At 47.3% G+C, this 112,307-nt stretch carries 102 protein-coding genes and 1 pseudogene (1 of these 103 cut by a window edge); 46 read left to right on the top strand and 57 right to left on the bottom strand.

Annotated features, from left to right (window positions below; all coding sequences use genetic code 11):
• The 5 genes from KME11_08275 to KME11_08255 form a co-directional block, all read left to right on the top strand.
• The coding region (locus KME11_08275) for a transposase (protein ID MBW4515207.1) at positions 1 to 89 on the top strand (89 nt) is incomplete at its 5' end.
• 252 nt (positions 90 to 341) lie between these two features.
• Complete coding sequence (locus KME11_08270) at positions 342 to 1,808, top strand: purine permease (GenBank protein MBW4515206.1); 1,467 nt, start codon at positions 342 to 344, stop codon at positions 1,806 to 1,808.
• A gap of 361 nt (positions 1,809 to 2,169) precedes the next feature.
• On the top strand, positions 2,170 to 2,925 hold the full coding sequence (locus KME11_08265) for a Uma2 family endonuclease (protein MBW4515205.1): 756 nt from the start codon (positions 2,170 to 2,172) through the stop codon (positions 2,923 to 2,925).
• Positions 2,922 to 3,755, top strand: coding sequence for a TlyA family RNA methyltransferase (locus tag KME11_08260; GenBank protein MBW4515204.1), 834 nt, complete (start codon positions 2,922 to 2,924; stop codon positions 3,753 to 3,755). Before KME11_08265 ends, KME11_08260 begins: the two co-directional genes overlap by 4 nt.
• 126 nt (positions 3,756 to 3,881) lie before the next feature.
• Positions 3,882 to 6,530: an RNA helicase gene (locus KME11_08255; protein MBW4515203.1), complete on the top strand. Its 2,649-nt coding sequence runs from the start codon at positions 3,882 to 3,884 to the stop codon at positions 6,528 to 6,530.
• 176 nt (positions 6,531 to 6,706) lie between these two features.
• Here KME11_08255 and KME11_08250 read toward each other — a convergent pair whose 3' ends face one another.
• The 6 genes from KME11_08250 to crtH all read right to left on the bottom strand — a co-directional run bounded on the left by KME11_08250 (position 6,707) and on the right by crtH (position 13,823).
• Complete coding sequence (locus KME11_08250; GenBank protein ID MBW4515202.1) at positions 6,707 to 7,462, bottom strand: hypothetical protein; 756 nt, start codon at positions 7,460 to 7,462, stop codon at positions 6,707 to 6,709.
• A 105-nt stretch (positions 7,463 to 7,567) separates the two neighbouring features.
• The gene (locus KME11_08245) at positions 7,568 to 8,008 is read right to left on the bottom strand and encodes a nitrate reductase associated protein (protein MBW4515201.1); all 441 of its coding nucleotides are present in this window, start codon (positions 8,006 to 8,008) and stop codon (positions 7,568 to 7,570) included.
• A gap of 87 nt (positions 8,009 to 8,095) precedes the next feature.
• Positions 8,096 to 10,054 (bottom strand): HAMP domain-containing protein, encoded by a 1,959-nt coding sequence (locus KME11_08240; protein MBW4515200.1) that lies wholly within the window; start codon positions 10,052 to 10,054, stop codon positions 8,096 to 8,098.
• Between the two features lie 68 nt (positions 10,055 to 10,122).
• Positions 10,123 to 11,298 carry an AGE family epimerase/isomerase gene (locus KME11_08235; protein ID MBW4515199.1) on the bottom strand — a complete coding sequence of 392 codons (1,176 nt, stop codon included), beginning with the start codon at positions 11,296 to 11,298 and terminating at the stop codon, positions 10,123 to 10,125.
• A gap of 66 nt (positions 11,299 to 11,364) precedes the next feature.
• Positions 11,365 to 12,291 (bottom strand): nucleoside hydrolase, encoded by a 927-nt coding sequence (locus KME11_08230; protein MBW4515198.1) that lies wholly within the window; start codon positions 12,289 to 12,291, stop codon positions 11,365 to 11,367.
• On the bottom strand, positions 12,288 to 13,823 hold the full coding sequence (gene crtH / locus KME11_08225; protein ID MBW4515197.1) for a carotene isomerase: 1,536 nt from the start codon (positions 13,821 to 13,823) through the stop codon (positions 12,288 to 12,290). Before crtH ends, KME11_08230 begins: the two co-directional genes overlap by 4 nt.
• 641 nt (positions 13,824 to 14,464) lie before the next feature.
• Here crtH and KME11_08220 point away from each other — a divergent pair.
• Entirely contained in the window at positions 14,465 to 15,802 is a 1,338-nt protein-coding gene (locus tag KME11_08220) for an ArsB/NhaD family transporter (GenBank protein MBW4515196.1), read from the top strand.
• 63 nt (positions 15,803 to 15,865) lie between these two features.
• Here KME11_08220 and KME11_08215 read toward each other — a convergent pair whose 3' ends face one another.
• The 3 genes from KME11_08215 to KME11_08205 form a co-directional block, all read right to left on the bottom strand.
• A complete protein-coding gene (locus KME11_08215) occupies positions 15,866 to 16,033 on the bottom strand; it encodes a hypothetical protein (GenBank protein MBW4515195.1) in 168 nt (55 codons plus the stop codon).
• 31 nt (positions 16,034 to 16,064) lie between these two features.
• Positions 16,065 to 16,445: a hypothetical protein gene (locus KME11_08210; protein ID MBW4515194.1), complete on the bottom strand. Its 381-nt coding sequence runs from the start codon at positions 16,443 to 16,445 to the stop codon at positions 16,065 to 16,067.
• 79 nt (positions 16,446 to 16,524) lie between these two features.
• On the bottom strand, positions 16,525 to 18,324 hold the full coding sequence (locus KME11_08205; GenBank protein ID MBW4515193.1) for a hybrid sensor histidine kinase/response regulator: 1,800 nt from the start codon (positions 18,322 to 18,324) through the stop codon (positions 16,525 to 16,527).
• A gap of 476 nt (positions 18,325 to 18,800) precedes the next feature.
• Here KME11_08205 and KME11_08200 point away from each other — a divergent pair, with 476 nt between their 5' ends.
• Both KME11_08200 and KME11_08195 read left to right on the top strand, forming a co-directional pair.
• A complete protein-coding gene (locus KME11_08200) occupies positions 18,801 to 20,144 on the top strand; it encodes a DUF3747 domain-containing protein (GenBank protein ID MBW4515192.1) in 1,344 nt (447 codons plus the stop codon).
• A 316-nt stretch (positions 20,145 to 20,460) separates the two neighbouring features.
• Positions 20,461 to 21,264: a DUF4114 domain-containing protein gene (locus tag KME11_08195; GenBank protein MBW4515191.1), complete on the top strand. Its 804-nt coding sequence runs from the start codon at positions 20,461 to 20,463 to the stop codon at positions 21,262 to 21,264.
• A 112-nt stretch (positions 21,265 to 21,376) separates the two neighbouring features.
• Here KME11_08195 and psbN read toward each other — a convergent pair whose 3' ends face one another.
• Positions 21,377 to 21,508: a photosystem II reaction center protein PsbN gene (gene psbN, locus KME11_08190; GenBank protein ID MBW4515190.1), complete on the bottom strand. Its 132-nt coding sequence runs from the start codon at positions 21,506 to 21,508 to the stop codon at positions 21,377 to 21,379.
• Positions 21,509 to 21,587: 79 nt separating this feature from the next.
• On the opposite strand from psbN, the gene psbH reads away from it, so the two are divergent.
• From psbH to pth, 3 genes are all read left to right on the top strand, one after another.
• Positions 21,588 to 21,776 (top strand): photosystem II reaction center protein PsbH, encoded by a 189-nt coding sequence (gene psbH / locus KME11_08185; protein MBW4515189.1) that lies wholly within the window; start codon positions 21,588 to 21,590, stop codon positions 21,774 to 21,776.
• Between the two features lie 142 nt (positions 21,777 to 21,918).
• On the top strand, positions 21,919 to 22,284 hold the full coding sequence (locus KME11_08180) for a TatA/E family twin arginine-targeting protein translocase (protein MBW4515188.1): 366 nt from the start codon (positions 21,919 to 21,921) through the stop codon (positions 22,282 to 22,284).
• A gap of 18 nt (positions 22,285 to 22,302) precedes the next feature.
• Entirely contained in the window at positions 22,303 to 22,923 is a 621-nt protein-coding gene (gene pth / locus KME11_08175) for an aminoacyl-tRNA hydrolase (protein ID MBW4515187.1), read from the top strand.
• A gap of 55 nt (positions 22,924 to 22,978) precedes the next feature.
• Here the strand turns inward: pth and KME11_08170 are convergent, their stop codons facing one another.
• Positions 22,979 to 24,328, bottom strand: coding sequence for a DUF4912 domain-containing protein (locus tag KME11_08170; GenBank protein MBW4515186.1), 1,350 nt, complete (start codon positions 24,326 to 24,328; stop codon positions 22,979 to 22,981).
• A 674-nt stretch (positions 24,329 to 25,002) separates the two neighbouring features.
• On the opposite strand from KME11_08170, the gene KME11_08165 reads away from it, so the two are divergent.
• From KME11_08165 to KME11_08145, 5 genes are all read left to right on the top strand, one after another.
• Positions 25,003 to 25,740, top strand: coding sequence for a DUF2993 domain-containing protein (locus KME11_08165; protein MBW4515185.1), 738 nt, complete (start codon positions 25,003 to 25,005; stop codon positions 25,738 to 25,740).
• Positions 25,741 to 25,849: 109 nt separating this feature from the next.
• Positions 25,850 to 27,157 (top strand): PrsW family intramembrane metalloprotease, encoded by a 1,308-nt coding sequence (locus KME11_08160; GenBank protein ID MBW4515184.1) that lies wholly within the window; start codon positions 25,850 to 25,852, stop codon positions 27,155 to 27,157.
• A 104-nt stretch (positions 27,158 to 27,261) separates the two neighbouring features.
• Complete coding sequence (locus KME11_08155; protein MBW4515183.1) at positions 27,262 to 27,840, top strand: sigma-70 family RNA polymerase sigma factor; 579 nt, start codon at positions 27,262 to 27,264, stop codon at positions 27,838 to 27,840.
• Between the two features lie 71 nt (positions 27,841 to 27,911).
• Entirely contained in the window at positions 27,912 to 28,694 is a 783-nt protein-coding gene (locus tag KME11_08150; GenBank protein ID MBW4515182.1) for an anti-sigma factor, read from the top strand.
• 556 nt (positions 28,695 to 29,250) lie between these two features.
• Positions 29,251 to 30,336 (top strand): S-layer homology domain-containing protein, encoded by a 1,086-nt coding sequence (locus KME11_08145; protein ID MBW4515181.1) that lies wholly within the window; start codon positions 29,251 to 29,253, stop codon positions 30,334 to 30,336.
• A gap of 129 nt (positions 30,337 to 30,465) precedes the next feature.
• On the opposite strand, the gene KME11_08140 is transcribed toward KME11_08145, so the two are convergent.
• Positions 30,466 to 31,293, bottom strand: coding sequence for an undecaprenyl-diphosphate phosphatase (locus tag KME11_08140; protein MBW4515180.1), 828 nt, complete (start codon positions 31,291 to 31,293; stop codon positions 30,466 to 30,468).
• A 238-nt stretch (positions 31,294 to 31,531) separates the two neighbouring features.
• Here KME11_08140 and KME11_08135 point away from each other — a divergent pair, with 238 nt between their 5' ends.
• Complete coding sequence (locus tag KME11_08135; GenBank protein MBW4515179.1) at positions 31,532 to 32,221, top strand: DUF3120 domain-containing protein; 690 nt, start codon at positions 31,532 to 31,534, stop codon at positions 32,219 to 32,221.
• Positions 32,222 to 32,344: 123 nt separating this feature from the next.
• Positions 32,345 to 33,331 carry an adenylate/guanylate cyclase domain-containing protein gene (locus KME11_08130; protein MBW4515178.1) on the top strand — a complete coding sequence of 329 codons (987 nt, stop codon included), beginning with the start codon at positions 32,345 to 32,347 and terminating at the stop codon, positions 33,329 to 33,331.
• A 92-nt stretch (positions 33,332 to 33,423) separates the two neighbouring features.
• On the opposite strand, the gene rpmA is transcribed toward KME11_08130, so the two are convergent.
• From rpmA to KME11_08115, 3 genes are all read right to left on the bottom strand, one after another.
• The gene (gene rpmA / locus KME11_08125; GenBank protein ID MBW4515177.1) at positions 33,424 to 33,726 is read right to left on the bottom strand and encodes a 50S ribosomal protein L27; all 303 of its coding nucleotides are present in this window, start codon (positions 33,724 to 33,726) and stop codon (positions 33,424 to 33,426) included.
• Between the two features lie 38 nt (positions 33,727 to 33,764).
• Positions 33,765 to 34,145 carry a 50S ribosomal protein L21 gene (rplU, locus tag KME11_08120; protein MBW4515176.1) on the bottom strand — a complete coding sequence of 127 codons (381 nt, stop codon included), beginning with the start codon at positions 34,143 to 34,145 and terminating at the stop codon, positions 33,765 to 33,767.
• A 120-nt stretch (positions 34,146 to 34,265) separates the two neighbouring features.
• Entirely contained in the window at positions 34,266 to 34,709 is a 444-nt protein-coding gene (locus KME11_08115) for an RrF2 family transcriptional regulator (GenBank protein ID MBW4515175.1), read from the bottom strand.
• Positions 34,710 to 34,990: 281 nt separating this feature from the next.
• Here KME11_08115 and KME11_08110 point away from each other — a divergent pair, with 281 nt between their 5' ends.
• From KME11_08110 to pheA, 4 genes are all read left to right on the top strand, one after another.
• Positions 34,991 to 35,380: an AbrB family transcriptional regulator gene (locus tag KME11_08110; GenBank protein ID MBW4515174.1), complete on the top strand. Its 390-nt coding sequence runs from the start codon at positions 34,991 to 34,993 to the stop codon at positions 35,378 to 35,380.
• Positions 35,381 to 35,870: 490 nt separating this feature from the next.
• On the top strand, positions 35,871 to 40,382 hold the full coding sequence (locus KME11_08105; protein MBW4515173.1) for a DUF4347 domain-containing protein: 4,512 nt from the start codon (positions 35,871 to 35,873) through the stop codon (positions 40,380 to 40,382).
• A gap of 454 nt (positions 40,383 to 40,836) precedes the next feature.
• The gene (locus KME11_08100; GenBank protein MBW4515172.1) at positions 40,837 to 43,797 is read left to right on the top strand and encodes a DUF4347 domain-containing protein; all 2,961 of its coding nucleotides are present in this window, start codon (positions 40,837 to 40,839) and stop codon (positions 43,795 to 43,797) included.
• Positions 43,798 to 43,902: 105 nt separating this feature from the next.
• Complete coding sequence (gene pheA / locus KME11_08095) at positions 43,903 to 44,745, top strand: prephenate dehydratase (GenBank protein MBW4515171.1); 843 nt, start codon at positions 43,903 to 43,905, stop codon at positions 44,743 to 44,745.
• Here the strand turns inward: pheA and KME11_08090 are convergent.
• The 7 genes from KME11_08090 to KME11_08060 form a co-directional block, all read right to left on the bottom strand.
• Positions 44,734 to 45,411, bottom strand: a complete 678-nt coding sequence (locus KME11_08090; GenBank protein MBW4515170.1) for an LON peptidase substrate-binding domain-containing protein — start codon at positions 45,409 to 45,411, stop codon at positions 44,734 to 44,736. The two genes, pheA and KME11_08090, sit on opposite strands and share 12 nt — an antisense overlap.
• A 179-nt stretch (positions 45,412 to 45,590) precedes the next feature.
• Complete coding sequence (gene rpsJ / locus KME11_08085; protein MBW4515169.1) at positions 45,591 to 45,908, bottom strand: 30S ribosomal protein S10; 318 nt, start codon at positions 45,906 to 45,908, stop codon at positions 45,591 to 45,593.
• Positions 45,909 to 46,002: 94 nt separating this feature from the next.
• A complete protein-coding gene (tuf, locus tag KME11_08080) occupies positions 46,003 to 47,232 on the bottom strand; it encodes an elongation factor Tu (GenBank protein MBW4515168.1) in 1,230 nt (409 codons plus the stop codon).
• A 27-nt stretch (positions 47,233 to 47,259) separates the two neighbouring features.
• The gene (gene fusA / locus KME11_08075; GenBank protein MBW4515167.1) at positions 47,260 to 49,335 is read right to left on the bottom strand and encodes an elongation factor G; all 2,076 of its coding nucleotides are present in this window, start codon (positions 49,333 to 49,335) and stop codon (positions 47,260 to 47,262) included.
• A gap of 90 nt (positions 49,336 to 49,425) precedes the next feature.
• Complete coding sequence (rpsG, locus tag KME11_08070; GenBank protein ID MBW4515166.1) at positions 49,426 to 49,896, bottom strand: 30S ribosomal protein S7; 471 nt, start codon at positions 49,894 to 49,896, stop codon at positions 49,426 to 49,428.
• Positions 49,897 to 50,080: 184 nt separating this feature from the next.
• On the bottom strand, positions 50,081 to 50,467 hold the full coding sequence (gene rpsL / locus KME11_08065) for a 30S ribosomal protein S12 (GenBank protein ID MBW4515165.1): 387 nt from the start codon (positions 50,465 to 50,467) through the stop codon (positions 50,081 to 50,083).
• Between the two features lie 122 nt (positions 50,468 to 50,589).
• Positions 50,590 to 51,693: a metallophosphoesterase gene (locus KME11_08060; GenBank protein ID MBW4515164.1), complete on the bottom strand. Its 1,104-nt coding sequence runs from the start codon at positions 51,691 to 51,693 to the stop codon at positions 50,590 to 50,592.
• Between the two features lie 103 nt (positions 51,694 to 51,796).
• Between KME11_08060 and trmB the strand changes: the two genes are divergently transcribed.
• Positions 51,797 to 52,480, top strand: coding sequence for a tRNA (guanosine(46)-N7)-methyltransferase TrmB (gene trmB / locus KME11_08055; protein ID MBW4515163.1), 684 nt, complete (start codon positions 51,797 to 51,799; stop codon positions 52,478 to 52,480).
• Here the strand turns inward: trmB and KME11_08050 are convergent.
• Positions 52,447 to 53,940: a phospholipid carrier-dependent glycosyltransferase gene (locus KME11_08050; GenBank protein MBW4515162.1), complete on the bottom strand. Its 1,494-nt coding sequence runs from the start codon at positions 53,938 to 53,940 to the stop codon at positions 52,447 to 52,449. The two genes, trmB and KME11_08050, sit on opposite strands and share 34 nt — an antisense overlap.
• A 334-nt stretch (positions 53,941 to 54,274) precedes the next feature.
• Between KME11_08050 and KME11_08045 the strand changes: the two genes are divergently transcribed.
• The gene (locus tag KME11_08045; GenBank protein MBW4515161.1) at positions 54,275 to 54,973 is read left to right on the top strand and encodes a glycerophosphodiester phosphodiesterase; all 699 of its coding nucleotides are present in this window, start codon (positions 54,275 to 54,277) and stop codon (positions 54,971 to 54,973) included.
• Positions 54,974 to 55,098: 125 nt separating this feature from the next.
• Here the strand turns inward: KME11_08045 and aqpZ are convergent, their stop codons facing one another.
• Together aqpZ and KME11_08035 are read right to left on the bottom strand one after the other, a co-directional pair.
• Positions 55,099 to 55,851 (bottom strand): aquaporin Z, encoded by a 753-nt coding sequence (gene aqpZ, locus KME11_08040; protein ID MBW4515160.1) that lies wholly within the window; start codon positions 55,849 to 55,851, stop codon positions 55,099 to 55,101.
• 467 nt (positions 55,852 to 56,318) lie between these two features.
• Positions 56,319 to 57,020, bottom strand: a complete 702-nt coding sequence (locus tag KME11_08035; protein MBW4515159.1) for a ribulose-phosphate 3-epimerase — start codon at positions 57,018 to 57,020, stop codon at positions 56,319 to 56,321.
• A gap of 251 nt (positions 57,021 to 57,271) precedes the next feature.
• On the opposite strand from KME11_08035, the gene KME11_08030 reads away from it, so the two are divergent.
• The gene (locus KME11_08030) at positions 57,272 to 58,903 is read left to right on the top strand and encodes a S8 family serine peptidase (protein MBW4515158.1); all 1,632 of its coding nucleotides are present in this window, start codon (positions 57,272 to 57,274) and stop codon (positions 58,901 to 58,903) included.
• A 148-nt stretch (positions 58,904 to 59,051) separates the two neighbouring features.
• Here KME11_08030 and KME11_08025 read toward each other — a convergent pair whose 3' ends face one another.
• The 5 genes and pseudogenes from KME11_08025 to KME11_08005 form a co-directional block, all read right to left on the bottom strand.
• Positions 59,052 to 59,354 (bottom strand): hypothetical protein, encoded by a 303-nt coding sequence (locus tag KME11_08025; GenBank protein ID MBW4515157.1) that lies wholly within the window; start codon positions 59,352 to 59,354, stop codon positions 59,052 to 59,054.
• Positions 59,338 to 59,618: pseudogene (locus KME11_08020) on the bottom strand (BrnT family toxin). The gene KME11_08025 and the pseudogene KME11_08020 overlap by 17 nt, the downstream one beginning before the upstream one ends.
• Positions 59,619 to 59,804: 186 nt before the next feature.
• Positions 59,805 to 59,996 carry a hypothetical protein gene (locus tag KME11_08015; protein ID MBW4515156.1) on the bottom strand — a complete coding sequence of 64 codons (192 nt, stop codon included), beginning with the start codon at positions 59,994 to 59,996 and terminating at the stop codon, positions 59,805 to 59,807.
• A 24-nt stretch (positions 59,997 to 60,020) separates the two neighbouring features.
• Entirely contained in the window at positions 60,021 to 60,197 is a 177-nt protein-coding gene (locus KME11_08010) for a hypothetical protein (GenBank protein ID MBW4515155.1), read from the bottom strand.
• Positions 60,194 to 60,442: a hypothetical protein gene (locus KME11_08005; GenBank protein ID MBW4515154.1), complete on the bottom strand. Its 249-nt coding sequence runs from the start codon at positions 60,440 to 60,442 to the stop codon at positions 60,194 to 60,196. The genes KME11_08010 and KME11_08005 overlap by 4 nt, the downstream gene beginning before the upstream one ends.
• Positions 60,443 to 60,529: 87 nt before the next feature.
• On the opposite strand from KME11_08005, the gene KME11_08000 reads away from it, so the two are divergent.
• Positions 60,530 to 60,922 (top strand): hypothetical protein, encoded by a 393-nt coding sequence (locus tag KME11_08000; GenBank protein ID MBW4515153.1) that lies wholly within the window; start codon positions 60,530 to 60,532, stop codon positions 60,920 to 60,922.
• Here KME11_08000 and KME11_07995 read toward each other — a convergent pair.
• From KME11_07995 to KME11_07985, 3 genes are all read right to left on the bottom strand, one after another.
• A complete protein-coding gene (locus tag KME11_07995; GenBank protein ID MBW4515152.1) occupies positions 60,919 to 61,119 on the bottom strand; it encodes a hypothetical protein in 201 nt (66 codons plus the stop codon). The two genes, KME11_08000 and KME11_07995, sit on opposite strands and share 4 nt — an antisense overlap.
• 381 nt (positions 61,120 to 61,500) lie before the next feature.
• The gene (locus KME11_07990; protein MBW4515151.1) at positions 61,501 to 64,770 is read right to left on the bottom strand and encodes a tetratricopeptide repeat protein; all 3,270 of its coding nucleotides are present in this window, start codon (positions 64,768 to 64,770) and stop codon (positions 61,501 to 61,503) included.
• An 83-nt stretch (positions 64,771 to 64,853) separates the two neighbouring features.
• Positions 64,854 to 65,225 carry a hypothetical protein gene (locus KME11_07985; GenBank protein ID MBW4515150.1) on the bottom strand — a complete coding sequence of 124 codons (372 nt, stop codon included), beginning with the start codon at positions 65,223 to 65,225 and terminating at the stop codon, positions 64,854 to 64,856.
• 34 nt (positions 65,226 to 65,259) lie between these two features.
• Between KME11_07985 and KME11_07980 the strand changes: the two genes are divergently transcribed.
• The gene (locus tag KME11_07980) at positions 65,260 to 65,442 is read left to right on the top strand and encodes a hypothetical protein (GenBank protein MBW4515149.1); all 183 of its coding nucleotides are present in this window, start codon (positions 65,260 to 65,262) and stop codon (positions 65,440 to 65,442) included.
• A gap of 133 nt (positions 65,443 to 65,575) precedes the next feature.
• On the opposite strand, the gene KME11_07975 is transcribed toward KME11_07980, so the two are convergent.
• Together KME11_07975 and KME11_07970 are read right to left on the bottom strand one after the other, a co-directional pair.
• Positions 65,576 to 66,163 (bottom strand): Uma2 family endonuclease, encoded by a 588-nt coding sequence (locus tag KME11_07975; protein MBW4515148.1) that lies wholly within the window; start codon positions 66,161 to 66,163, stop codon positions 65,576 to 65,578.
• On the bottom strand, positions 66,163 to 67,383 hold the full coding sequence (locus tag KME11_07970) for an amidohydrolase (GenBank protein MBW4515147.1): 1,221 nt from the start codon (positions 67,381 to 67,383) through the stop codon (positions 66,163 to 66,165). The genes KME11_07975 and KME11_07970 overlap by 1 nt, the downstream gene beginning before the upstream one ends.
• A 112-nt stretch (positions 67,384 to 67,495) precedes the next feature.
• Here KME11_07970 and KME11_07965 point away from each other — a divergent pair, with 112 nt between their 5' ends.
• Together KME11_07965 and KME11_07960 are read left to right on the top strand one after the other, a co-directional pair.
• Positions 67,496 to 68,074 carry a GNAT family N-acetyltransferase gene (locus KME11_07965; GenBank protein ID MBW4515146.1) on the top strand — a complete coding sequence of 193 codons (579 nt, stop codon included), beginning with the start codon at positions 67,496 to 67,498 and terminating at the stop codon, positions 68,072 to 68,074.
• Between the two features lie 84 nt (positions 68,075 to 68,158).
• Positions 68,159 to 69,055, top strand: a complete 897-nt coding sequence (locus KME11_07960; GenBank protein ID MBW4515145.1) for a hypothetical protein — start codon at positions 68,159 to 68,161, stop codon at positions 69,053 to 69,055.
• Between the two features lie 19 nt (positions 69,056 to 69,074).
• Here the strand turns inward: KME11_07960 and KME11_07955 are convergent, their stop codons facing one another.
• Together KME11_07955 and KME11_07950 are read right to left on the bottom strand one after the other, a co-directional pair.
• Positions 69,075 to 69,605, bottom strand: coding sequence for a phycobiliprotein lyase (locus KME11_07955; protein ID MBW4515144.1), 531 nt, complete (start codon positions 69,603 to 69,605; stop codon positions 69,075 to 69,077).
• 47 nt (positions 69,606 to 69,652) lie between these two features.
• Positions 69,653 to 71,404, bottom strand: a complete 1,752-nt coding sequence (locus KME11_07950) for a hypothetical protein (GenBank protein ID MBW4515143.1) — start codon at positions 71,402 to 71,404, stop codon at positions 69,653 to 69,655.
• 112 nt (positions 71,405 to 71,516) lie between these two features.
• On the opposite strand from KME11_07950, the gene KME11_07945 reads away from it, so the two are divergent.
• On the top strand, positions 71,517 to 73,103 hold the full coding sequence (locus KME11_07945) for a glycosyltransferase family 39 protein (protein MBW4515142.1): 1,587 nt from the start codon (positions 71,517 to 71,519) through the stop codon (positions 73,101 to 73,103).
• A gap of 195 nt (positions 73,104 to 73,298) precedes the next feature.
• Here KME11_07945 and KME11_07940 read toward each other — a convergent pair whose 3' ends face one another.
• Positions 73,299 to 74,216, bottom strand: coding sequence for a glycosyltransferase family 2 protein (locus KME11_07940; GenBank protein ID MBW4515141.1), 918 nt, complete (start codon positions 74,214 to 74,216; stop codon positions 73,299 to 73,301).
• Positions 74,217 to 74,894: 678 nt separating this feature from the next.
• On the opposite strand from KME11_07940, the gene KME11_07935 reads away from it, so the two are divergent.
• The 4 genes from KME11_07935 to KME11_07920 all read left to right on the top strand — a co-directional run bounded on the left by KME11_07935 (position 74,895) and on the right by KME11_07920 (position 78,009).
• The gene (locus KME11_07935; protein MBW4515140.1) at positions 74,895 to 75,413 is read left to right on the top strand and encodes an FKBP-type peptidyl-prolyl cis-trans isomerase; all 519 of its coding nucleotides are present in this window, start codon (positions 74,895 to 74,897) and stop codon (positions 75,411 to 75,413) included.
• Positions 75,414 to 75,455: 42 nt separating this feature from the next.
• Positions 75,456 to 76,196 carry an SDR family NAD(P)-dependent oxidoreductase gene (locus KME11_07930; protein ID MBW4515139.1) on the top strand — a complete coding sequence of 247 codons (741 nt, stop codon included), beginning with the start codon at positions 75,456 to 75,458 and terminating at the stop codon, positions 76,194 to 76,196.
• Positions 76,197 to 76,330: 134 nt separating this feature from the next.
• On the top strand, positions 76,331 to 77,473 hold the full coding sequence (locus tag KME11_07925) for an aminoglycoside phosphotransferase family protein (protein MBW4515138.1): 1,143 nt from the start codon (positions 76,331 to 76,333) through the stop codon (positions 77,471 to 77,473).
• On the top strand, positions 77,470 to 78,009 hold the full coding sequence (locus KME11_07920; GenBank protein MBW4515137.1) for a DOMON-like domain-containing protein: 540 nt from the start codon (positions 77,470 to 77,472) through the stop codon (positions 78,007 to 78,009). The genes KME11_07925 and KME11_07920 overlap by 4 nt, the downstream gene beginning before the upstream one ends.
• A 50-nt stretch (positions 78,010 to 78,059) precedes the next feature.
• Here KME11_07920 and KME11_07915 read toward each other — a convergent pair whose 3' ends face one another.
• The 6 genes from KME11_07915 to KME11_07890 all read right to left on the bottom strand — a co-directional run bounded on the left by KME11_07915 (position 78,060) and on the right by KME11_07890 (position 83,292).
• Positions 78,060 to 79,115, bottom strand: coding sequence for a DUF3474 domain-containing protein (locus KME11_07915; protein MBW4515136.1), 1,056 nt, complete (start codon positions 79,113 to 79,115; stop codon positions 78,060 to 78,062).
• 225 nt (positions 79,116 to 79,340) lie between these two features.
• Positions 79,341 to 79,703 carry a GIY-YIG nuclease family protein gene (locus tag KME11_07910; GenBank protein ID MBW4515135.1) on the bottom strand — a complete coding sequence of 121 codons (363 nt, stop codon included), beginning with the start codon at positions 79,701 to 79,703 and terminating at the stop codon, positions 79,341 to 79,343.
• Between the two features lie 75 nt (positions 79,704 to 79,778).
• Positions 79,779 to 80,021: a hypothetical protein gene (locus tag KME11_07905; GenBank protein MBW4515134.1), complete on the bottom strand. Its 243-nt coding sequence runs from the start codon at positions 80,019 to 80,021 to the stop codon at positions 79,779 to 79,781.
• 406 nt (positions 80,022 to 80,427) lie between these two features.
• On the bottom strand, positions 80,428 to 81,834 hold the full coding sequence (locus tag KME11_07900; protein ID MBW4515133.1) for an NAD(P)(+) transhydrogenase (Re/Si-specific) subunit beta: 1,407 nt from the start codon (positions 81,832 to 81,834) through the stop codon (positions 80,428 to 80,430).
• On the bottom strand, positions 81,831 to 82,124 hold the full coding sequence (locus tag KME11_07895; GenBank protein MBW4515132.1) for an NAD(P) transhydrogenase subunit alpha: 294 nt from the start codon (positions 82,122 to 82,124) through the stop codon (positions 81,831 to 81,833). The genes KME11_07900 and KME11_07895 overlap by 4 nt, the downstream gene beginning before the upstream one ends.
• Before the next feature lie 7 nt (positions 82,125 to 82,131).
• A complete protein-coding gene (locus tag KME11_07890) occupies positions 82,132 to 83,292 on the bottom strand; it encodes a Re/Si-specific NAD(P)(+) transhydrogenase subunit alpha (protein ID MBW4515131.1) in 1,161 nt (386 codons plus the stop codon).
• A gap of 368 nt (positions 83,293 to 83,660) precedes the next feature.
• On the opposite strand from KME11_07890, the gene KME11_07885 reads away from it, so the two are divergent.
• The gene (locus KME11_07885; GenBank protein ID MBW4515130.1) at positions 83,661 to 84,311 is read left to right on the top strand and encodes a DUF2301 domain-containing membrane protein; all 651 of its coding nucleotides are present in this window, start codon (positions 83,661 to 83,663) and stop codon (positions 84,309 to 84,311) included.
• A 73-nt stretch (positions 84,312 to 84,384) separates the two neighbouring features.
• Entirely contained in the window at positions 84,385 to 85,266 is an 882-nt protein-coding gene (locus KME11_07880) for an Rpn family recombination-promoting nuclease/putative transposase (GenBank protein ID MBW4515129.1), read from the top strand.
• A gap of 6 nt (positions 85,267 to 85,272) precedes the next feature.
• Here the strand turns inward: KME11_07880 and KME11_07875 are convergent, their stop codons facing one another.
• The 6 genes from KME11_07875 to KME11_07850 form a co-directional block, all read right to left on the bottom strand.
• The gene (locus KME11_07875; protein MBW4515128.1) at positions 85,273 to 85,764 is read right to left on the bottom strand and encodes a chemotaxis protein CheW; all 492 of its coding nucleotides are present in this window, start codon (positions 85,762 to 85,764) and stop codon (positions 85,273 to 85,275) included.
• Positions 85,765 to 85,786: 22 nt separating this feature from the next.
• Positions 85,787 to 89,113, bottom strand: a complete 3,327-nt coding sequence (locus tag KME11_07870) for a response regulator (protein ID MBW4515127.1) — start codon at positions 89,111 to 89,113, stop codon at positions 85,787 to 85,789.
• A gap of 1 nt (position 89,114) precedes the next feature.
• A complete protein-coding gene (locus tag KME11_07865; protein MBW4515126.1) occupies positions 89,115 to 93,371 on the bottom strand; it encodes a GAF domain-containing protein in 4,257 nt (1,418 codons plus the stop codon).
• 69 nt (positions 93,372 to 93,440) lie between these two features.
• Positions 93,441 to 94,004: a chemotaxis protein CheW gene (locus KME11_07860; GenBank protein ID MBW4515125.1), complete on the bottom strand. Its 564-nt coding sequence runs from the start codon at positions 94,002 to 94,004 to the stop codon at positions 93,441 to 93,443.
• Between the two features lie 14 nt (positions 94,005 to 94,018).
• A complete protein-coding gene (locus KME11_07855) occupies positions 94,019 to 94,381 on the bottom strand; it encodes a response regulator (protein MBW4515124.1) in 363 nt (120 codons plus the stop codon).
• 4 nt (positions 94,382 to 94,385) lie between these two features.
• Complete coding sequence (locus KME11_07850) at positions 94,386 to 95,567, bottom strand: response regulator (protein ID MBW4515123.1); 1,182 nt, start codon at positions 95,565 to 95,567, stop codon at positions 94,386 to 94,388.
• A 384-nt stretch (positions 95,568 to 95,951) separates the two neighbouring features.
• On the opposite strand from KME11_07850, the gene gvpA reads away from it, so the two are divergent.
• The 8 genes from gvpA (at position 95,952) to KME11_07810 (ending at position 103,128) form a co-directional block, all read left to right on the top strand.
• A complete protein-coding gene (gene gvpA, locus KME11_07845) occupies positions 95,952 to 96,170 on the top strand; it encodes a gas vesicle structural protein GvpA (protein ID MBW4515122.1) in 219 nt (72 codons plus the stop codon).
• A gap of 77 nt (positions 96,171 to 96,247) precedes the next feature.
• Positions 96,248 to 97,369: a gas vesicle protein GvpC gene (gene gvpC, locus KME11_07840; GenBank protein ID MBW4515121.1), complete on the top strand. Its 1,122-nt coding sequence runs from the start codon at positions 96,248 to 96,250 to the stop codon at positions 97,367 to 97,369.
• Positions 97,366 to 98,664: a gas vesicle protein GvpN gene (gene gvpN, locus KME11_07835; GenBank protein MBW4515120.1), complete on the top strand. Its 1,299-nt coding sequence runs from the start codon at positions 97,366 to 97,368 to the stop codon at positions 98,662 to 98,664. Before gvpC ends, gvpN begins: the two co-directional genes overlap by 4 nt.
• A 5-nt stretch (positions 98,665 to 98,669) precedes the next feature.
• A complete protein-coding gene (locus KME11_07830) occupies positions 98,670 to 98,996 on the top strand; it encodes a gas vesicle protein (GenBank protein ID MBW4515119.1) in 327 nt (108 codons plus the stop codon).
• A gap of 213 nt (positions 98,997 to 99,209) precedes the next feature.
• The gene (locus KME11_07825) at positions 99,210 to 99,683 is read left to right on the top strand and encodes a gas vesicle protein K (GenBank protein MBW4515118.1); all 474 of its coding nucleotides are present in this window, start codon (positions 99,210 to 99,212) and stop codon (positions 99,681 to 99,683) included.
• 93 nt (positions 99,684 to 99,776) lie between these two features.
• On the top strand, positions 99,777 to 100,511 hold the full coding sequence (locus tag KME11_07820; protein MBW4515117.1) for a GvpL/GvpF family gas vesicle protein: 735 nt from the start codon (positions 99,777 to 99,779) through the stop codon (positions 100,509 to 100,511).
• Between the two features lie 89 nt (positions 100,512 to 100,600).
• On the top strand, positions 100,601 to 100,870 hold the full coding sequence (locus KME11_07815; GenBank protein ID MBW4515116.1) for a gas vesicle protein GvpG: 270 nt from the start codon (positions 100,601 to 100,603) through the stop codon (positions 100,868 to 100,870).
• 32 nt (positions 100,871 to 100,902) lie between these two features.
• A complete protein-coding gene (locus KME11_07810; GenBank protein MBW4515115.1) occupies positions 100,903 to 103,128 on the top strand; it encodes a DEAD/DEAH box helicase in 2,226 nt (741 codons plus the stop codon).
• A 19-nt stretch (positions 103,129 to 103,147) separates the two neighbouring features.
• Here KME11_07810 and hemB read toward each other — a convergent pair whose 3' ends face one another.
• The gene (gene hemB, locus KME11_07805; protein MBW4515114.1) at positions 103,148 to 104,131 is read right to left on the bottom strand and encodes a porphobilinogen synthase; all 984 of its coding nucleotides are present in this window, start codon (positions 104,129 to 104,131) and stop codon (positions 103,148 to 103,150) included.
• Positions 104,132 to 104,268: 137 nt separating this feature from the next.
• Positions 104,269 to 104,685, bottom strand: a complete 417-nt coding sequence (locus KME11_07800; GenBank protein ID MBW4515113.1) for a secondary thiamine-phosphate synthase enzyme YjbQ — start codon at positions 104,683 to 104,685, stop codon at positions 104,269 to 104,271.
• Positions 104,686 to 104,837: 152 nt separating this feature from the next.
• On the opposite strand from KME11_07800, the gene KME11_07795 reads away from it, so the two are divergent.
• Complete coding sequence (locus KME11_07795) at positions 104,838 to 105,680, top strand: hypothetical protein (protein MBW4515112.1); 843 nt, start codon at positions 104,838 to 104,840, stop codon at positions 105,678 to 105,680.
• Here KME11_07795 and KME11_07790 read toward each other — a convergent pair.
• Positions 105,677 to 107,473 (bottom strand): GAF domain-containing protein, encoded by a 1,797-nt coding sequence (locus tag KME11_07790; protein MBW4515111.1) that lies wholly within the window; start codon positions 107,471 to 107,473, stop codon positions 105,677 to 105,679. The two genes, KME11_07795 and KME11_07790, sit on opposite strands and share 4 nt — an antisense overlap.
• 183 nt (positions 107,474 to 107,656) lie before the next feature.
• On the bottom strand, positions 107,657 to 107,884 hold the full coding sequence (locus tag KME11_07785) for a hypothetical protein (GenBank protein ID MBW4515110.1): 228 nt from the start codon (positions 107,882 to 107,884) through the stop codon (positions 107,657 to 107,659).
• Between the two features lie 252 nt (positions 107,885 to 108,136).
• Here KME11_07785 and lepA point away from each other — a divergent pair, with 252 nt between their 5' ends.
• Complete coding sequence (lepA, locus tag KME11_07780; GenBank protein MBW4515109.1) at positions 108,137 to 109,939, top strand: translation elongation factor 4; 1,803 nt, start codon at positions 108,137 to 108,139, stop codon at positions 109,937 to 109,939.
• Between the two features lie 122 nt (positions 109,940 to 110,061).
• Here lepA and KME11_07775 read toward each other — a convergent pair whose 3' ends face one another.
• From KME11_07775 to KME11_07765, 3 genes are all read right to left on the bottom strand, one after another.
• Positions 110,062 to 110,340: a tyrosine-type recombinase/integrase gene (locus KME11_07775; protein MBW4515108.1), complete on the bottom strand. Its 279-nt coding sequence runs from the start codon at positions 110,338 to 110,340 to the stop codon at positions 110,062 to 110,064.
• The gene (locus KME11_07770; protein ID MBW4515107.1) at positions 110,340 to 111,587 is read right to left on the bottom strand and encodes a GNAT family N-acetyltransferase; all 1,248 of its coding nucleotides are present in this window, start codon (positions 111,585 to 111,587) and stop codon (positions 110,340 to 110,342) included. Before KME11_07770 ends, KME11_07775 begins: the two co-directional genes overlap by 1 nt.
• 204 nt (positions 111,588 to 111,791) lie before the next feature.
• Positions 111,792 to 112,307, bottom strand: the 3' portion of a protein-coding gene (locus KME11_07765) for a hypothetical protein (protein MBW4515106.1). 330 nt of this gene lie beyond the right edge of the window; only the last 516 of its 846 coding nucleotides appear in the window; its start codon lies off the right edge, out of view; the stop codon is at positions 111,792 to 111,794.

Genomic DNA, 112,307 nt, shown 5'->3' with positions numbered 1-112,307 from the left:
TGAACAAAGATTATGAACACCTTCCGCAGACCTCAGAGACTCTGATCTATCTGGCGATGATCCGGATTATGGTGAGGCGATTGGCGTAAAATCTGACTTGCCATAACTTTTCAAACATCCTCTAAGAGAGGACAAAATTCCTTCATCCGCTTGTTTTCTTTGTACAGTAACCATTTCAAACTCTTTGAGCATGTTTAATATCTATCTAAAACTGTGTACTTTAAGACACTCTTTTAGATAATATGACGTACCTATAATACATTCTGAATATACTTTGGTTTATTCAAAGATTGGACTGTAGATACTAACAGATCAGTAAAACGGGAGGCGATCGCAAGCTCATGGTGCAACATCAAGAAGTGGAATCTTCAGACAACAACCCGTTACCAGAAGCTCAGGGCTATCCAGAGCTATCGGCAGACCTCAAAAGTCCAGATTCAGAATTAATCTATGGACTGTACGATCGTCCGCCTTTGATTGAGTCAATTTTTGTGGGTATTCAACATGTCTTGGCGGCGTTTGTTGGTATTGTCACCCCGCCCTTAATTATTTGCACCAGCCTGGGAGTTGCTCCAGCCACTACCAGTTTTCTGATTAGCATGTCGTTGTTTGCCTCTGGCGTGTGTACCTTTGTGCAGTGCAAAACATTTGGTCCTGTGGGTTCGGGGTTACTCAGCTTGCAGGGAACCAGCTTTGCCTTTTTAGGGGCAATTTTGGGCGTAGGAGCAACTGCTATTCAGGGCGGAAGAACTCCAGAACAGGCGCTAGCACTGATTTTTGGCGTTTGCTTCTTTGGAGCATTTGCCAATGTTCTGCTGAGTCGGTTCTTGCATCTGCTAAGTAAAATTGTGACACCGATCGTATCAGGAACGCTGGTAATGCTGATTGGATTGAGCTTGCTGAAGACTGGGATTACCAGCATGGCGGGTGGAACCGCAGCATTGCAGAATAATACCTTTGCGAATGCTCAGAATATGGCTTTAGGAACGAGCGTATTTCTGATTGTGATTGTTCTCACTCTTGCCAAAAACCAGTATGTGCGAATGGGAGCGATCGCCATAGGCTTACTGGTCGGATACATTGCTTCAATTTTCCTTGGACTAATAGACTTCAGCACTTTTACACAACTACCTATTCTTAGCCTGCCTGTGCCATTCCGTTTTGGCATGAGCTTTGATATTGCAGCCTTGATTCCCTTCCTAATTCTCTATCCCCTCACCGCCATTGAATCGGTGGGTGATATGACAGCGACCTCCATGGTTTCTAGGGAACCGATTACAGGCCCTGTTTACTTTCGTCGTATTAAAGCGGGCGTGTTAGCAGATGGTCTAAATTCCTCTCTGGCAGCGTTACTCAACACGTTCCCCATCACAACCTTTAGCCAGAATACAGGCGTGATCCAGATGACGGGGGTAGGGAGCCGATACGTTGGCTTTTTTGTATCGGGAATTTTGGTGTTGCTAGGTTTGTTACCAATTGTGGGTGGTGCGTTTCAATCGATTCCCCAACCCGTTCTCGGAGGAGCAACTACAGTGATGTTTGGTTCTATCGCTGTTGCGGGTGTAAAGATTATTGCTTCTGAGAATCTCGATCGCCGGGCAACAATTATTATTGCCGTGTCGTTGGCGTTGGGATTAGGAGTTGTGTTTGTTCCAGAACTGTTCACGAACCAGCCTGCTATTATCAAAAATATGTTTTCTTCTGCTACATCAACGGGTGGTTTAACGGCTATTCTCTTAAGTTGGTTGTTGCCGCAAAATCCGAGCGCAGAAGTTCAAGGCGAAATGGCAGAACTTGAGGAGGCTTAGGAGCATTGTAGAAATAAAACTCTGATTTCATTAGTCCGCTCTTGAAGTTTTAAGATGAATTGCTACGATTCCTCCATCGCGTAGTTCATAGAAGGCGCTGAGTCAGTCACTGGCTTAGCGCTTTTATGATCAACCTCAATGAAACAACTGCGCGGGCGATCGCTTTTGTGGGTGCCACCCTGCTTGACTAACAAAAGTATTAGAGGCTGGGTAATTTACCTGGAAGGAAGCGAACTATGCTATGCGCGCCAATTCTACTGTTGCTCCATCCCATTGCTTGCCAAAGGTTATGTTCCATGCAGGGACATTTCGAGGTTAAAATCGCAGTAGTCACAGAAATCAGTCACGGAAGTTCTGAATTATGGTTTCTCAACTCCAACCCACAACTGTTACCTATCCCGACAGCGACGGACAGCCCATGTCAGACAATACCAAGCAGTTCCGTTGGATTGTTGTCGTTCAGCAAAATTTTGAATGGCTCTATGCTGATGATCCAAACGTTTTTGTGGCTGGAGATTTGCTGTGGTATCCGGTGGAAGGAAACAACAAAATTCGCACCGCTCCTGATATTTTGGTGGCTTTTGGTAGACCTAAAGGCGATCGTGGCTCGTATCAACAATGGAAGGAAGCGAACATTCCGCCCCAAATCGTCTTTGAGATTTTGTCTCCAGGTAACCGAAAAACCGAGATGGAGAAAAAGCTACTGTTCTACGAACGCCACGGCGTAGAAGAGTATTATCTCTACGACCCTGATACAAACGGTTTGGAAGGTTGGATCAGAACCGAAGGATACTTAGAAAATATTGAGTCCCTAGAAAATTGGGTTAGTCCTCGTTCAGGGGTTCGCTTTGATTTATCGGGAGAGGAACTGCAAATTTTTCGTCCTAATGGCGATCGCTTTTTGAGCTACACCGAAATTGCACAACAAGCGGAGCAATCAAAGCTTGAAGCGGAGCAATCAAAGCTTGAAGCGGAGCAATCAAAGCTTGAGGCAGAGCAATCGAAGCAGCGAGCAGAACAGCTAATCAATGAGCTTGAGCAAGAACGCTCGCGATCGCAAGCCCTTCTCGATCGCCTCAGAGCCGCAGGCATTGACCCTACAGAGTTGCACCCTTGACCAAACAACGCCTTGATACATTACTCGTCGAACTGAACCTTTGCGATTCTCGCCAACGGGCGCAGCGTCTGATTCAGGCTGGCGAAGTTAAAGTCAACCAACAAGTTGTTGATAAAGCAGGGACGGCAGTAGATACGGCAGCGATCATCGAAGTAAAAGCCCGATCGCCCTTTGTTTCTAGGGGCGGCGAAAAGTTAGCCAAAGCCTTAGCGACCTTTGAGATTGAAGTGAGCGATCGCATTTGTCTGGATGGCGGCATTTCTACAGGAGGCTTTACAGATTGTCTGCTGCAAGCCGGAGCCAAACAGGTCTATGGCATTGATGTAGGCTATGGGCAAGTCGCCTGGGGCATCCGCCAAGATGAACGAGTCGTGCTGCGCGAACGGACTAACCTGCGCCATCTCAAACCTGAAGAGTTATATCAGCCCAATCAGCCTTACCCTGACTTGGGCGTGGCAGATGTGTCGTTTATTTCGTTAACCAAAGTGCTACCTGCCCTATGGCAACTCTTGCAGGCACCGCGCGAGGTGTTGCTGCTGGTGAAACCTCAGTTTGAAGTGGGGCGCGAAAAAATAGGCAAAAAAGGCGTAGTACGCGATGTTAACGTGCAAGCAGAAGCGATCGCCCAAGTTCTGCGATCGGCTCAGGAGCTAGGCTGGGGCTATTGTGGCTTAACCTGGTCGCCCTTATTAGGCCCAGCAGGCAACATTGAATATTTGCTTTGGCTAAAAATGAATTATTCGTTGCCATTTCCTGATCTCGCTACGGTTCGAGAAACGACTCAAGCCGCAAAAATAGCATTGGTTCAAGACGCAGATAAAGACGCTTAAAGTACCTGTGTTTTAATTGAACGTTCACCTTTGTGTAATCTTCCTGAATCTGGACTTATTATTTAAGGATGAATGGGGAATATTTCATCTCCACTCAATCCTCGAAACTACGGTAGCCCCTGATTTGTGAGTAATTCCACCCCACCCCTCGACCTCGATACCCTGTTCCCCTTTGAGTTGGATGACTTCCAGCGACAAGCGATCGCCGCCTTAGATGCCGATCGCTCCGTCGTGGTGTGTGCCCCCACAGGCTCTGGAAAAACCCTCATTGGTGAGTATGCCATCTATCGAGCGCTGTCGCGGGGCAAGCGGGTTTTATATACCACGCCCCTAAAAGCGCTCTCTAACCAAAAGCTAAGAGATTTCCGCGATCGCTTTGGCGACGATCAAGTCGGGCTGCTCACGGGTGATATGTCGCACAACCGAGAAGCGCCGATCTTAGTCATGACGACCGAAATTTTCCGCAACATGCTCTACGGCACCCCAATCGGGCAAGTTGGCACCTCCATGACCAACGTAGAAGCCGTTGTGCTAGATGAATGCCACTACATGAACGATCGCCAGCGCGGTACCGTCTGGGAAGAGTCAATCATTTACGCGCCCCATAACATTCAACTCGTGGCACTTTCCGCCACCATTGCCAACAGTGACCAACTCACCGACTGGATTAACAAAGTCCATGGCTCAGCCGAACTAGTCTACTCCGACTTCCGCCCCGTGCCGCTAGAAATGAGCTTTTGCAGCCCTAAAGGACTCTTTCCCCTGCTTAACCCCGAAGGCAAGGGCATTAATATTCGCCTCAAGCCCAAAGGCGGTAGACAGCGCGGACGCAACGAGGCACCCAGCTTGGGCTATGTGGTTAGCCAACTCCAGCAACGGGATATGCTGCCCGCCATCTATTTTATTTTTAGCCGCAAAAACTGCGATAAGGCAGTCACCGAACTAAATAGCTTTTCCTTGGTCAATGATGCCGAAGCTAAAACTTTGAGAACTCAAATCGACGCATTTTTGGAACGCAACCCTGAAGCTGCTCGGAATGGTCATGTAGAGGCACTCTATCGTGGTATTGCATCTCACCATGCCGGAGTTTTACCTGCTTGGAAAGGGCTGATTGAAGAACTATTTCAGCAAGGACTAATCAAGGTTGTCTTTGCCACCGAAACCTTAGCAGCAGGTATTAATATGCCTGCCCGAACAACCGTCATTTCTAGTTTGTCGAAACGCACCGATCTGGGGCACCGTCTGCTGAATGCCTCCGAATTCTTGCAAATGGCAGGACGCGCTGGACGACGCGGCATGGATAAAATTGGCTATGTCGTCACTGTACAAACGCCTTTTGAAGGCGCATCTGAAGCGGCGTATTTAGCAACCTCCAAAGCCGATCCCTTAGTCAGCCAATTTACACCCAGCTATGGCATGGTGTTGAACTTGCTACAAACCCATACGTTAGAAGAAGCCCATGAACTAATTGAGCGCAGCTTTGGACATTACCTCTCTACTCTGGTTTTACGACCGCAACAACAGGCGATCGCCGATCTGACCGCCGAACTTAATCAGCAACAAAACCAAATCGACGCGATCGATCCGAAGCTTTTAGCTCAGTACGAGAAGCTAAACGAACGGCTTAAAGAAGAGCGTCGCCTATTAAAAACTTTGCAGCAGCAAGCGTTCGATGATCAAACTCAAAATCTTGTCACTTCTTTATCCTTTGCCGTTGCTGGAACCATTCTTAGCCTCAAGGGTAAAAATGTTCCGGTTGCCGTTCCTTTACCCTCAGTTCTAATCGCTAAAACTCAAGGCTCAGGGAAGTTTCCTCACCTGGCTTGTTTAGGTCAAGACAACCGTTGGTATGTCATTACCCTTAGTGATGTCGTTGGTTTGCACGCCGAGTTTCCTCGCATTGTCCAAGCCGATGATTTAATGCCCCCCAATGAGTTATCTCTGCGACCTGGCTCTGTGCGCAAAGGTGATGAAACCACGAAGGCGATCGCCCAGCAGATTCCGCAAGTGCCGCTTATTCTCGATCTTGTCCCCGAAGTTAAGGCACAACAAGCCCGTACCGATGCTGTAGAAGCACAAATTCAAGCCCACCCGCTGCGACAATTAGGTGACCCTAGCTTTTTTATAAAGCGTTACAAGCGCATGACTAAGCTCCAAGCTGAAATTGCCGATCGCCAAGCCAAGCTCGATCAATACTCCCAGCGCTACTGGCAAGAGTTCCTCAGCCTCATGACCATCCTTCAACACTTCAATGGTCTCAACGGTGTGATTCCCACTGACCTTGGGCAAATTGCCGCTGCCATCCGAGGCGACAACGAACTGTGGCTAGGGCTTGCCCTCGCGTCTGGCGAATTCGATAACCTCGACCCGCATCATTTGGCTACTGCCTGCGCTGCCCTCGTCACCGAAGTCTCTCGTCCCGACATTTGGACGCGCTATGCTCCCTCTCCCGAAACTGAAGCAGCGCTAGCTGGACTACGCGGCACCCGACGGGAGCTATTCAAAATGCAGCGCCGCTACCAAATTGCCTTACCGATTTGGTTGGAAGCCGACTGGTTGGGTTTAGTTGAACAATGGGCGCTGGGCGTGGAGTGGCAAGAGCTTTGTGAACATACCAGTTTGGATGAAGGCGATGTGGTACGAATTCTTCGTCGCACCGTTGATTTTCTGTCGCAGATTCCTCATGTGCCGCATTTGCCTCAGGGGTTGAAGCAAAATGCAAATCGAGCCATTCAGTTGATCGATCGCTTTCCGGTTAATGAGGCGATTGATTGAGAATCATTAAGGTAAAGCAGATCGAAATTTTGCGTCGATCGCAAATTGTCCATCAGCAGCAGCGTGGAGATGGGCGATCGCAGTTCAGTAAATCCTCGCCCCTTGAAAATTAAAAAGCACCTTAATAGACCCTAGGAATCGAGGTGAACGCAAACTTTAATGGATGTAAGGTCTATCTATTTCTGAGGGTTCCAGGGAATCTGATCCACCCAGAACATTTTAGATACTGTGAACTTATAGACCACCATTGTCTGAAAAACTTCTCTGCCATAGGTGGGAGCTACTTGCTGAAAGCGATCGTTTCCGTCTTCGTGCAGCACATTCGTCATTCGCAGCATAAGACGTAGGTAAAACTCAATGGGCTTACGACGCTCCTTAAAATTAAAGTTAATATCTTTAATGTATTGGGGTGTTCTTAGAATCTTTGAGACTGCATTCAACTTCTCTAGATCAATGAGATCGTTTTTAAGTTCGAGCGTATTACCATCAGCACTGAGCTTAAATACATCTTCTGCTGTAATGATAGTCGCTAGCTTGAGTTTGGGTGGAATAGCGCTAGGGACTTGGGGCAGATCAAGATCAGTAATTCGCTTGTCGGGGGCAACCCGAATAACGCGCCGCGAAAAATTAGGATCATAGGTTGTAATCGAACTACTATCCCAATCCACATAAATATAGTGATCTGGCGATTTATTCTCGATGGTCATAATCAGTGTTTTGGGCTGATTATTAGATTTGTAGCGAAACTCAAACTTAAAGCCCACGCTCACTAAATCTTTGAGCGGCTTGTCACCTAGTTTTTTTTCCTCAAGCTGCGCCTCAAAAAACTTTGCTTCAGCCACAAATTTCGTTTGGTTATCCAAAGAAAAGATTGCCTGAGCAATGATATAGGTCATGCAAATGATATAAACAACCAGGATGATCAAATCCATAAAAATGGCTGCAATAGAATGAGCAACTTGATTTTAGACCTCCTACAGACAAGTGGCACAACTTGCTAAGAATATTTGCTTGTCCCTCGCTTCTCTAAAATCGATCTACCGTAAGCCAAATTCTTGAAGAGCAGGCAGAAAGTTCTTATTCTCGTGCTGGGAACGGCTGAGCTTAATTAAGGCAAAGCGTTGTAACGGGGTTAAGGCTACCCATTGAGGCAAGGCGATCGCCCCTTCGGTTTTCTCCATCACACTCTCAGGAATAACTGTCTCGTCTAGCCATGCCGGGTGACTGTCGATGGGCAAATCAGCCGGAAGCTCGAGCGTATGGGCTTGAACAATGCGATGGATCAGCGATCGATAATCCTGCGCTACTGCGGTTGTGCAGGGTGCATCAACTAGAGCTTGCCGCTCGGTGGGCGTTAGCGGGTTCCAATGAGAGAGCTTAAGCTTAACGCCGCAAGTGTCTAGCTTCAACCTAACCTGCATGGGAATACAGCGAAGAGAATCTACAAAATCGGCTTCAAATTGAAAGAAGTGTGTCATGTAAAACTGCGTTATATTTTTTATGTTTTAGTAATCCTAAATATAAAACCTATTTTGTAACAGGACAAGGAACGCTTCTGAGAAGGATCAAAGTTTGTGCTTGAGATCGCCATTTGTTAGGTTAGCGTTTAACCAATAAGTCTGCATCGCACCAAAACCCTTGACTTCAATGATGCCTCGCTCCTCTAAAGAATACTGAGTCTGTAATCGCTGATAGGTGGCAGGCGAAACTTGAATTTTTCCAGGCAATCCTCGTGATTCCATACGGCTCGCAAGATTTACTGTATCGCCCCAAAGATCATAGGTAAACTTTTTCTTGCCAATGACTCCCGCGATAACAGCGCCTGTATGGATGCCGACACGAAGCTGAAAAGGTTCTCCAGAAGGTTGACGAAACTGAGCAACCGCGCGTTGCATAGCGATCGCCATTTCTGCCACGGCTTCGGCATGATTGGCTTTGGGGATAGGCAATCCTCCGGCGATCATATAACCATCCCCGATAGTTTTAATTTTTTCGAGCTGATATTCTTCGGCAAGTTGGTCAAATATTGAAAAGATTTGGTTGAGCAAGCCAACTGTATCATTGGCAGAGGTTTGATGAGCATAGGCTGTAAAGTCTACTAAATCGGCAAAGAGAACCGTTACTTCGGTATAGCTGTCAGCAATGATTTCAGAACTGCGTTTGAGGCGATCGGCAATGGATGCGGGTAAGAGCCTGAGCAGTAAACGCTCGGTTTCTTGACGTTGCTCATTCAGTTCCGCCGTGCGTTCCTCAACTCGAACTTCTAGTACTTCAAATGATATCTTTAGTTGAACTGCCATTTGGTTAAACGATTGAGCTAATACTCCTAATTCATCAGTACGAGTCATCATTACTTTCTGTTCTAAGTCACCTTCTGCAATGGCTCGACTAGCATGGCTCAACTGCAAAATGGGTTGGGTAATCCAACGCGAGGTATAAATGCCCGATACCGTCGCAATAGTAGCTGCCGCTAAACATAGCCAAAGGGTTGAGCGAGTGTTTTCATAAATCTGTTCCATGAAGTCGGCTTCTGGAATAACCACTACAATGAGCCAATCTAAGCCTTTTCCATCTGAAAAAGGCTGAATTTGCATGAGTTGTCGATCACCATTAAAGTCAAATTCGAGTTGCTGGCGTTCTCGAATATTTCGGTAATTGCCAAACCTATTCAGTAGGTACTTAGCAATGGCATGAGTCAGTGCATCCTTGCTATCGTAAACATTGAGACGCTCTTGGGTTTTGCCGTTAAAAGCCAATCGAAAGGGTTTCTCGGAGATGGAACTTGCAATTAATAATCCGGAGCGCTCAATTACAAATGTTTTACCAGACTTAGCAATTTTCAATTTCTGTAGAAACTTACTGACATTAGAGAGCAAAAATTCTGTACTAAAAACTCCCTGTAGCTTTCCATCTGGGCTGTAGATAGGATGCACCGCAGGAATACTTAGCTCCTGTGTATTGACCCACAAATAAGTATTGCCCCAAATGGGCTTACCTGCGTTAGCGGCGGCTTTGTACCAAGGGCGCTGTCGGGCATCATATTTCTCAGGAAGGGTTTCTAAAAGCTGAGTGCGATCGCCATCTGCATCTGTTTGATAGGTTCGATAATCTGCCTTGGTAATATCATCAGAATGATCAAGCGTTAACGCTCCATCTGATTTTCGTTCGCCGCCCCGCAGTTTGCCCTCACTGTTGCCGTACGCAATATAGCTCACTGTAGGATGTAGCCTCATTTGCAGGGCAATATACTGCTCTACTTGGTTGAGCGATTTTAGGGTAAGAAAATTTCGCCGAATCACTTCTTCGCTAGTTTTGTTAATGCGCGGCGGTAAAGCCACAAAGTTGCTGATGTACAAATGAATGCGATCGGCTACTTCACTCCGAAGTTGAGTAGAGAGATCATTCACAGCACGTTGCCCATTGCGAAAAGAAAGGTAGCCAACCAAACCCACCGCCGTTAAAATTTGCAGCACAAACGGGAGGATGACGACCGCGCGCAAAGGTAAACCAGGACGAACATTCATAGGAGGGCGAAGAAGACTCAAGGGATGCCTGCAAAATTTTCTTCCTTAGCGTTCCCGCAAAACCAAGGCTATCTGCCAGAAATTGCCTCAAATTGCTGCCAGCACAGATAAAGCGCCCGTGGCACATGAAAACATCCCTTCCATTTTCCTCCCTTAAGATTTAATAAAACCTCTCCTTGACGATTTAAATAGCCAAACCATTCATCCTGTTCGGTATCTGCAAAGTGCGACCAGGTGTATTCGTGCATTTTTTGATACCATTCCCAGCAGTCCGCTCGTCTGGTCAAACGAAGCCCGATCGCCAATGCTACCAAAGATTCTAAATGCACCCACCACAGTTTCTGATCCCACTCTAACTGCTGCGGCGGATGCCCTTCTGCATCCATAAAGTAATACAATCCACCATGTTTCTGATCCCACGCAAAGTTTAAGGTATTTATCACTACATCAACAGCTTGGTTAATGGTTTGGGTATCATGTTGACGATCGGCAATATCCATAATAAACCACATGGCTTCAATACCATGCCCCGGATTAATTAGTCGTCCTTCAAAAGAATCTAGATGAGAACCATCAAGGGACACGTTTTCATACATCAATTTCCGCTCTTGATCCAAGAAATCATTCATTACTTCTCGAACGGTGGCATCTAGAATTTGTGCTAACTGTTCGGGAGGTAATAACCAATCCATTTCTAAAGATAAGTTTGCTAAAATCATTGGCACCGCCAAAGACTTCACAGGGCGCGTACCTGGATAAGCTTTGTTATAGGTGCCCTTGGGGTTGTCTTTACGACGTAAAACATTGCGGTAAGCCTGTAATGCAACCTCTTTAGCCCAATCTTCGCCAGAAGCAATGGCATACTTGCTAAATGCCATCGCCGCAAAGCAGTCAGAGAAAATGTTGTAGGGCTGCACCAGCGGCTCACCCTCGCGGGTCAAAGAAAAATACCAATTACCTTCTCCATCTCGTCCATTTTTAGCCAAAAAATGAGCGCCATTTTCAGCAATTTTTAGCCAGTCTTCTCTCGCTTCTACTTGGTTATAAAGCATGGAAAAAATCCAGACTTGGCGATTTTGTAACCAGATAAATTTATCGGTGTCGTAGACTTTGCCTTGGCGATCGAGACAAGTAAAGTATCCACCTTGCTCCCAGTCAACAGAGTGTTTTTCCCAAAAGGGAATGACGTTATTGAGTAATGTATTTTTATACAGTGCAGCCAGTTGTTGAAAGTTATCATTCATTTGCTTTCCTCTACTGTAATCTTGACAGCCGTATAATCCTGGCAGCCATATAATCTCGACAGTTGCTTATAATTCTGACAATCGCTGAATGAGTAGGCTGTAGAATCCTTCATCATTTGCCTGTTGAATAACATGAGCATTGGGCGCTTGTTGCCCCGATCGCCACAAATCTACAATCGATCGCCCCATCGTTAATTCGCTCGTTATTTCGATCGCAACGTGCAAATTGCGCCCTTCAAATAATTCTGGTTGGACTAAATAAGCAATCACGCAAGGGTCATGGAGCGGACTTCCTAGCATTCCATATTTTTCAATATCGTAAGCGCCATAATGAGCCAACATTGCGGCAGCAGCAGCGCTCACAGGAGTGGCGATCGCCCGAATCTGCTGCAATCGTTCAGGAGTGGTCAGCACTTTGTGAGTTACATTTAACCCAATCATGGTTAGCGGTAAGCCGCTGGTGAAGACAATATGGGCGGCATGAGGATCAACATACAAGTTAAACTCTGCTGAGGCAGTCACGTTTCCTTGGCTAGTGGAGCCGCCCATAAGAACAACTTCTTGAATTTTAGGGATGATTTGTGGCGCTTGAATGAGGGCGATCGCTAAATTTGTTAAAGGGCCTAACGTTGCCAGCGTAATGGGCTGTGAAGCTTGCAGCAAAGTTTCAATCAAAAACTCTATGCCATGCTGAGATTGCAGAGGCATCTGTGGTTCTGGCAATTCTACGCCTTGCAATCCTGTCTCACCGTGGACGTGTCGAGCAGTTTCTAGCGATCGCAGAATCGGGCGAGGGCAACCTGCGTAGACCTTGATATCATTGCGTTTAGCTAACTCGCAAATTTTTCGAGCATTTTGTTCAGTGAACGGTAATGAAACATTACCAGCAACAGTAACGATACCCAAAATTTCTAACTCAGGGGATGCAAAGGCTAATAGAAGAGCGATCGCATCATCAACGCCTGGGTCACAGTCAATAATGATTTTTTTCATAGACCTAGATCCACTGCAACCCGGTGAGCGCAAGCAAATCCTGAAAATGCTACCGCATTTAAACCTTGTCCTGGAAAGGTGCTATCTCCAACACAGTACAGCCCTGGAATTGAGGTACGGTTGAACGGCATTCCTAACAATCCCCACAGCTTGCGAGAAGGAATAGGACCATACGTGCCGTCATCCCGCCCTAGAAATCGCCTGTGAGTGCGAGGTGTACCTGCTTCCTGGTAGTCTATTCCAGCAGATAAACCAGGAAATATTTTTTCGAGGCGATCGATGATTTGCTGAGCTATGGTTTCTTTTTTGGCTTTATAATCGGTGGGTGATAAATTCTGCCAATGTTCTATCCAATCCGGAGTGAAGGCGTGAATAATATGGTGACCTGGCGGCGCAAGATCAGAATCAAGCAAAGTAGGAATAGACACGAAAAGCGTGCCTAGTGCTGCCTCTAACTTTGACCAATCTTCTAACAAAATGTGGTGACACTCAGTTCCTGGCGGCAACACTTCAGCTTTAACGCCTAAATGCAAACTGAAGAAACTAGGCGATTTTTGGTACCGCTGCTGCCATTTCTGCTCCGCCATGGGCATTTCAGATTTGGGTATGAGCTTTTCAAAGGTATCCCAGCGGGTCGCATTAGAGACAATTCGTCGCGCGCGATACTCTTGCCCAGAAGCCAACTTCACCCCGATCGCTTTCCCTTGTTCCCGGATAATATGGGTCACTCTGGCTTTGTATTGAATGTGACTGCCTGCTTTTTCTAGCCCCTCTACAAGCTTCTGGGCAATTTGTCCAACGCCGCCTTTGGGATAGTTAATGCCCCCATAATGGCGATCGCTAAACACCATTCCTGCATTAATCATCGGTGTGCGATCGGCTGGCACGACCGACCAGCAGTAGCATTCCATGTCAATAAATTTCAGGAGGTTGGGGTCTTTAATAAAGCGTCGGGCAATATCTCCAGCGTTTTGAGGCAAATATTTGACCAACCCCAGACAGGCGGCAGGACGCTGAAAAAAGATGCGCGTCAAATAGCCCAGTTCTTCCAACGACAGCAGTTCCATTACATTCAGGCAATTAAACACCTTCCAGCATTCGTCATAAAACTGCCGAATTCCTTCTTGCTCATGGGGAAAATGATGGCTTAGCTCTTGCAAAAATTTCTCATAATCTCGGTGAACCTTCAGCTCTAAATTTTGCGGTAAATGGTAGTGAATTTGTACAGGGTCGGGGATGGTTTCAATATTGACGTGAACTGCTTCTAGGGCACGGGTAAGGAGATTGGTGGTGCCGCGATCGCCAAAGCCAAAAATCATCGAAGCGCCCACATCAAAACGATAGCCCTCGCGCTCAAAATATCCAGCACTGCCGCCCGGAATTAAGTAGCGCTCTAAAACCAACACATGGGCACCCTTTGCTGCGAGTTGGGTTGCCGTCACAAGTCCACCAATGCCTGACCCAATAACAATCACATCATAGATCTGAGATTTTAACGGTGCAGTAGAAGAGGGACGAGAAACAACTGTCATGGCGCTAAGAAAATACAAGACACCTATCAGTGTATAGGGAGTAGGCAGGCAAAAAAATGGGAGCCAGCCTTTCGGCAAGCCCCACATAAGCCTTTGAGAGGAGAACACTTTATGGATAAACTATATCGCTATTGAGACTTGATGTCAACACTATTGAAACTTAATCTCAATAACTAGAAATCTCTAAGGCGCACTCCTGTATAGGGCGATCGAGAAATCTGAGCCAGTTCATCCAGTTGTCACCTCGCCTTCACTAGGGCGAACGCACACGTTTCTTAATATGCTATACCTAGCTAGATCTAAGCTCAGGTAACACTAAAGTGAGGAAAAAGTATTCTCAATGAGCACCTATTGATGAGAAGTTTCTCAACAAACTGCCAATAGTTGGAGTTGTTGAGATATGTACTTTCGTGTGCGATCGCCCTACTCGCCTTCACTTAGATAATTGATTTCATGACAGAGCAGATGCTACTATATTCCCCAATAGAAGCACTCAACCTAATAGAACCGTTGAATAGAGCACGGTGTGAAGGCTGATCGTAAGTTCCTGTAAATATCTCTTATCACCATAGAGTATGCGCTGCCTACCCGACGGTGATCAGTAGACGGATTTTCTTTAATGACAATGAGGGGACACTGCCTTGGAAAATTGGCAAGCAGTTATTGCAGCCGCAACATTTTTGTGCGTCATCGTTTTAGTGATGACTGAATGGGTTCATCTCACCATTGCCGCTTTCTTAGGGGCATTGTTTTTGGTGTTCACTCACGTGATGACCCTGGAAGAAGCGATCGGCTACATCGGCAATAGTTATGGCACGATCGCGCTATTTTTTGGCGTAATGGTGCTAGTCCGTGCTTTTCAACCCACCCAAGTTTTTGAATATTTAGCGACGCAAATTGTTTTGTTGGCTAAAGGAGAAGGCAAGCGTTTGTTGCTAGGAATTGTGGCAATTACTACGCCCATTTGTGCTATTTTGCCCAACGCCACTACCGTCATGCTGCTAGCTCCGCTCATTCCTCCGATGGCACAAGAAATTGGCGTGAACTTTGTGCCGTTGCTGATCCTGATGGTGTTTGTCGCTAACAGTGCGGGGCTATTGACCCTGGTGGGCGATCCGGCAACCTACATTGTGGGTGATGCCATCAACATTAGCTTTGTCGATTATCTACAGCGCCTAAGTTTAGGAGGTGTCGTAGCGATCGCCACTATTTTGCTCATGCTCCCCTACTTATTTCCCCAAATCTGGAGCATGAAGCTGCCTAACCTCGATCATCTGCCACACCCTACCATTAACCATCCGCGCGTTCTGCTATTAGGAGCCGGAATCGTTGCTTTTGTCCTTACCTTTTTTGTGGTGGGCGAGTCATTGCCTGTGCCTGTCTCTCCCGCTGCGGTCGCACTGATGGGCGCAGCATTGGCGCTCTTACTGGCACATCACAGTAAAATCGACACCGTGAATCATATTTTGCGAGATGTCGATTGGAGCACGTTACTGTTTTTCATGTGTATTTTTGTTCTCATTGGCGGACTCAACAAAACAGGCATCATTGCGCAAATGTCAGGTGTTTTGGCGATCGCCCTCGGTCAAAATATTCTACTTGGCTCAATGGCACTTTTATTCTTCGTAGGCATTCTTTCAAGCGTTATCCCTAACATCCCGCTAGTAGTAGCAATGGTTCCCTTGCTCAAGCAATACTTGGTCAGCGTTGGACTAGTTGGCGCAGAAGTTTTAGAAAAAGGATTTGATGGGCAATATCCCCCAGAAGTTTTACCCCTGTTTTACGCCATGATGTTTGGCGCAACGCTAGGCGGTAACGGCACGTTAGTAGGTGCATCTTCTAACATCGTTGCTGCCGGAATTGCTGAGCAACACGATCGCCGCATTTCGTTCAAAACTTTTCTGCACTATGGCTTGCCCGTCATGATTATGCAGCTAATTACGGCAGCGATCTATGTGTTAGTTCGATTCTTGATCTAGAAAGATAGAGAGTTTCCGCGCCAGGATTCAGAGACTTTAGCAAAGATCCCAGCGCGGTAAGAATTACTGAAGACCTAGCCAGCTTAATAAACCTTGTCCAGTGAAATATTCAATTGCTAATGTGCTGACAAACCCAATCATTGCAGCACGTCCATTCAAACGTTCAGCGTAGGCATTGAAACCAAACTTGGGTTCGGTCATCTTAGGAACAGTAGAAGGAGCTTGAGTCATGATTTCCTTTACAAAACTTGACATTCATATCCTACACCGAACTAAAGCGATCGTGAGTACGAAGTTGGTTGGGTTCAAAGGTTTGCGCCCAACGGATAAATTCTTCTGAAATTCCGGCATTGGTGTAGCAGAGCAAGAATGCCACGTAGCGCACCCGCTGCTTAACCACTACCGCCCGATACTCTTTGCTATGAATAATAGTGTGCTGTGCTGTCCCTAACTGGAGGCAAGACGTTAGCAATGCTTGCAGCCCTAACCCCTGAAAAATTGTTTGTATCCAGCCGATGTCATTGCTCTCAACCGTCACAAAATATTCTTTGGGTAAGCCGCTTAAATCAAAAACTGTTACCCCAATGACAAAGTCTACGTAAGACACTCGTTGAGCCTCGCCTTGTGCCAGAGATTGTGAAATAGAAGAAAAGTCAAGCTTATAAGCTTTGCTGCGTTCACTACGACCGTACATTCGCCTGATTTCTTGTCTTAGCTTTTGATTACGCAAATCTTACAGTAAAAATGGTTTGATTGTTGGCGCTCTCGACCTCAATAGTTGCGTTGATTCGCTCTGTAAGTCTTTTCACTAAGGCGAGTCCTAGCCCTGTCCCACCGTGTTTCCAAGGATCATTTTTGGGTACACGGTAAAACTTGTCGAAGATGCGATCGCGCTCGTTGCTTGAGATTTCTACCCCAGAATTGATGACCCGGATGGTTTGCCCCTTTCCCTCTTCCAGCACCTCAACCGTAATTAATCCTTCGGCAGGCGTGTATTTGCAGGCATTATTTAGCAATTCTCCAACAATGCGTTCTAAGTAGGAGATATCAGTTGTCAAAACAGAGTTTTTCTTATTTACTAAAATTTCTAATTGCTGCTGTTGCGCGATCGCCCGCTCATAATAAGGCTGTGAGATTCGGGTGAGCCAAGGAGTCAAATCAATGGTGATTGGGTTTAGGGCTTCAGTGCCCGCATCTAATCGAGCTAAATCGAGCAAATCATTAACAAGGCTAATTTCTCTTTGACACTCGTCTTTCAAAATTTGTAGATAACGCGTCCTATTAGTAAAGGTGCGCACGTTAAACGTTGACTGAGAGGTAGATAGGTTAAAGTTTTCATGATTTAAAGAGGGAGGCTCTTTTTCTAAAGATAATTCCAACATTTGGATTGCCATTTTAATATTAGAAAGTGGCGATCGCAGCTCATGGGAAACCGTGCTTAAAAAGTCGTCTTTAAGACGGCTCAAACGTTCTAACTCAGCCACTTGCGCCTGAGATTGTTGAAACAGCAGCGCCTGACGGAGGGCGATCGCACACTGAGTCGCCACATGTTGCACTAAATTAATTTCCCGCTCATTAAATCCTTCACCGACTTGATTTACTAACCAAAGGTCACCCAAAACGCCCTTATCATCAGAAATAGGGCAAACCAACATTGAAACTTGTCCTCGCAACGGGTGAGGCAATAAAGAACAAAACTGAAAATACATTCCTTGCAAAAGCTGATCATAAATTTCAGGAAAATCAGCCATTTGTGAAACCCGCCCTTGAGAAGGCGGAATTGACGTGGCAAACTCGTAGCGAATCGTTGAGGTTTTCTGCCCCAAATCAAATAATGCTGCATTGCAGCACCCTACCTTTAACGCCTGCGCCAGTGCCTCAACCGCCCCCTGAAGAATCTGATTTTCGTCTAAAGAGTCTCGTACCTTTTCAGTAATTTGCTTGAGCGTGGCTTCCGAGTCATAAGCAGTCTGGAGTTGAACATTCAGCTTTGCCTCAGACTGTTGCAACTCCATCTCTAGTTGTCGCAAATGCTTGACCGTTTCTTCTAAGGCCTGATTGGTTGCTTTCAGCTTGGCGTTTTGAGATTCTAGCTTTCGGTCTTGCAAATAGTTACGAATTGATTCTAGAACCGTGAACTTTAAATCTTCAGAATTCCAATGTTGAGCAATGTAGCGATGAAGCTTAGTGTGATGAATGGCGTTGCCTAATGCTGCTATGTCAGTTTGCTCAGTCAGTATAATTCTGAGGGTGTGTGGCGATCTCTTCGAGTTACCCGCAAGGGGTCGCAGATGAATGTGCTTAAATAACTCAGCCCTCTGAACATCTGGCATAATGTAGTCGGCAAGCACTAGCGCCACTTCACATTCACCTCGCTGCCATGCCCAAAGCTCTACTGCTTCTACGCTACCTGCTGTCGTTTCAATCAAACAGTTGTCTCCCAAAACTCCCCTTAGTTCAGCTTTCAAGCTCTCTAAAATTGCAGGCTCATCATCAATGCAGATCACAACGAGTTTACTCATGATTTTTTCTACGTATCATTCTGCAAAGGAATCATTCTTAAACGCACTATTCCATACCACACCCCTAAGAGTGCATTCTAAGACTATTCAAAACGATTGCTAACTGAGTTCGTCTTTGATCTGCATCTTTAAAAATTATTCACTGTCTCATTCATTACCTAGTTCTCAGCAATATTATGGAGAAGTCATTAATCTACTGCCATTCATAATTTTTTTCTGTTGCTACCCCTTCAACTACTACAGGCTGCGACACTGCCTAAAGCCTTCCATATACAGGCGAAGAGACAGAAAAACTAATGTACTCTAGGGCACTAAAAACCTTAGTCTTGTTGTCGAGCTTCTCAATGATTATTAATAAAGTTGGGTGGTAGGAATCCGTTACTTTTAGCAAACTAAGGCATAGAGATAGGTTGACTCTCTCCAGCTTTCTATTTCATGACAGAATTTATTTCAGAATTATCCTTGAGAACTAGACTATGAAGCCGACCATTCGTTGGGTTGTAACCCTCGCCGCTCTGACAGCCAGCACAGTTGCCATCCTTCCTAGTAATGCTGTCAGTCAATTTGGTCAACAAGAAGTTGATCAAAGCAGATTTATTGCGATCGCCTCTCCCTACCGAAACGGCGAAGCCCACCAACTCCTCGTGGTCGAACAAATAACTGATGCTCGTCCCTGCTGGTTAGAATCGGGCTTTGCTCCCACTCTCATTAGTCCTTTACTGCTCCAGTTTGACTTCACAGGCATTTGTGGTCGCAGCACCGATGGCAATGGCTACTCAGTCCGTATGGCTGGAGAAGACCTCGACCTCCGCTACAGTCTGCGCGTTCTGCGCCGAGCAGGAGACTTAGTTCTAGTGGGGGCACCGCGCGATCGCAGTAGTGAAGAACTGCTCATTGGTCGTACGGGTGGCATAACCACAGATTTTGCCAAGATTACTCTCAATGAAGGCTGGCGTTTTACAAAACGGACTCTGGGCGATCGAACTCTGGGTCATGTCTATATCACTAGCGACAGCATCGCCCCCATTGATCCCAATGCAGACCTCAGCGAAGCGCCAGTTAGCCGTTTTAACGACACTTTTAATGACATCTACCTTGAAGAAATTAATCAAGCCGTCGATATTGGCTTTATCTCGGGTTTCTCCGAAGATAATACTTTTCGCCCTCTAGCTGCGCTCACGCGCGAACAGCTTGTTTCAATGGTATTAGGCGCACTCGATAGCCTACCTAACATCGATCTCAATATCATTCCTGCAACAGGCAACCCCTACAACGATGTCACCTCGATTCGTTGGAGTGCAGCCAAAATTCAATTTGCCAAAGCTAATAACATCGTCACTGGCTACCAAGATGGCAGTTTCCGCCCCTCTCAACCGGTTACGCGGGCAGAACTCATGGCAGTCATGCGCCGAGCCGCAGAGTACGCCAAAATCTTACAAGGTCAAACGGGAGAACTTCAAGGCGATCGTCCCGCTCAAAACTTTGCCGACACCAATGCGCACTGGGCTAGGGCGTTAATTGAGCAAATGTCCACCTACTGCGGGGTGGCATCGCCCTTCAACGAACAAGGCAACAACTTTGTCCCTGACAGTGCCGCCCAGCGCAACTATGCAGCAGCAGCGACTCTAAGAATGCTCAACTGCGTCAGGGTTCAATCTTCTACCACTCCTCAAGCTCCCCCGATTCCTCAGAATCCTACCATTCCTCAACCTTCTACGATTCCTCAACTACCCCCGGTTCCTCAGAATCCTACCATTCCTCAAGCTCCCACAACTCCTCAACCACCCCTCATAATTCCTCAAGCTCCCACAACTCCATAGCCAGAAACATCAGCATCTCAGGCTAATTACTTAAGATGGGCAAGGAGCGATCGCATTTCCGTTCTCTGCCCGTCTTTTTCACACAAACTTTCTCAGTATTCAAAAAAATAAACCTCCCGATGTTCTAGGTTTTTACTGATCGTACAAAAAGCCAAAAACTCAGTATTTCAGTGCTTTTTGAAGAACAAAACAAGGCTTACTTAAAAAACAGCCAATCAGCAAACTGGCTTGTTACAAAGTGTAAGAAGACACATACGGCTCTCCGTGGTTTGATGTGTACTCCATTGTCCTGAATTGATCCTGATTAACCTGACCTATGAAAACTGCACTTTTGACTGGCTTACTAACCGCTACTGCTACCGTTGTTGGCATGGTCGCAACTGTAGCTCCTGCATCGGCTTTTTCTTGGAATAACTCTTGGACACAGCCCACCATCTACAGCAAGTCTCAAACTGGGTTTAATGATGTTCCTTTCCAGTCCTATGTTCAGAAGGAGAGACTAGAACTAACTGGTGCGCATCAAGTCATGCTTGATCCCAGCAAGCTTCTCCTGAAATATGCTCATAACGTTTCTGCTTACTTCATCAATGAAGGCGCTGGTTTTAGAAACCAACTCGCTTACGAAGCAACTTCTGCAACGGGACAAAAAACTTCCAACTTGCTCTTTAACGATATTGCCTCAACTGAATCTATTCTGTCTAACAGCGATGGGCCTCTCAAGAAGGGTGATGGTGTTAATATGGGCAACATCGCGGCTGGTACTCAGCTCGACTTCTGGCTAAGGTCTAACGGCAAAAGTGGCGGTCAAAATATCTTTGGAACTAAGACCGAGTCTAACGGTGATGGTCTTCAGCATGTCGTTGCCTATGCTTATGAAAACTACATCATGCTAGGTTTTGAAGACCTGTGGGGCGAGAAAGGCGCTAAAGGCGGTAACAATCAACAGTCTGACCGCGACTTCAACGATGCTGTTTTTGTCTTAGATATTGGCAAAGGCAACGTTGAGAACTTGATCAAGCCTGTGCCTGAGCCTACTGTTACTTTGGGTCTGGTTGGTATGGGTGTAGTGGGTGTGTTGCTGCGTCGCCGTCGTCAAGCAGCAGGCGCTGAGCAAGCGTAGCTCGTGACTAAGAGCTAGATTTGAATTTATCTGACTGAAAAGCGATCGCTCTCTACAGAAGGCGATCGCTTTTGTTTGCAATAAAGATAAAGCGTTCAAACCTTAGCCCAGACTAGTCTTCATGATCCTCAAACGGATCATCCAAGCTTTTGGAGGGTGGTCCAAAAGCAGTATAGACCGATAAGCCCGTGATGCCCACCAGGAACGCCCCGATAGTAATGCTAATAACTGTTGCAGTCTCCATATGTTGAAGTATTCTCAATAGTAGTATTCTTATAATATGACGGATTGTTAAAACCTATCAGAATTATAAAAGGGCACTCATGGCACAGCGGACTCGGTTAGGAGATATCCTCAAGCCCCTCAATGCTGAGTATGGAAAAGTTTCCCCCGGTTGGGGAACCACTCCAGTAATGGGCGTTTTCATGGGATTGTTTTTGGTCTTCTTGTTAATTATCTTGCAGATCTATAATTCCTCCTTGATTTTGGAGAACGTCAAGGTCGATTGGTAGAGTTCTATTAGCTTTAGCTATACTTTTAGCTTTGCTGTATTGAGCTTTGCCAAAATTAAATCGACTTTGCTTAAACGTCCCCGGCATGTCCGGGGCTTTTTGTGTTAGTAGTGATTAGCATGTATTGCAAGAGGAAGTTGAGATGAATGTCTTTGGCATTGGCTTACCCGAAATGGCTTTGATTATGGTCTTAGCCCTGCTGGTCTTTGGGCCCAAAAAGCTGCCAGAAATTGGACGTAGCCTCGGAAAAACCGTTCGCAGCTTTCAAGATGCTTCCAAAGAATTTGAGAGTGAGTTTAAGCGAGAAGCAGAACAGATTGAGAGAACGATTAACGAGCCTATGAAAGCAACCCTAGAGCCAAAGGTGCTTTCTGAGGCGGCAACCTCTGCTGAATCTGCTGAAGTGATTGAAGAAGTCAGTGAGAAAGCTAATGAGGAAGCCACCCAAGAAGCTCTAGGCGTAGCTCCTGAAAACGCAGAGCCAGTTAATCAACCGCAGCAGAGTTAGGTTCTGTCTACCAAAGCTATGACCGAAAGCAATACTCCTGTCGTGGTTCCTCAGTTGATTGTGGGATTGGGAAATCCTGGCAGCAAGTACGACCAAACTCGCCACAATGTTGGCTTTGTGGCGATCGATGCTCTAGCACGTACCTGGCAGATCAATCTGGCAGAAAATCGTAAGTTTCAAGGAATTTTTGGGGAAGGTCGAGCAGTGTCGGGTAAGATGCGCTTGCTGAAGCCCACTACATTTATGAATCTGTCTGGGCAGTCCATTCGGGCAGTCATGGATTGGTATAAATTGCCTGCTGAGGCAGTGTTGGTGATTTATGACGACATGGATTTGCCGCTAGGTAAAATTCGGCTACGTCAATCTGGTTCGGCGGGAGGTCATAATGGCATGAAGTCGGCGATCGCCCACCTTGGAAGCCAGAACTTTCCCCGCCTCCGCATTGGCATTGGTGCTCCTAAAGATGGAGAGCCTGACAAGCAAGTTATTTCTCATGTCTTGGGGCGTTTCTCATCTAGCGAAGAACGCCTTTTACCCGAAGTTCTTAACCTGATTGGAGGGGCTGTAGAAATGAGCCTTAAGCAAGGTATTCCCAAAGCAATGAGCCTCTACAACAACCGCACAGCAACTCCTGTCTAAACAAAAGCCCCGAAGCTCTTGAAGAATTTCGGGGCTTTTGCTCAATACCTAAGTTTTAGCTCATTACCCACTCAGGAATCGCTTCTTCCTTTGTATTCGTTTGACGCTCAGGGGTTTCACGCTCAAACTTTAAGTGAACTGCCCGACTTTGTTCCCCATCTGCTGCGATCGCGAAGATGGGGAAATCAATAACCCCGTCTTGGAAAGACATTTGGAAGCGAAACGTTCCATCTGAATTGAGTTGAACCGGACGACCCCCAATTGTAACGACAGCATCAGGCTCTGTTGCACCATAGACAATTAGTTCAGCATCGGCTACTAACCAAAACTGGCGAGGACGTATTGAAGAAGCAGAGAAGCCTACTCCCGACATCCCCACTCCCGACATCCCCACTCCCGACATCCCCACTCCCGACATTGTCATTTCCGACATGCCGACCCCCGACATGCCGATTCCAGACATCCCAATCCCCGACATTGTGCTTACCGCACCTGCTGTCATAAGACCCGACCCGGACATGCCAATCCCAGATGTGGTAGGAATTGCACTTGCCCAGCCTGCGCCTGAAGGGAAAACATAGGAGCTAACCGCTTGTTCAGGCACCTGGTGCACAGAACTAAAGACAGAACCCGCTACGCGCTGCTCCTCAGCGGATTCGGCGATCGTGAACGCTTCTTGGTAAGCAGGGGGGCTACTTTCGCGGCGCTTAGTTGTTGCAGGATTAGCTAGTTGTAAGAAGGTCTTGCTACGCAAGTCTTCATCCCAAGAAACGGCAATGAATTGGTCGTCAGTCCAGTCAGAGGGATAAACAGGAGGAATGCGCGCAGGAGCAGAACGAGCCAAAAGCAGCCAACGACCATCGCCCGTGAGGTAGCCAATTTCGACCATGTACTCCCGATCGCTGACTGGAACGGGTAAGTACCATTCCCGTGATATCTCGTCGCACTCGTACTGCTGAAGACTGTGGGGCTTTTGGCTGGCGATATCAATATTAGTTACATCGTAGAATCGTAGCGCTAAACGCAAACCTCCTTGGTGACGCAGTTCCTGCTTTTGGTCATTAGAGATATCCCAGTAGGTGTACGCCCACTGAGAATCACGGGGCATCAGAATAATGCGGCTCTCGTCATACCCTTGGGGCAACTCTGCCAAACCTTCATCTACTGCGGTTAGGGAAACCTCAGCGCGATCGGACTGACCAACATCAAACTTTACTTCTTCCACTTCTGTTTGAGCCCCTATAGGACGAGATAAACTGAGGAGCCGATGACGCTGAGCTTCCTGAATCGAGGTCAGCAATTGATCTTTACGCATTCGACTGTAACGAGAAACACCATATTCACTGGCAACTCGACGAAGTTGCCGAAGGGTCATTTCTTCTAAGGGGGGACGTTCTATGGACATGAGATTAACCTCCGGATGTGGCATCAAGACGCTCAGATTAATGCCAACGCATCAAGCTGAAGATTTTTGCTAACACTAGTCAGTAAATTCTTAGAGGTTGTCTGAGAAGTCTAAGTTGCTATCCAATCCGCCCCCTAAATCCCCCATTTTGGGGGACTTTGAAGAAGGAGTGGCTCGGAAGTCCCTGCCCCAAAATGGGGGGTTAGGGGGCGAATGTAAGAATCTTTGATACTTCTCAGACATCCTTTTAGAGTTTTGGGTGCAAAGAACTTAATTTAATAACGAAGACAGTTAACTGGTAACTGGTCTGGTAACTGGTTTTGAAGCCCTACTGAGTGAACGAGTTTCGATCGCCCTGAACCTTTGCACTGCTGCGTCTCTATGCTGAAGCACAAAAATACAGGTTGAGCAGATTTCCTTTGAAAACTTGGGGATCGCTTTTGTCTATCATCATGCAGAAAGTTGCCTAAAGACGCAAGAGGCTAGGAGACTTGATTTCACAAGGATGGACGGATTTTCAACCAAAGTGGGGATCGTTGTGTTAAGGATTCATAACATTTAATGAAGTTTGGGATCGATCCATACATAGGTTATGTCAGGAAATTGTGACATCAATTTTTTCTGCTCTCTATCCGCCTTACCATAGGCAGCAGTTCATATTTTCTCTATTTTGCATGTCTTCCCCGCCCGATCGCCCCTCAATTTCTCTGATTAGTAAAGTGCTTTCCCCAGCCGTAGGTCTTTGGTTACGCTCGCAGGTTGAATCGGTGGAAGCACTAGAGTTTCAAATTGAAGGGAGCGATCGTCAAATCTTAGCGGGCTACATTCCTAAAGTGGCGATCGGGGCTCATCAAGCGGTTTACAAAGGGTTTTATCTCAGCCAGATAGAGTTAACAGGAGAAGCCATTCGCATTAACTTAGGACAAGTTTTAAAGGGGAAACCCTTGCGGTTATTGAACGTTGTGCCCATTCGCGGCAGATTGTGGTGGAATGAAACTGATCTGAATGCTTCGCTTCAATCGCCTTTACTAGCAAATTCTTTAGCAGACTTCTTTTCCATTTGGCTGAAAGAATTTTCCTGTTTGCTGCCTGAAAATCTTGCGCAAGCCATGAAAGCTCCTTTAGCATTGCAAGAGGCTCAGGCGATGATTGACCACGATCAAGTCACACTCAAGCTAAATTGGCGATCGACTCCATCCGTTTCTACAACGCTGCGGACACGACTGCGCCTTGTCTCTGGAAACCAATTGAAGTTGGAACAGCCACACCTTTGGGCTTGTATTGCTGGGGAAACTTCATTCGCAGAAATGGAGGATTATGAAGTGGAGCTAGGAACTGATGTGGAGCTTCAGGAACTTCGACTAGAGCCAGGAAGGCTTTGGGTGGGGGGACAAATTAACGTGTTGCCTTAAAGTATAGATGTGCCATTCTTAAGCTCTGTTTTCGGTTCTGCTGTGCGATCCAGGCTATTCTAAGTAATCTAAAAGATGCTTTTTTGCTAGGTTGCTGAAAATGGCGGGAATGGTTCAGTCGGATTTGGTCAAAGCTCAACAAGGCGACCTGGGGGCGATCGCCCAGGTTCTAAATCGCCAGCTACAGCCTAGAGGAATCAATGCAAAACTGCTGCTCCGAGATCAATGCCTCAAGATCTTGCTGTGTTCTTCCCGCCCGTTATCACAGCCCGCATTCGTCCAATTTATTCAAAAGCAAATTACTAGCCTCAGGATTCCTTCAGTCAAACTGGTAAGAGTCTACAGTCAGCAGCTTGGCGAGGCGGCTCCAACCTGGTCGCAGGAATTTATTCTTCCAGCGCTCGAAAATCTGCAACCTGAACTTCAGATAGAACAGCCCCAGTTTGAAAAGCCTCATGTGACTCATGCTTTAGTTGCGCTGGTGGTGGTGCCTAAGGAGAGAAGTTTTGGGGCGATCGCTCCGTTCAAGCCAGCGCGAGGTTTATGGGAAAAGTTGCGACAGTTTCACTGGGCTTCTTTTCTGCCCTACCAAGACGTTTTCAACCCAGAACTTTATCAAAGCCCCAATATCCGGCTGCTGCTTTTTTTTGTGCTGTTTCCCTTAGTGGTTAACCTGGTCTCAGAAAAAGCCACTTTAACGCAAACAACCTGGCTGCTAGGAATTTATTACGCCTCAATTTTAGGAGTAGTGCTGCATCACCTCATTCAGCCGCCCCAATTTTCTTGGAGCAATACGCTGAAATGTCTGCTGTTTACTGCTTTCATTGGCATTCCTATTTTGCTAGTGTTTCAACGCATTCCACCGTTTACTGAGCTTTATGAAGTCTCTAAGCTGGGTTTTGTTCATCGGTTGCTAGGAAGCATTTTTGGGGTAGGGCTTTTAGAAGAAGTTTGTAAGGCGCTACCTGTCTACTTTTTGCTGTTACGTCAGCAAAAGTTGAGCGATCCGCATAGTGCAGCTTTTTATGGGTCAATGTCGGGACTGGGGTTTGCGATCGCCGAAGGCGCTGCTTACTCGATCCGCTATGCGTTTGGCTTGACGGCTGGCAATTTAGGGTTTGGCTCTTATGTGGCGGCAAATACCATTCGGTTTGTTTCCTTACCGCTGTTTCATGCTGTTTTGGCGGGCATTGTTGGCTACTTTATGGGCTTGGCTGCCATCAATCGATCGCGTCAGGGCATTATCTTAACGCTGGGAATCGCGATCGCCGCTACCCTCCATGGCATCTACAATACGGTTGCAGGAGGAATTTCAGGCCCTCTAATTATTGGCTTCTCCATCCTGCTGTTTTTCACCTATCTGCGGCGCAACCCCCAAATGGTAGAAGAAATGCGGCAAGCCGAGCGCGGAAAATAGCTCAATCATCCAATTTGCCTAAGTCCCCGTACTATATAAAGTCGCTTATAAGGTAGGGCAGCACAAAAAATGCTGTCCTGTCTGAGCGTTATTCTCTAAAACCTATGGATTTAGACTCGTCTGCAATTAAAGCTACTCATTCACCCTCAGACCTTGATCTCCTGATCGCACTGGGAGAGGGACAAGTGAATGCTCTGGGCAGCCTTTATGATCGTTATTCTAGGCTGGTGTACGGTCTGGCTTATAAAATCCTGGGCAACTCGGAGGAGGCTGAAGATATCACCCAAGAAGTTTTTCTGACGCTTTGGCGACGAGATGCCTATAACCCTAATCGGGGTTCCCTAAGTAGTTTTTTAACGACGATGACCCGTTCCCGGTCTATCGACAAATTGCGATCGCGTGGTACAAAGCTACGATTTATTCAACGGTGGCAGGGCATTGTTAAAAACGAGACGGTTGTTACTCCATTAGAACAAGCTTCCATGGGAGAGCGATCGCAGCTTGTGAGAGACGCTATGTCACAGCTACCTGAATCAGAGCGACTTATCCTAGAAATTGCCTACTACGAAGGATTGAGTCAATCTGAGATTGCCAAGCGACTTAATATTCCCTTAGGAACGGTTAAAACTCGCTCTCGTCAAGGACTATTGAAGTTGCGTCAAACCTTGCAGCATCAAGTTTAAAAAAAGCCCCATTGAAATTCCTCCACTATGGCTACTCCTACTAGCCCCCGTTTTCCCCTTTCTGATGTGCCATGACCTACTCTCCTCTTCCTGAAAATTGGCAAGAACTGATGGCAGGATATGCCCTCGGTGACCTTAGCTCTGAGGAAGCTGAATTATTACAACGGCTGCTATCTGAAAACCCTGACCTCACCTCAGAAGTAGACCACTTTCAAGAGGTCTTAGCGCTGATGCCTTATGCTTTGCCAGAACCAGAACCGCCGCCGCATTTACGAACTACGATTTTGAGCCAAGCTCAGGCAGATAAAAAACCTGTAGGAATTTTTCGGGAGGAGCGATCGCTTCCTTCTTCTCAAAAACCTAGAAAGAATGTGCTTTGGAAAAACGTGGGTGGGGCGATCGCTGCTCTTCTCCTGGTTACTCTTGCTGTTGATAACTATCGGTTGCACCAACAAATGCAACAAAACCAAACCATGATTGGGCAATTACAACAGGCAGCCAAAAATGATGCGGCTTTAACGGCAGCGCTAAAACAACCCAATGCTCAGCTTTATGCCCTTGAAGGAACTCAACAAACCTCTGGCAGCCTGGTCGTCGTTCCGGCAAAAAATCAGATAACGATTGTGAATGACTTACCTCAGTTGCCTCAAGGGCAAGTTTATCGCTTATGGGCGATCGCGGCGAGTGCAACAAAGCCGACCTATTGCGGCGAGTTTAATGCTGGGGCGATCGTCAGTTGGTCGGCTCCAGAGGCAGTTTGTAGTAAAGATGTTGCTCAGATGTTAATTACCGCAGAGTTGGCAAGCGATCCGCTAATTCCTAAAGGTGAGTTGGTGATGAAAAGTAGAGGTTAGATCAAATATCAACTCTGCAACTGCATAAATTGCGAGAAATGCTGATCCATGGTTTCAATGTTGATAGCCAAAAGCTCTTGAAACAAAGTAGGGATGAGGCGATCGCTCCCTACGTGGCAAAGCCTTCTACAGATGTCAATTTTAACTCTTGACGCTGGACGGCTGACTTGGAAGACTTGAGTAGGCTCATTTTCAGCACAACCTACACCGCCATCCGGTCTGCTGCTTGTCCGTGGGGATCACAGGTTGACCCATAATAAACCTGTATCAACCTAAAAGCAAAGTTTTCCGACCCTACATGATTTTTTGGCATTGCTGAATCAAAATATGAATCCTTCAAAGTCCCTTTCCTTTAGGAGAGGGATTTAGGGAGAGGTCTGTCTCGCTGTGTTGTCGAAACCTAACCCCTAGCCCCTTCCCTGCGAGGGTAGGGGAACATGATTTTCATATTGCATTCAGCAGCGCCGATTTTTTAACACCTATGGGATAATTTAGGCACTTTAATTTGACTGCCGAGATTATTCAAGACCCACAATCACATTGCAGGATGGTCATCATGTCAGAACAACCTGATCAAGCTTCTACTCAGCCCTCGCGTAAAAAGCCCCTTGGTTTTGACGAAATGATTGCCATCTTGGTCGCATTTGGGGCGATCGGCTCTATCCTCTTCTGGGGGTTGACTCGTCAACCTGAAGAGTTGGCGCTGATAGGAGAATCATTAAATCCCACGGTTGCCTCACCTGCTGAAGGGTTACTATCGCCTCAAGGATCTGCTTTTACAATAGTTTCGCCCACGGTTCAAGCACCTATTCCAGTTGCTAAACCCTCTGCTGTTGCTCAAGGAAATGTTCCAGCAACCGTCCAATCAAATGCCTCAGTCCAGCCAAATGTTTCAGGCACTGTGTCGCCAACGCAACCCAATCGCGTTAACAATGGCAACTTTATTGGCGCTGTTCTCCCTGCCGTTGTACCTGCTGCTGGTGTTGTTGCATCGGGTGCTGCGCCTGCATCTCCAGCGCCTACTGCTAGCCCTGCCACCCCGATCGCGGCGGTTACCAGTTTTCCAGATGTACCCCCTGACTATTGGGCACGTCCATTTATAGAAGGGTTGGCAAAACGCGGAATTGCTGTGGGTTCTCCTGATGGCACCTTTCGTCCGGAACAGTCAGTGACTCGCGCCGAGTACGCAGTTTTAGTGCAAAAAGCGTTTGACCAACCAGAGAGTCAGGGCGCGATCGCCTTTACCGACATACCCGCGAACTTTTGGGCAACTCCAGCTATTGATGGGGCAGTGAAACAGGGCTTTTTGAAAGGCTATCCCGATGGTGGCTTTCAACCCAACAAAGAGGTTTCTCGGCTTCAAGTTTTGCTTTCGTTGGTCAATGGTCTAGGATTGCCTCGTCCCGAGCAGCCGGAAGTTGTTTTGACGTTGTTTCAAGATAGGGCTCAGATTCCAGAATGGGCAGTCCCAGCAGCCGGAACTGCGGCTGAGTCAAATATTGTAGTCAATTATCCTGCCTTAGATCAGCTTAAGCCTGATCAACCCACGACTCGGGCTGAGGTAGCAGCTTTAATTTACCAGGCGCTTGTAGCATCTGGGAAAGCAGAGAGTATTTCATCTGAGTACATTGTGAACCCGTAGTATTGTGAACCCATAGTATTTTGTGAACCCGTAGTTCTGGCAGGCTATGGGTGAGGGGCGAAATATTCGGGCTGTAGATTGTGCAACAGTGCCAGAAATTAAGACTCGAAAGCTTCGCCTCTCCTCGGTCTATGTCAGCGCTCCATTGGCGATCGTCACCAACAGCGATACCCCAAAGGCTAGTCGATACCACACAAACACCCAATTACTATTGCGCTGTAAAAACCTTAGTAGGAAGGCGATTGACAGGTAGGAGAAAATGAACGTTGAGACAATCCCCACTATCAGAGCAATAGAGGTATCAACATTGCTAAAGGCTTCAACAGATTGGTAGAGAGTGGCGATCGTCAGGGTCGGGATTCCTAACAAAAAAGAAAACCGAGCAGCGGTCTGGCGCTCTAAGCCCAAAAATAAAGCAGTGGTTAAAGTAGAACCCGAGCGAGAGACCCCTGGAACGATCGCCAACATCTGCCCAAACCCCACCAGAATTCCATCCTGAATTTGTAGCGAATCAAACCCACGTTTCCGGCTGCCCACCTGCTCCGCCAAGCCCAAAAGCAACGCCATGACAATAGAGGCGATCGCAATCAGCAAGACATTTTCTAGAGCATCTTCCGGCAATAGTTTTTTGACCACTAACCCCATGATTAATGCAGGCAGTGTGCCCACCGCAATCCCGACTAGAAGCTTCCACTCTTCCCGGTTCCAGTCTTTTTGGCGAGCCGCCGCCAATCCCCCTGGCAAAATTTGACGGATGTCAACCCAGAAGTACAGTACGACAGCAATCACACTTCCAAACTGAATTGCGTCTACAAAATACTTTTGTCCTACATCTGTCCAACCCAGTGCTTTGGTAAATATCAAAAGATGGGCAGTGCTGCTAATAGGCAGGAACTCTGTAATGCCTTGCACAATTCCTAAAACCACTGCCTGAAACAAGCGTTGAAAAAATTCCACGGTAAGTCCTAGTTGTCAGCTACAAAGTTTGATGGAGTTATTGTCGCCGCAAAATACCCCGTTAATCTTACCTTGGAATGATCTGCGCAACCGGAAGAATGTCACTATGATAGAAAAACGTATCCCCCCCCTAGGGATATAAATGTGATATGTTAAGAAAAATAAACTAATCTATCAGAAAACCTTGTCCTCCTATACGCCCCCTTCTACAAAAAACTATCCAGACCCGTTTCCCAGCTTGGGCGACAGGTTTTCTTCCCTTTTATCTTTAGAGAAATGGGTATCTCGAAAATGGCAGTTTTTTGCAGCCGCGGCTTTCCTCGTCTCGGTTCCAGTGTTTTTTCAGGCTCCCTTAGTCAGGATTGTTCCTGAATTTAGCTTAATTGCCACGCTAGGCTGGCTATGGCTCAGTCTTTTCCTCAGGAATCGACCTTCTACTTACTTAACAGGGGATTTGCTGCTGGGATTTAGCTTGACCTGGTTAGCAGGTTCAATTTACTGGGGTTGGCTGCGCTGGGAACCTTTGTGGCATTTGCCTATTGAAGCGATCGCCCTTCCTTTCACCATAATTTGCTTAGCAAAAGGTTGGGGCAAAGTAGGCAACTGGTTCTACCTTGGCTCATTGCTAGGCACTGCCATCACCGATGCCTACTTTTATTTGATGAACCTCCTGCCCTCTTGGCGGCAGGTCATGCAGGTTGAACCTGACAGTTTACAAGATAGTCTACAACCGATTTTTCAAAGTGCTGTAGCACAGATTCAAACTCCCTCGGGCGTGGGTTGGGCGATCGCCCTCATTGCAACGCTGCTTATCATTGGCTGCATTCCTCTCCGCTCTCAGCAACTTCACCACTGGGTCTTTGCGGGTGCCGTTTTGAGTACGTTATTAGTAGATGGATTGTTCTGGTTCGTCGCAGTTAGCTTTTAACGAAATGAGAGGCGGGAATAGGGCTATGATTGAATCTTTCCTAAACCCATTCAGCGGATAGTTGTGGGTTGAAACGGGAAAAGTAAGGATGAACCCTGATTAAATCAGGACTTTTCGCTGCTGATGACTGTACAACCCATCCCTCACTTAATACTGCAAACTGATTCAGGTAATCGTTACCTGTCTTTAGTTGGAACTACCTGCTGGACAGTAGGACGGGGAGACGACAACAACTTCGTGTTGCCCGATCGCTGGATTTCGCGCAACCATGCCATGTTTCAGCGCATGGAAAATGGAGAATTTTACCTCATTGATTTGGGCAGTCGGAACGGGTCATTTGTCAATGGCAGACGAGTCAGTGTGCCTGTCACACTTCAAAATGGCGATCATCTCACTTTTGGGCAAACCGAACTAGATTTTTATTGTCCTGATGTCACCCAGTTGTTTGTCACCCCAGTGGGCATGGAGATGCCCGAAATTTCGGCTACTGCTACGCTGCATGTCCGCCGCTACATTTCAGTGCTAGTTGTTGATATTCGCAATTTTACTGGTATGACGCGGCAGTTAGATGAAAAGGTGCTATCAGAAGTGATTGGGACTTGGTTTCGCTGTGCTGGAGAAATTATTCGAGAGTACGGAAGCTGGGTTGATAAATATATTGGCGATGCGGTAATGGCAGTCTGGATTCATGGCGCTAAGGCAGTTGAGCATCAAGAAATGGTGCGAATCGCTAATGCCCTAAATGCCCTCCATAAAATGACAAGCCAGCTTCATGAAAAATATCCATTGCCTGCTCCGGTACGAATTGGGGCAGGGTTGAATACAGGTTACGCCATGGTCGGCAATACCGGATCGGGCGATCGCCCCGATTACACCGCTTTGGGCGATACAGTCAACGCAGCATTTCGTCTGGAATCTTCTACAAAGCAAATCGGCTTAGACATTGCCTTTGGCGAAACCACCTACGAGTATTTGGCAGAATCTGAATTTAGCCTTTTCAAGCAATATACCGTCAACCTAAAAGGCTATGACACGCCCACTAGCACCTACGCTGGCACCTTTGCGGATTTAGACAAATTCCTTCGACTGGTCAGCGATAGCTCAACCTAAAAACACTTCAACTTAAAAGGGTTACAGCCTTTCGACTATAACCCCCCTAGAAATTTGATTGAACAACCTAGTGCCAACGCTCTAGCGATCGCCTATGCAGCAACCGCCTCAACGGCAACCGCCTCAACAGCAACAGCAGCTACAGGAGGATAAACACAGATTCTCTTGCGTCCTTTACCTTTTCTTTCAAAAGTAACGACTCCATCAACGAGAGCAAACAGCGTATCATCGCTGCCCCGACCCACGTTGGGCCCCGGATGGATTTTGGTGCCCCGCTGACGAACCAGAATATTGCCCGCTCTTACAGCTTGCCCACCATAGCGCTTAACGCCCAAGCGTTGAGCATTTGAATCCCGACCGTTACGAGTACTACCTGTACCTTTCTTGTGAGCCATAGTTTCCTCTACCTTTCTCTCTAAATTACTTTAACGCACTACTCTGCAATAGATGCAGCAGGAATAGGAGCCTCTACTCTGTCAGGAGCGGTAGCAGATTTACCATCCATATTGATGGAATTAACCATTAGCCGAGTTAATTCTTGACGGTGCCCTTGCTTTTTGCGGGTCTTCTTTTTAGGCTGCATTTTGTAGACAATGATCTTGCGATCGCGGAAGTGGCGCAACACCGTTCCTTGTACCGTTGCTCCAGCCACAATGGGCTGACCCACCGAGGCTTCTCCATCAAAATCTACAAATAGAACATGCTCAATGGTTACTGTGTCATCCACCTCAACAGCAAGACGCTCTATGTCATAAAAGCGACCGGGTTCAACCCGAATCTGTTTGCCGCCCGTCTCAATAATTGCGTAAGTCATGAAAATTCCTCTAAAGACGCCGTACAGGTAGTAGATTCTCTCTACGTTTAACAAAAACCTGATCCGAGCAATTTAATAACCAGTTCATTATTGTGACGAATAGACAGGATGCTTGTCAACTTAAACAACAAAATTGGTCGATTCGCCCTGAGATGCCTTCCAACTTCGCGCATCATAATAAAGGTCTTCTAAGGTTATTTTGTATAACGACTCTTTTACCTTCTGGTGAAGCCGATGCCACAGCGTTAGGGTCACCCAATCTTCAGATTGTTCTGCCTCTAAGGTATGTTTAGGCAGAGGGTCGACGGTTTCACCCACGGCTTCTAAAATTTGACCCAAAGAAATTTGTGCTGGCGATCGCGCTAGTTGATAGCCGCCTTGGGCACCTCGCACCGATTCGACTAATCCGGCGCGCCGGAGTTCAATCAGCAGCTTTTCTAAATAGGGAGCAGGTAAATTTTGGCGTTGGGCGATCGCTTTCACCGAAGTGGGTTGGTGCTTAGGCTGCAAAGTCAAGTCGAGCAGAGCTTTAACACTATAGTGTCCACGGGTGGTTAGCTTCATAGATTTTCAAAGAATTGATATCTGAGTTATTAACTTTACCAACTTGTCAAATTGCTAATGCATTTAAGCCCAGCACTTTTCTCGCCGATGTATTAATTGAACCGATACAATCGAGCCTTAATCACAACCTAAAAGAGAGAGTCATAACTCAGAGAATAAAGTGGTGTAACAGGGGTATATAATTTAGCAAGCTGATATAAAGCTGAAGGTAAAATGTCGCTGCATCTATCAGCTAGCGTAGCATTATATCAAGTTGTCGCAGTTAATTGAGATGCAGAATAATGAGTAGGAAAAAAAAGAACGAGCCTTTGACAGGAGAAACGCTTCTCAATAAAGTCAAAGAACTGGAGCATCACACGAAAGAAGAAAAGGCAAAAGAATGCGGCTACTACACCATCACTAAAAATGATGTGGTACGCGTCAACATGATGAAGTTTTACAATGCCCTTCTAGAAGCAAAAGAAATTGAAGTGGATGGCAAGCAATCGGGCAATGGGCGAGGAGGGCGCAGTGCTAGCTACCGCATTAGTGTTCAAGCAAATGGCAATTTGTTGATTGGGGCTGCTTACACGAAGCAAATGGAATTAAGACCGGGAGATGAATTTGAAATTTCCTTGGGTCGCAAACATATTCGTCTTAAGCAAGTAGATTCAGAAATGGATGAGGACTAATTCTAATATGCAGTGAAGTCTTACTTACAGAACAAGCCATGAGTATTAGTCTATGGATGGGTTTTACCTATCCATTTTTTTGTAAAAAATCTGTGGCAATCATATCTATTGTTTCAAGCGATCGCTCCCAATCTATCCATAGCAAAAATTCTATCGTTGTCGTTTGAGTTAGGCGATCGTAATTAAGTTTTAGCCAAATAAAACTTGCACTTCATTAGAAAATCATCTCATCAATGAAATCTTTGCGATCGACTTGGGTAGTTAAAGTTTTTAGACCCAAAACAAGACTGACGACTCATCAGAAGTTCATTTCATCAGTGAGATTTATGCGATCGCCCTGGGCAAGTTATGTAGAGTCTTCAATGCATTAACCATCTGCCACAAGGTTTAGAACTTTGGGTTCTAGCTGATAAATCTAATGGCAGGCATCTCTTCCCTCTATTTCCTGATTCTTAATTTCCTCATAACTAGCGCCTACGGAGCCTACATAATGTCAGACGTTTCTCGTTTCACCCCCACTGCTACTGAAGTCTTAGTTGTCATTGATTCAGGAGTTGCAGATTTTCAATTGCTTGCTGAGAGCGTCGTAAATGGCGCAGCGCTGTTGGTTTTAGATTCTCAGCAGGATGGCATTCAACAAATTACCGAGGCACAGCAGCGGCATAAGGCGAACACCCTCCACATCATTTCCCACGGCGCTCCCGGTTGTCTTCACCTGGGCAATACCCAACTCAATCTCAGCAACCTCAATACTTACACCGAAAAGCTTCAGTCTTGGTTTGCTAACACTACTCAACCTCAACTCCTTCTCTACGGTTGTAACGTAGCTGCCGGAGATGCAGGCGAAGAATTCATCACCAAGTTTCAGTATTTGACGAGAGCAGAAATAGCAGCATCTACTACATTCGTCGGGAGTGCCACCCAAGGCGGAAACTGGAACTTAGACTTCAAAACAGGTGAAATTGCTCCAGCCCTGGCTTTCTCAACAAAGTTGCTAGAAACCTACGCTTACACCTTTGTCATCGAATCTGTTCAAGTGGGCGCTGAGGCATACGCTCGAGGCAGCTTTATCCAGGTGGGTCTAAGAGCCAACGGCACTTTTGGAGCCAGCGGAGCAGGCATACCAACAGGCTGGCAACCCACCCGGTCAGGTACAGGTCTAATGGGGTTTATCGCCGATTCTGGAAAAGATGGCTGGGCAACTTTTGATGGCGATTTCTTCACTCCTGGCGATCCCGAAGAAGGATTCACCCTAGAAGTGGGGGGTACAACTTACAGCAATAATACTTCCGGATCGCTTGCCGAAGTTGTGGGTTCAATCACTGGTGTCACCAATGGAGTCACTGTTCTAGGAAGTCCTGCGGCTGAAATTAATTGGTCTGGTAGCGTTGCTGGAGTGAAAGTAGACCGGACTTTTACAGTGGCAGAGGATGGTCTTTTCATCCTTATGAAGACAACTCTGACTAATACATCAGGGTCGAACATTACAACTCCAATCTACTGGATGCATAACGTCGATCCAGATAATAACCAGTCTATCAACGGTAGCTTTGACACAACTAATACAATCGTCTCTCAACCCAATGGTTCTACTGATCTAGCACAAGTTACGGCAACGCAGCCTGACGGCAGCACCCTATCTCTTGCTGCCATCGATCCACAAGCCCGTGTCACCTATGGCGGATTTTCCAACCGAGATGCTTCAGATGGTTGGAATGGAGTTGGCTTCACCGCTACTACTTCATCTTCAACTACAGCCGATCAAGCGGTATCACTGTCTTACAAAATTGATAGCCTTGCTGCTGGAGGATCGACTACTTTCTTCTATGCCTATAACCTTGCTGCTGATTCAAGCTTTTTAGCCAGTGTTTTGGCTGCATTTTCTAAGCCTTCTACTCCTGATTTACTTGCAACCAGCGATACAGGAATTCTTGACACTGATAATATCACTAGTGACAATACCCCCACCTTCGCTGGAACTGTTGCTCCCAACGTCACTGTCAGCGTATTTGCAGGTACTACTCTCCTAGGCACCACCACTGCCGATGCATCTGGAAACTGGACTTTAACCGCCACCACGATCGCCGATGGCACCTACGACATTACTATAAAAACCACAGACGGGGCAGGCAAGCTCAGCCCTTCTTCTAGCCCTCTTTCAGTCACGATCGACATCGTAGATCCTCCTAGTGCACCTAGCAGCTTAGACTTGATCGCCTTAAGTGACGACGGCACCTCCAGCACCGATGACATCACCAGTGACACTACCCCTACCATCACCGGGACAGCAGACCCTAACAGCACGATTGAACTATTTGATAATGGAACATCGCTCGGTACCACAACATCAGATGGAAGCGGTTTCTGGACGTTTACCCCCAGCGTATCCCTAGCTCCCGGCACTCATCCTATCACCGCTATTGTCACCGACACCGCCGGAAATGCTAGCCCTGTCTCTACATCGCTACTCATCACCATTGTTGCAACTCCCACAGTTCCCTTCAACCTCGACTTAGTTACACCTAGCGATACAGGCGTTTCCACCAGCGATGACCTCACTGCTAATAACACACCGACTATTGTTGGTAAAGCAGATCCAGGTATCGAAGTTTCTCTCTTCGACAATGGCATCTTGATAGGCACAGCCACAACCGATGGGAATGGCGACTGGTCATTCACCCCCAGTACTCCCCTGAGCGAGGGTGCCCATCCTATTACAGTCAAAGCCAAAGATGGGGCAGGCAACTTGGGCGCAGCTTCCAGTCCATTAACTATAACCATTGACACCCTTGCACCTGCTGCACCTGGAGGTTTAGACCTCACTGAGGCAAGTGACGACGGCACTTCTAATACTGATAACATTACTAGCGACAATACCCCTACTATCACAGGCAACGCTGAACCCAACAGCACGGTTGAACTGTTTGATGGAACAACCTCTTTAGGAACAACAACTACCGACGGTTCAGGGGCTTGGACATTTACTCCTAGCAGCCCACTCTTAGTCGGTACTTACTCTGTTACGGCAATAGCCACCGATGCAGCAGGTAATACGGGAGCAGTGTCAACCTCTTTGCCCTTGACCATCACCGCGCCTCCTGCAACTCCTTTCAACCTAGACTTGGTTGATGCTAGCGATACTGGAGCCTCCAACACCGACGAACTGACTCAAGACAGCACGCCTACGATCACCGGAAAAGCTGACCCCAATACCACTGTGGTCGTGTTCGACGGAACGACCGAGCTAGGTGAAGTCGTTGCTGATGCCTCTGGTAATTGGACATTTACTCCCGTCTCTCCGATCGCAGATGGCGTACATCCTTTCACTGCCAGGCAAAAAGATGGCGCAGGAAACTTGGGAACTGCCGCCGCACCGCTCAATATCACCATTGATAGTACTGCTCCTACCGCTCCTGCTACTGCCCCTAATTTAGTAGATAGCAGTGATACAGGCGCTTCTAATACAGACAACGTGACTAGCGATAATACTCCTACCTTTAATGGTGTTGCTCCGTTGGATGCAACGATGGTAGAACTGTTTGCTGGAACCACATCCTTAGGCAAAGTTCCAGTTGACGGCTCTGGAAATTGGAGCTTAACTCCCGCAACTCTGCTGGCAGATAACACCTACAGCATTACTGTGAAGGCGATCGACGCAGCAGGTAACACTAGCCCTGCTTCATCACCGCTCTCCGTCACCATTGACGCGCTCCCCCCTAAAGTCACCTTTACTCCGCTCCAAACCAACGACACCACCCCGGCTTTAACCGGAAAAATTGATGACCCTAACGCAGTCGTCGAGGTCAAAATCGGCGGGGTGACTTATCAAGCTACTAACAAAGGCGATGGCACCTGGTTCATCCCCGACAATACGATCGCCCCTCTTGCCGAAGGTGGCTTCGATATCCTGGTCACGGCTAGAGATAAACAAGGCAACTCAGGCATAGATAACGGGGGCAGTGGTACAGGTGGCATAGGCGGCGCTACGAAGGCTGTAACTATTGACAAAACTGCCCCCACAGGTGCGATTCTTGCTGTTACGCCCACGCAGGCTGGCGTTAATACTGTTGCAATTCAGTTCACCGAGCCTGTCACTAACTTTGATGTTTCTGACCTCCAACTGACCCGAAGTGCAGATGGCGTTGAGACACCTGTATCTTTATCAGGGGCAAAACTCACCACTGCTGACGGTGGTAAAACTTGGGCATTGACCAACATTGCCGGAGTTACCATTGCAGGTGACTATAAGCTAACGTTGAACCGTAGCGACATCAAGGATTTGGCAGGCAACGGCATCGCCGCAGGTGCAATTAGCTCCTTCAGACTGGGAGAGGAGTGCGTCTTCGGTACAGCTTTGGCAGTTCCTACGCTTAAGGGCAAAAAAGGAACTAAGAAGACTGGCAGTGGCGGTAGTAATAGCCTGAGCGGTGGTAAGGGCAAAGATGAATTTAAGGGAATGAATGGCAATGACCGTTTATCAGGCGGGGGCGGTAGCGATCGCCTCGATGGCGGTCAGGGCAAGGATATGATCATTGGCGGCACCGGACGCGACATCTTAATGGGTGGAGCAGGTAAAGACAAACTCAAAGGCGGCGGTGGCAACGACATGCTGATCGGCGGTGGCGGTAAAGATCTTCTGGTGGGCGGCAATGGTTCTGATATTCTGATCGGCGGGGCAAAGAAGGATATGCTCAAAGGTGGCAGAGGCAAAGATATGTTTGTCTTTAGTGGCTTAGCGTCTGAAGGGAACGATCTGATCAAGCGCTTTGAAACTCAGCGAGATGTCATTGATATCCGCTCAGTTTTTGCTCGTGCTGAATTTACCGGAGCAACGCCCGATGCAAAGTACCACAAATATATTCAAACGGTGCAAGTAGGCGCGAACACAGAAGTGCGAGTTGACTTGGATGGGGCAGGAGCCGGAACGGTGTTTGGAGCGATCGCCACGCTCAAAAATATTAACGCTTCCGTTATAACCTGCTCTAACTTTGTAGTCGCTTAAAGACACCTCAGTTCACAGTAAACTTGCTAAAGCAAAAGCCTCTAGAAGATTAATTTCCTAGAGGCTTTTGCTTTAAGGAAATAAGTCAAACAATAAAGTCCTAGGAAAAAGTCTCAAGAAATCTTTAAACCGTGCTTGTACGGAGAGAGAGAAGCAAAGTTCTTCTGCAACTTCAATACAAACCATAGAAAACCACAACTTAAGAGGCAGGTTTTTTACATTCAACCTCAGTGATTTCATAGCATTTAACATCTTAAACTCACCATTTATGGATTACCGAAAACTCGCTCCAGATCTTATTAAACCCTTTGATAAGTACTACTTGAGGTACTTGACGCAGAAAATTTTCTGATCAGCATCGCTAAATTTGTTGATTGTTTTTATCTCAACTGATTAAATTATCTTGATATCCAGTATTCTTATTTACTGGTTGCATCTCTAGTGGTAATCACCTATGACATCTACAAGCCCCTTGACTCTAGTCCTGGTTGATTCAACTGTTAATGATTACAAGCATCTTGTCGAAAACCTCTGCTCTGAAGCAGAAGTTATTGTTCTTAATCGCGATCAAGATGGTGTTGAGCAAATCACTAAAGCATTAACAGCACGAGATAATATTGAGAGTCTTCATATTCTCTCCCACGGAAGCTCTGGGAGAGTGTACTTAGGTTCCACTCAACTAAATTCAGAAACTTTAGAAGATATTTATGCTGACCAGATCCAAGATTGGCAACAGGCATTTACTTCCAATGCCAACATCTTGCTCTATGGTTGCAAAGTTGCGGCTGGAGACATTGGTCAACAATTTGTACAAAAACTGAGTGCGCTAACTCAGGCTAACATCGCTGCATCAACCAACCTAACTGGCAGCGCGGCGCTAGGCGGCAATTGGGAACTAGAGTTTACCATTGGAGAAATTTGTACACTCCCTATTTTCCAACCCGAAGCGCTAGAAGCCTATGCTTGTGTTCTAGGCGTTCTGCTGGAAGAGACGTTTAGAAATGCTGATGTAACCGAAAAAACCTGGAAATTCGAGACAGGCACGATCGGCGGCGTTGTCTCCAACCAACCTTTTTTAACTGCACGAACGACTGTTGCCCCCTCTGCTCCAGGCGGTTTGCCCGGAGGAGGAACCGATATCGTTGGTAATGGTGCGCTTCGCTTAACCAGCAATGCCAATAACCAGGCAACGTTTGTGCTTTATGACAAACCTTTTTCTGCTACTGAAGGTCTATCAATCACCTTTGACTTCTTCGCCTACAACGGAAGTGCGGGTGCAGATGGCATTAGCTTTTTCCTGATCGATGCTGCCGAGACAAGACCCATTACGTCTGGGGGATACGGTGGCTCATTGGGATATGCCAACAGTATAGATCCTTCAACTCTCGCGCCCATTGCTGGCATAGAAGGGGGTTATGTTGGCATTGGGTTAGACGAGTTTGGCAACTTTTCTAGCGCAACCGAAGGTCGTATTGGAGAGGCTGTTGGCGGTCGAAAAATTGACTCAGTTGCAGTTCGAGGACGCGAAAGCACAGGTTACCCCTATTTGATTGGAACAAATACGTTGTCTCCTGGCATTGACAATGCAACTGCTACCACCCGAGATGCGGCTCAAAAAAGGGCGCAGATTGACATCACCCCGATAATCGGTGCAACAGGTGGAATTTTAAGCGTTAAGGTCGACCTTAATAACGATGGAGATTTTACGGACGCTGGAGAAACGCTACCTGATTACGATTTGCGAGTAAATAATGGTGTTGTCCCGACAAGCTTCAAAGCTGGATTTGCCAGTTCTACTGGAGCTAGCACTAACATTCACGAAGTCCGTAACCTCAAGATTACAACATTGAAGCCCGGAGTCAGCTTTACGGGGACAGGGGTAACGACTAATCCAGTCACGGGAGTTTCGAGTGTTACAACCCTTGAAGGTGGCACTGCTCAGACTGTTAGCGTCGTGCTAGGCGCTCGCCCTACCAGCAATGTAACCCTGAACTTGCTTAGCACAGATACTACTGAGGGGACAGTCTCAGTGCCTGCCCTTACCTTCACATCTGCAAATTGGGATGTGCCCCAAGTCTTTTCGCTTATCCCGGTGGATGATGCGATCGCAGATGGCAATATTCCTTACACTATTACGACTACTTTTACGTCAACCGATCCTGCTTATACTGCCCTTGATCCTGCCGATATCAGTGTTACTAACTTCGACAATGAGGTACAGGCTGGCAATACCCCTCCTGTTGTCCCAACCATTACACCTCCTGCTGTAGTTGCGGGTGGCACTGTTGCGATCGCGGGCTTAACCGCCACCGACCCTGATGGTATTGGCTTTTATACCATCACAACAATTCCTTCTGTCAGTCAAGGCACTTTGTTCTTAGGCGATCCAGCCCAGACTGGCGTTCCAGTCGCTGCTGGACAAAACCTCAACTCGACGCAAATTGGACAGCTATTCTTTAGGGCAGGAACGGGCTTTTCGGGAACCAATTTTACCTACACGGCAACCGACAGTCGGGGTGCAACCAGCGATCGGAGAACGGTATCATTTGCAGCTGGCTCGTCGCCTGAGCCGTCGGATAGAGAAGAGGTTTGTGTTCCTGGAACTCCCATCAATGGCACCAATGGCAACAATAAGCTGGATGGAGCCGATGGCATTGAAGATACAATCTCTGGCAGAAATGGCAACGATCGCCTTAGAGGTTTCGGCTGCAACGATTTGCTAGACGGCGGTGCAGGCAACGATCGCATCTTAGGGGGGACAGGCAGAGACACGCTCAGAGGACGAAGTGGCAATGATAGGCTGTTGGGTGGTGCAGCTAGTGACGTTCTGAATGGAGGTTTAGGCAACGATCGACTGGAGGGCGGCGAAGGAGATGACATCCTTAAAGGTCGGCGGGGTCGAGATTTGCTGATTGGCGGCGCTGGCAACGACGTGATGAGTGGTGGTCGGGGCAACGATCGGCTTAGGGGCGGCAGTGGCGATGATATCGTAGACGGCGGTGAGGGTGACGACTTTGTTAAAGGCGGCGGCGGCAACGACATTCTCACTGGGAGACAGGGTCGAGATACGTTAGTTGGTTTTGCCGGAGATGACATCATTTCAGGTGGCTTAAGCAATGACTTAATTGTGGGAGGTCTAGGTGCCGATCGCCTGACTGGCAATCGCGGGAGAGATGTTTTCGAGTACCGTAGTTTGCAAGACGGTGGCGATACCATCACAGATTTTGCCGCCAATCGAGACTCTATCAACCTGAACCGGATCAGTGCAGGGCGATCGTTTAGTAGCTTTGTCACACTCAGCCAATCCGGTAGTGACACTCTGGTGCAGGTTTCTACCGGTTCTGGTTTGACCACGCTTGCCACTTTAACAGGTGTGACAGCAAGCACCTTGGGAGCCAGAAACTTTGCAGTCTAAAGCCTTTAGCTAATTATTTTATTTCTCCCTAATCTTTTTTGAACGAAGATTAGGGAGTCTTTGTTTGGGTTACACTTTTGCCATCTCTCTTCATATACCTAAACTATGCCCACCTCGATCGCCCATTTAGGTCCTATTGGAACGTATGCCGAGAGCGCTGCCATTCATTACATGAAAACCTTACCGCACTCGGATATCACCCTACATCCCTATCTCAGCATTGCTCAAACCCTGCAAGCCGTTGTCGATCGCCAAGTCAATATCGCTGTCGTTCCGGTCGAAAACTCGATCGAGGGAGGAGTCACCTTTACGCTAGACACACTTTGGCAACTAGACAACTTGCAAATTCAACAGGCGCTAGTTTTGCCGATCTCCCATGCTCTGCTCTCTGTGGCTCCATCTCTTGACGAAATTCAGATGGTTTACTCTCACCCTCAGGCGTTGTCTCAATGCCAAGAATGGCTCGGAAAATTCTTGCCCAACGCTCAACAAGTTCCCGCCAATTCCACAACTGAGGCGCTGAGACATTTAGCTGAAGACGCAACGGCAGCGGCAATTTCTTCCCAACGGGCGGCTCAAATTTATGGATTGCCGATGTTGGCGCAAGGAATCAACGATCGCCCCGATAATTGCACTCGTTTTTGGGTTCTTAGCTTAGAGCCTTCTTTGGCAGGAAGTCACAGTTCTTTAGCTTTCAGCCTATTGGCAAATCAACCTGGGGCATTAGTAAAAGCACTCCAAATCTTTGCAACACGGGAAATCAACCTCAGCCGCATTGAGTCCCGTCCCACCAAGCGATCGCTCGGGGACTATCTCTTTTTTATTGACCTAGAAGCAAGCTTCCAAAATACCTCAGTTCAGTCAGCGCTGGTTGAACTCCAGAGCTATACGGAAACCATCAAGACCTTTGGTAGCTATAACCTTGCGCCAATTAGCTCATCGATCTAGGAAATCCAAATCATCGTCATCGTCATCGCTCAGCACATCTTTCAAGGCCGTGCGTGCCGCCAAATGATTACGAGTAGAAGTCAGAATTTCGCTTTCTCGCTCTAGCCGAGCAACGGTATCTTGCATTTCTAAAAGGGCTTGCTGTTCATGGGCAACCCCATGAAGATTACCAGCAACCCAGTACGAAAGCTCCAAAGGTAGGGTTGGAATGTCGTCGGGAAGTTCAATTTCTTGTCCAGTCAGCTTACCGGAAAGGCGAACGACATCATGAAGAAGTTGATCGACCTCGGTAGCCAGCGATTGCAGGTTTTGGTCAGTTGGCAAATCCTCAATCCACTCGACTAAGCCCACGTAGTAAGGCTTATCTCGAACATACTCTAAAACCCGGAATCTTTGTTGTCCAACTGCCATCACTTTAAGGCGATCGTCGGGTAGACGTTGATGTTGAATTACCTCGGCGCAGCAGCCCACGTTTGCCACTTTACCGTCAGTGGGATCAACCATCAAGATGCCAAAGCGACCATCGCTTTGTAAAATGGTATTCATCATAATTCGGTAACGAAACTCGAAAATATGAAGAGGAAGCTGCCGACCTGGGAACAAAACTAGCTCGGAAAGCGGGAATAACGGAAGTTCGCGGACTGCAACTGATTGAGAAAATGTCATCGCAACTCTGATCGGCTTAAAGGACTTGAAGGAGGATAGAACTATGTTTTTTGAGGATTTATTTTCGATCGAGTATTAAAAAAGAGTAGATGTCAATGAATGACACTCTACTCTTTTAAGTTTAACGTATCGATCGAAAGAGTCTGGACGTTGCGATCGCAGATTCTAATAGAAGATCTTTAAAGCTTCACTTCAATATCAACACCAGCGGGCAAATCTAGTTTCATCAACGCATCAATCGTTTTAGAAGAAGGCTGATAAATGTCGATAATGCGGCGGTGAGTGCGAGTCTCGAAATGCTCACGAGAGTCTTTGTCAACGTGAGGAGAACGGAGCACGCAGTAAATTCGGCGACGAGTTGGAAGCGGAATAGGTCCGATCGCTGTAGCGTTAGTGCGATTAGCAGTATCGACAATCTTCTCGCAGGATGTGTCGAGGATGCGTTGATCAAAAGCTTTGAGGCGGATACGAATTTTTTGCTGTTGGATAGCTGCCATTGGAGTTACTGAATGATGAATTTGAATTGTCGAGGTTCAGAAAAGAACGAATCATCAGCAGCCGATTAAACTGCTGATGATTGTTTAGAATTGCCTACTTGAGAATCTTGGAAACAACGCCCGCACCAATGGTACGACCGCCTTCCCGAATAGCGAAACGCATCCCTTGTTCAATGGCGATCGCGTTGATCAACTCCACCGTCATTTTGATGCGATCGCCAGGCATCACCATTTCAGCCGCGCTACCGTCATCTGCGGTAAATGAAACGATAGAACCTGTTACATCTGTAGTCCGGACATAGAACTGAGGTTTATAACCGGGGAAGAAAGGAGTTTTACGTCCGCCTTCTTTTTCTTGAAGCACATACACCTCACCCTCAAACTGAGTGTGTGGTTTGATCGAGCCTTTCTTAGCCAGCACCATGCCACGCTCAATGTCTTCTTTCTTAATGCCGCGAAGCAACAGTCCCGCATTGTCACCTGCCAATCCTTCTTCGAGCTGCTTCTTAAACATCTCAATTCCAGTGACGGTAGTTTCCCGCGTATCTCTGATGCCGATGATTTCGACCACTTCGTTGATCTTGATCTTGCCCCGCTCAATCCGACCCGTTGCTACGGTACCTCGACCTGTAATCGTGAAGACATCCTCGATCGCCATCAGGAAGGGCTTATCGATATCCCGCTCAGGAGTGGGAATAAAGCTATCTACAGCTTCCATCAAGTCGTAGATTTTGTCAGTCCACTCGTTATCACCCTTAACCAACTTAGGATTCTTGACAGCGGCTTCTAGTGCCATCAGACCTGAACCGCGAATGATGGGCAGGTCGTCACCTGGGAAATCGTAGTCACTGAGCAACTCGCGCAGCTCTAGCTCAACCAATTCCAGTAATTCTTCGTCATCCACTTGATCAATTTTGTTCAAGAAAACGACGATGCTAGGAACACCCACCTGCTTTGCCAGCAGAATATGTTCTTTGGTCTGAGGCATAGCACCATCAGTTGCAGCAACCACTAAAATTGCGCCGTCCATTTGAGCCGCCCCGGTGATCATGTTTTTCACATAGTCAGCGTGTCCAGGACAGTCCACATGGGCGTAGTGACGATTTTCAGTCTCATACTCCACGTGGGCAGTATTGATCGTAATACCCCGTGCTTTCTCTTCGGGAGCAGCATCAATCTCGTCATATTTACGAGCTTGAGCCTGTCCCAGAGCAGCCAGGGTCATCGTGATAGCGGCTGTCAGGGTTGTTTTACCATGGTCAACGTGACCAATAGTGCCGATGTTAACGTGGGGTTTTGTCCGTTCAAACTTTGCGCGTGCCATGTGTCTATCCGTTCCTCATTTACTGAACTATGCGTTCCCTTTGTTCTTTGCGATGATGGTTTCAGCCACGTTACGAGGAACTTCCTCATAAGCACTGAATTCCATTGTAAATATGCCCCGACCCTGAGTCTTAGACCGGATATCAGTAGCATATCCGAACATTTCTGCCAAAGGTACTTTAGTTGTAACCTTGGCAATGCCTTGCTCGGTGTCTTGACCTTCGATATGTCCCCGACGGGAGTTAAGGTCACCGATGACGTTGCCGATGAAGTCTTCGGGAACTTCAACTTCAACCTTCATAGTAGGCTCCAATAGAACAGGTGATGCCTTCATTACGGCTTGCTTGATGGCCATTGAGCCAGCAATCTTAAACGCCATTTCTGAAGAATCAACGTCGTGGAACGAACCATCTACCATTGTCGCTTTCAGATCGATCACCGGATAACCAGCTAGGATACCAGATTCGCAAGCTTCCTTCATCCCTTGTTCCGCAGGACCGATGTATTCTTTGGGAACAACACCGCCTACGATTTTAGAGACAAAGACGAAGCCTGTTCCCGGTTCCCCAGGTTCTAGATCAATCACGACGTGACCATACTGTCCCTTACCGCCGCTCTGACGGACAAATTTGCCTTCCGCCCGAACAGATTTGCGAACCGTTTCGCGGTAAGCCACTTGAGGTGCGCCAACATTGGCTTCTACCTTAAACTCGCGCTTCATCCGATCCACCAGGATCTCTAGGTGCAGTTCACCCATACCCGCAATCACAGTCTGATTGGTCTCTGAGTCAACATGCACCCGAAAGGTTGGATCTTCCTCTGATAGAGACTGAAGCGCCTTGGAGAGTTTTTCCATGTCCTGCTTAGTTTTGGGTTCGACCGCTACCGAAATGACAGGCTCAGGAACAAACAAGGATTCTAAAATAATCGGGTTAGTATCGTCGCAAAGGGTGTCACCTGTGAAGGTGTCCTTCAGTCCCAGTGCTGCACCTAGGTCTCCGGCTCTAAGCTCATCTACTTCTTGGCGATCGTCTGCTTTCAAGATAATTAAGCGCGAAATTCGTTCTTTCTTGTCTTTGGAAGCATTGTAGACGTAGCTACCCTTAGTCAAAACCCCAGAGTAGACCCGAACAAAGGTCAAGCGACCATAGGGGTCTGCCATGATTTTGAATGCTAAAGCAGAAGTCGGCTCATGATCATCGGCGTGACGAGTCGCAGTCGTGCCATCAGGAAGAATGCCTTGAATTGGCTTGACTTCGATAGGTGAAGGTAAGTAATCCACCACAGCATCTAGCAGCAGCTGAACACCTTTGTTCTTAAAAGCAGAGCCGCAGACCATGGGGACAATGGTTCCGGCGATCGTGCCAGTTCGCAGCCCTAGTCGAATCTCTGCCTCAGTGAGTTCGATCCCTTCTAGATACTTTTCAGTGAGCGCATCTTCAGTTTCAGCAACCGATTCTATCAGTTTTAGGCGATATTCCTGAGCAATATCTTCCATATCAGCAGGAATGTCCGTTTCTTCTACATCAGTGCCGCTGTCGTTTTTGTAGAAGTAAGCTTTCATCTTGACTAGATCAACGATGCCTTTAAAGGTATCTTCGCTGCCAATAGGAAGCTGAATGGGTACTGCATTAGAGCGCAAGCGATCGCGAATTTGTCCATACACCTTGTAAAAGTTTGCGCCCGTGCGATCCATCTTATTAACGAAAACAATCCGGGGTACGCTGTAGCGATCGGCTTGCCTCCAAACAGTTTCAGATTGAGGCTGAACGCCACCCACCGAACAGAACACAGCAATTACACCATCTAATACACGCATAGAACGTTCAACTTCGATCGTGAAGTCTACATGTCCCGGAGTATCGATAATATTGATGCGGTGATCGTTCCAACTGGTGGTAATGGCAGCCGCCGTGATCGTGATCCCTCTCTCACGCTCTTGCTCCATCCAATCCGTTACAGCAGTACCATCGTGAACTTCACCAATTTTGTGAACCACGCCGGAATAAAACAGAATTCTTTCTGTCGTTGTTGTTTTGCCTGCATCAATATGTGCAGCGATACCAATATTCCGAACCCGTTCAATCGGGATAGTGCGTGTCACAGTGACCTCCTTACTCAGCAATGCAGCAAAGTGCCGCATCTTTCTCGATCTTATACGTTTGACCCCAATCTAGGGTGGAGACTTTAAGAATTAGTAGCGATAGTGAGCAAATGCTTTGTTTGCTTCTGCCATCCGATGAGTTTCCTCACGTTTGCGAATGGCACTGCCTGTTTCATTAGCAGCATCCATGAATTCGTTTGCTAGTTTGCCTGCCATTGTTCGCCCAGCGCGTGCTCGCGAAAACTGGCTCAACCAACGAAGTGCCAGAGCAATGCCGCGATCGGTACGAACTTCCATCGGAACTTGATAGGTTGCACCACCGACACGGCGAGCCTTGACTTCAACTAAGGGAGTAGCATTTTTGACGGCGCGTTCAAACACTTCCAAAGGGTCTGAACCTGTGCGCTCTTTGATGATTTCAAAAGAGTCATAGATCAGGCGAAACGCCAGTGACTTCTTGCCACTTTTCATCAGGCGGGACACCATCATTGTGACGAGACGGCTATTATGTACGGGATCAGGAATAATTGGACGTTTTTGAACTTTAGTACGACGAGACATAATTATTTAACCCTTGGCGTTGAAAGTATTTTCTACTGAGTGCTACGCTGCCTCAATCGAAGTTGAGAACAGACATTTGAACGATTACATAGATAAAGTCCCTACTTTCCCATACGGCTTAAGCCGTAGCGTTGCAAGCAGGGAGCCAATTTTTGAATAAAGCGGTGAGAGCGCCTTATCTACGCTATTTGGCAGCAGCAGCTTTCGGACGTTTTGCACCGTACTTGGAGCGACCTTGCTTACGATCTTTGACTCCAGCGGTATCAAGGGTTCCACGAATAATGTGGTAACGAACACCCGGCAAATCTTTGACCCGACCGCCACGAATCATGACGACGGAGTGTTCTTGTAAGTTATGCCCAATTCCTGGAATGTAGGCAGTAACTTCAAAGCCAGAGGTCAAGCGCACCCGTGCAACTTTACGGAGGGCTGAGTTAGGCTTTTTAGGGGTGGTAGTATAGACGCGTGTGCAAACACCGCGACGCTGGGGGCAACTCTTCAGCGCAGGGGATTTGGTTTTCTTGATGGTTTTTTGGCGTTCGCTGTGGATAAGCTGTTGAATTGTTGGCATGGGCTGGGACGAGTTGTGCCTTTTACGTGGGTGACCTTAGGTTTTCACAGTCTATAACTATACTGACTTTAGGCGATCGCTGTCAATTTATGTTTGTGATCTGTTGACTCGATTCTAACAAGCTATAGAAATATAACAGTGGAGTTGTCAATTAGTCGAGGGTTGCCCTCTTGATCGATCGCACTAAAGCGAGCCAGATATTGATTGATGGGATCAGGAAACTGAGGAAAGCTGAAGGTGGAATCGCCATTGGCGATCGCTGCCCAAAAGTATCTGAGATCTGGAACTAGGTTGGCGGCGGCGGCAGGCGTAAGGTTGAGCGGTGGCTGGGTGAGGAGCTTGGTCATAAAGGGCTGAGAACGATCGCCCATCCATTCTTTAGAAAAGTGCTGTAAATCCTCCCAGCCTGGCAGATGGGTAACCCGCCCCGACTCAACTTTAAGTTGGCGATCGCCCTGTTCATTTTGCCGAAGCTCCAAAATTCGGTACGGATGAGGATAGCTGACGAGCGATCCCGTCGTAACTTCAGAGATCCCCTGATGCTGAGCAATATCTTGGATATGTAAATGCCCTGTGAATAGAAGCTGCACGCCTGACTGCTGAAGAATCTCCAGCAACTCAGAGGCGTTTTGTAGCATATAGCGTCTTCCCATAGGACTGAGCATCTGTCCTGGCAAATGTTCTACGACATTATGATGAATCATCACTAAAACCATTTCGCCAACTGTATCTGCTAGCGTCTTTCGCAGCCAATCCAGTTGTTCAGCATCAATGCGACCCATGCTAATTTGTTTACCTTGATCGTCAAAAAAAATGGAGTTTAATCCAATCAGCCGTACTCCTGGCAGAAGGGCTTGACTATAGTAGAGGCGGTTTTCGGCATAACCAAATTTTTGATAGTATCCAGCAAACTCTGCTGCTCCAATAGAGCGATCGGTAGCAGATTGTTCAACTAGATCATGGTTGCCAGGAATAACGTAGGCTGGATAGGGCAATTTTGAGAGGCGATCGGCTAGCCAACGATGGTTTTCCGGTTCACCGTGTTGCGTCAGGTCACCCGGAATCAGCAGAAAGTCGAGGTTGAGTTGTTCGAGTTTTGCCAGGACAAATTCTAATGCCAGAATGCTGACTTCAACCAGGTGAAAGCGTTCAGGATGTTCCCAAATGGTTTGAGGAAGAGCAACATGAAGATCGCTAATAATAGCAAAGCGGAAGTTTAGGTTCATAGGGCGAAAACAGGATTTGGGGATCGTCCTTTTCCTCTACCGTACACTTTGTATAGAATATTCGTTTTTAAGATTCACTTGATATCCCTGAGGAGTCATTCCCTTGTCAATTGTCCGGGTTCGTCAGCACGTTAATCCTTTAAGCGGGAAATATAAACAGCCTGTTGCTCCGCCAAATTGGACTCAAGTTTATGCCAAACAGCAGCCCTTGCATTTAGACATCGGCTGTGCGCGGGGAAACTTTATGTTGGTGATGGCACAGCAGCAACCAGAGTGGAATTTTTTGGGAATAGAAATTCGGGAAACGCTGGTGAATCAGGCAAATGCAGTGCGGGCAGAATTAGGCTTGACTAATTTGCATTTTCTTTTTTGCAATGCCAACAATTCTTTGCAGCCGTTACTAGAGTCTTTACCGCCTAGTGCGCTCCATTGCACCACCATCCAATTCCCTGATCCTTGGTTTAAAAAACGACACCAGAAGCGGCGGGTTGTGCAGCCGCAAGTGGTGGAAATATTGGCACAATATTTGGTTCCAGGAGGAAGGGTGATGCTTCAGTCGGATGTGGAGGACGTGGAGGTTGATATGTGCGATCGCTTTCAAGCCCATCCTGCTTTCGTTCGTACAGAGTTAACCTGGCTTGCGACTAATCCCTTCCCTGTGCCCACCGAGCGCGAGCAATTCACTTTAGATAAAGGAGAGCCTGTTTATCGGGCAGTCTTTGAAAAGATAGCTGATTTCCAAACAGAATTAGGTCATACCCATGAAGTCAGCCAGCGACGAATTTGAATTTCCATCGGTGAGAGCGGTAGCCCTAAGTAAAGCGGCATCCAAAAAATGAAGGCGATCAGAATCAGACAAATGACTGTTGTTGCCGTCATGTTGCGCCAGCTTTGAGAGCTTTGTAGCCAATGATCGACGAGGAGAGCGATCGCCAACACCGCAAAAATCAAGGATTCCATGTAGTGGTACAGGAATAAGCAGCGAGTGACCCGCACCCAAGGCAACAAGTTTGCTGCCCAGTTGGTGAGCAAATAAATGATTGCCCAACCTCTTATGCCTAACTGGGGTAAAGTTCTAAGTGCGCTTGATGAAGCGTTCTGCCATGCGATTAATCCTAGCCAAAATCGCTGCACCATCAGCGCCAAACAAACCGCGATCGCTGCTGTTGACAGCCACCACAGAAACGGGTTACCCATAGCATGAACATCGTAGATGACCTGAGCACCTGTGCTGGGAGATTTGACTATCTGATAAAAATAGGCGATCGGGCGTAGCATGAGAGGCCAGGTGTACCAATATGAGCAATAAGGGTGTGCAGTCAGCCCGCCGACTCGTTCGTGGTAATCCAAGGTCTGGCGCTGGAGATCCCAAAACCCAGTGCTAGGATCAATTTGAATGTAGGGAATCCAGCTTATATAGTAGATTAGGGCTGGGATCAACGCGAAGTTGATGAGGACATGTCCTAGATGAATTTGGGAGAGATTTTCTAAGGGAGAGGGGTCGGCGAGAGACCGAACCTTTTTAGAAATCTCGTGGCGATCGCCATTCTCCTTTGCTCTCCAAAATGAGCCGAACCAATGCAAGATCCAACCGATCGCCCAAACTCCATAGGCACCGAGCAAAAAGCCTAGCCCGTTCCATTTAATCGCTGTTGCCGCTCCAAAACCTGCCCCCGACACAGCCAGCCAGCCCCAGCGTTGCCAAGATTGAGCCCGTAGTGCCAGCAGAAAACAGAGTTGCCCCAACAACCCGAAGGTAATTAGGTAAATATTATTGAGGGCATAGCGCGACTCGACGAGGAAAAGTCCGTCGGCAGCGATGAAGAGGGCAGCCAGGAGAGCAAACCGATGGCGGTGAGTCAGTTGATAGGCGATCGCCCCTACCCATAACGGGATAAAGGCACCCGTTAATGCATTCAACCAACGATAGCTAAATGGAGAGAGCAGCAAGCCCGCCAACTCATTTTTGACAGTACCCCACTGCATTTTCTCGCTTGCCCAAATGCCAAAGGCAATGATGTAACTGCTAAGTGGAGGATGTCCGGTAAAAATGTTTTCTCGCTTGAGAAAATTACTAGCAAATTTGGCATAGTAAACCTCATCAAAAACCAGAGCATTAAAACGCTCCAGCCCCCAAAATCGCAGCGCAAGGGAAATAAAAAGCACTCCAGCCATACCCAACCAGAACCAGGTTTGGAGGGGGCTAAAGTGTTTTACTGTTTGAGTTTTAGGAACAATGGACGGCATGGCATTGATAAATTTCTACTTTGCCTAGTCTAATGCTGTACCTGCTCCACATTCACATTAGGATGCCAAGCATCCCTATTAAAAGATGAGCGATCGCAGCATTTGTATCTATTTCATAGCCTTGCTCTAATCTTTGATTAATGGGGTTATTCCGTTGCCATGGTTCAAGATTGGAACGCCAGACACCCTGACAATATTTCTGAAGGAACGAGCAAAAATCATGTTAGGAATTTGCTGGGGCGATTAGATTTACGCGATCGCACTCAATCTATAATTTTTGCTCAGCCTATTTTATCCCTCTTGGACAAAAATAAATGAAACTGGATGAAAGACGATGAAAGTCCCGCTAATGATTGCCCATCGGGGTGGCTCAAGCCTTGCGCGTGAAAATACCATTGCTGCTTTCGAGGAAGCGATCGCCCTACAAGCCGATCTAGTTGAACTGGATGTCAGATCGACCAAAGATGGCATTTTGATCATTCATCACGATGCAGCGATTCAACAGCAGCCCATTGAAGCTTTGACATGCGCAGAAGTTCACTACCTTGATTCGGATGTGCCAACCCTCGAAGAAGCGATCACTTGCTGTAAAGGGCGAATTGGGCTAGATGTCGAGATTAAAGAACCAGGGTATGAAGCAGAAGTGGTACAACAACTCCAGCGTCACCTTTCGGGGCATGAGTTTGTGATTACATCTTTTTATCTAGGTGTCATTCGAGCCGTTAAAGAGAGCAGTTCTTTGAAAGTTTCTATCGGATTTTTAATAGATCATCAAGCATTATTGGATCTAGCAGAAGAAGAATTTTTAGGTCAGTATCTTCAGGCAATGGGCGTAGCCTTTGTGGCACCTAGTTGGCAAATTGTAGATTCACTAGTGCTAAGCAAAATTATTCCAGCACAGATGCCGTTTTGGGTCTGGACAGTGAATGATGCTGAGACGATGCAGAAACTTTTGAAGAATGAGCGCGTAGAGGCGATCGTTACCGATCAGCCCAAACTAGGACTTCAGTTGCGGGCAGATAGCACCCTCTAAAAAACGTCTCCAGTTTCACAGAAACTTGGAGACGCTTGCAAAAGATTCTGGTGAGTCGGGCTTCTAATTGAAGAAGCTTGTTGAAGAAGCTTGGACTGACTCATTGAGATCTAGTAGTAAGTGGGTTAGACAGGCTCACGGTAACTTTCAGCTTCACTCATGGGAGACTCGTCAAAAATTGAGGAATAAACAAAGCCTGCAATTAGCGCGCCTACAATGGGAGCCAACCAAAAGAGCCAAACTTGACTAAACAGTTCTACACCTGCAAATAGGGCAGGGCCAGTGCTGCGCGCCGGGTTAACCGAGGTATTGGTAACGGGGATACTAATTAAGTGAATTAGGGTTAGCGCTAAACCAATGGCGACTGGAGCAAGACCTTGAGGCGCACGGCGATCGGTGGCACCGAGGATGATGAGCAAGAATCCAAAGGTGAGTAAGACTTCAATGAGGAAGCAAGACAAGAGAGAGTAGCCGCCAGGAGAATGTGCGCCAAAGCCATTGGTGGCTAAGGGGTTAGAACCTGTCAATGCGAATCCTTCTTTGCCACTAGCAATGAGATAGAGCGTGCCTGCCGCGGCGATCGCTCCTAACACCTGCGCCGCGATATAAGGCAACAATTCAGAAGCGGGAAATCGTTTTGCTGCCCAAAGACCAAAGGAAACCGCAGGATTCAAATGACATCCTGAAATATGCCCGATCGCATATGCCATAGTCAGCACAGTTAAGCCAAAAGCCAGGGAGACTCCAACAAAACCGATTCCTAAAGGATATTGGTTATCTCCAGTAAAAACGGCTGCCAGGACGGCACTTCCACAACCCCCAAAGACTAACCAAAATGTGCCGATGAATTCGGCAATGCATCGCTTCATGATTGACATATCAAAAATCTCCTTACTTTTAAGACAGGGAATATTGCTGAGGCTTATTTATTTGCGGTAGCTTGTGTCCACTAGACTCAGTGCATTTAGATAGGACAATTGCGTGATCGCACTAGTCTGGTACCGTAAACTGTCTGTTATGGTACGACTTAAATCAGCAATTTCACAAGTTTTTTGATTAAATAATCTGTTAGCTATAAAACCACCCTGTCAATTAAAACCGAAAGGGCATTGACTGACAGGGCAGGGTGAAAATCTGATTCCTACCCTCGCAGGGAAGGGGCTAGGGGTTAGGTCAAGTTAGCAACGCAGTGAGATAGCTCTAACCAATCTCTCTGGAGGAAAGGGGCTTTGATTTAGATTCAGACTTTCATCCAGCAACGCCAAAAAGTGGGAGAACAGTTAGCCATTCCCCCACTTTTACTTTCTCTTTTTATAAGATCGCTAAGATTCTGACCCGTTGAGGGCTAAACTCTGGCTAACTCAGGCTCAGGACGCTTACTGTTGCGAATACCCGCGATCGCCTCAGCGTAGTCGTTTGCCCCAAACACCGCCGAACCCGCCACGATCGCATTGGCTCCTGCCTCTAAAACCTGCCAAGTATTATTGCCCTTCAAACCCCCATCAACCTCAATCCAAGGATCGAGACCCCGCTCATCACACATTTCGCGCAGCTGGCGAATTTTTGGAATGACACCTGGGATAAAGCTTTGTCCACCAAAGCCAGGATTGACGCTCATGATCAGCACCAAATCGCAGAGATCTAAGACATACTCAATCAACTCCAATGGCGTGGAAGGATTGAGAACAACGCCTGCCTTTTTGCCCAATTCCCGAATTTGACCCAGAGTACGGTGCAAGTGAGGCGATGCATTGTGCTCGGCATGAACAGAGATAATATCAGCGCCTGCCTTGGCAAAATCTGCAACGTATTTTTCGGGTTCCACAATCATTAAGTGAACGTCGATCGTTTTTTGAGTGTAAGGGCGAATGGCGTTGACGATTAGTGGACCAATCGTAATGTTAGGAACGAATCGCCCATCCATTACATCGACGTGAATCCAATCGGCTCCAGCTTCGTCGATCGCCTTAATTTCTTCGCCTAAGCGACTAAAATCTGCCGACAGGATGGACGGAGCGATCATCACGGGCTTGCGAGATAGGGTCATAGGGCTGATTCTCCTGGATGCTTATCGGTGCTTGACTCTGGTATCTAGTGTAACAAAACGTTATCCTTTGCCTTGATCTTTCTCATAAAAAACGGAGGCAAATGCGGCAATGAGTCAAAAATTCACAATGACCCTTCACAATAACCCTAAAGATCTCTAGAGTTTTTAGAGTTAATGCGCTGTTCTAACTATCTTAATTATCATGGTTGTCATGACTTTCTGTAGAGGAATCGCTTGTGGCTCAGCAAAAGATGGTGAAACGATTAATGGGGTTACTGGGCGGTTTTGCCTTTTGCTTGACTGCCCCTGCTGTAGCGCGATCGCTAGTTTCCTCTATTGGTGAAGCCGGAATTAATGCAGGAGTATTGCACATCGCTCCTTATGATTTGACCGGACGCAAAATTGCGATCGGGCAGGTTGAAATTGGTCGTCCAGCTTTGTTTGGCATCGACAAAATAGCGTCGAATAACCGCTCTGTGCGTCCAGGCAGATTGTTCTTTAGAGATGCACCTGCGACGGCTGACGAATATGTAGAAGATCACTCTGCCAGCGTTGCGAGCGTGATGGTAAGTCAGGATAAAAGGGTGACAGGCGTTGCTCCCAACGCCAAGCTCTATGCTGCTGCTGCTGGGTTTGAGCAACAGTCGAGAATACAGCAGCCCCAAGAATGTCTTGCGGCACAAACTGTAGCGCTGCAAAATGGCGGTGATGTCAGAGCAATCAATTTTAGCTTTGGTGAATCACTAGAACGCGATCCTCGGGAAAAAGCAGTATTGGATGGTAATGCGTTATTAACGCAGTGCATTGATTGGTCGGCAAAGGCTCACAACACGCTTTACGTCATTGCTGGAAACCAGGGAAGGGGCGGCATTCCGATTCCTACCGACAACTATAACGGCATGATTGTGGCAAATTCTATGCTGCGCGGCGGTGTCTTTCGTAAGGTGAACTTTTTTAGCTTGGGCAGTAATCCTAGCATGGTCATTGGTCGTGACCCAGCCCTTGAGAGCAACGAGGGCGATCGCCGTTCGGTCAGCTTGGTGGCACCGGGCGATCGGCTGCAAACAATTGCGCCCGACGGCACCCTGACAGCACCCGAAACTGGCACCAGCTTTGCCGCTCCCCATGTTGCTGCAACGGTGGCGCTTATGCAAGAGTACGGCGATACCCAGATTCGCAAGGCGCTGAAGGAAAAGCCGCCTGTTTCTCACTGGGGACTTGATGCACGGCAGCATGAAGTAATGAAGGCGGTGTTGATGAACTCGGCGGATAAACTGAAGGACAAAGGCGATGGAATGCTATTGGGCATGACGCGGACGCTGTTAGATTTGGGCGAAAAGACTTGGAAAGATTCGGATGCCTACAGCGATCGCGCCCTTCCTTTAGACTCTGAAATGGGTACCGGGCACCTTCACGCCTTCCGAGCCTACGAACAATTTAGTCCGGGGCAATGGAGTCCTGATGCACCTGTCCCGGCGATCGCTTGGGACTATAACAGCGTCGGCGCTAAGCGATCGGATGCGCCCCGTTATCGTGATTACGTGATTGATCAGACTTTACCTGCTGGCAGCTTTGTCTCCGCGACTCTGGCTTGGGATCGGGCTGTGGCGTTGCAAGATGCGAACGGTAACGAACAGTACGACATGGGCGAAACGTTTACAGATAGCGGACTGAATAACTTGGATATTTATCTCATGCGGGCGGAGGATAGCAATACGAAAAAGAGCATTTGGTCTTCGGTCAGTGAGGTCGATAGCGTAGAGCATATTTTTCATCCGGTGCCAACAGCGGGGCAGTACAAAATTCGGGTGGTTTACCGCGATCGCGTTAATGAGCCAATGCAGTCCTATGCCCTAGCTTGGTGGGCAGCTGGGGCGAAGTAGCTTTACGCTGCTAGCTTTCATTTGGATACGAACGGATAAGAATGACACAAATGGCAGTTAATATCAGTTGCTTTTGTTCCAGCGCTACTCGATCGCACTCTCAACGTTAGACATTGCATTGTGAATGAAGGCGGCTGCTTTTGGAAGCTTAAGCGGTTTGAGGCATCAAGTTTTCTTGAATGAGCAGAGTAATGTGGTGTTCTCCGGGCGTGATGTCTGGGGGAAGTTGCAGAGTTACTTTGCCATCAGGTGCAACTGTTGCAGTGACTTCGACAGTTTTAATTTGAACGATACGCGCTGCTTCGCAGATACCGTGAGGGTCGCCTTCTTTTGTCTCAATTTTAATATTTGCCTGGTTCAGTTGTGGGTAGGGGTTACCCCGAACTGCTTGGCTAAAGTCATACTCGTCTAGCATTTCGGTATCCAGGTTGGATTTAGTATCCTCGTTCATAGGTTCGCCTCTCTGATGGTGTTGCAGGTCGTGCACTAATAATCCGGATGGCGCTGCCGCGATCGCAATGAACAACTAGTACAGTCTATCAACAACGGAATATCCTAGAATCAGAAACCGGAGTTCGCCGAACGAATGCTGTGGATCGTCCATGATGAGACATTGAGGATCGTTAAAAACGGTAGTAGCTTCGGTAAACGAGATTCCATGTTTAATCAGGTTGCCTTGGGCTTTTTCTTCGTTCCATTCAAACCCCGAAATCATTTCTTCACTCCACCCCGATCGCCCGTCATCTTAGCAGGTTCAGCTTACCCTCGATCGCATCAGGCTTGAGGGCAACCCCTTGTGGGTATCTCGCAGAGCGCGGCTTCGTCGTTACTGCAAGGGTTGATTTCCTGTCTAGGTTGCAAAATAATTGGCGATCTTAAATGTTCTAAGTTTCCTGAGTTTTTATCGAATCATTTGCACCGCAATGGTTAGACTCAATCCTTCCCATGCTTGATCAGCGGTGACTACAGGAAGGTTAAATGTGATCGCTAAGGCTAAACAAGCGCGATCGCCCAACGACAAGCCCAAAGGTTTAGTCGTTGTCCATAAGCTCGCCGCAAGTTCTGCCTGTTCTGTTGTAAACGGCAAGATCATTAAACCAAGCTTCTGAAAATCTTCTCACATCCCTGTCGTGATTACTTTTTTGGCTAAGAGTTTTTGGATAACCTCAGACCAATTGACGCTGGATATACCTGCTCCCATTAGATAAGGTTCAACGGATGCACCACCGGGTTCACCGTTTAGCATTGCTAGTAGGGCTGAGGCATCTAAGATGCAGTGAACATTTTGAGTCACGCCTGCTCCTCTTTTGTTGCTGCCTCTCGACGCTCTGCGATGAGTTCATCGACAAGGCTAACTCCGGGTGGAATGGTTTGAAGACGAGCTTTTAGGCTGTTGAGGATTAAAGTTTGACTGGATGGCTCTAAATGATTTTCAGTCTGAGTGGTTTGGTGGAGCAACATCAATGCCTCTGCCAAACGAGTTTGTTCAACGGCGTTGAGTTGTTGCGCCAGGGTGAGAACGTCTTCGTAGGTTGGCATAATCTATTTTCCAAACGATCGCTAAACAATGAATAAAATCGACAGCTATTTCTTCTATTCTACCGATCGCTCAATCTATTCATATTTATGAATCTACGATCGCCTTTTGTATTCAAAATAAGGGCGATCGCTCTAACTGGGGTTCTTGGAATCTGCTTTTGGAGGGCGATCGGCTGTAAGAGGATGTCTGAGAAGTATCAAAGATTCTTACACTTGCCCCCTAAATCCCCCATTCTGGGGGACTTTGAAGGAGGACTGGTTCGGAAGTCCCCCAGAATGGGGGATTTAGGGGGCGGATCGTCGCATTGCATCGAGTCACAATGGCATTGTATCGAGTCACATTCGTCATCGTCAGTCACCCAATCGCAATGCATTGAGGAGCAATCCGATTGGGTGACGTTGCAATGCCAATGTAGAGAACGCGATCGCCTTTACAGGGACGACAACATCAATGCGATCGCCCCTGAAGCTTTGTCTTAGCGCACTAACACACTCATGTACTTGCCACTGGCAAATGGAGCAGGAACAATCGGCGTGAACTGGACGCGATCGCTAGCAATCTTCTTCACGTAGAACTCGTTGATTAAATGCGTCACTTGCTCCCGTGTGCCGACTATCCACACCTGCGCTTTGTCGCCGTGCGAAACGGGCAGCAGTTCGTTGAACTCTGTACTCATGCTATTTCCCTCGCTAATGTTGGGTTGAGATGAAAAGCTTAAGGCGTGGTATTCCTAGACCACTTGTTTAACATTAGCGAGGTGAAACGATAAAATCGCTACAGCCTAGCTTTCTGCCAATCCCAGAAAGTCAGGTTAGCTGGTTAGTTGTGTTGATACCACTTCTAGCCAGCGTCCTCACCTTAAGCCTGTCTACTGGTATCAAAAAACCAGTGTTGATTAGCATAAGGGCAAAGGCAGGATTAACACAAGTAGTTGCAAACAAATTTAGGCGTTGCTGAGGTGAAGTTGGCACAGCTAGAGACACTCTTCCCTCACCGCTCTGCTGAAAGAAATGAGCTTTGATGAAGTTCATCCTTTCATTCAGCAATGCCGACAATTTTACGGTGTTTGCAATTGCTGGAGCAGGAATTGGGTGAAGGGATGGTCGGAGAGTTGATCGCTCTGTCCCGCTTCGATCGCCCTTTTGAGGCAAGTATAAAAGTTATTAAGACCAGTTTTTGTGTTGGGATGATCCTCGCCTAAGCGCTGCCAGCAGATGATAATTGCTTGCGCGTACAAAGGTTCCGCCTCACTGTATCGTCCTTGCGACTTGTACAATACTGCCAAATTATTGAGACCTAATGCCGTATCAGGATGGTCTGCCCCTAACTGAGTCTCATAAATGTGGAGTGATCGCACATACAAGAGTTCTGCCTCGCTGTAGCGTCCTTGCAAGTCATATAACCCTGCCAAATTATTGAGACTTTGAGCCGTATCGGGATGGTTTGCCCCTAACTGGGTTTCACGAATGTGGAGCGATCGCACCAACAAGGGTTCCGCTTCACTGTATCGTCCTTGCGACTTGTATAATACTGGCAAATTATTGAGACCTAATGCCGTATCAGGATGGTTTGCCCCTAACTGGGTTTCACGAATGTGGAGCGATCGCACCAACAAGGGTTCCGCCTCGCTGTAACGTCCTTGCGAGTAATATAACCCTGCCAAATTATTGAGACTGGATGCCGTACCAGGATGGTCTGCCCCTAACTGGGTTTCATGGATGTGGAGCGATCGCACCAACAAGGGTTCTGCCTCGCTGTAGCGTCCTTGCGACTTGTATAACTCTGCCAAGTTATTGAGACTGGATGCCGTATTAGGATGGTCTGCCCCTAACTGGGTTTCACGAATGTGGAGCGATCGCATATACAAGGGTTCCGCCTCACTGTATCGTCCTTGCGACTTGTATAACTCTGCCAAGTTATTGAGACTGGATGCCGTATCAGGATGGTTTGCCCCTAACTGGGTTTCACGGATGTGGAGCGATCGCACATACAAGGGTTCCGCCTCACTGTAGCGTCCTTGCGAGTCATATAACAATGCCAAACTATTGAGATTGGATGCCGTATTGGGATGGTCTGCCCCTAACTGGGTTTCACAAATGTGGAGCGATCGCACATACAAGGGTTCCGCCTCACTGTAGCGTCCTTGCGAGTCATATAACAATGCCAAACTATTGAGACCTAATGCCGTATCAGGATGGTTTGCCCCTAACTGGGTTTCACGGATGTGGAGCGATCGCACCAACAAGGGTTCCGCCTCGCCGTAGCGTCCTTGCAAGTCATATAACCCTGCCAAATTATTGAGACCTAATGCCGTATCAGGATGGTCTGCCCCTAACTGGGTCTCATAAATGTGGAGCGATCGCACCAACAAGGATTCCGCCTCGCTGTAGCGTCCTTGCGATTCATATAACTCTGCCAAATTATTGAGACTTTGAGCCGTATCGGGATGGTTTGCCCCTAACTGGGTTTCACGAATGTGGAGCGATCGCACCAACAAGGGTTCCGCCTCGCCGTAGCGTCCTTGCGAGTAGTATAACCCTGCCAAATTATTGAGACTGGATGCCATGTTGGGATGGTCGTTGCCCAAACGGGCGTCGGCAACTTTGAGACAATCGGTATACCAAAATTCTGCGGCAGTGTAATCTACCTGTCCTTTGTAAAACCGGGCAATTCGGGTTGCAGGCGTAATCAAATCATCATTGCTCAACCAATTGGTGAGTGCAGTTGCGGCTTGTTTTAGATGGGGAATCACTGAGGTAAATTGGGCAATCATGCTGAGCGTTAGCGTTTGTGGAATTTGTTTGGCTTCTTTCACCATAATCTGACAAAATCGCTGCTTCCATTCATGGCTATTAGGCTGTTGCGTCAGCTTCTCAGCAAAAAACTCCCGAATCAAAGGATGCAGTTGATAAACACTCGGTGCTACCCGTTGCAGCAAATGCAGCCCCAACAACTCATCATCCCGCAACTCTTCCACTGCTTCTGCATCCGCTTCAGTCAAGCAATCCTCCACCCACCGCCATTCCAGCGGTGCCGCCGCAAACATACTCAGGCAAGCCGCTAACGCCTGAGCCTCAGCGCTTAAAGCCTCCCAACTCAACTCAAACGCCGCTTTCACGCCCCTCGTTGCCGTCATGCCCGCTTCCGGTTTAGTCAGGGCTGGCGCATCCAATCCCTTCGCCTGCAATCGCTGTTGCAGTTCCGCCACCGACAAATCCTGCTTGCGGGCTAAATATCGCCCCACCAACTCTAGCGCCAGAGGCAAATATCCTAACTGTTGGCAGAGGGCTTTTGCATTTTCTTCCTGTTCATCAATGCGAGTCCCCACCAGCGCCTTCAACAACGCCAACGCCGCACCCTCACTCAACACAGGCAACGACAACTTCTGCACCGACGCTCCCAAATCGCGGCGAGTCGTCAGTAACACCTGAAACCGAGGCTCATTAGGCGGCAAAAAGGGTTCAATGTCGGCGTATGCCTCCACATTGTCAAACACAATCAGCGTATTGCCCTGCCGCCAATGCTGCCAACACCACGCCAGTTGCGCCGGGGCTTCCAACCCTTCTGGTGGAGCCAGATCAAGCTTGGTACGGGCAAACAGCAGCAAATCTGAAAGCTCCTGTTGCGATCGCACCCAACACACTCCACCCGGATACGCCCCCGTTGCCCAAGAGAGCCAACCATAGTGCAACGCTAGCTCAGTTTTGCCAATGCCCCCCATCCCAGCGATCGCCGTAATCGCTACCGAAGCATGGTGCTGCAACTGGTCTTGAAGCTGATTCAGTTCCTCATCACGCCCCACAAACAGCGTTGCATTGCGGCGAGGCAGAGAATGGGCACCGCGAATCTGAGTTAGTAAGCTGCCCGGAATCGCTTCTTCTTCTGGAACGCCATCAGGCTTAATGCCCGTAATGCCCCAAATCATCCTGGGCATGGGATCGGGCTGACGAAAATCAACCCAGCCAAAATTTTTCAAGAAAAAGGGCAGATCACAATGCTGCGGCGCATCTGCCAAAAACACAGGCAAAATCTGCGGGCTACCGTGTTCTACAAAACGGGTCAAAAATGCGGGAATCTCTAGCTTTTGCCAGCGTCCTAACCCCTGTGCGCCGATAAAGATTGCTACCGTTTTGATGCGGGGTAAATATTGTTCTAAAATCTCAATCCAGGCTCGCCCTGGCGTTAGCTCTTGTTCATCCAGCCAAGACGTAAGGCTTTGAGCGTGCAACTGTTGGGCGATCGCTCTCATCTGCTCCTTGTCTACACTGTTATGACAGAGGAACACATCAAACGGTTGGAGCGCATCAGATTTAGAAAGGGCAACCATACAGATGAGCGGGGCGATTTTTCCCTTGATTATGGCATCATCGCCCCCAGCATTTGTCAAAACAGAGAATAGTTGCCTATCCTCTACGCGATCGCCGCCACCTTCTGCCGCACCGGACGCTTACGACTCGACTTTTTCTTATACCCGATCGCCTGCGACTCATCGCTATCCGAGCCAAACTGCCCGCGCACCGATTCCTTCATTGCCAGCACGCTGTTATGAAACTCCCACTCAGCTAACCGAGCCGCATCAGAAGCCGCCCGATAATGGGCAAGGGCTTCGGTTTCAAACTGCTGCTTTTCCATCATAGTTTGATGGGTTTGTTGCAGCCGCCGTGGATCTGCATCAGCGCGGGTTGGGGCATAGTTCACCACGGTGTTTAAACCGTTGAGTGAGTCAATGTCTTGATCAATCGTTGGACGACCTAAGCGGCGGTTGGTGTCTTGCAGAGGCATACGCATTCCTAATGGGTAAACGGACAGACTTAATGTGCCCAATGCTACTCTCTCTGTAACGGATTACAAAAGCAGTGTGGGCGATCGCATCGTTAATGTGAGGCATCGCACTATTAATGTGGAGGGTCGCACTATTAATGTGGACGCTCCTATTGTGATTGTGGGCGATCGCTTTCTTGGGAGTTGCGTGAAAATAAAACCCAGTGAGACGCATTGACTTTTCAGCCCCCTAAACCCCCCATTCTGGGGGACTTTGAAAGGTTCGGAAGTCCCCCAGAATGGGGGATTTAGGGGGCGGATCGGATAGCACAGACATCCTTAAGAGGCGATCGGGATTCATCAGAACCAACTTAGGATTCTGATGAATCATCACTAAACTCAACTTTGTCATACAGGTCAGCCAGCAAAATTTCACAAGGTACCGAAGCTAAAGACAGCACTTCACTCTCTGCTTCATACACAGCAAAAATCCATTTGTTTCCTTCAGTTCTGACGTATTGCTCTACATGAACCGAGTATTGATCTACCAAAATGTATTCTTGAAAACTGGGAATGGTGCGATATGCCGCAAATTTACCCACGCGATCGTAGCTTTGAGTTGATAAAGACAGAACTTCAGCAATTATGATAGGATTCGTGAGCGTGTCTCTACGTCCTTCTTGTAGTTCTAATGGGCTTGCAACCGCCATTACGTCAGGATAGGTATAGATTCGTCTTTGAGGAATCCATAAACGTTGGTCAGCCATAAAAGCTTGATAAGACCTACGTCTTAAAGCAAAATTCAATGCAGCATAAAGGTTGCCAGCAATCTGATTATGATTGGGTAGTCCGCCTGTCATTAGGATAATTTGTCCATCAATGTATTCATGGCGATCGCCCGAAGCCACTTCTAGCTCCAGGTATTCTTCAGGAGAGTAATAGAGTTGTTCTGCCTGCATCACATTGCTCCATTACAATACTTCTCTACACATCGCACAAAAATCTCTACACCGATGCCCAATGCCGTTTCGTCAAAATCAAAGCGAGGATGATGGTGAGGGAATGCCAGCCCTAAATCGGGGTTAGCCGAGCCTAGAAAGAAGTAACAACCAGGGACTTCTTGCAAGAAAAAAGACATATCTTCGCCGCCCATGGTTTGGCAATCTGGGACTACGCCTGCTGGGGTTTCAACAACGGTTTCGGCAACAGAACGAACGAGTTGGGCGATCGCGCGATCGTTCAACACAGGCGGATACAATGACCAGTAATCTAAGCTGTAACTCGCTCCCTGGCTCTGACAAACCCCGGCAATAATCTGTTCCATGCGCGTTTTGAAAAATCCATCTAAGCCTGGATCAAAGTACCGCACTGTGCCGCTCATTTTGGTAGTATCTGCAATGACGTTATGGGCGTGTCCTGCATGGAATTCGCCGACAGTCACTACGCCCGCTTGCAACGGATCAACATTCCGGGACATGATCGTTTGGAGTGCCATCACAACTTGTGCGCCTACTACGATGGAATCTACTGTCTGATGCGGCATCGCACCATGTCCGCCTTTACCCTGAATGGTGCAGTGAAATAATTCGACTGCTGCCATTAACGCCCCTTCCCGAACTCCAACGGTTCCCAACGGTAAGTTATTCCAAAGATGCAGCCCAATGATGGCATCGACTTGGGGATCCTTAAGAACCCCTGCTTCAATCATGGGCTTTGCCCCGCCAGGCCCTTCTTCGGCAGGTTGAAAGATGAACTTGACCGTGCCTGAAAAGATTTCGGGGTGTTGCGAAAGATAGTAGGCGGTGCCCAAAGCGATCGCCGTATGTCCATCATGTCCACAGGCGTGCATTTTGCCATGATTCTGCGATCGATAGGGCACCTGGTTTTCTTCTTGAATAGGCAGTGCGTCCATATCGGCTCGGATGGCTAGGGTTCGTCCCGGCTGATTGCCCGTGACTGTAGCAACAATGCCTGTTTGAGCGACTTCAGTTTGATGAGAAATACCCCATTGCGTCAACTTCTGGGTAATCAGATGGGCGGTCAGATGCTCCTTAAAACCTAGCTCAGGATGTTGATGTAAAATTCTCCGCCATTCCACCAATTGCGGCTGTAGAGCACGAATTCCCAAGCGGATTGGGGAGGCATCGGTAGAAAGAGAAGGGAGCGACGTGGAAACCATGGGGGAATTTTATCTTGTATTTCTAAATATCTTGAGCAAGATGTGGGCAGGATTATTCTAAATTAACGAATTTTGTTTTCCTTGACTGCGACGTGGGGTTGCCCTCCTTGATATGTCTGATTTACATGCTCCTGCTTATAGTACTCGTCCAGCGATCGCTTCAGATAGATGGCAGATTCAACGGCTTTTAAACAAGTTTGAGCAGGAGGCACCCTGGCGATCGCGGGGGTGGCATTCCCTGACACTAGGATTTTTGCTGGTATTAGGGATTAGCCTCAGCTTTTTATTAGGGCTGAAGTTTCTTCAAGGAATTGTGGGCTTGGCAACCTGCGGAATTACTTTTTCCTTTATAAAGATTGTTGTTTCTCAAGAGTGGAAGAAATTTTGGGTTATTGAGCAAGAAGGTCGTATTGTGGCTTGCGGGAAGCTATGTCGCTACGGTACCCATTCAGTGCTATATGATGTCCTCGTTTTGCCCCAGTATCGTCGTCAGGGTATGGGATCGGCGTTGGTCAAGCATCTGACGCAACAAGCATCTAAGCCGCTTTATTTGGCTTGTTGTCCTGACAAGATAGGGTTCTATACTCAGTTAGGATTCACTCACACGCGATCGTCCGAACTCTCCTTCATACTTCGGTATGAATTAGGGATCTCTATTTGCCCGGATGTTGTACCCCTAGTGCTGAGGTAGGATTTGGGAAATGTCTCAACACCCTCCTGAAATCTATCAATTCTTGAAACCTCTTTATAAAGTTAACTCTCCTTGTATCCTCCAATGACCGACCCAGCCAGAGATGCTGCCAGCGTTATCGATCTGTTAATTCGCTACAGCTTTGATCTAAGCGGGTACACAGTCGATCGCCTGGCTGAATACTGGCTTCAGCGTTACCCTTCAGATTGGATTCGCCTTGCTATTGTTGAAGCCCTCTACCAAGGACGCTACAAGGCAGTTTCAGTCGAACAAATTTTGAACTTATGGCAGCGGCGTGGCAAGCCCTTGCATCACTTTAGCCCCGATTTTGAGCGAATTATTACTCCGCGCCTGATCAAAGGTCGGGCAGGGCAACCAGAAGTCATTATTCTTCCAACCCCTTATGCACCGCCTGCTTTAAAGTTAGAACTCAATACACTAGAACTAGACTTGCTAGAACTCGATACCTTAGAACTAGAATTGCCCAAGCCTTTGATGATGCCTCGTCCTATGGGAGCAATTCAACCCTTGCCTGTATCAGGTATTCTTTTGCCTACAGACACGATGTTTCAGAGATTCTATGCACAGTTGGTAGCGTCTGGGTTACAGGAATTTACAGATGTTGAATCCACAGAGGCACCCCCTCATGGGCATCTCGAAGAAACTGCGCCCCTCCCAATAGACAGCGAACCAGAATTTCTTCCACCGTCGATCGCTGAACTCCAGGCGGAGACTGAGCCAACAGTGAGGGGACTGCCCATTCAGCCCTTTAAGCCTTCTAGTGATGAAACGTGGGTGGATTCGTTAGAGATTGTTCCTCAGGTAAAGGATGCAAGCAGTCCGCCAATTCATCAGTTTGTGCCCACTCTAGCGCCGTCAGAGTTTTACGCAAAGCTCAAAGCGATCGTACAAAATGCAGGTCGTTCAAGGTTTGCAAAGAATTCTGAGCCAACTCAACCTCCCAAACCTCCCAACCCTTGAGAGATTTATTGAGAGAGATTTATTGAGCAGGCGGTGCTCCACCCATGCGAATTTCAGAACAAAAAGAAGCAGTACTAAACCCATCTGCTTGCTTTATGGTGCTAGTTCTCAACCGTAAGTTAGGGCTGGCAAACCATAAACGTTCTTCTGAATAAAGCGTTTCAGATTCACTGATGAGCGTGAGAGCCTCATCGTCGCCCATAACATAGCGCCCTGTCACTCTTTGCTCAGCCTCACCGCTGGGTCGAAGTAGCTTCCCTCGGTTGGGTTGAGTAGAATCAGCGATCGCTACCATTAGCGCAGTTCCTGCCCGTTTTTCTTTATTTTGCTCCATCACGCCATCCCAACGGGTTCTGACACCACAAACTGCCAATGCTGCATCAATACCATGCTGCTGACAAAGCTGAACGACAGCCGGGTCAGATGAGGGCAGAACCTCAATATAAAAATCAGACCTGCCGCCCTCAGGTTGCTTGAAAGTAGGATGGTGGCTGGTGCGCTGAGACACCCATTTGCCAGCACTTTGCTGAAAAAACTCGGTAATATCCATGGAACAACGAGGAGAACAATTAGGAATTCTTAATAGGAATTATTTTATCACTCCCTTCGCTTCCCCTCCAAAATGCATTGAGCATTCAAAACTTCTATCTGTCCTGCCTCACGCGGCTCTATTTTGAGTTGAGGCACCAGCAACCGATCGCTCTTCAACACCGAGCAGCGATTTCTCAATCGAGCCAAAGCGGGTTTTCGATCGCTTTCCAATTGGGCAATCGCCTCACTAGAAAACGGCTCATACTGCCGCAACCAAAAATCATCTTTCACGTAATAGGGCTTAAACGACTCCTGCTCTATCACAAAAAAATCAACTTCATACTGACGAATAAACGCCTGAAGCTTCGCCAAATCAGGAGTGTACTGAGCCGCGATCAAATCGACAGTCCGCTGTCGTAGCTCTTGGTAATAACCTTTGTGATAGGGCAGCGCATACTCTCGCCCCGTCAGAATCGCTCGCTGGGCAAAAGTTGGTAAATTATTGACCTCCTGGGTTAGGGAGGCAATCATAATATCTTTGGGCTGCTGCTGAAAAAACTGGTATAGAGGCGGCGTTCGACCCACTACATGAACTAAAAACGGATAAGATTTGGCAGGCGTGGGTGAGATAGAAATGAGCGCGATCGCCCCGATCGCCGTTATTCCTAAAGCTTTTAGCCGATTCTGCCGAGACGCACGATTTAACCAACGGGAAAATCCATCAAAAAGAGCAGCCAGCGCAATGGCAGCGGCGATCGCCCACACGACTCGGAAGCTATGCTGCGTATATCGGCTAGGAAGTTGCAGCCGAAACAGCAGAAGGTGAGCCAGCCCAAACCAAACCAACGATGCCAACACTACATCTGCCAATAACTTAACGTTAGGGCGCACTTGTTGGATGAGTGGGAATTGGTTGCCCAGCCGCCACAAGAAGGGCAACAAAAACCCCGCTAGCATCAACGGCGGCACCCAAAGGCTAGGGAAAATACCGCTTCGCATCCAACTCAACCAATACTCCAGAGGCGGCACAAAGTATCTAACCCGTCCATGCTCGGCAAATTCTGCCATGGGTCTAGCTTCCGCTGCCGTGATCACAGGGCCATATTCAGAAGTTTGCAATGCAAACGGCAGTAGCACCAAAACCGCTACACCCAAACCAGCCGCCACAAAGCCCCAGTCTTGAAGCCGCTGCGGTAAGCGAATGCTTCTCGGCTCCCAAGCCACAAAATTTAGCACCAGCACGCCACAACTCAACAGCAGCGTTTGCGGATAAAACAAGCCTTGCAGCAGGAAAATAATTAAACACGGGAGGAGCGATCGCCGCCATACCGGAGGCTCGTGACGTTGCAGCAGATAGTACAAAAACGCCGTAACCAGCGGGTAGAAAAAAGCCCGTGGCGTTCCTGAAACCAAATCATCCTTTGTCCACAAGTTTTGAGTCAGCAAAAAAGATGCCACAAACCCGACCACCGGAATCGGCAAGATTTTCACACAGATGCCATAACAAAATCCCGCTGTCGCTAATCCCAACCCGATCGGCAGCCACCGACTGAGCGCCAATGGATCAATGCCAAATTGTGCCGCTAATCCATACAGCGCCGTATATCCTGCGGGTACAATCGACCGGAAGTACAGGGCGATCAAATCATTAGGAAATAACGCTCTATCTTGGAACTGCTGCATCCAAAATACGTGCTGTCGGGCATCATCTTGCACTAAATACTCGTACCCTAAGGAGGGCTGGAGCGCCAGGATGATGTAGAGAAAAGAGATGACAAGGCTAAAGCTAAGCCAAGGCGCAATTTTTGGAAGAGTCATGGGGACGCAGAGAGAGGAAACCAAGTTGTCTTTTCAGCCAGACACCGTAGAATACTCTAATTCTTTTCGCATTATGATTTAGCGTACTAAAATTGGGGTCGGCAAAGAAGGTATGTTGCAGTTAAATCTGAGTCGTGAACCGAAGCAACAATTGGGGCGATCGCTCCCCCGCTGGCTACAAATTTGCGCCATTGCCCTCCTCGTTATTGGCATCTTCTTTCGCTTCTATCATCTCGATCGCAAAGTCTACTGGCTCGACGAAGCCCGAACTTCTCTGCGAATGTCGGGTCATACCCAAACCGAACTAGTTGAAGAAATTTACACAGGGCAAGTGATAGAGACTGCCACGCTCCAAACCTATCAACGTCCTGGCGAAAAAAGCTGGGGTGATACGCTCAACGCTCTCAAAGGCAACGCTGAACACACGCCTCTTTATTTTCTCTTAGCGCGATTGTGGACGGAAGGATTTGGCTATTCTGTGGCAAATATTCGAGGCTTGTCGGTGTTCTTTAGCCTGCTGGTCTTCCCTTGCCTGTTCTGGCTGTGCCAAGAATTATTTGCCTCTAATGCGGTGGGCTGGGTGGCGATCGCCCTCATCTCCATCACGCCGCTCCATGTTCTATATGCTCAAGAAGCCCGTCCTTATAGCCTGTGGACAGTTGAGATTTTACTCTCCAGCGCTCTATTGCTCTGGGCAATGCGAACTAAAACTCGTTGGAGTTGGTTGGCATATGGCATTAGCCTAACGTTGGGGCTGTATACCCAACTGCTCTTTGGCGAAATCATTCTTGCTCACGGCATTTATGTGGCGATCGTTGAAAATGTTTTTGCCAAAAGAAGGCTTAGTGCAACGGCGCGTTCTTATCTAATGACCACAAGCATCAGCTTAATCAGTCTCATACCTTGGCTGATAGTGTTCTTTAGCAACTTAGATCAAGTTCAAGAATCCACCGCGACCTTAAATTTGCCCTACCAATTTTCGACCCTAATTAACGAATGGGTTTTGAATTTTAGCCGAGGATTAATCGATCGCGAGTTAGGTTCACTCAACACGGTTGGATTAATCTTGGTAGGATTTGCACCGCTTTATTATCTCTGCCGCAAAACGCCAAAAGTCACCTGGCTGATGGTTTTAGCAATCGTGGCAGTGTCGTTTTTAGTATTAGCATTGCCCGATATTTTTCTAGGCGGACAGCGATCGCTCCGGATTCGCTATTTAATTCCGGCATTTCTTGGGATTCAAATGGCGATCGCTTACCTCTTCGTCACTCAAATTGAGGCTGGCGGGTGGGGCAAAAGGCTAGCGCAACTGATGTTAGCGGGATTAATCATAGGCGGCATTGTTGCTTGTTCAGTCAGCGCTCAAGCACAGGTGTGGTGGAACAAAAGCATCCCTCGCAGCGCCTACTATCCTGCCGTTTCCGCCCTCATTAACCAAGCCTCAAACCCGCTGGTGATTAGTGACGATGACCCCGCAGCGCTATTGGCAATTAGCTACTGGGTCAAACCCAAGACTCATTTTCAATTGGTCGGCACTCCTAAACAATTAAAAATCGCTGAGGAATTTGCTCCTATTTTTTTACTAAACCCGTCTCAACGATTGCGCAACCGATTAGAACGCAAATATGAAATCAAGCCCGTCTACGAAGATCACAGCATGAGTCAGGCAGAAGTGAGGCTATGGGAGATTGTGCAGTAATTAGCCAGTTATCTCTTATTTCCCTAATATTTTGATTATTCTAAGAGGATGTCTGAGAAGTACCAAAGATTCTTACACTTGCCCCCTAAATCCCCCATTCTGGGGGACTTTGAAGGAGAACTGGTTCGGAAGTCCCCCAGAATGGGGGATTTAGGGGGCGGATCGGATAGCAATCTAGAATCCTCTAAAATCTTTCTACAGCCGTCCTGTGCGTTTATCGATCATGTCTGCTAGCAGCGCAAACATGCCGATTTGAGTTGCAGCAATCAATAAAATTAACGTTCGTTCTGTCAAATCTTCTCGAACAAATAAGTCTTGAAATAATGTAATTAAAAACCCGGTAAAGAATATCGCTGCTAACGGCATAAAAACCCGTAAGGGCGCAAAATATACTCCTGTTCGCAAAATTAACTGCACAAATCGCAGTGTATCTCGAATCGGTTTAATTTTGCTCTTACCGACTCGTGCATGATAATCGATCGGCTCGTAATGAACGGCATAGTTACTCATCAGCATCGCGACAGTAATGCTAGTGGTAAAACTAAAATTATCGGGCAAAATCGTCAAGAACCGTTCGACAATGCTTTTGCGGAACACCCGCAACCCACTGTTGAGGTCGGGAATGGGCGATCGCGTTAACCATTGAGCAAAGCGCACCAAAAACCACTTCGGAATTTTACGCAAATTAGAATACCGAACATTTGCCCCAATTCTTGCTCCCACCACCATATCGGCTTGAGCAGTCAGCGCTACTAAATGGGGAATGCGATCGTTTGGATAAGTCCCATCGGCATCTGTAATCACAATCCAAGGATATTGGGCGTTACGAATTCCCGTTTTTAGCGAAGCCCCATAGCCACAATTACGCCGATGCTCCACCAACCGAATGCCTTTGTAAGGTCGCAGTAACTTGCCCGTGTCATCGGTAGAACCATCGTTGACTACAATAATTTCGTACTCACACGCCGCAGCCCTAAGCGTCGCCTGAAGTTCATCTAAAACGGGAATGATGCCATTTTGCTCGTTGTAAGCAGGAATGATCAGCGAAAAAGCAGGGCATGCATGATTTGGGGTTAGGTCAACCCTTGAATAAACCGACTGATCCTCCGACATAACCTGAACTTTCCTAATTGGCGAATAGTCTGCTTGAACCCGCCCTTCATAGTATCCGATCGCCTACCCCTGTACAACGTGTGCGATTGCGTACTCCTACCCTGGTCAAACTAAAACCTTGGGATAAATTGAAATCGCTCCATTTATTTTGAGAGAAAGCACGTGGCTAAAGATCCAGGTAAAACGCTTCAGGGTGCCAGAAATTTTAGGTTGAGTGAAACAAATCAAACGGCTAGCGAAAGCCTGAGCTTGCAAGATCGTGTCGATGTTTGGAAAATTAATAACAAATTTAGGGGCAGTTTCAACCTGGCGCTTAAAGGAATTTCTAGAAGAGCGAATATCGACGTTGCGCTCCTAAATAGCACCGGGCAAGTCATTACCGCTTCCCGCAATCGCAAAAATAAAGCCGAGCATCTAACAAATGTTCTTTTAGAAACAGGCACTTTCTACGTTCATGTCAAACTGCGAGGCGGCACCGAGTCTAAATATGCCCTCACCCTCTCGTCAATTCCGGCTGCTGATCAAATTGGCAATACGTTTGAAACAGCAACTCGTCTGACAGGCAAACCCATTACAGATTTCGTGGGCAACAACGATCCTAATGACTATACGGGCATCGTTCCACTGGTCGCTGGACAACTTAAGCTGGATCTGACGGGCTTGAGTGATGACGCGAACATTGAAGTTTATGATAAAAATCGGACTTTACTTTCAACCTCAACCAACCCTGGCGCAATCCCAGAAGCCCTTCGACAGAGCTTGACCAGCATTGCTGGCTCACCTTACTTTGTGCGAGTTTTTGCTGCTCCTGGAAGAGAGACAAATTACACTCTCAACTACTCGTTTACACCCGAAAAAATCATTACACCCTCTACTTCAGGCTTACAATATATCGACCTTGCGCAGGGCACAGGCGCTTCGCCCCAAACCGGACAAACCGTAAAGGTGCAATACACCGGAATTTTAACGAATGGCACCCAGTTCGATAGTTCGCGCGATCGCAATCAACCCTTCTCTTTCCGCATTGGACTAGGGCAAGTGATTCAGGGCTGGGAGGAAGGCATTAGCACGATGAAAGTGGGCGGACGACGGCAGGTGATCATTCCGGCAGCACTTGGCTATGGCGCTCAGGGAACAAGAGGTATCCCTCCGAATGCCACACTCATTTTTGATGTAGAAGTGCTAGAGATTAGCTGAGCTTGCTGCTATACTCAGGGCGCACATTTCACCCCAACCCTGATGGCTTCTTCTCTGGCGGCGCTAATTGTGGGGGCGGGTCAAGGCATTGGCTTAGGGTTTGTTCGACGGTTCCTCGAAAGCGATCGCGCTGACAAACTTTACGCTACTTACCGCGATCCACAGTCCCCACTCCTCGAAATTTCTGATCCGCGTTTACATTGTTTGTCAATGGATATTACAGATGAAGCGCAGATTGAAGCGATCGCCCAAACTATTAAAACCGAAACCGCCAAGCTGCATACTGTCATCAACTGCATCGGCGTTCTGCACGATGGCGAAATGCAGCCCGAAAAGAGCTTACGCCATCTCAACACCGAGCAGCTTTTGAACTATTTTCAAGTTAATAGTATTGGTGCAGTGTTATTAGCAAAACATCTACAGCCGTTGCTTAAACACGATCAGCGCTCTATTCTCGCCACCATTTCTGCCAAAGTGGGTAGCATTGGCGATAATCGGCTGGGTGGATGGTATGGATACCGCGCTTCAAAGGCAGCTTTGAACATGTTTATGCGAACCGTCGCGATCGAATATCGACGAACTTGCCCAAGGGCGATCGTTGTCATATTACACCCCGGCACAACAGATACAGAACTCTCGCGTCCTTTTCAACGCAACGTCCCACCCGAAAAATTATTTACGCCCGATCGCACTGTTCAACAACTGCTTGCAGTCATCGATCAGCTTCAAGAAAGTGACAGCGGCGAGTTTTTTTCATGGGATGGTAATCGGATACCCTGGTAAACCCTATGACGAATGACTTGATTACCATTGCTAGCTACTTTACAACTCATGAGAAAGTAACAGCAATTAAACCTTTTGGAAATGGCAATGTTAACGATACGTTCCTCGTAACAATTGATGCGTTAGCTGAGACGATGTCTGAGAAGTCTAGATTGCTATCCGATCCGCCCCCTAAATCCCCCATTCTGGGGGACTTTGAAGGAGCATTGGTTCGGAAGTCCCCCAGAATGGGGGGTTGGGGGGCAAGTGTAAGAATCTTTGATACTTCTCAGACATCCTCTGAAGAGCAATTTATCCTGCAACGCATCAATACGCAGGTCTTTCGCCAGCCCCAACTCGTGATGCAGAATATGTGCATTTACACACAACATGTGAGCGATCGCCTCCACCATTCCCCGCCCGATCGCCGCTGGGAAGTGCCGCAAGTTCTCCTCACCCAAGATGCTCAAACCCATTGGATCGATGACACTGGCTCCTTCTGGCGCGCCATTAGCTACATCAAAGGATCACAATCCTTCAACATTTTGCAAAATCTTGAACAAGCTCAAGAAATTGGCTATGCCCTCGGCATGTTCCACAACCTTATCAGTGATCTTCCCCCTGAAAAACTTGCCGATACGTTAGAAGGATTTCACATCACACCACTTTATCTTCAGCGCTATGAGCAAGTGCGGGCTGCTTTGCAGATACTGCAAGGGTCGCAATCTATTCCAACGCAATCATCTGAAGTCAATTATTGCTTAAAATTTATCAGCGATCGCCAGACCTGGGCATCTATCCTGGAAACTGCCAAAGCCCAAAACAAGCTTCCCCTTCGCCTCATGCATGGCGACCCCAAAGTGAATAACGTCATGTTCGATACTGCTACTCATCAAGCAATTAGTGTTGTTGATCTCGACACCGTTAAACCTGGTCTAGTTCACTACGATATCGGCGATTGCTTGCGATCGGGCTGTAACCCGATTGGGGAAGAAACTGAGCATTGGCAAACCGTTCAGTTTGAGCCGGATCTTTGCCAAAAAATTTTACAGGGCTATTTTTCTGTAGTCAAAGCATTCTTCACTGAAAATGATTACTTCTACTTATACGATGCGATTCGTCTGATTGCTTTTGAGCTAGGGCTGCGGTTTTTTACCGATTACCTGTCAGGAAACGTCTATTTCAAGGTAAAGTATCCCGAACATAATCTCATTCGGGCGCTCGTTCAGTTTAAGCTGACAGAAAGCATCGAACTCCAAGAAGCGACCCTTCGCACTATTATCCGTGACCTGCAATGAGCGATCAGATCTTTTCTCTCCAGTCCTTTTCCCAAACTCCCCCCAATGATTTAGAAATCATTGGCACCGTTGCTCGGCGTGCCAACGTGCTGACTATTTCTTACTCGCTTTTAGGCGATTTGACCGATGTAGTGATTGCCCCTGCTGCGACTCCTACTCGACAGAGCCAACTTTGGGAAGCTACCTGCTTTGAATTTTTCTTAGGCACTAAAAACGATAAACAATATTGGGAGTTCAACCTCTCTCCAGCAGGTCACTGGAATGTCTACGGCTTTAGCGACTATCGCCAGGGTCTGAAAGAGGAAACTGCGTTTCCAACCCTGCCCTTTAGTGTGCAAACTGAACCCGATGCCCTGTCGATCGCCTTGAAGCTTAACTTGGGCGCAATTTTTGCAGCCAGCCAAGGGCTAGAAACGGCGATCGCCGCTGTGGTCAAGCACACCAACGGAGATTTATCCTATTGGGCGCTCAAACACCCTGGGAAAGAGCCAGACTTTCATCTCAGAGACAGCTTCACGCTAAAATTACCCGCCTAAAAAAACTCCTGGCTCCTTTTAAGAACCAGGAATCTATCGACCAAACCATCTTACTTAGGCTGGTAAAACACGCCTGAACCTTGGTCAGGTACAAACTGACAATCCTTGAAAGAACGCATAAAACTCTTCCAGATTGGCTCGTTTGACTTGCGGTAATAATCGCCCAAAATAGGCTTGATTGCCTCTGTTGCCGCTTTTAGATGATAGTGCGGCATATTCAAAAAGATATGATGTGCTACATGGGTGCCAATGTCATGATGAATTGGATTGATGAAGCCATAGTCGCGATCGATCGTAGACAAAGCGCCTTTCAAAAAATACCAATCCTCACCCCGATACCAAGGAATATCTGCTTCGGTGTGATGCAGATACGTCACAAGATCCAACCACATTACAAATACGATGTAGGGAGCCAAATAATACTGCACCAAGAACACCCAACCGAACTGGTAAGTTACCAAACCTAGGAACCCGACCATCAAACCTATGCAGACAGAGCTAGTAATAATGTCCCACTTTTCTGAAGGACGGAACAGCGGACTGCTAGGGAGAAAGTGAGAGCCACCCGGACGACCCGGCGATCGGCGAAACAAGTAAATAGGGTAAGCTAACAGCGGCAAATAAAACCGGAACAGCTTCTCAATCCAGGGCATCTGCTCATACTTGCTTTGGCTCATCGGATACCAGCTTTCATCCGTATCCAGGTTGCCCGTGTTGGCATGATGCGTTCTATGGCTAATCCGCCAGCCATGGTACGGCACCAAAATCGGTGTGTGCGAAAGATGCCCAATCAGGCTATTTAACCATTTGATTTTAGAAAACGAGCCATGCCCACAATCGTGACCCACTACAAAAAGTGCCCAAAACATAGTTCCCTGCATTAACCAGAAAAAAGGAAAAAAGAACCAGGAGTTGAGAGCATGGGCGATCGCGTAAAGTCCAGCGATAACGCCAATATCTAAAAAGAAGTAAGACAACGACTTCCAAACCGAAGGTTCAAAACAGTAGGCAGGAATTGCTGCCTTCAAATCTTGGAGCGTAAAAGGTACGTCGGCGGTGCGATCGCGATTGGATGAAAATCCAGAATCCGACGGGTCAAGAGTAATATTTGCTTGCACGTATACTTCCGTTTGCCAGATAGAAAATCACACTTCGTCAGCACGAAAAGCTTAGGGCTTTACGCTCTTAACTCGAACGCTTTTACTAGGCAAAGATTCTAAAGAGATCTAGTTCGCATAATTGCCCTTCTGCAATGCTCAACGAAAACTAGCTCAGCACGTCTTTGGGAAAATTCTTACGATTCTAATTGCTTTACGAAAACAGCCAGCGTGTCAGCCAGAAACCGAAATGTAGATATTAACAAAAGTTATCTTACCCTTTTCTGCCCTAATTTTCCGGTAGTAAATTTTCAAAGGGTGATGAGAAAAAGAATTATGATAAGTTTTAGTAATGTATCTTCCTTTTCTGAAGCGTCCAAGAAACTTCTTCAAGTTTTCTTCGATTTCACTTGCTCTTTGTTGAGCATTACGCGCTGTACGCCCAATCTTGAACAGATTTTCATGGTAAGCAGGATTTTGCATAATGTACACCGAACCTTCAGACATCACGCTTAACCTCGCTTGTTTTCTCATTTTCTTCCTCTGGCTAGAAATGTCACTTGGAAGTTCTGCTGCCTGCGAGTCGATCGCCTCCAATAAGTAGATCTGTTATTCTCCTTCCGTACCCCTGGCTAAAACAAGAATAACAAGGAAAGGCGGCAGTTTTTGAGTTTACAGTAATCGCTGCTCAAGTTCTTCAAGACTAATACTGCTAGGTTCTTGAGAACGCTCAGCCAAAAACGACATGAACTTCTCGCTTTGTCCTAACTCAGCTACTTCTCGGTCAAACTCATCAGCAGTTTCCAGAATGAACTCATTGCCATCCTCGCTCAAGATCCTAATGGACTCTTGACGGGCTGCCTGTAATAATTCTGTTAAACTGATCTGGGTTTGGCTCAAATCTAGGGTTCTCATAGTTCAACCTTCTTGCCTTGAATGAATAAGTCATTATGATCCTTATACCCAATCGCCACGACTTTAACCATAGTGACGCTCTCAAACTCATAGAAAACCCGGTGAATTCCGACTCTTAACTCCCAAGGCGCAATTTGGTTCTCCCTCAGTTGTTTTCGCCGCTTCGTAGGCACATTTGCATCGACCAACAGATATTTTTGATTGCATCGATAATGACACGCCGTATAGAGAATTCAAAGTACGCAATATCCAATTCTGCGCTAGGTGTAAAAGCCAATTGGTATTTCATATCGGCTCCTCAGGTTCCCTTCATACTGTGCCTGTAGTGGATCTGATTTAAAATTTTCTCGTAAATACTTGATCTAGGGATGAGTCAAACTTTTGACTCATCCTTAGCTTAGAAGATCTACAGTTCCTTCACCGAGGCTACAAGCTGCGTAATTGCATCTTTAGCGCCACCAAACAGCATCATTGTTTTGCTCTTATAAAACAAATCATTCTCTACTCCCGAAAATCCCGCACTCATTCCTCGCTTAATGACAATGGTGTGCTGCGCTTTATCCACTTCCAATATCGGCATCCCGTAAATGGGGCTACTCGCATTGGTTTTCGCCGCTGGGTTTACCACGTCATTGGCACCAATCACCAACGCTACGTCCGTCCGTTCAAACTCTGGGTTAATATCGTCCATATCATAAAGCTGGGTGTAAGGCACGTTCGCTTCTGCCAGCAACACGTTCATGTGTCCCGGCATCCGTCCAGCAACCGGGTGAATAGCGTACTTCACTTCAACACCTAAGCGCTCTAGCTGGTCTGAGAGTTCCCGAACGGCGTGTTGAGCCTGGGCAACTGCCATCCCGTAACCAGGGATAATCACCACCGATCGCGCATAGCCCAACATCATTGCGCCTTGCTCGGCATCAATCGATCGCACGGTGCGATCGTCGGTACTGGCGATCGCACTTTCACCGCCTGCCGTTTTACTAGAACCAAACGCACTAAATAACACATTCACCAACGTCCGATTCATCGCCCGACACATTAGCTCAGTTAAAATAATGCCTGAAGCCCCCACTAACGCCCCGGCAATGATCAAAATATTGTTCATCAATACAAACCCAGCAGCACTAGCAGCAACGCCCGAGAAAGAGTTCAACAAAGAAATCACAACAGGAGTATCCGCACCGCCAATCGGCAGTACAAACAAGACCCCCAAAATAAGCGACAACCCAGTCAAGATTAAAAAGATCAACGGGTCATGGGGATTGGAAATCAATAACCCGCTGCCCACTAAAAAGGTGATCACGATCGCCAAGTTAATCGGCTGCTGAAACGCGAAAGTAATGGGCGCACCGGGCACTAGCTCTTGCAGCTTTGCAAACGCCAGCAGGCTGCCCGTAAAAGTTACGCCACCTACCAAAATACTTAATACGATCGTCACCGTTTCATCAACCGGAACGACATCGACAGTATGAATCACCCGCCAAAATTCACCGACTGCAACCAGAGCAGAAGCCGCCCCCCCAAAGCCATTCAGTAGACCCACCATTTGGGGCATGGAAGTCATTTGCACCTTGTACGCCATAATTGCGCCGATCGCCGCGCCGATCGCAATACCCACTGCAATCATTTCGTAATTCAGAACTTTCTGATCCAGAAGCGTTGCGACAACCGCAATCAACATCCCGATCGCCCCAATCAAATTGCCCTGCCGCGCCGTCGCCGGGGAACCCAATTGTTTCAAACCGACAATAAATAACGCCGAGGCAACCAAATAACTGAGTTGGATGCTGGTAGGGATAAAATCACTCATGTCTTTACTTCCTTCTTCTTAAACATTTGCAGCATCCGATCGGTCACCAAAAAACCGCCGACCACATTAATCGTCGCCAGAATTACGCCCAACAAACCCAAAATTACCGTCAGGCTCCAGTTGCGTTCACCCGCAACCAAAAGTGCACCGACCACAGCAATTCCAGAAATTGCATTAGAACCCGACATTAGCGGCGTATGCAGCGTCGGCGGAATTTTATTAATCACCTCAAACCCAACAAATGAAGCCAACGTAAACACCACTAATCCAGCAATAATTCCGTCTACCATAATTTTCTTAGCCTTTGGCTCCCACTGTTTCGCCTAACAAATCCTTGACTCGCTGATTCTTAATTTCTCCCCCATGGGTGACACAAGCACTCGAAACAATGTCATCATCAAAGTCCAGAGTCAGAACGCCATCCTTAACCAAAAATTGCACCAAGGTCAGAATATTTTTGGCATACATTTGACTAGCATGAAAAGGCACTGTCGAAGGAAGATTCGATTCTCCAATCAAGGTCACGCCGCCTTTAACGACTGTTTTTCCTGCTTCACTGCCTTCGCAGTTCCCCCCTTGATCGGCAGCAAGATCGACGATTACAGAACCAGGTTTCATCTCGGCAATCATGTCAGCGGTGACCAGACGCGGAGCTTGCCGCCCAGGGACTTGAGCGGTGGTAATGACCACATCAGACATTTTGACGTGCTCGGCGATCGCCGCCTGTGTTCGCTGTTTCGCTGTCTCCGAAACTTCCTTGGCATAGCCACCTGCCGCCACCGTCTCTTCCTCAAGCTTCACTTCGACAAACTTCGCCCCCAAACTCTGCACCTCTTCCTTCACCGCCGGACGAATATCAAAAGCTTCCACCAATGCGCCCAAACGTCGAGCGGTGGCGATCGCCTGCAATCCAGCCACACCTGCACCAATGATCAACACCTTAGCAGGGGCGATCGTTCCGGCTGCTGTTGTCAACATCGGGAAAAACTTAGGCAAAGCCGCTGCCGCTAAAAGTACTGCTTTGTATCCAGCAACACCCGCTTGAGAGGACAGCGCATCCATGCTCTGCGCACGGCTGGTACGGGGAATTAGCTCTAGTCCAAAGGCAGTAACTTTTCGTTCAGCAAGCCGCTGTATTAACGCCGGAGAACCCAGAGGATTCAGAAATCCAATCAAGGCTCCTCCTTCCTTCATTAAGTCCACCTCGTGCCGTCCATCTTCCCGCTCTTGAGGAGGATTCACCTTAAGCACCAGATCGACGTACCAAAGCTGCTCAGGATCAGTGATAATCTTTGCTCCTGCCGCTTCATACGCCGCATCTGAAAAGAAGGAATGCTCTCCTGCACCTGCTTCAACCCAAACTTCCATCCCCTGCTTAACCAATCGACTGACAATATCAGGAACGACCGCGACGCGGCGCTCACCAATTTCAATTTCTTTAACTATGCTGACCTTCATTGATTCTCCTCAGTATGCAGTTGAGTCAAAAAAAATCTGGGTTGTTACCCAGCGATCGCCTAACCTCACAAACGTGCTGCTGTGACCTACGGCTCTGGTGGCTTTTAATTAAGAGACGAATTTTCGCCCACTATAACTTCTGCATCCTATGCTTGCTATTGGGTAACAGTAGCGTTCTTTAACCTTGTCTTATGATTCAACACTATGAATTGAGATAAAAGAATTAGTTAAGTTTATTGAAGATAAAGTTTCTTGAAGCAGCGATCGGGCAACGTTTTATGGAGCGATTTTAGACTTCTTTTGACAATCCCTTAATCTTTTACACTGATATCCTAAGGCAGAATAAAGATATGTATGGAGATACAGTAATGGACACACAACAACCTGTCATTTATCAGGGACAATTTGGCGAGTTCACGATTGAGCAAAGCGATCGCCAGGGCGTGATGATCTACCGAGCAGGCTTAATGGTTGCCGCCCTCAGTTTTGCCATCGGTAGCACGATAGTTCTCTGTCAGGGCGATCGCCCTGCTCTGCTTCAGGCTCTTAGTCCGCTTTACACGCTCTTTTGTGTGGGGCTGGGCGTTAGCCTCCTATCGATTCATATTTATATGGTTGTGCTACATCGGGCGCTGCAAGCTTTTTGGATTATTGGAGCGATCGCCGCTGCGGTTGTAGCGCATTTTTACGCTGAACCATTTGCAGTGAGCATTTATCAACACCCTACAACAATTTTGGGCATTGGTTTTACGTTTGCAGCTTTAACTGGATTATTCTTTAAAGAAGCCGCTTGCTTTAATCGCCTTGAGACAAAGATTTTAACGCCGCTAGTACCGCTGCTGTTGCTAGGGCATCTACTAGGTTTTTTACCTGTAATGGAAGAGAAGGTACTTTTAGCAATATGGACAGTACTATTCCTGGTGTTTGCATTGCGTAAGATTGTTCAACCAATTCCTCCTGATATTGGCGATAAAAGTGTTTTTGCTTATTTGAAGAATCAAAAATTGGAGAATGCTTGAGTCGGACGAGTATAAACTCTAAGTTTTAAATGCTTCTAGTACAGTAGATCTAATTTATTTTTAGATCTATCTCATGCGGCGCGATTCAATTTTCTACAAAATTTTTCAGCAGTTCCCCACCATCCTATTTGAGATGCTGGAAAATCCTCCTGAGAACGCGACCCAGTATCGATTTGATTCTGTTGCCGTTAAAGAACCCTCCTTTTCCATTGACGGCGTTTTTCTGCCACCCGAAAATCGTATAGGCGTTGTCTACTTTTGCGAAGTTCAGTTCCAGCGAGATGAATTACTTTATGAACGGTTATTTGGTGAATCGTTCTTATATTTTTATCGCAACCGCGACCGCTTCAGTGATTGGCAGGCTGTCGTTATTTATCCATCTCGTTCAAAAGAGCAAAGTCGGCTTTGCCCCTACGAGGATTTAATAAAAGGGCAACGGGTTCATCGCGTTTACCTTAATGAACTAGGGGCGATCGGGCAGTTGCCCCTGGGTCTGGCAGTCATGGTACTAAGTACATTAAGCCAGAAAAAAGCCTCCGAAGCCGCTAAGCAAATGATGAAGCGATCGAAACAGGAAACTGCATCTCAGGCGGAGTTTCGCGCCATAATAGGAATCATTACAACGATTATTGCCTACAAGTTCAGTAAACTGTCACGGCAAGAGGTGGAAAAAATGCTAGAAATTACAGGACTTCAGGAAACGCGGTTTTATCAAGAAGCAAAGCAAGAAGGTCGCCAAGAAGGTCGCCAAGAAGGTCGCCAAGAAGGCAGACTAGAGGAGCGTCAGTCGTTGATTTTAGACCAGCTGACTGGGTTATTAGGAGAATTACCTGGGTCAATTCGAGAACAAATCACTGTATTATCGAGCGATCGCCTCAAATCTTTAGGTCTAGCATTACTCAGGTTTAACCAATTGGCAGATTTAGAAGAATGGCTTAAAGCGTACCTAGAGTAAGCACTTCTACTTCGCACGCAAAGCTCGAATCATTTGCTCAACTTCAATTATAAAAATAGAAGTTAATCCTTCCTCCTTAGATAAAACCGCCACACAGCTTGCAATACTTAGGGCATGACCGTGTCGATAAGACTCAGGAATCTGTCGAATTGTTGAGGCAGGTAAATCGATTAAGTCAGGTGGAGTATCAACTAAAAATGCATACAGTTCTTTGTGTTTTATCTGGGTGATAACTAAGAACTTTCCACTTGAACCTTCTAACGATTGAGTAAAATGTTTGTGTAAGTTGAGTACCGTAATCACACGTTGACCAAAGTGAAATAGCTCAATGCTATTGGTACTGCCGCTCATTTGAGGGGGACAGCTTACTACTTTAACGATCGCATTCATTGGCAACGCCAACATTTGATTGGCGATCATAAATGTAATGACCCGAACTGACTCTTGAGAACGGTCAGAAGAACTACTTAGAAACGGAGAAGAGATAGTAGACTGCATGGTTCGGGGGATATTGAGACGTTTATACTTTTGGACTTAGACTGACCAGGGTGCTAATCAACTCATGCTCGGTGTAAGGCTTTGTCAGGTATGCAGAGGCTCCTAGTTGCAAAGCAAGCTGGCGATGTTTTTCGCTGCTGCGAGAAGTGAGCATTGTTACCGGAACAGTTGCAGAAAACTCTTTCTTATAGCGCATTAAAAATTCAAATCCATTGAGCTTAGGCATTTCTAGATCACAGGTAATGAGTTGGATGCTAGAGTGCTGCTGAAGCTGAGCGATGGCATCTAGCCCATCTTGCGCTTGTATCACCTGGTATCCTGCTTTTTTTAAGGTCAGTGCTAATGTTTGGCGCACTGTTGCAGAATCATCAATGACCAAAACTCGTTTTGCTGCGATCGTTGGCTTCGGTTCGAGTATAAGTGGCGGTTCGATCGCAAGTGGAGCAGGGAATACAAAGTTATCTTGAGCCGTAGCAGATTGTTGAAAGGCAGAGTGTTGAGGGGTAGATTGTTGAGATACAGTTCCTTGACGGTTACTATGATGAACTAATGCTGCTCCATCGACGACAAGTGTGAGTTGTCCATCTGCCAAGATGCTACAGCCATAGATATAGTTAGGAGGTGCGATCGCATTGCTGACAGGACGAATCACGAGTTCTTGTTCACCTAGAATTTGATCCACCGAAATCCCTAAGAAACCCTTTTTCCAGCGCAGCAGCAACAGCGAAGATGCATCGGTTGCAACAGGTAGGTGCAAAGCATTGAGAGATATCTCATTTTTGATTTGCTCCGGCAGAGAGGTACTATAATTCACTAAATCTGCTAAGCGACAAATAGGTACAGGATATTCATCTTGTCCACGTTTCCAATGGAAAACACTTTGACCTGTCATTGATTCAATCTGGTCAGCTTGCGGGATAATAATTCTCTCAACTTCATCTGAAAGAAAAGCATAAATAGCACAGCCGACCTGACAAACCAGTAGTCGAGCAGTCATCAAGGTGAGGGGAAGTTGGAGCGTAAAGGTCGTGCCTTGGTGCAACTCTGTTTGAACTGCAACGTTTCCGTCTAGCGATCGCAACTGACTGCGTACCACATCTAACCCAACGCCCCGACCGGAGAGATCGGTCACTTCTTCAGCAGTTGAGAATCCTGGCTGAAACATCAATTCTAACAATTCATTGGTGGAACACTGATTAAGGTGAGGGGAAGGAAGCTGCTTCATCTCGAATCCTCGCCGGCAAATCTTTTGTAAATTTAGCCCCTGACCGTCATCCTTAACTTCAATAATAGTGCGGTTTCCCTGCTGATAGGCATTGATCGTAATCTGTCCAATTTCGGGCTTACCTTGTTGTTGACGTACTTTGGCAGATTCAAGTCCATGGTCAAAGGCATTGCGCACAAGATGGAGCAGCGGATCGTATAGTTTTTCGGCGATCGCCTTATCCACCATTACTTGTGCGCCCCGAATTTGTAAATTTACGCGCTTATTATGAACCTCAACGAGTTGCTGCAAAACTCGTGGAAAACGGTTTAAGACAGCACCCAATGGAATCATTCGAGCTTCCATTAAATCATCTCGAACATGATTGAGTAGCTGTCCCTGTTTTCCTAAAGATTGCCTAAATTGTCGAGTTGCCCAGTCAATTGCTTCTGTCGTTCCACCAAGCTGCACTAACTCTTCTAAGGCAGCGTACAAAAAAACGTGCAGTTCGCTATGACGATCCATTTCTAGTGGGTCAAATAAACTGGTTTCTATCTGTTGATCAAATCTTCCTCTATCTTGCCATCCGCCTCTTCCTTGAGAAATTACCAACATTTGATCAGACCAATCTCTCAGCCTTGTTAAAGTTTGTTTATGCTGATTTAATCCATCGACTAATTCCTGAACCTGCCGTTGCAATCGTTCATCTTGCAGAGCTTGGCGGTTTTGGTTAATCAGGAGTTCTCCGACAGAGTGGCTGAGGGATTCCAAGTGTTCTAAGTTAACGCGAACTGAAATGGCAGAAGAGGGACCTTTTTTAGATAGGACTTGAGGCGAAAGCTGGGCTTTTTTAATAACCTTTTCGGGGGCGATCGCTATTGGAGCCATAACCTCAGCCGGAACCGGAGACGCAACCGGGCTTTCAATCTCAACCGCCAAGCTATCTAGAGCGCTCAACTCACCCAACCCATCTAGAGAATCCAATAATCCTGCATCTAAACCGTATTCTGACAAGGGGGGAAGATTGGCAAGAGGCTGCAGGCTTGAAGTATTGGGTACGCTTGGGTCGGACAAAGCATTAAAGTCAAAAAAATCGTCCTGATTAGGCAAATGCTCAACGGCAACGAATGCAGAATTTGTGGGCTGGGTGGTTCCTTGCGGGTAACTTGAAGCGATCGCTTCGGACTTTGCTATGGGGCTAGACTGGCTCTGGAGCGAAAATGCAGGGGTTTTAATAGGCTGATTCAGCAAGCTAATCAAATGCTTCCAGATTTTCAACAATTTTTGAACTCGTGGATATTGTCTAATTAGATGCTTGGGTGAATTCTTATGAAGAGTTTTTTGTACGGGTTGAGCCAATGCAGGTTTTTTCTGTGCCAGTTGCCTGAGGGCTAGAGAAGGCTCTCCGCCACAAGTCCGATCGCCTGCAAACACTGCTGCTTGTCCTTGTCGGAAATCGGTTAGAGCAGTCTGACTAATCATTAAAACTTGATCAGGATGGCTATTAAGCGCTTGAATGGTAGTTTTGGCGATCGCGCCAAAACCCGATAAGTTGAGAGATTCTGCTAGACCCAAGAAGACCTCAGCATGGGTTTGAAGTAATTTGGCGATCGCTCCTACATTGCCACCTGTTAGCAGACTTTCTAATTCATTTAAACGGCTATTAACGCCGCTCTCAAAAATCGATCGAGTAATATCAAACCCTAGTTCAGCAGAAGTTGGAATCGATGCACCCGGATCGAAATTTTTGCCCAGTTTAGTTTTCAGCCGTTTAAAAACTGAGTCAGCTTGCTTCAGCACTTCAGCATCATTGAACTGGCTACCCGCGATCGCTGCGGTCACGGGCATTCGCAAATATTCATAGGCTTCTAGCAGCAGCCCTTCCAACTCTGAATCCACGATCACATCAGGATTGTAAAGCGACTTAAACACATCCTCTAAAGAATGCGCCATTGTTTTAATACTCTCAACCCCAACACTAGCTGCTGCGCCTTTCAAAGTGTGCGCCGACCGCATCAGGTTATGAACTTTTGCTGGGGTTCGATCTTCCTTCAGTCCCAGCAAATCTTGTTCAATCGCTTGCAGGAGATCTTGGGCTTCGGGAAGGAAGTACGAGTAGCCCTGCTCTTGAATAGAAGAATCCATGCTAGTTCACCTTGAACTGACCAACGCTAGCCTGAAGCTGTTGCGCGGTTGCTAGTAGCTCTTGAAAGGAAGCTGAGATGTAGGTTGAATCGGTTGAGTTTTTATTCGCGATCGCGGCTACATCTGACATAGCTTGGGTCACAAGCTGCGACTGCTGAGTCTGAACTTGGGTGGCTTGAGTAATTCCTTGCACTAGCTGGCTAATTTGCGCCGTTGCTGTCACAATTTCGTTAAGTTGTTGTCGGGTTTCGTTCACCAAATTGGTGCCGCCGACAACCTGCTGAATGCCCAGATCCATAGCCGTTGTTACTTCAACGGTTTCTGCCTGAATTTCTTGCACCAGTTTTTCAATCTCACGGGTCGCTTCGGCAGATTGGCGAGAGAGCGATCGCACTTCATCCGCCACTACCGAGAAGCCCCGTCCATACTCTCCAGCACGGGTTGCCTCAATGGAAGCATTGAGCGCTAGAAGCTGGGTTTGGGTGGTGAAGTTGCTAATCAAGCTCACGACTTTAGAGATTTTTTGGGAAGATTCGCTCAAGCGCTTGATCTTCTTGCTCGTTTCCGCCACCGTTTCCCGAATTGCCATGATCCCATCTACGGTTTTGTTCATGGCGGTATCACCCGCCTTAACCGTTTGGTTTGCTTGCTGGACGGCAGTTTCCACTTGTTTAGCATTGGCTGCCACCGCCTGAGTTGAGTTAACCATCGATTCAATGCGTTCGATCGCCTGGGTCACTTGGACAAACTGCTGCTGGGCTTCGTGAGAGAGTGTAGCGATCGCCGTTTCGCTATTACTGGAAGTTTCCGACACTTTAACGGCGGCTGATTGCACCTGCGTTACAATTTTGCGCAAGCTTTGAATCGTGTTGTTGTAGGCATCGGCGATCGTGCCGACAGCGTCTTCGCTAACCGGAACCCGCACCGTTAAATCTCCCGAAAGCACAGGTCGCACTGCGGTCAGCATTTGAATGACCTGCTGTTGCAGTTTGTCGTTAGCTGATTTCTCCCGCGTTACCGATTGCGTCAACTGTTCAGATTGGTTCCTTAGCTTTTCTAGTGAAAGGGTTTGGTTAAGAGCAAAACCAAGCTGCAAGGCAATCTGATTCAGCAACGTGACTTCCGACTCATCCCATTGACGAGGCCCAGAGTTTTGATAAGCCCCCAAAATTCCCCATAGCTTACCTTCCACAAATACAGGAACCAGCACATAGGCTCTCGCTTGAAATTTCTCTAAAAGCTCGATGTGGCAAGGGTTATGGTTCGCTGTATAAATATCGTCTACCGCCAGGCTTTCCCGATTTCGATAACGTCCGCCCTCGGTTTCTTTGAGATAAGTGTCCCGCACATTGGTGCCCACTTCACTGCCCACCAATCTTTCCCAACCTGTAGAAACTGATTCTGAAACGAAGGTGCCACTCCAGTCTGATGCAAACTGATAAACGGCAACGCGATCGGCTTTCAACAACTGCCGGACTTCTTGCGTCACGGTGCTAAAAACAGAATGGATATCGAGCGATTCTCTCACAATGTCTAAAGATTGCCGAATGCTCTCCGTAGCGTTCACTAATGCTCGTTCCTGTTGTGCCTGCTTCTGGACTCTGCTCAAAAACTCGCCCTGCTGAATCCCGATTCCCAATTGAGCGCCAATCTGAGTTAAAAGGTTGTCTTCTGAGGCATCCCACTGACGCGGGGTGGCGTTTTGATAAATTGCTAGTAGTCCCCAAAGCTGCGAACCCACCCAAATCGGAGCAACCATATAGGCTTTGGCTTCCATCTGCTCCAAGATATTGCTGTAGCACTGAGAGTAGGAGCCTTGAGCAACATCGTGGACAACTAGCGTTTCTTTTTTGCGAAACTTGCCGCCCTGGCTTTCTTGAAGATAGACATCTTCCCAAATCATAGGGCTGTTGGGTTCTAAAAACTTTGACCATCCCTTACCGACGGCTTCAGCCATAATTTCGTTATGCCAATGAGCGTCGAAGCGAGAAATGATGACGCGATCGCCCAGCAAAACCTGTCGAACCTGCTGCGCAATTTGCCCCAAAATATTTTCTAAGCTCTGGCTCTGGCGTACCATTTCGATAACAGATTGACCCACCTTGGTAATAATCTGACCAAATTCTTTCTCACGACTCGCCGCCTTAGTGAGTTGCTCAGTCTGCATTTGAACCCGTTGCACGTAGTCTGCTTGCCGAACCGCCATGCCTAACTGAGAAGCAATTTGCCCCATCAGGGTTACTTCAGCCTCTTCCCAAACCCGTACTCCAGAATTTTGATAAGCAGCCAACAATCCCCAGAGTTCATTCTTCTGAAAAATCGGCACAATTATGTAGGATCGAGCCTGCATTTTTTCTAGAAACTCGATGTAGCAAGGAGAGAAGTCCATTGCATAAATATCATTAACTTTGTTGTACGCATCCCCTTTGGTATAAGCTCCACCCTTACTGTCTCTAAGGTAGGTATCTGTTTTGAGGCTGTCATCACTTTGCTGTTCTTGAATAATGGAAACCCATCCAGATGCCACAGATTCAGCCACAATTTCACCACTCCAGTCAGGGTTGAAGCGATAGACCGCGAGGCGATCGCACTTCAGCAATTGCCGGACTTCTTGAGTCGTTGATTTGAAGATTAACTGCAAGTCCAGAGCCTGCCGAATTCGTTCAACAATTTTGCTGACCGTTTGTTCTCGCTTAACGGCAATCCCTCTCTGTTCAGCCTGCTCGCGGACTTGCGCCAAATAAGTGGCTTGCTGCAAGGCTACGCCCAAAGATCCACTAAGTCGGAGCAACAGAGTCACTTCGTCATCTTGCCAATGGCGCACACCAGAGTTTTGATAAGCTGCCAGCAAGCCCCAAAGCTTTGTCCCTTGAAAGATTGGTGTAATCACATAAGCTCGGCACTGGTATTTTTCTAAAACTTCCAGGTAACAAGGCGTGTAGCCCATCGTATAAATGTCATCTACCCGCGTGTAACTTTCGCCTCGGTTATATTTCCCACCCTGTGCATCTTTAAGGTAAGTATCAGTGTCTAACGTTGCGGCAGAACTGTATTTTTTAACGCTACAGCGATCGTAACTACTCAAATCCTGATTTTGATAGACACCAGGATTGCGGGTTGGAGATGTACTCAAGTTTTCTTCTTCCTGAATCACCGAAAGCCAGCCTGCGCCCACCGACTCAGCAATGAACTCACCGCTCCAATCTTCATGAAATCTGTAAATTCCCACGCGATCGCACTTCAACAATCGCCGCACTTCGCGGGTCGTGACCCGAAAGATTGTATCCGAATCAAGAGATTCTCGAATTTGGTCAATCAGCTTAGTCAGAACATTTTCTTTATAAGATTGCTCTTTCAGTTGTTGTGAAAACTCGGCTTCTTGCAGGGTGGTAGCAAGTTGCAGGGTGACTTGGTAAAGTAACGCTGTTTCAACTTCCTGCCACTGGCGTAGTTCTCGACATTGATGGGCAACGAGTAAGCCCCACGGTTGACCTGCTATTATGACCAGGATGCTAAGGACAGATTTAACCTGTATCTGTTCCATCAACTGCCGCTGATAAGGCGTTATCTTTGCCTTGTTAATGTCTTCTGCCATGATGATCTGTTGGCTCAGGTAATCTTCGACCTTATTTGTGCCAAAGGTTGCTACTGGCAAGGTATTGCCTAAGGTCGTCGCCCAGTCTGAATCAACAGATTCTGCCACCACTTGACCCTCGTTATTAGAGGTAAAGCGGTAGACTAACACCCGATCAGCTTCTAATGATTCTCGAACGCTGTTCACAGTTAAACTAAGCAGAGTTTCCAAATCCTGAGCTTGCTGCATTTGGGTAGCGATCGCCATCAGTTGCTGTCGCTGATACCGGAATTTTCGAGCAACCAACGGGGAGCTATCTTGCCCCGAAACCTTAGGGCGAGTTGCCACAAACTCTGTAACTTGTAGAAAACTACTCTTGACATTATTTTTTTGCAACAATCCCGCCTGGATTAACTCAGCTTTGAGATTAGACAACGCGGCTGCAACTTGCAAAAACTCCCGATTGTCGTCTGGTGTAGCGTTATCTTCTTCACGACGGCTCACTTGCGGCTCAATCAAAGCCGCAGACTGAGAACTCAGGTCGGGCTGATGCAGCTTTGCTTTAGAAGCCTGAGCCTTTCGGGGTGGCAGCACTTCAGGCTCTTTGTCTTGAAGTTCTGTTTGCGCAAAGAAATCTGCAAAATCACCTAATGTTGTCGTTTCAGACTGATGGGATATCGTCATAGAAGTTGCCTCAGAACGTAGATACGGGAAATAGCTAACTGTAAGTTTTTGATTTATCGGGGTTTTAATTTATCGACAATGAATGCTTAACGCAGGATCTTGCAACAGAGCGGGCAGATTGAGAACGATAGTACGATCGCCCGTTAAGTACCCTTTTACAAAGGGCAAGAACTGTCCTGAGAACATCTCTAAAGATGGAGCATGAATCAATTGCGGATCGTAAGATTCAATATCATGAACCTGTGACACACAAAGCCCCAGGGTTTGACCACTCACCTCAACAATGACAGCCATGAAGGTAGAACTACCAGCTTGTAAAATTCCTGAGAACCCAACCTGCTGTCCCAAGTCCACAAGCCAAATCATTGCGCCCCGCCAGTTATAAAGCCCCAGCACACAACTTGGCATGTGGGGAACGGGCAAAATATCGGTGATAGTAGCGGTGGCGATCGCCACAATTTCATCAACTGCCAGCAACGCCGTTTTTTCAGGGCAAAGTTGCAATCGTAGAAATCGTTGTCCAATTTCTACAGGTGTAGGCTCAGCAAACAAACTGGAAAAATCACCCAGATCACCGACTAACTCGGTGAGCGTTTGCTGATCAATCGGAGCAGAATCTAAAACCTCTAGCATGGCTTGTCTCTTCGCTAATTGATCAATTTCCGAATGGTCTGGAGAAACACTGTCGGATCAACAGGCTTAGGGATATAGGCATTAGCCCCCAACATATCGCCCCACATTTTGTCTGCGTCCGTGTCTTTTGTGGAGCAAATCACGACAGGAATGCTGCTAGTACTGGGATCTGCTTTCAGTTCTCGACACAGTTCAAAGCCGCTTTTACCGGGAAGGATCACATCCAGCACAATTAAATCTGGCTTCTGGCTATTTAACTTAATCTGGGCTTCTTCCCCACTCTGGGCACTCATCACCGTTAATCCTGCCTGCTTCAGATAATTTGTCAGCAATTGCATTTCGGTTACGCCATCTTCAACTAACAAAACTGTTCCCATCGTTTTAGCTCCTATCCACTATTCCTAAATATTTCCGCACCACCGCCAACACTTTGTCTGCATCCACAGGCTTTGAGAGAAACCCACTAGAGCCCACAACCTTGGCGCGAACCCGATCTATGATGCTGTCGTTACTGGTTAAAATAACGATCGGCGTATTTCTAAATAAAGCGACGCGACGGATTTGTGAACAAATCTCGTAGCCACTGGCGATTGGCATCACCAAGTCTAAAAAAATGACTCCTGGCTTCTGCTCTAAAAGTGTGGGTAGAGCCTGCATTGAATCTTGAATGCCAATGAACCGATAGCCCGCCTGGGTCAAGATTTTTCCCATTGTGTCGCATTCTCGCTTGCTGTCGTCAATGCAAGCCACAAGCGGAGCCGATGTTAGCGCAGTCTTAACACCCGATGTTGGAATAGAAGAGGCTGGCATAGCCTCCAAAACACTTGCAACTGGAGAAGGAAAGTCGGGAACGGGAATTAATCCAATAAAACCTTTGCGAAAGTAGGGGACTAACATCCGGGTTAAAGGCACTAGATCTTGCTTCATTAGCACTGCCAAGTCACGGAGCGATCGCTTCCCATCTGCTAAAGCCACAAGAGTTTTATAAATCTTTTCAGAGGTCTGCTGCTGTAAAAGCTCCTGCTGTCGCAGCATAGGCGCTAGGCTAGGAGAATGATCCACTAATCCCAAAGCCCGCCACTCATTCCAAATTGGCTGAACTTCATCAAGAACTTGTTGCGCATTGACGAGTGCCAGAGACGCATCCAGTACATCTTTATGATCAACTTTAAAGTTAACGAACCGGGTTTCTTCTTGCTGAAGAACGTCAAACAAAACATCAGACACGATGCTGCGAATGAGAGCAACTGTCTGCTCTACCGTGATTTTCTGCTGCTTGACCAAACTGATAAGAATGTCATAGTCCCAGCGCTGGATATTGCCCGAAGCTCCAAATGTGACGGCTTGGGCATTAATTTGAGGACAGTGACGGGATAGATTACGGTACCAGCGCCGCACGGGATGAGGGCCACCCGTAGCCCAGATTAATCGCCCCATGTAGAGATAAAGGCTCCATTTTTGGTCATTTGCTTCTATATCAAGCCTTCCAGTGAGATGCAAACGACTCTGGACACCAAGTAACCCACTTGGCATATCAGCAGATGAGTGATCGACCCCTATCATAATATTTAATTACCATTTCAAAGCGTACAACAGTTAATATGAACTTCAGCAGACAGATCCATGACATCGCTGCATAAAACTTCCTAAATCTAGACAAGTTACCTAACTGCAAAACAAAGAGAAATTCAATTTTTGTCGTTAGCTAAACTTGTTACTCTAGTCCTCAGAAACCTTAACTAATAGCCTGCCCATTTCTTTAGACAAGCTAACCCGATCAAGAGAATCGTGGGGCAGGAAAATGCGAAATATAACGTTACAAAAATCCGCAATGTTAGCCCTATTTGAAACCTGGGAAGGATGTACATATCTCTGTTTTTAGAGAAATGCCTGCCGATTGAGAAAGGCATCTATACAATCCCCAAAAACATTTAAAAGGTGACTAATATGGCTGTCGAAAAAGTAAACTCCTCCTCTAGTTTGGCTGAAGTTGTCGATCGCATTCTTGATAAAGGAATTGTCATTGATGCTTGGGTTCGGGTCTCTCTCGTCGGAATTGAACTGCTAGCAATTGAAGCCCGGGTTGTGATCGCTTCAGTTGAAACCTACCTGAAGTATGCTGAAGCCGTCGGACTAACTTCGCAAGCTGCTGTTCCTAACGCCTAGGTAACCGCACAGCCTCATTAGATAGCAATGGTCTATTTAATGAGGCTGATTTTCAACATTTATTTAGAGGAAAATTCGTGGTTTCTCTTAAAGCCTCTTGGCAATCGCAAAAAAAACAGCGGCAACAAGAATTGGTGCAACGACAACAGCAAGTCCGCGAATCTTTAACTAGATGTCAACAAGAACGTCAGTCAAAGGCTGCTGCATTGCGTCGTGACCTCAATCTGTTTCAGCACTCTCTTCAGCAAGAAACTCAAGATTTTTTAACTGATGTAAGCCTCGATCGCCAATTGCGATCAGTGCAACTATCCCATCAGCTTCATGCCTTTGCTCAAGCGTTACAGCAGCAAACCGCTGACTTTTTAGAAACCACTGCTGCCGATCGCTCTTTAATGTCTCAAGAATTAGCTCAAGACTTGTCGGCATTTCATGCTGAACTTAATTATTCAGTGCAAGTTTTACGAAAGAATTTGCACGCCCAAATGCAACATTCCCAATCAGAAACCCAAACTTTTCTAAACAATTGCCAACAACAACGCCATCAGAATCAAATTCAGTTGATGCAAAACCTGGCGATTTATATTGCGTCTTTGCAGGAGCAGGTACAAGCCTATTTAGCAGAACTGGAGCTAGCCCGGAAAGAACGAGGCCAGCAGATGGAGCAAATGTTGCAGGAAAGCCGAGATCGCCGTTTAGCAGAAACAGCAGAACTCTTTCAACAACTCTCAGGGTTTCGTGCTGAGCTAAGAGCATACTGCAACAGCCTTCATGAGAGCGTTTGGGGCAATCAGGTAATTCAGCAATTAAAGCCTACTGTTCAAAAACCTACTCAGCCTAGGAGCGATCGAGCCACACAAGAACTTGCACCAACGCCTATCGCTCAACCCATTGCTCAATCTACCAAGCCACCTATAACGAAAATCTCTAGCGACATACCTGTAGCTGCTGTAGCAACTATTAAAGCTGCTGTTGCCGTACAACCGCCCACACAGCCAACCTTACAGCAAGATAACGAGTTGCTGGAGCAGAAGATTTATAGCCACATCAAGCAAATTGAGGGTGCCCGACTGACTGAAATTCAGTCTGCTTTGGGTATTAATCGTTCACAGACTGTTGATAGTCTGCGCGCCTTAATTAAGCAAGGGTTGATTACACAGCGCGATCGCGTTTACCTAGCTCAAGAGGAAATTTCCCTGTGACCACCGTCTTAAAAGCCAATCCCCGGCAATTCGTCAGTACTCCCGCCATTCAGCGAGTTGCTACCCGCGCCTTACGCTACCTGCAATCAGGATATTCTGTGCATCTACGAGGGCCTGCTGGCACTGGCAAGACCACGTTGGCGCTTCACCTTGCCGACCTGCTGGCACGCCCCATCATGCTGATGTTTGGTGATGACGAGTTCAAAACCTCGGATTTAATTGGTAATCAAACGGGTTACACCCGGAAGAAAGTTGTTGATAATTTTATTCATAGTGTCGTTAAAGTTGAGGATGAACTGCGTCACAATTGGGTCGATTCTCGGCTGACATTGGCTTGTAGAGAGGGCTTTACGCTCGTTTATGATGAATTTAATCGATCGCGTCCCGAAGTTAATAATGTTCTGCTCTCTGCATTGGAAGAGAAACTTCTGGTTTTGCCACCTAACAAAGATCGGTCAGAATACGTCCGAGTCAGCCCTCATTTTCGAGGTATTTTTACCTCCAATCCTGAAGAATACTGCGGGGTTCATTCGACTCAAGATGCTTTACTCGATCGCCTGATTACTATCAATATCCCTGAACCCGATGAACTGACGCAGCAAGAAATTGTGGTTCAAAAAACAGGGATTGATCGAGAAAGCGCCGTAGCAATTGTACAGATCGTTAAAGCATTTCGCAAAAGAACAGCGAATGAAAGATCATCAGGCTTGCGATCGTGTTTAATGATCGGCAAGGTTTGTCATGAACATGAAGTCATGGTGATGCCAGAGAACGCAGAATTTCGAGATATTTGTCAGGATCTCTTGCTCTCTCGCACAGCCTTACCTTTAGAGGAAGCCACTCATATTTTATGGGAAATCTTCAACAGCTTTATTGCTAATGATACGCTTCAGGTTTCTCTGCCGATCGCTCTTCATGACGAGTTGGATGCACCAGTTCTTGAATTTCATGAAATAGAACTCAATGAAATACTGCCATCAATTCCAGGCGATCGCCTCGCAATCTTCAATGATTTAATGAATCTAGACGACTCGCCCGAACCCAACCTGGATTCTATCGATTTTGATTCTGTTGATAGCAAAGAAGAAAGCTTGTCCGTGCCGTATCAACAGGAAATCTACGAATATTTGCAGCAACAGCAGGAAGCGCGTCCGTTTGAAATTCAGTCTGCATTAGGCATTAGGCGATCGGATGTAGCAAATGCGCTGCAAGCTTTAACAGCCAAAGGACTAACCATCTCTCAGAACGGTTCTAGAAAGCAAGCCTCTTACCGCATTCATACCTCAGAGGAATAATTACCATGACTGCATCCCCCGCAGGTCGCGCCATTACAACGTCCACTCAAGGCTCTAGCTTGGCAGATGTGCTAGAGCGCGTGCTAGATAAAGGTATTGTCATTGCTGGAGATATTTCTGTTTCGGTGGGTTCTACCGAACTCCTGAGCATTCGGATTCGGCTGCTCATTTCATCGGTTGATAAGGCAAAAGAAATTGGAATTAACTGGTGGGAAAGCGATCCGTACCTTAGCAGTCAGTCGCAACAGATGCTTGAAGCGAATCGTCAGTTGCAGGCAAGGATTGAGAGTTTGGAAGGTCAGCTAAAAGTACTCAGTAGGGAATCGACATGATCAGCGTTAAAACAATGAAACAAGTGCTAACTAGCCGAACCATTCCCAGCTTTTGAGCCATATCTAGCATTATGGAGATCTCTAGCCAAGCAGTGGATCGGGGAAGAATGATGGCTGGGTACAGTCAGATGGTGAACCATGAAACGCGCCGCCAAATTCGCAATCAGCAAATGAACGATCGGTAGCGCAGTTTTATCTCGAACCGAGGGTTGAATGTCTCTGACGAATTCTCAAATTCAAGCAATGCCTGCATCTGGTCTAGAGTTTCCTAAGAAGAAAGACGCAGGGCTAGCTCCGCTGTTACTAACAGTTGTAGAGCTAGTGCGGCAACTAATGGAGGCACAGGTGATTCGGCGGATGGAGTCGGGCGATTTGAGCGAATCTGACTTAGAACGAGCGGCAGAAAGTGTTCGCAAGTTAGAAGAGCAAATTATCAATTTGTGCGAAATATTTGAAATTGATCTGGCTGATCTTAATATTGATTTGGGCGATATTGGCACGTTATTTCCTCAGTCTGGGGGCTATTATCCGGGAACTCATTCGGCAAATCCGTCGATTTTAGAATTGCTCGATCGCCTTCTTAACGTCGGGATTGTCGTAGAGGGAAACATTGATTTAGGGCTAGCTCAAATCAACTTAATTCATGCAAAGCTACGACTCGTGTTAACTTCTCAACCGATTGGTTAGGAGCCAAAATTAAGTATCGAAATAATGCGAGATGGATGTTCAAGAGATATTGCTGGGTAGCCTCATAGGGACGCGATCGCTCTAGGTGAATGTATGGGATGTGGACTTTATTTATACGGCATTTTTCCGGCTACAGGGGTTCATGAAATAACGCTAGAGGGACTCGATCGCCAACCCGTTCAGTCCCATACAGTGAACGAGTTTACGTTTCTCTATTCCGAGGCGCAACAGAACAGATATTTAGCAAGTCGTCGTAATTTGCTAGGGCATGAGCGCGTGCTAGAACAAGCAATGGAACAGGGACATCGGACTCTTTTGCCGTTGCAATTTGGGCTGATTGTCGATGATTGGACGACGGTTGAAAGCCAGTTGATTAAGACTCAGAGTGAAAACCTGAAGGGGCTTTTTTCTAAGTTGGAAGGGCGGCGAGAAGTCAGCGTCAAGATTTTTTGGGAAGCGGATCAAGAGTTGGAAAATTTGATGTTGGAGAATGAGGGGTTGCGAACAGAGCGCGATCGCTTGGAAGGACAGTCGCTAAGTATGGATCAGATTGTCAAAATTGGGCAGGCGATCGAGGCTGAAATGGGTGAACGGAAGCAGAATATTATTCAGGCATTTCAAGAGAATTTGAATCCGTTGGCGATTGAACAGATTGAGAATGATTTGTTGACGGATAGCATGATTTACAACGCAGCTTATTTGATTCCTTGGGAGTCGGAGCCGGAGTTTAGTGAGCAGGTAGAGGCGCTAGATCTGCGATTTGAGAAGCGTTTGCGGATTCGATATAACAATTTCACTGCACCATTTAATTTTGCACAGTTGGTGTGATTGGGTGAAGAGACCTCTCCCTAAATCCCTCTCCTAAAGGAAAGGGACTTTGAAGGGGAGTTAGGGTGGTTGTTCTTTGGAGGAGTCTTATGTTTTTTGATTTGTTGACGGCACCGTTTACGGCTCCACTGAGCGGGATTGCTTGGATTGGTGAAAAAATATTAGAGAGAGCTAGTACTGAACTCGATGAGACGGAAAATTTGAGCAAGCGGCTGTTGTCGTTGCAACTAGCGTTTGATATGGGCGATATTCCTGAAGAAGAGTTTGAAGAGCAGGAGGAAGCGTTGCTGCTGGCGATCCAGGCGCTGGATGATGAGATTAGGGTTGAAGAGATGGAGGCTGAAGAGTCGCAGGATTGATTCTACAATGAAGAGAGATTTTACAATGATTCATGCCCACTCCTCCCCCAAATCCAACTTCTTCGGGTTTCCATCGTCTGCACGAACAGGTGCAGCGATGGATCTGGGAACAGCGCTGGGCGGAATTGCACGATATTCAGGAGCGGGCGATCGCCCCCATTCTCACTGGCACTACCGACTTAATTCTTGCGGCAGCGACAGCAGGCGGTAAAACTGAGGCGGCGTTTTTGCCGATTTTTTCTAAGCTGGCTGAGGAGTCTTCAGAGATTTCTAAAAGTGGAATTCAGGTTTTATATTTAAGTCCGCTCAAGGCATTAATCAACGATCAGCAGTATCGTTTATCTGAACTGGGAGAACGGTTGGAGATTCCTGTGCAGGCGTGGCATGGAGATGTGGATTCAGGGCGGAAGCAGCGGTTGTTGAAGAAACCTACGGGAATTTTGTTGATTACGCCAGAGTCATTAGAAGCAATGTTCGTAGGTAAGGGACATGAGCTACCCAGGATTTTTGCAGCGTTGCAGTACGTGGTGGTGGATGAGTTGCACTCGTTTATTGGAACGGAGCGGGGACAACAGTTGCGATCGCTGCTTCACCGTTTAGAAAAGTCGATCGATCGTCGCATTCCTCGGATTGGACTAAGCGCTACACTCGGAGAAATGAATTTAGCAAAAGATTATCTACGCACTGGAGAATCCAATTTAGTCCAATTAATTCAATCTTCTGAGGAAGGGCAGGAGATTAAGTTACAAATTCGAGGATATCGAAAAGTTGCGCCTGATATCTTTATTGATGATATTAACCAGGAACGCGAGGCGGAATACTCTAGGAACGAAATTGATATTGCTAAGCATCTATTTAAAGTATTGCGGGGAGAGAAGAATCTCATCTTTATTAATCGCCGCCAAGATGTAGAGCAATACGCTGACTGGCTAGGTCGATTATGTGACGATCATCGTGTTCCTAACGAATTTATGCCCCATCACGGTAGCTTGTCGAAGGAGTTGCGAGAGGCTGCGGAGGAAGCTCTTAAAGAACGAAATCGTCCTGCAAATGTAATTTGTACTTCGACTTTAGAGTTGGGCATTGATGTCGGTGCAGTGAACTCGATCGCCCAAATTGGCACTCCCTATTCTGTCGCTAGCACTCGGCAGCGTTTAGGGCGATCGGGGCGGCGGCAGGGCGATCCGGCAATTCTGCGGATTTATATTACTGAGCCAGAGATCACACCGTCTACCCATCCTGAAGCAACTTTGCATCCCTCATTGGTGCAAGCGATCGCCATCATTCATCTGCTCTTACAAGGCTGGTATGAACCTCCAGTAGTAGGTAAGCTTCACCTTTCTACAATGGTGCAACAGTTGCTTTCCCTGATTGCTCAGCATGGCGGAGTCCGACCCGATTGGGCTTGGGAAACCCTTTGTAAAGTAGGAGCTTTTCAGGCGATCGATCAAGCGACTTATATTCAATTGCTGCGGTGTTTAGCCGAAAAAGATTTGATTCAACAGAGTCAAGAAGGGCTGTTGCTGCTGGGCTTGAAAGGTGAACGCATTGTTAACCATTACAGCTTTTATACAGCATTCAAAACCCCTGAAGAATTCCGTATTACAACTGCTGGGAAAACGCTAGGCACCTTACCGATCGATTCACCACTAACAGAAGGGCTGCTGCTGATTTTTGCAGGAAAGCGCTGGCAAATTCTCTCGGTAGACCGCGATCATCGGGTAGTAGATGTGATTCAATCTTCGGGCGGCAGAGTGCCTTACTTTGGAGGTGAGCCAGGGATTATTCATGATCGGGTGCGGCAGGAGATGTTTCAGATTTATTGCTCTGATGCTATTCCTGCTTTTTTAGATGCAACGGCGCGGGATTTGCTGCTGGAAGCCAGGACGAATTTTACGGCGTATGAGCTAGAAAATAACTTTTGGCTGGAGAATGGGCGACAAACGATCCTGTTTCCTTGGCAGGGAAATTTGGTGATGAATACGCTGCTGGTGCAATTGTTGGCGAACGATATTTCTGTTGAGCAAGGGGCGATCGCGCTCACAGTCAGTCTACCCGCCAAAGATCTGTGGAAGCGTCTCAAAAAACTAGCAGCGGCAAAACCCCCGGATGCAGTAGAACTTGCCGCTACAGTCAGCAACAAAATCAATGAAAAGCATGATCTATTTTTAGATGAAGATCTGCTCTGTCGGAATTATGCCGCTAGTCATCTTGATGTACCGAACACCTGGGAAATGCTGCGGCGCTGGATGTTCTAAAGGTGGAGAGACTTACAGCCTAAGCATTCAACCAACGGGCTGCATCTTTGGCGTGATAGGTCAGAATTAGATCTGCACCTGCCCGTTTAAATCCGATCAACGTCTCCATTACGACCTTTTCTTCATCCACCCAACCATTAAGTGCTGCGGCTTTCACCATCGCATATTCTCCCGATACGTTATAAGCGGCAACGGGCAGGTTGGTCGCTTGTTTGACGCGCCAGATAATATCCATGTAAGCCAGGGCAGGTTTTACCATCAACATATCTGCACCTTCGGCAATGTCGAGGGCGATTTCTTTAAGGGCTTCTGTGCCGTTGGCTGGATCCATTTGATAGGTGCGCCGATCGCCAAACTGCGGTGCCGATTCAGCCGCATCTCGGAATGGGCCATAGTAAGCAGACGAATATTTGGCAGCATAGGACATTACTGGAATATCCTCAAACCCTGCTTCATCTAGTCCTGCTCGAATTGCCTGGACAAAGCCGTCCATCATGCCCGAAGGCGCAATAATATCAGCCCCTGCTTTTGCCTGAGAAACCGCCGTTTTCTTCAACAGTTCCAATGTCGGATCATTTAGCACCCGTCCCGACAAATCGCCCACTTCCAAGTAGCCACAGTGCCCATGAGGCGTGTATTCGCACAAACAAGTATCAACAATCACCAGCAAACCTGGAACCGCTTCTTTAACGGCGGTTGCTGCCCGCTGCACAATGCCGTGATCATGCCATGCGCCTGTTGCGTCGTTGTCTTTATCGGCAGGAATGCCAAACAGAATAATGGCTGGAATGCCCAGGTCATAGACTTCTTTGGCTTCCTCAACAATTTTATCGATCGACAACTGATACACACCTGGCATCGATTTTACTTCTTTGGCGAAACTCTCACCCGATACCGCAAATAATGGATAAATTAAATCATTGGTCGTCAGAATATTTTCTCGCACCATGCGACGAAGCTGGGGATGGTTGCGGAGACGGCGAGGACGCTGGGTAGGAAACATAGAGTTAGAAGATTTACTAAAAGGGCGATCGACTGAATTTTACGAATAGTTATTAAGTCTAAAGCTTTGACTTACGCGTAAGTCAATCCTGTTACTTTTTGTAAAACCGACTCTCTTGCTGTCTCAACTTCTCGGTGCTAGTCGCCCATCACGTGCACGACAAGTTCTCGCAAGTGGTTTCTCTGGCGATGTTCCCACAGATAAATACCTTGCCAGGTTCCCAAAACTAGCCTGCCATTGGCGATCGGGATTTGCTCTGAGGTATGAGTTAATACGGTGCGAATGTGAGCGGGCATATCATCCCCTCCTTCGGTGCTGTGGATGTAGCAATCGCCCTCTGGCACCAGCTTCGCCAAAAAGTGTGCCAAGTCTAGCAGCACATCAGGATCGGCATTCTCTTGAATAATCAGGCTGGCGGAAGTATGCCGTAGAAACAAGCTACATAGCCCTGTTTGAATGCCCGACTCTGCCACGATCGCCGCAACTTTAGTCGTCACTTTTTGCAAGGATTTCCCTTGAGTTTGAACCTTAATAAGCTGTTGATAGTGAGCCATGGGGAATGTTGAATCTCGTTACAGTTAAGAAAATTAAGTGTTTGGGAACATTTTTGCTATTGCGATCGTCCCATATTTTTTAGCTCCTGCAATCAGAGACAAGGCAGATTAGCCGCGATCGCGTTCAACTCATTTTTTACCCAGGCTTAGCCATGCTACCGACTTCTAAAATAACTCAGACGTTAAGAACAAATCCGCTTAGATCTATCCGTGCAGGTCTGTTCAGCCGCGACGTAGGCGACTCCATTGAAAAAGCAAAAGATATTGGTACGCTGAGTCGCAGCTATTCTCGTTCGGGGGAAGTAGGAAAGAAAGATCTCGACTTCTTCCGCTTTAAATTAGACAGGACGACCTCTATCACCGCCAAAATAGAGAACGAAGATAAAGATAAAAGCCCGATCGCCATGACCATTCTCGATGGCCGCGGCAACACTATTCAAGGCAGCAACGGCAAATTTTTGTTCAGGAACATTCAACCTGGGGCAACAAAACAAATTAGAGCCAGCCTACCTGCCGGAACATACTACGTTCGTTTAGGAAGCGCTAAGGGCAGCAAACAGGATTACGAGTTTAATCTCACTGCCTCTTCTTCAATCGGCTCAGGGTTTGGTGGAATAGGTTCAGGTACCAATTTAGGAGAAACGGAAAATTTGGGTCGGTTGCAGTCCGGGCGAACTTATCGTGAATCTGGGTCTGTAGGCGGCGATCGCGATGTAGATTCCTACCGTTTTACAGTCGATCGCACCAGTCGCCTTTTAGCAGAGCTATCTAACAATGGCAACGATGACATTGCCTTCCGACTGCTCAATGCTAGTGGAGAAACCGTCAGAAGTAGCGGTAACTTTCTGTTTGCCAATATTAGACCTGGCGATGATGAGAGGCTACTCGCTTCTACTTTGGGAGCGGGCACCTATGCCTTTGTGATTCAAAGCAAAGTGGGTCGCAACGAAGATTACAGCTTTAGGCTTGAGCGATCTGAAGTCACCCCTCTCTAAAGCAACAATTCAGACGAATCAGCGCTAATCATGACCGGGTCTTGATAGAGCGGCACGGTGAAGGTGACAGTTGAGCCTAACCCTTCACCCATGCTGTAAAAGTTAACAACTCCACCCATCGCTTCCACCAGCTTTTGAGAAATCGCCAAGCCCAAGCCCGTACCTCCATATTGACGAGTCCGTGATCCATCCACCTGGCTAAAAGACTGAAACAATTTGTCTTGTTTTTCCAAAGAAACGCCAATGCCCGTATCCGCCACGCTAATTTTGACGCTACCTGGCTTCTCCTGGTTTTGCACCAAAATTTTGTCAGGCAGCACTTCGGCAGTAATGGTAATTCCGCCTTCGTGGGTGAACTTGACGGCGTTGCTCAGCAGGTTCAACATCACCTGTAATAGCCGTTGGTAGTTGCCCAACACCACCACCTCATCACGGGTTGCAGGCGTGAGGATTTCTAGGCTTAAAGACTTTTGCTGCGATTGGGGGCGAATGAAGTTCTCGACATCGCCCAATAGGTCGTCTAGTTGAATAGGATTGAGATCAAGCTGCATCTTCCCTGCTTCAATTTTGGCGACATCTAAAATGTCGTTGATGATGCTCAACAAATGAATGGCTGAACGATGCGCCTCTTCAATAAACTGGCTCTGTTCTTCAGGATCATCTGCCATGCCGTCCATGATGAGCTTCAGGAAGCCAATCACACCATTGAGAGGCGTGCGCAGTTCGTGAGAGGTATTTGCTAGAAACTCGCTTTTGAGACGAGATGCTGCTTCAGCTTGCTGTCGGGCTTCCTCAATTTCTCGGTGGCGCTCCATGAGGCTTTCGTTGGCGCGTTGAAGTTCAGCCGCTAAGTTTCGGCTTTCTTCAAGCAAGGTAGCGTGGGCAACTCCGGTACCCACTTGGTCAGCAATTTCCTTCAAGAGATCAAGGTCAATATCGCTCCAGGGTGAGGCTTGATTAAATTGATCGCAATTGAATTGATAGAGAATGATTAAGCCATTGGGTTGGTCTTTGTAAGGAGTAGCGAGCGCCAAAACCGAGTGCGGGGCACCCTCTGTCAAGTTAAACGTGACCGGCTCTAGCGTCGAGAGCGCTTGATCTAAATACAGCCTGTCTTCAATCTTCAGATCTGCCCCTAACATAGGATCTAAGTCCGACTGGCAATACTCTGCAACGACCTTCAAACTCTGGCTTGAAGGCTTGTAGGGACAGATTAAACAACGGCTAACATTTAGCGCTTCGCCTAAGCCTTCTACAGCTTGTTGCCAAATTGTTTCTAAATTAAGGCTCCGGCGAATTTGTCCAATCACCTGAGTCAACTGCTGGCGGTAACGGCTAGAGCGTGGAGCCAGAACTGAAGGGGCGATCGCATTGACTAATGCCAGTGCTTCTTCTCGGCTAACAATTCGTAGAAACCGCCCCATCGCTACCACAAGTGTTGCTGAGCCGTAGGGCACAATGATGGGACTCAGGGTCAGGTCAAAGATGAAATACCGACTGGCATAGACAAACCCATACTCAAACCGCGTGGGAGTTAAGCTATCCAGTACCTGTCGCACAAGCCCCAGGTATGTAGAGGCAACTAAGGGGGCAAACTGCGACGGCTGAACAATCACTTGCTCTGGATTAATTCTATGCCCGCTATTTCGCCAACAAAATGAAAGATATCGTCCTGTCTCATCTTGAGTGAAAACCAAATCCGCATCCGAAACCGATCGCCATCCATTGCGTTGCTGAGAAGGGAAGGGCGTAGGCTGGGTAGTCGAAAGCGGAATATCGCTAGGCGGAGTCATCAGCGTAGAACTGCGATCGGTCGGGACACTTTTTGGCGTTGACTGAAGCATAGACAGCGGGCAAAAGCCTGAAATCAGGGTTGGGCAAGCCTAGAGTTCCCGATTTAAGTTTGCACCTACCCGTTTTCTACCCACCTTAACTAAGCGCTCATTTGGAAAACAATGAAGCACAAGGGATATCCATTAATCGTTCCATTCCCCTTTAGGCGGAACAGGTGGATTCCGGTAGACAGTTCGAGTCACTTCATCATCTCTACGGCTGCCGCTCAGCCACTGCCGAACCGCAACTTCAATAACTTTACTGGGGTCGTTAGTTAAATGGCTGAGTTGCTCAAGCAACTCAGCATCAATTTGAACAGAGAGATCAACTTTGCCAGATGGCGGCTTGGAACCAACGATCGGGTCATTCATAGTATGCTGAAATCCTTGAGTCACAATAGGGTGCAAGGTTAAAGATATAACGTGTTAAGGATACACCGTGGGTATAATCACCTGATACACTGCATTTTACGACGTGCGCTCAACAACAGGGGAACTTCGCTTCGAATTGTTCATATCTCCAAATCAGGTTACAGACAAGTCCACCCTCTACTTAAGCATTAAAATTTAAGCATTAAAATAAGTTAAGGCATTTCGTTCCTACCTTCCTGAGTTCTTCTTCATATGACTGACGTACCTGTCTCTCGCATTCGCAACTTTTCCATCATTGCCCACATTGATCATGGCAAATCCACGTTGGCAGACCGTTTGCTCCAAGTGACAGGAACGGTGAGCGATCGCGATATGAAAGCCCAACTTCTTGACAATATGGATCTAGAGCGAGAGCGGGGCATTACCATTAAGCTGCAAGCCGCCCGCATGAACTACACGGCAAAAGACGGTCAGGATTATGTATTGAACCTGATTGACACGCCGGGACACGTTGACTTTTCCTATGAAGTATCGCGATCGCTGGCTGCCTGCGAGGGGGCGCTGCTAGTGGTAGATGCGTCTCAGGGTGTAGAAGCGCAAACCCTGGCGAACGTTTATTTGGCGCTAGAGAACGATTTAGAAATTATTCCGGTGCTCAACAAAATTGACTTGCCCGGAGCAGACCCCGATCGCGTTACAGGCGAAATTGAGGAAATTATTGGGCTAGATTGCAGCGATGCCATTCTTGCCTCGGCAAAGGAGGGAATTGGCATTGGCGACATTTTAGAAGCGATTGTTGAAAAAGTGCCGCCTCCAGAAGATACGATCGATCAGCCTTTGCGGGCACTGATTTTTGATAGCTACTACGATGCCTACCGGGGCGTAATTGTCTATTTTCGAGTCATGGATGGAACCGTGAAAAAGGGCGATCGCGTTCGGTTCATGGTCTCTGGCAAAGAATACCAAATCGACGAACTCGGCATTCTCGCCCCCACTCAAATTCAAGTCGAATCCCTTCATGCCGGAGAAGTCGGCTACCTCGCAGCCGCTATCAAGTCCGTTGAAGATGCCCGTGTTGGCGACACCATCACCCTCGCCGCCGCTCCTGCCGCCGAACCCTTCCCTGGCTACACCGAAGCCAAGCCCATGGTCTTCTGTGGACTCTTCCCCACCGATGCCGATCAGTTTGAAGATCTACGAGAGTCTTTAGAAAAGCTTCGTCTTAACGATGCCTCCTTGCACTACGAGCCAGAAACCTCCAGCGCTATGGGTTTTGGCTTCCGCTGCGGCTTTTTAGGATTGCTGCACATGGAAATTGTTCAAGAGCGGCTAGAGCGAGAATATGACCTTGATTTGATTACCACGGCTCCCTCGGTCATCTATAAAGTCATTAAGCTTAACGGCGAAGAAGTTTATATTGATAACCCTAGCCACCTCCCCGATCCTCAGCAACGCGAGAAAATTGAGGAGCCTTATGTTCAAGTCGATATGATTACTCCAGAAGCCTACGTGGGGGCATTGATGGAGTTGAGCCAGAGTCGGCGGGGTGTGTTCAAAGATATGAAGTACCTCACCCAGGGGCGAACCACATTGATGTATGAACTGCCTTTGGCTGAAGTCGTCACGGACTTTTTTGACCAAATGAAGTCTCGTTCTAGAGGCTACGCCAGCATGGAATATCACCTAATTGGCTACCGCGAGAATCCGTTGGTGAAGTTAGATGTGCTGATCAACGGTGAGCCTGTTGATCCCCTTGCCACCATTGTTCACCGTGACAAGGCTTACTTTGTAGGCAAAGCCTTGGTTGAGAAGCTGAAGGAGTTGATTCCGCGTCATCAGTTCAAGATTCCGCTGCAAGCTTCGATCGGTAGCCGTGTCGTAGCGAGTGAACACATCCCGGCGCTCCGAAAAGATGTGTTAGCGAAGTGCTATGGCGGTGACATTAGCCGCAAGAAGAAACTGTTACAGAAACAGGCAAAGGGTAAGAAACGGTTGAAGGCGATCGGGACGGTGGATGTGCCCCAAGAGGCATTTATGGCAGTGTTGAAGCTTTAATGAACGTTAATGCTGACTTGCTAGATAGCAAAGTTATGGCGCGATCGTACGTAATAGCCAGACTGGGTTTTAAGTTTTCAGAGAGGGCTAGATTTTGCTGGAAAAAGTCCGCTAACAGTTTGTTAAAGATCGAGCAGACTTTTAACCCCCTGTCCTCCTCGATTTAAAACATGCGTATAAATCATCGTCGTTTTGATATCCTTATGCCCCAGTAAGTCTTGAATTATGCGGATGTCATAACCGTTTTCGAACAGGTGAGTCGCAAAGCTGTGGCGGCAAGTATGGCAACTGAGCCGTTTATCGATTTTGGCAGCGCGGAAGACCCGTTTGATCGCTATCTGTAAGCCGCTTTCATGGAGATGATGACTGCCAAAAGCGAGTGAACCCGTCCGATCGCCCATCAATCAGCCAAGATTGTGAAATCTCCAACTTCCTTCTCTTCGCTCCCTTGCTCCTGTTCCTGCTTAAAGGGTATATTTGCATTCATTGCCTCAATTTTCTGTTGCTCCATCATATTGACTTCACCCATGTAGGTGCGCAAAATTTCAGAAAAGCGGCGGTTGTAGAAACGGTGGAGTGAATAGTTTTGAGTAGCCGGAAAACCTCGGCGCTTCTTATGCTGCCCTCCAGCACCGGGATCAAAAGTTTGAATATTATGCGCGATCGCCCATTCAATAGGGGTGTAATAGCACGTATCAAAATGCAAATTCTCAAAATCCTGAAATGCTCCCCAGTAGCGTCCATAAAGATTCGTATCTTTCGTTAAACAAAACGACATGCCCACTGGATCTTGAGTGTCTTTTGCATCATATACTGCAAACATCACAACTCGATGGCTGTAGTTAGGATAAAGCTGTTCAAAAAAGCGACGGGTCAGATATTTACTACCCCACCAACCAAACTTGTCGCAAGTATCACAGTAAAAGTCATAGACCCGTGACAAAAGCGCTGTTGAAAGCTGTTCGCCTGTCAGAGGTTTAATAATTAACCCTGCCTTCTCTACCGCTTTCCGCTCTCTTTTAATATTACGTCGTTGATTGGCGTTGAACGCGCCCAAATAGTCGTCAAATCCCTGAAAGTTTTGGTTGCTCCAAATGTAGCTATGGTGCATCCAAGAGCTAAACCCATGGCGTTCCATGATCGATCGCCACTCAGGATCAACGTAGAGAAAATTGCAGCCTGATATATGGTTCTGAATGCAAAAGTGATCGATCGCCTCAATCATTAACGCTGTAATTTCGTCCTCATCTTCTTCGGGCGCAATTAAAAAGCGGTAGCCCTCAGCAGGCGTGAACGGTGACATTCCCAGCATTTTGGGGTAGTACTCAATGCCCATTCGGTTCGCTAAATCTGCCCACTGGTGGTCAAAGACAAACTCGCCTTGGCTATGCCCCTTTAGGTAGAGCGGTGCTGCTGCAATGAGGTGGCGATCGGCTCCGCCGTTGCCGCTAGGGTCGCGCCAAACCGTGAGATGGTTTGGCAGCCAGCCGGTCCTCGGACTAGTACTACCAGAGGTTTCCATATTGTTGAGCCACTCCCATTCTAAAAATGGAGTTTTGAGCGGCATTGCCAAAGCGTCCCACTCAGATTGGGGAACTTCAGCCAGTTGATTAATCCAGGTCACGAGGGGACGAAGCAGTTCAACCATGGTGCAAATCTGAGGGCTAAGGAAATTATTAATTATTCTTATAGTAATTTAACCTTTTCCTCTCTTTCTACACCGTCTGTTAGCTGGTGTCAAACTACTAAAAAGTGCTTTGACTCAAGTAAGTTTGAAGCCCCACCTTCTCTAATATTGCTAGGCTTTGTGACCTCCACCTAGCTTACTCAGCAGATACGGGGGGCAGATCATTCATGCTTCAGATGGCTTTTCAGGCACTGCTTCGGTTACTGCTTCTACTGGAACTTGAGCAGGCACCTCACCAGGAGGTGCATCTGGTGCTTCAGTAGGAACCTCAATGGGAGTTTCGGCGGGCACTTCAATAAGAGGCTCAGTGGGAATCTCGGTAGGAGATTCAGCAGGCACATCGACAGGTATGTCAGCAGGAGGAATCTCGGTAGGAGGCTCTGTGGGTACCTCAATTAGAGGCTCATCTGGAACTTCGGTAGGAGGCTCAGCAGGCACTTCGGCAGGAATCTCCAGCGGAGGCGCATCTGGCACTTCAATAGGTGGCTCAGCAGGAATGTTAATTGGAGGCTCAGTTGGCACTACGGCAGGAATTTCTACTGGAGGTTCAATCGGTACATCAGCAGGAATTTCGATTGGAGGCTCGCTTGGCACTCGCACCGGAGGTTCAGCGATCGCTTCTACTGAAGCCTCAACTGTTGCTGCTACAGGGGCTTCCACAGGAACGTCAGTTTCCTCTTC

This window comes from Timaviella obliquedivisa GSE-PSE-MK23-08B (genome assembly GCA_019358855.1).
GTDB lineage: Bacteria > Cyanobacteriota > Cyanobacteriia > Elainellales > Elainellaceae > Timaviella > Timaviella obliquedivisa.
Note: the sequence above shows the minus strand (reverse complement) of the source record. Positions and strands in the feature narration are given on the sequence as shown.

Bases quoted from the DNA above. Each gene is read 5' to 3' on its own strand.
- KME11_08270 (MBW4515206.1), top strand. From the start codon at position 342: ATGGTGCAACATCAAGAAGTGGAATCTTCAGACAACAACCCGTTACCA.
- KME11_08265 (MBW4515205.1), top strand. From the start codon at position 2,170: ATGGTTTCTCAACTCCAACCCACAACTGTTACCTATCCCGACAGCGAC.
- KME11_08250 (MBW4515202.1), bottom strand. From the start codon at position 7,462: ATGGATTTGATCATCCTGGTTGTTTATATCATTTGCATGACCTATATC.
- KME11_08245 (MBW4515201.1), bottom strand. From the start codon at position 8,008: ATGACACACTTCTTTCAATTTGAAGCCGATTTTGTAGATTCTCTTCGC.
- KME11_08240 (MBW4515200.1), bottom strand. From the start codon at position 10,054: ATGAATGTTCGTCCTGGTTTACCTTTGCGCGCGGTCGTCATCCTCCCG.
- KME11_08235 (MBW4515199.1), bottom strand. From the start codon at position 11,298: ATGAATGATAACTTTCAACAACTGGCTGCACTGTATAAAAATACATTA.
- KME11_08230 (MBW4515198.1), bottom strand. From the start codon at position 12,291: ATGAAAAAAATCATTATTGACTGTGACCCAGGCGTTGATGATGCGATC.
- crtH (MBW4515197.1), bottom strand. From the start codon at position 13,823: ATGACAGTTGTTTCTCGTCCCTCTTCTACTGCACCGTTAAAATCTCAG.
- KME11_08215 (MBW4515195.1), bottom strand. From the start codon at position 16,033: ATGACTCAAGCTCCTTCTACTGTTCCTAAGATGACCGAACCCAAGTTT.
- KME11_08205 (MBW4515193.1), bottom strand. From the start codon at position 18,324: ATGAGTAAACTCGTTGTGATCTGCATTGATGATGAGCCTGCAATTTTA.
- KME11_08200 (MBW4515192.1), top strand. From the start codon at position 18,801: ATGAAGCCGACCATTCGTTGGGTTGTAACCCTCGCCGCTCTGACAGCC.
- KME11_08195 (MBW4515191.1), top strand. From the start codon at position 20,461: ATGAAAACTGCACTTTTGACTGGCTTACTAACCGCTACTGCTACCGTT.
- psbN (MBW4515190.1), bottom strand. From the start codon at position 21,508: ATGGAGACTGCAACAGTTATTAGCATTACTATCGGGGCGTTCCTGGTG.
- psbH (MBW4515189.1), top strand. From the start codon at position 21,588: ATGGCACAGCGGACTCGGTTAGGAGATATCCTCAAGCCCCTCAATGCT.
- KME11_08180 (MBW4515188.1), top strand. From the start codon at position 21,919: ATGAATGTCTTTGGCATTGGCTTACCCGAAATGGCTTTGATTATGGTC.
- pth (MBW4515187.1), top strand. From the start codon at position 22,303: ATGACCGAAAGCAATACTCCTGTCGTGGTTCCTCAGTTGATTGTGGGA.
- KME11_08170 (MBW4515186.1), bottom strand. From the start codon at position 24,328: ATGTCCATAGAACGTCCCCCCTTAGAAGAAATGACCCTTCGGCAACTT.
- KME11_08165 (MBW4515185.1), top strand. From the start codon at position 25,003: ATGTCTTCCCCGCCCGATCGCCCCTCAATTTCTCTGATTAGTAAAGTG.
- KME11_08160 (MBW4515184.1), top strand. From the start codon at position 25,850: ATGGTTCAGTCGGATTTGGTCAAAGCTCAACAAGGCGACCTGGGGGCG.
- KME11_08155 (MBW4515183.1), top strand. From the start codon at position 27,262: ATGGATTTAGACTCGTCTGCAATTAAAGCTACTCATTCACCCTCAGAC.
- KME11_08150 (MBW4515182.1), top strand. From the start codon at position 27,912: ATGACCTACTCTCCTCTTCCTGAAAATTGGCAAGAACTGATGGCAGGA.
- KME11_08145 (MBW4515181.1), top strand. From the start codon at position 29,251: ATGTCAGAACAACCTGATCAAGCTTCTACTCAGCCCTCGCGTAAAAAG.
- KME11_08130 (MBW4515178.1), top strand. From the start codon at position 32,345: ATGACTGTACAACCCATCCCTCACTTAATACTGCAAACTGATTCAGGT.
- rpmA (MBW4515177.1), bottom strand. From the start codon at position 33,726: ATGGCTCACAAGAAAGGTACAGGTAGTACTCGTAACGGTCGGGATTCA.
- rplU (MBW4515176.1), bottom strand. From the start codon at position 34,145: ATGACTTACGCAATTATTGAGACGGGCGGCAAACAGATTCGGGTTGAA.
- KME11_08115 (MBW4515175.1), bottom strand. From the start codon at position 34,709: ATGAAGCTAACCACCCGTGGACACTATAGTGTTAAAGCTCTGCTCGAC.
- KME11_08110 (MBW4515174.1), top strand. From the start codon at position 34,991: ATGAGTAGGAAAAAAAAGAACGAGCCTTTGACAGGAGAAACGCTTCTC.
- KME11_08105 (MBW4515173.1), top strand. From the start codon at position 35,871: ATGTCAGACGTTTCTCGTTTCACCCCCACTGCTACTGAAGTCTTAGTT.
- KME11_08100 (MBW4515172.1), top strand. From the start codon at position 40,837: ATGACATCTACAAGCCCCTTGACTCTAGTCCTGGTTGATTCAACTGTT.
- pheA (MBW4515171.1), top strand. From the start codon at position 43,903: ATGCCCACCTCGATCGCCCATTTAGGTCCTATTGGAACGTATGCCGAG.
- KME11_08090 (MBW4515170.1), bottom strand. From the start codon at position 45,411: ATGACATTTTCTCAATCAGTTGCAGTCCGCGAACTTCCGTTATTCCCG.
- rpsJ (MBW4515169.1), bottom strand. From the start codon at position 45,908: ATGGCAGCTATCCAACAGCAAAAAATTCGTATCCGCCTCAAAGCTTTT.
- tuf (MBW4515168.1), bottom strand. From the start codon at position 47,232: ATGGCACGCGCAAAGTTTGAACGGACAAAACCCCACGTTAACATCGGC.
- rpsG (MBW4515166.1), bottom strand. From the start codon at position 49,896: ATGTCTCGTCGTACTAAAGTTCAAAAACGTCCAATTATTCCTGATCCC.
- rpsL (MBW4515165.1), bottom strand. From the start codon at position 50,467: ATGCCAACAATTCAACAGCTTATCCACAGCGAACGCCAAAAAACCATC.
- KME11_08060 (MBW4515164.1), bottom strand. From the start codon at position 51,693: ATGAACCTAAACTTCCGCTTTGCTATTATTAGCGATCTTCATGTTGCT.
- KME11_08050 (MBW4515162.1), bottom strand. From the start codon at position 53,940: ATGCCGTCCATTGTTCCTAAAACTCAAACAGTAAAACACTTTAGCCCC.
- KME11_08045 (MBW4515161.1), top strand. From the start codon at position 54,275: ATGAAAGTCCCGCTAATGATTGCCCATCGGGGTGGCTCAAGCCTTGCG.
- aqpZ (MBW4515160.1), bottom strand. From the start codon at position 55,851: ATGTCAATCATGAAGCGATGCATTGCCGAATTCATCGGCACATTTTGG.
- KME11_08035 (MBW4515159.1), bottom strand. From the start codon at position 57,020: ATGACCCTATCTCGCAAGCCCGTGATGATCGCTCCGTCCATCCTGTCG.
- KME11_08030 (MBW4515158.1), top strand. From the start codon at position 57,272: ATGGTGAAACGATTAATGGGGTTACTGGGCGGTTTTGCCTTTTGCTTG.
- KME11_08025 (MBW4515157.1), bottom strand. From the start codon at position 59,354: ATGAACGAGGATACTAAATCCAACCTGGATACCGAAATGCTAGACGAG.
- KME11_08015 (MBW4515156.1), bottom strand. From the start codon at position 59,996: ATGATCTTGCCGTTTACAACAGAACAGGCAGAACTTGCGGCGAGCTTA.
- KME11_08005 (MBW4515154.1), bottom strand. From the start codon at position 60,442: ATGCCAACCTACGAAGACGTTCTCACCCTGGCGCAACAACTCAACGCC.
- KME11_08000 (MBW4515153.1), top strand. From the start codon at position 60,530: ATGAATCTACGATCGCCTTTTGTATTCAAAATAAGGGCGATCGCTCTA.
- KME11_07995 (MBW4515152.1), bottom strand. From the start codon at position 61,119: ATGAGTACAGAGTTCAACGAACTGCTGCCCGTTTCGCACGGCGACAAA.
- KME11_07990 (MBW4515151.1), bottom strand. From the start codon at position 64,770: ATGGTTGCCCTTTCTAAATCTGATGCGCTCCAACCGTTTGATGTGTTC.
- KME11_07985 (MBW4515150.1), bottom strand. From the start codon at position 65,225: ATGCCTCTGCAAGACACCAACCGCCGCTTAGGTCGTCCAACGATTGAT.
- KME11_07975 (MBW4515148.1), bottom strand. From the start codon at position 66,163: ATGCAGGCAGAACAACTCTATTACTCTCCTGAAGAATACCTGGAGCTA.
- KME11_07970 (MBW4515147.1), bottom strand. From the start codon at position 67,383: ATGGTTTCCACGTCGCTCCCTTCTCTTTCTACCGATGCCTCCCCAATC.
- KME11_07965 (MBW4515146.1), top strand. From the start codon at position 67,496: ATGTCTGATTTACATGCTCCTGCTTATAGTACTCGTCCAGCGATCGCT.
- KME11_07960 (MBW4515145.1), top strand. From the start codon at position 68,159: ATGACCGACCCAGCCAGAGATGCTGCCAGCGTTATCGATCTGTTAATT.
- KME11_07955 (MBW4515144.1), bottom strand. From the start codon at position 69,605: ATGGATATTACCGAGTTTTTTCAGCAAAGTGCTGGCAAATGGGTGTCT.
- KME11_07950 (MBW4515143.1), bottom strand. From the start codon at position 71,404: ATGACTCTTCCAAAAATTGCGCCTTGGCTTAGCTTTAGCCTTGTCATC.
- KME11_07945 (MBW4515142.1), top strand. From the start codon at position 71,517: ATGTTGCAGTTAAATCTGAGTCGTGAACCGAAGCAACAATTGGGGCGA.
- KME11_07940 (MBW4515141.1), bottom strand. From the start codon at position 74,216: ATGTCGGAGGATCAGTCGGTTTATTCAAGGGTTGACCTAACCCCAAAT.
- KME11_07930 (MBW4515139.1), top strand. From the start codon at position 75,456: ATGGCTTCTTCTCTGGCGGCGCTAATTGTGGGGGCGGGTCAAGGCATT.
- KME11_07925 (MBW4515138.1), top strand. From the start codon at position 76,331: ATGTCTGAGAAGTCTAGATTGCTATCCGATCCGCCCCCTAAATCCCCC.
- KME11_07920 (MBW4515137.1), top strand. From the start codon at position 77,470: ATGAGCGATCAGATCTTTTCTCTCCAGTCCTTTTCCCAAACTCCCCCC.
- KME11_07905 (MBW4515134.1), bottom strand. From the start codon at position 80,021: ATGAGAACCCTAGATTTGAGCCAAACCCAGATCAGTTTAACAGAATTA.
- KME11_07900 (MBW4515133.1), bottom strand. From the start codon at position 81,834: ATGAGTGATTTTATCCCTACCAGCATCCAACTCAGTTATTTGGTTGCC.
- KME11_07895 (MBW4515132.1), bottom strand. From the start codon at position 82,124: ATGGTAGACGGAATTATTGCTGGATTAGTGGTGTTTACGTTGGCTTCA.
- KME11_07890 (MBW4515131.1), bottom strand. From the start codon at position 83,292: ATGAAGGTCAGCATAGTTAAAGAAATTGAAATTGGTGAGCGCCGCGTC.
- KME11_07885 (MBW4515130.1), top strand. From the start codon at position 83,661: ATGGACACACAACAACCTGTCATTTATCAGGGACAATTTGGCGAGTTC.
- KME11_07880 (MBW4515129.1), top strand. From the start codon at position 84,385: ATGCGGCGCGATTCAATTTTCTACAAAATTTTTCAGCAGTTCCCCACC.
- KME11_07875 (MBW4515128.1), bottom strand. From the start codon at position 85,764: ATGCAGTCTACTATCTCTTCTCCGTTTCTAAGTAGTTCTTCTGACCGT.
- KME11_07870 (MBW4515127.1), bottom strand. From the start codon at position 89,113: ATGGATTCTTCTATTCAAGAGCAGGGCTACTCGTACTTCCTTCCCGAA.
- KME11_07865 (MBW4515126.1), bottom strand. From the start codon at position 93,371: ATGACGATATCCCATCAGTCTGAAACGACAACATTAGGTGATTTTGCA.
- KME11_07860 (MBW4515125.1), bottom strand. From the start codon at position 94,004: ATGCTAGAGGTTTTAGATTCTGCTCCGATTGATCAGCAAACGCTCACC.
- KME11_07855 (MBW4515124.1), bottom strand. From the start codon at position 94,381: ATGGGAACAGTTTTGTTAGTTGAAGATGGCGTAACCGAAATGCAATTG.
- KME11_07850 (MBW4515123.1), bottom strand. From the start codon at position 95,567: ATGATAGGGGTCGATCACTCATCTGCTGATATGCCAAGTGGGTTACTT.
- gvpA (MBW4515122.1), top strand. From the start codon at position 95,952: ATGGCTGTCGAAAAAGTAAACTCCTCCTCTAGTTTGGCTGAAGTTGTC.
- KME11_07830 (MBW4515119.1), top strand. From the start codon at position 98,670: ATGACTGCATCCCCCGCAGGTCGCGCCATTACAACGTCCACTCAAGGC.
- KME11_07825 (MBW4515118.1), top strand. From the start codon at position 99,210: ATGTCTCTGACGAATTCTCAAATTCAAGCAATGCCTGCATCTGGTCTA.
- KME11_07820 (MBW4515117.1), top strand. From the start codon at position 99,777: ATGGGATGTGGACTTTATTTATACGGCATTTTTCCGGCTACAGGGGTT.
- KME11_07815 (MBW4515116.1), top strand. From the start codon at position 100,601: ATGTTTTTTGATTTGTTGACGGCACCGTTTACGGCTCCACTGAGCGGG.
- KME11_07810 (MBW4515115.1), top strand. From the start codon at position 100,903: ATGCCCACTCCTCCCCCAAATCCAACTTCTTCGGGTTTCCATCGTCTG.
- hemB (MBW4515114.1), bottom strand. From the start codon at position 104,131: ATGTTTCCTACCCAGCGTCCTCGCCGTCTCCGCAACCATCCCCAGCTT.
- KME11_07800 (MBW4515113.1), bottom strand. From the start codon at position 104,685: ATGGCTCACTATCAACAGCTTATTAAGGTTCAAACTCAAGGGAAATCC.
- KME11_07795 (MBW4515112.1), top strand. From the start codon at position 104,838: ATGCTACCGACTTCTAAAATAACTCAGACGTTAAGAACAAATCCGCTT.
- KME11_07790 (MBW4515111.1), bottom strand. From the start codon at position 107,473: ATGACTCCGCCTAGCGATATTCCGCTTTCGACTACCCAGCCTACGCCC.
- KME11_07785 (MBW4515110.1), bottom strand. From the start codon at position 107,884: ATGAATGACCCGATCGTTGGTTCCAAGCCGCCATCTGGCAAAGTTGAT.
- lepA (MBW4515109.1), top strand. From the start codon at position 108,137: ATGACTGACGTACCTGTCTCTCGCATTCGCAACTTTTCCATCATTGCC.
- KME11_07775 (MBW4515108.1), bottom strand. From the start codon at position 110,340: ATGGGCGATCGGACGGGTTCACTCGCTTTTGGCAGTCATCATCTCCAT.
- KME11_07770 (MBW4515107.1), bottom strand. From the start codon at position 111,587: ATGGTTGAACTGCTTCGTCCCCTCGTGACCTGGATTAATCAACTGGCT.